The 113,598-nt window shown below is 40.8% G+C and carries 126 protein-coding genes and 6 pseudogenes (1 of these 132 only partly in view); 118 read left to right on the top strand and 14 right to left on the bottom strand.

The genetic code is table 11. The annotated features are described in order from the left end of the window. The 3 genes from tnpC to tnpA form a co-directional block, all read right to left on the bottom strand. Positions 1–1,529, bottom strand: a 1,529-nt coding sequence (gene tnpC / locus ASU35_RS05720) for an IS66 family transposase (protein WP_058352088.1), incomplete at its 3' end; no start/stop codon positions are given. Positions 1,530–1,810: 281 nt separating this feature from the next. Beyond that, the gene (tnpB, locus tag ASU35_RS05725; RefSeq protein ID WP_083504159.1) at positions 1,811–2,176 is read right to left on the bottom strand and encodes an IS66 family insertion sequence element accessory protein TnpB; all 366 of its coding nucleotides are present in this window, start codon (positions 2,174–2,176) and stop codon (positions 1,811–1,813) included. After that, positions 2,170–2,553, bottom strand: a complete 384-nt coding sequence (tnpA, locus tag ASU35_RS05730) for an IS66 family insertion sequence element accessory protein TnpA (protein ID WP_058352089.1) — start codon at positions 2,551–2,553, stop codon at positions 2,170–2,172. The genes tnpB and tnpA overlap by 7 nt, the downstream gene beginning before the upstream one ends. A gap of 183 nt (positions 2,554–2,736) precedes the next feature. On the opposite strand from tnpA, the gene ASU35_RS05735 reads away from it, so the two are divergent. Together ASU35_RS05735 and ASU35_RS05740 are read left to right on the top strand one after the other, a co-directional pair. Next, positions 2,737–3,063 (top strand): hypothetical protein, encoded by a 327-nt coding sequence (locus ASU35_RS05735; RefSeq protein ID WP_058352090.1) that lies wholly within the window; start codon positions 2,737–2,739, stop codon positions 3,061–3,063. Positions 3,064–3,518: 455 nt separating this feature from the next. Then, the gene (locus ASU35_RS05740) at positions 3,519–3,992 is read left to right on the top strand and encodes a VanZ family protein (protein ID WP_058352091.1); all 474 of its coding nucleotides are present in this window, start codon (positions 3,519–3,521) and stop codon (positions 3,990–3,992) included. A gap of 37 nt (positions 3,993–4,029) precedes the next feature. Here the strand turns inward: ASU35_RS05740 and ASU35_RS05745 are convergent, their stop codons facing one another. Continuing rightward, positions 4,030–4,419: a helix-turn-helix domain-containing protein gene (locus ASU35_RS05745; RefSeq protein WP_058352092.1), complete on the bottom strand. Its 390-nt coding sequence runs from the start codon at positions 4,417–4,419 to the stop codon at positions 4,030–4,032. A 220-nt stretch (positions 4,420–4,639) separates the two neighbouring features. On the opposite strand from ASU35_RS05745, the gene ASU35_RS05750 reads away from it, so the two are divergent. The 29 genes and pseudogenes from ASU35_RS05750 (at position 4,640) to ASU35_RS05880 (ending at position 32,715) form a co-directional block, all read left to right on the top strand. Further along, positions 4,640–6,115: a hypothetical protein gene (locus ASU35_RS05750; RefSeq protein WP_058352093.1), complete on the top strand. Its 1,476-nt coding sequence runs from the start codon at positions 4,640–4,642 to the stop codon at positions 6,113–6,115. A 24-nt stretch (positions 6,116–6,139) separates the two neighbouring features. Beyond that, positions 6,140–7,999 (top strand): polysaccharide biosynthesis protein, encoded by a 1,860-nt coding sequence (locus tag ASU35_RS05755; RefSeq protein ID WP_058352094.1) that lies wholly within the window; start codon positions 6,140–6,142, stop codon positions 7,997–7,999. Positions 8,000–8,478: 479 nt separating this feature from the next. Further along, positions 8,479–9,822: an ABC transporter substrate-binding protein gene (locus ASU35_RS05760; RefSeq protein WP_058352095.1), complete on the top strand. Its 1,344-nt coding sequence runs from the start codon at positions 8,479–8,481 to the stop codon at positions 9,820–9,822. Between the two features lie 107 nt (positions 9,823–9,929). Next, the gene (locus tag ASU35_RS05765) at positions 9,930–10,841 is read left to right on the top strand and encodes a carbohydrate ABC transporter permease (protein WP_058352096.1); all 912 of its coding nucleotides are present in this window, start codon (positions 9,930–9,932) and stop codon (positions 10,839–10,841) included. A gap of 12 nt (positions 10,842–10,853) precedes the next feature. Next, positions 10,854–11,783 (top strand): carbohydrate ABC transporter permease, encoded by a 930-nt coding sequence (locus ASU35_RS05770; RefSeq protein WP_058352097.1) that lies wholly within the window; start codon positions 10,854–10,856, stop codon positions 11,781–11,783. A 15-nt stretch (positions 11,784–11,798) separates the two neighbouring features. Further along, positions 11,799–12,491, top strand: coding sequence for an N-acetylmannosamine-6-phosphate 2-epimerase (locus tag ASU35_RS05775; protein ID WP_058352098.1), 693 nt, complete (start codon positions 11,799–11,801; stop codon positions 12,489–12,491). Positions 12,492–12,506: 15 nt separating this feature from the next. Beyond that, a complete protein-coding gene (locus ASU35_RS05780) occupies positions 12,507–14,051 on the top strand; it encodes a sialidase family protein (RefSeq protein ID WP_058352099.1) in 1,545 nt (514 codons plus the stop codon). 10 nt (positions 14,052–14,061) lie between these two features. Further along, a pseudogene (locus tag ASU35_RS18580) lies at positions 14,062–14,184 on the top strand (N-acetylneuraminate lyase); the annotation flags it as partial. 37 nt (positions 14,185–14,221) lie between these two features. After that, on the top strand, positions 14,222–14,560 hold the full coding sequence (locus ASU35_RS05785; protein ID WP_147525391.1) for a hypothetical protein: 339 nt from the start codon (positions 14,222–14,224) through the stop codon (positions 14,558–14,560). Positions 14,561–15,334: 774 nt separating this feature from the next. After that, on the top strand, positions 15,335–15,460 hold the full coding sequence (locus ASU35_RS20445; protein ID WP_278278061.1) for a hypothetical protein: 126 nt from the start codon (positions 15,335–15,337) through the stop codon (positions 15,458–15,460). Continuing rightward, positions 15,453–15,739 (top strand): annotated as a pseudogene (locus tag ASU35_RS05790) (N-acetylmannosamine-6-phosphate 2-epimerase); the annotation flags it as partial. The gene ASU35_RS20445 and the pseudogene ASU35_RS05790, both read left to right, overlap by 8 nt. Positions 15,740–15,779: 40 nt before the next feature. Next, positions 15,780–17,468 (top strand): ABC transporter substrate-binding protein, encoded by a 1,689-nt coding sequence (locus ASU35_RS05795; RefSeq protein WP_058352101.1) that lies wholly within the window; start codon positions 15,780–15,782, stop codon positions 17,466–17,468. A gap of 81 nt (positions 17,469–17,549) precedes the next feature. Next, entirely contained in the window at positions 17,550–18,512 is a 963-nt protein-coding gene (locus ASU35_RS05800) for an ABC transporter permease (protein ID WP_058352102.1), read from the top strand. A 10-nt stretch (positions 18,513–18,522) separates the two neighbouring features. Continuing rightward, complete coding sequence (locus tag ASU35_RS05805; RefSeq protein WP_058352103.1) at positions 18,523–19,452, top strand: ABC transporter permease; 930 nt, start codon at positions 18,523–18,525, stop codon at positions 19,450–19,452. Between the two features lie 9 nt (positions 19,453–19,461). Continuing rightward, on the top strand, positions 19,462–20,484 hold the full coding sequence (locus ASU35_RS05810) for an ABC transporter ATP-binding protein (protein WP_058352104.1): 1,023 nt from the start codon (positions 19,462–19,464) through the stop codon (positions 20,482–20,484). Then, entirely contained in the window at positions 20,474–21,496 is a 1,023-nt protein-coding gene (locus ASU35_RS05815) for an ABC transporter ATP-binding protein (RefSeq protein ID WP_058352105.1), read from the top strand. The genes ASU35_RS05810 and ASU35_RS05815 overlap by 11 nt, the downstream gene beginning before the upstream one ends. A 7-nt stretch (positions 21,497–21,503) precedes the next feature. Further along, positions 21,504–22,421, top strand: coding sequence for a dihydrodipicolinate synthase family protein (locus tag ASU35_RS05820; RefSeq protein ID WP_058352106.1), 918 nt, complete (start codon positions 21,504–21,506; stop codon positions 22,419–22,421). A gap of 11 nt (positions 22,422–22,432) precedes the next feature. After that, on the top strand, positions 22,433–22,882 hold the full coding sequence (locus ASU35_RS05825; protein ID WP_058352107.1) for a NanQ anomerase/TabA/YiaL family protein: 450 nt from the start codon (positions 22,433–22,435) through the stop codon (positions 22,880–22,882). 68 nt (positions 22,883–22,950) lie between these two features. Continuing rightward, a complete protein-coding gene (locus tag ASU35_RS05830) occupies positions 22,951–23,934 on the top strand; it encodes an acetylxylan esterase (RefSeq protein ID WP_058352108.1) in 984 nt (327 codons plus the stop codon). Next, positions 23,922–24,878 carry an acetylxylan esterase gene (locus tag ASU35_RS05835; RefSeq protein WP_058352109.1) on the top strand — a complete coding sequence of 319 codons (957 nt, stop codon included), beginning with the start codon at positions 23,922–23,924 and terminating at the stop codon, positions 24,876–24,878. Before ASU35_RS05830 ends, ASU35_RS05835 begins: the two co-directional genes overlap by 13 nt. 14 nt (positions 24,879–24,892) lie before the next feature. Then, the gene (locus tag ASU35_RS05840; protein ID WP_058352110.1) at positions 24,893–25,795 is read left to right on the top strand and encodes an ROK family protein; all 903 of its coding nucleotides are present in this window, start codon (positions 24,893–24,895) and stop codon (positions 25,793–25,795) included. Between the two features lie 26 nt (positions 25,796–25,821). Next, positions 25,822–26,667: a MurR/RpiR family transcriptional regulator gene (locus ASU35_RS05845; protein ID WP_058352111.1), complete on the top strand. Its 846-nt coding sequence runs from the start codon at positions 25,822–25,824 to the stop codon at positions 26,665–26,667. Positions 26,668–26,678: 11 nt separating this feature from the next. Continuing rightward, complete coding sequence (gene nagA / locus ASU35_RS05850; protein ID WP_058352112.1) at positions 26,679–27,818, top strand: N-acetylglucosamine-6-phosphate deacetylase; 1,140 nt, start codon at positions 26,679–26,681, stop codon at positions 27,816–27,818. Between the two features lie 121 nt (positions 27,819–27,939). After that, positions 27,940–28,356: a hypothetical protein gene (locus ASU35_RS05855; protein WP_058352113.1), complete on the top strand. Its 417-nt coding sequence runs from the start codon at positions 27,940–27,942 to the stop codon at positions 28,354–28,356. Next, a complete protein-coding gene (locus ASU35_RS05860) occupies positions 28,353–29,306 on the top strand; it encodes a hypothetical protein (RefSeq protein ID WP_058352114.1) in 954 nt (317 codons plus the stop codon). The genes ASU35_RS05855 and ASU35_RS05860 overlap by 4 nt, the downstream gene beginning before the upstream one ends. 35 nt (positions 29,307–29,341) lie before the next feature. Beyond that, on the top strand, positions 29,342–30,229 hold the full coding sequence (cdaA, locus tag ASU35_RS05865; RefSeq protein WP_147525392.1) for a diadenylate cyclase CdaA: 888 nt from the start codon (positions 29,342–29,344) through the stop codon (positions 30,227–30,229). Beyond that, positions 30,207–31,490 carry a CdaR family protein gene (locus tag ASU35_RS05870; protein WP_058352115.1) on the top strand — a complete coding sequence of 428 codons (1,284 nt, stop codon included), beginning with the start codon at positions 30,207–30,209 and terminating at the stop codon, positions 31,488–31,490. Before cdaA ends, ASU35_RS05870 begins: the two co-directional genes overlap by 23 nt. Before the next feature lie 21 nt (positions 31,491–31,511). Further along, positions 31,512–31,778 (top strand): HPr family phosphocarrier protein, encoded by a 267-nt coding sequence (locus ASU35_RS05875; protein ID WP_058352116.1) that lies wholly within the window; start codon positions 31,512–31,514, stop codon positions 31,776–31,778. Between the two features lie 76 nt (positions 31,779–31,854). Beyond that, entirely contained in the window at positions 31,855–32,715 is an 861-nt protein-coding gene (locus tag ASU35_RS05880; protein ID WP_058352117.1) for a class I SAM-dependent methyltransferase, read from the top strand. Positions 32,716–32,771: 56 nt separating this feature from the next. On the opposite strand, the gene ASU35_RS05885 is transcribed toward ASU35_RS05880, so the two are convergent. Then, the gene (locus ASU35_RS05885) at positions 32,772–33,239 is read right to left on the bottom strand and encodes a helix-turn-helix domain-containing protein (protein ID WP_058352118.1); all 468 of its coding nucleotides are present in this window, start codon (positions 33,237–33,239) and stop codon (positions 32,772–32,774) included. Positions 33,240–33,488: 249 nt separating this feature from the next. On the opposite strand from ASU35_RS05885, the pseudogene ASU35_RS20900 reads away from it, so the two are divergent. The 54 genes and pseudogenes from ASU35_RS20900 to ASU35_RS06135 all read left to right on the top strand — a co-directional run. After that, positions 33,489–33,575: pseudogene (locus tag ASU35_RS20900) on the top strand (WYL domain-containing protein); the annotation flags it as partial. After that, the gene (locus tag ASU35_RS05890; protein WP_479714984.1) at positions 33,576–33,929 is read left to right on the top strand and encodes a helix-turn-helix transcriptional regulator; all 354 of its coding nucleotides are present in this window, start codon (positions 33,576–33,578) and stop codon (positions 33,927–33,929) included. Further along, positions 33,916–34,671, top strand: a complete 756-nt coding sequence (locus ASU35_RS05895) for an N-acetyltransferase (RefSeq protein ID WP_058352120.1) — start codon at positions 33,916–33,918, stop codon at positions 34,669–34,671. Before ASU35_RS05890 ends, ASU35_RS05895 begins: the two co-directional genes overlap by 14 nt. Positions 34,672–34,707: 36 nt before the next feature. After that, a pseudogene (locus ASU35_RS05900) lies at positions 34,708–35,163 on the top strand (GyrI-like domain-containing protein); the annotation flags it as partial. A 349-nt stretch (positions 35,164–35,512) separates the two neighbouring features. Continuing rightward, positions 35,513–35,830 carry a 30S ribosomal protein S10 gene (gene rpsJ / locus ASU35_RS05905; RefSeq protein ID WP_058352121.1) on the top strand — a complete coding sequence of 106 codons (318 nt, stop codon included), beginning with the start codon at positions 35,513–35,515 and terminating at the stop codon, positions 35,828–35,830. A 184-nt stretch (positions 35,831–36,014) separates the two neighbouring features. After that, positions 36,015–36,647 (top strand): 50S ribosomal protein L3, encoded by a 633-nt coding sequence (gene rplC, locus ASU35_RS05910; RefSeq protein ID WP_058352122.1) that lies wholly within the window; start codon positions 36,015–36,017, stop codon positions 36,645–36,647. 25 nt (positions 36,648–36,672) lie between these two features. Continuing rightward, a complete protein-coding gene (gene rplD / locus ASU35_RS05915) occupies positions 36,673–37,293 on the top strand; it encodes a 50S ribosomal protein L4 (protein WP_058352123.1) in 621 nt (206 codons plus the stop codon). Next, positions 37,293–37,592 carry a 50S ribosomal protein L23 gene (gene rplW, locus ASU35_RS05920; protein WP_058352124.1) on the top strand — a complete coding sequence of 100 codons (300 nt, stop codon included), beginning with the start codon at positions 37,293–37,295 and terminating at the stop codon, positions 37,590–37,592. Before rplD ends, rplW begins: the two co-directional genes overlap by 1 nt. Before the next feature lie 54 nt (positions 37,593–37,646). Further along, positions 37,647–38,492, top strand: a complete 846-nt coding sequence (gene rplB / locus ASU35_RS05925; protein WP_058352125.1) for a 50S ribosomal protein L2 — start codon at positions 37,647–37,649, stop codon at positions 38,490–38,492. Between the two features lie 13 nt (positions 38,493–38,505). After that, a complete protein-coding gene (gene rpsS / locus ASU35_RS05930) occupies positions 38,506–38,784 on the top strand; it encodes a 30S ribosomal protein S19 (RefSeq protein WP_058352126.1) in 279 nt (92 codons plus the stop codon). Between the two features lie 39 nt (positions 38,785–38,823). Beyond that, entirely contained in the window at positions 38,824–39,213 is a 390-nt protein-coding gene (gene rplV / locus ASU35_RS05935; RefSeq protein WP_058352127.1) for a 50S ribosomal protein L22, read from the top strand. A gap of 11 nt (positions 39,214–39,224) precedes the next feature. Next, positions 39,225–39,884: a 30S ribosomal protein S3 gene (rpsC, locus tag ASU35_RS05940; protein ID WP_058352128.1), complete on the top strand. Its 660-nt coding sequence runs from the start codon at positions 39,225–39,227 to the stop codon at positions 39,882–39,884. Beyond that, a complete protein-coding gene (gene rplP / locus ASU35_RS05945; RefSeq protein ID WP_058352129.1) occupies positions 39,884–40,321 on the top strand; it encodes a 50S ribosomal protein L16 in 438 nt (145 codons plus the stop codon). The genes rpsC and rplP overlap by 1 nt, the downstream gene beginning before the upstream one ends. Then, entirely contained in the window at positions 40,311–40,511 is a 201-nt protein-coding gene (gene rpmC / locus ASU35_RS05950; RefSeq protein ID WP_058352130.1) for a 50S ribosomal protein L29, read from the top strand. Before rplP ends, rpmC begins: the two co-directional genes overlap by 11 nt. Before the next feature lie 43 nt (positions 40,512–40,554). Continuing rightward, positions 40,555–40,809 carry a 30S ribosomal protein S17 gene (gene rpsQ, locus ASU35_RS05955; protein ID WP_058352131.1) on the top strand — a complete coding sequence of 85 codons (255 nt, stop codon included), beginning with the start codon at positions 40,555–40,557 and terminating at the stop codon, positions 40,807–40,809. A 24-nt stretch (positions 40,810–40,833) separates the two neighbouring features. Next, positions 40,834–41,202 (top strand): 50S ribosomal protein L14, encoded by a 369-nt coding sequence (gene rplN, locus ASU35_RS05960; protein WP_058352132.1) that lies wholly within the window; start codon positions 40,834–40,836, stop codon positions 41,200–41,202. Positions 41,203–41,215: 13 nt separating this feature from the next. Next, positions 41,216–41,521, top strand: a complete 306-nt coding sequence (rplX, locus tag ASU35_RS05965) for a 50S ribosomal protein L24 (protein ID WP_058352133.1) — start codon at positions 41,216–41,218, stop codon at positions 41,519–41,521. A gap of 23 nt (positions 41,522–41,544) precedes the next feature. Then, positions 41,545–42,084 (top strand): 50S ribosomal protein L5, encoded by a 540-nt coding sequence (gene rplE / locus ASU35_RS05970; protein ID WP_058352134.1) that lies wholly within the window; start codon positions 41,545–41,547, stop codon positions 42,082–42,084. 16 nt (positions 42,085–42,100) lie between these two features. Beyond that, on the top strand, positions 42,101–42,286 hold the full coding sequence (locus ASU35_RS05975; protein ID WP_058352135.1) for a type Z 30S ribosomal protein S14: 186 nt from the start codon (positions 42,101–42,103) through the stop codon (positions 42,284–42,286). A 16-nt stretch (positions 42,287–42,302) separates the two neighbouring features. Beyond that, a complete protein-coding gene (gene rpsH, locus ASU35_RS05980) occupies positions 42,303–42,704 on the top strand; it encodes a 30S ribosomal protein S8 (RefSeq protein WP_058352136.1) in 402 nt (133 codons plus the stop codon). Between the two features lie 43 nt (positions 42,705–42,747). Then, positions 42,748–43,290, top strand: coding sequence for a 50S ribosomal protein L6 (gene rplF, locus ASU35_RS05985; RefSeq protein ID WP_058352137.1), 543 nt, complete (start codon positions 42,748–42,750; stop codon positions 43,288–43,290). 18 nt (positions 43,291–43,308) lie between these two features. Next, a complete protein-coding gene (gene rplR, locus ASU35_RS05990) occupies positions 43,309–43,677 on the top strand; it encodes a 50S ribosomal protein L18 (RefSeq protein ID WP_058352138.1) in 369 nt (122 codons plus the stop codon). 19 nt (positions 43,678–43,696) lie between these two features. Next, the gene (gene rpsE / locus ASU35_RS05995; protein ID WP_058352139.1) at positions 43,697–44,206 is read left to right on the top strand and encodes a 30S ribosomal protein S5; all 510 of its coding nucleotides are present in this window, start codon (positions 43,697–43,699) and stop codon (positions 44,204–44,206) included. 16 nt (positions 44,207–44,222) lie between these two features. Next, positions 44,223–44,405 (top strand): 50S ribosomal protein L30, encoded by a 183-nt coding sequence (gene rpmD, locus ASU35_RS06000; protein WP_058352140.1) that lies wholly within the window; start codon positions 44,223–44,225, stop codon positions 44,403–44,405. A 35-nt stretch (positions 44,406–44,440) separates the two neighbouring features. Continuing rightward, positions 44,441–44,881, top strand: a complete 441-nt coding sequence (rplO, locus tag ASU35_RS06005) for a 50S ribosomal protein L15 (RefSeq protein WP_058352141.1) — start codon at positions 44,441–44,443, stop codon at positions 44,879–44,881. A gap of 2 nt (positions 44,882–44,883) precedes the next feature. Further along, positions 44,884–46,218, top strand: a complete 1,335-nt coding sequence (gene secY, locus ASU35_RS06010) for a preprotein translocase subunit SecY (RefSeq protein ID WP_058352142.1) — start codon at positions 44,884–44,886, stop codon at positions 46,216–46,218. Positions 46,219–46,314: 96 nt separating this feature from the next. Beyond that, on the top strand, positions 46,315–46,956 hold the full coding sequence (locus ASU35_RS06015; RefSeq protein WP_058352143.1) for an adenylate kinase: 642 nt from the start codon (positions 46,315–46,317) through the stop codon (positions 46,954–46,956). A gap of 5 nt (positions 46,957–46,961) precedes the next feature. Further along, entirely contained in the window at positions 46,962–47,747 is a 786-nt protein-coding gene (map, locus tag ASU35_RS06020) for a type I methionyl aminopeptidase (RefSeq protein ID WP_058352144.1), read from the top strand. 10 nt (positions 47,748–47,757) lie between these two features. Next, positions 47,758–47,976, top strand: a complete 219-nt coding sequence (gene infA / locus ASU35_RS06025) for a translation initiation factor IF-1 (RefSeq protein ID WP_058352145.1) — start codon at positions 47,758–47,760, stop codon at positions 47,974–47,976. Between the two features lie 141 nt (positions 47,977–48,117). Next, positions 48,118–48,258 carry a helix-turn-helix domain-containing protein gene (locus tag ASU35_RS19160; protein WP_147525393.1) on the top strand — a complete coding sequence of 47 codons (141 nt, stop codon included), beginning with the start codon at positions 48,118–48,120 and terminating at the stop codon, positions 48,256–48,258. Between the two features lie 37 nt (positions 48,259–48,295). Next, positions 48,296–48,964, top strand: a complete 669-nt coding sequence (locus ASU35_RS06030) for an ATP-binding cassette domain-containing protein (protein ID WP_147525394.1) — start codon at positions 48,296–48,298, stop codon at positions 48,962–48,964. 352 nt (positions 48,965–49,316) lie between these two features. Next, positions 49,317–49,598: a hypothetical protein gene (locus ASU35_RS06035; RefSeq protein WP_058352147.1), complete on the top strand. Its 282-nt coding sequence runs from the start codon at positions 49,317–49,319 to the stop codon at positions 49,596–49,598. A 241-nt stretch (positions 49,599–49,839) separates the two neighbouring features. After that, positions 49,840–50,115, top strand: coding sequence for a hypothetical protein (locus tag ASU35_RS20100; RefSeq protein WP_058352148.1), 276 nt, complete (start codon positions 49,840–49,842; stop codon positions 50,113–50,115). Continuing rightward, a complete protein-coding gene (locus ASU35_RS06045) occupies positions 50,082–51,056 on the top strand; it encodes an MFS transporter (RefSeq protein ID WP_242861210.1) in 975 nt (324 codons plus the stop codon). Before ASU35_RS20100 ends, ASU35_RS06045 begins: the two co-directional genes overlap by 34 nt. Then, a pseudogene (locus ASU35_RS18585) lies at positions 51,037–51,257 on the top strand (type II toxin-antitoxin system RelE/ParE family toxin); the annotation flags it as partial. The gene ASU35_RS06045 and the pseudogene ASU35_RS18585, both read left to right, overlap by 20 nt. Then, the gene (locus tag ASU35_RS06050; RefSeq protein ID WP_058352150.1) at positions 51,254–51,511 is read left to right on the top strand and encodes a helix-turn-helix domain-containing protein; all 258 of its coding nucleotides are present in this window, start codon (positions 51,254–51,256) and stop codon (positions 51,509–51,511) included. The pseudogene ASU35_RS18585 and the gene ASU35_RS06050, both read left to right, overlap by 4 nt. A 232-nt stretch (positions 51,512–51,743) precedes the next feature. Continuing rightward, a complete protein-coding gene (locus ASU35_RS06055) occupies positions 51,744–53,564 on the top strand; it encodes a helix-turn-helix domain-containing protein (RefSeq protein ID WP_058352151.1) in 1,821 nt (606 codons plus the stop codon). A gap of 317 nt (positions 53,565–53,881) precedes the next feature. Further along, on the top strand, positions 53,882–55,699 hold the full coding sequence (locus tag ASU35_RS06060) for a radical SAM/SPASM domain-containing protein (RefSeq protein WP_058352152.1): 1,818 nt from the start codon (positions 53,882–53,884) through the stop codon (positions 55,697–55,699). Between the two features lie 67 nt (positions 55,700–55,766). Further along, a complete protein-coding gene (locus tag ASU35_RS20450) occupies positions 55,767–55,898 on the top strand; it encodes a hypothetical protein (RefSeq protein ID WP_278278062.1) in 132 nt (43 codons plus the stop codon). Positions 55,899–56,014: 116 nt separating this feature from the next. After that, the gene (locus tag ASU35_RS06065; protein WP_058352153.1) at positions 56,015–57,727 is read left to right on the top strand and encodes an ABC transporter ATP-binding protein; all 1,713 of its coding nucleotides are present in this window, start codon (positions 56,015–56,017) and stop codon (positions 57,725–57,727) included. An 84-nt stretch (positions 57,728–57,811) separates the two neighbouring features. Beyond that, on the top strand, positions 57,812–58,717 hold the full coding sequence (locus ASU35_RS06070) for a DUF2935 domain-containing protein (protein WP_058352154.1): 906 nt from the start codon (positions 57,812–57,814) through the stop codon (positions 58,715–58,717). A gap of 11 nt (positions 58,718–58,728) precedes the next feature. Further along, entirely contained in the window at positions 58,729–62,382 is a 3,654-nt protein-coding gene (locus ASU35_RS06075) for a multicopper oxidase domain-containing protein (protein ID WP_058352155.1), read from the top strand. Positions 62,383–62,515: 133 nt separating this feature from the next. Beyond that, on the top strand, positions 62,516–64,381 hold the full coding sequence (locus ASU35_RS06080) for an ABC transporter substrate-binding protein (protein WP_058352156.1): 1,866 nt from the start codon (positions 62,516–62,518) through the stop codon (positions 64,379–64,381). Between the two features lie 156 nt (positions 64,382–64,537). Next, positions 64,538–65,524 (top strand): ABC transporter permease, encoded by a 987-nt coding sequence (locus tag ASU35_RS06085; RefSeq protein ID WP_058352157.1) that lies wholly within the window; start codon positions 64,538–64,540, stop codon positions 65,522–65,524. 13 nt (positions 65,525–65,537) lie between these two features. Further along, positions 65,538–67,358: an ABC transporter permease subunit gene (locus tag ASU35_RS06090; protein ID WP_242861211.1), complete on the top strand. Its 1,821-nt coding sequence runs from the start codon at positions 65,538–65,540 to the stop codon at positions 67,356–67,358. Positions 67,359–67,372: 14 nt separating this feature from the next. Continuing rightward, positions 67,373–68,353 (top strand): ABC transporter ATP-binding protein, encoded by a 981-nt coding sequence (locus ASU35_RS06095; RefSeq protein ID WP_058352158.1) that lies wholly within the window; start codon positions 67,373–67,375, stop codon positions 68,351–68,353. A 1-nt stretch (position 68,354) separates the two neighbouring features. Beyond that, a complete protein-coding gene (locus tag ASU35_RS20905; protein WP_058352159.1) occupies positions 68,355–69,740 on the top strand; it encodes an oligopeptide/dipeptide ABC transporter ATP-binding protein in 1,386 nt (461 codons plus the stop codon). 13 nt (positions 69,741–69,753) lie between these two features. After that, a complete protein-coding gene (locus tag ASU35_RS06105) occupies positions 69,754–69,969 on the top strand; it encodes a hypothetical protein (protein WP_058352160.1) in 216 nt (71 codons plus the stop codon). A gap of 73 nt (positions 69,970–70,042) precedes the next feature. Continuing rightward, a complete protein-coding gene (rpmJ, locus tag ASU35_RS06110; protein WP_003497809.1) occupies positions 70,043–70,156 on the top strand; it encodes a 50S ribosomal protein L36 in 114 nt (37 codons plus the stop codon). Between the two features lie 324 nt (positions 70,157–70,480). Further along, positions 70,481–70,849, top strand: a complete 369-nt coding sequence (rpsM, locus tag ASU35_RS06115; RefSeq protein ID WP_058352161.1) for a 30S ribosomal protein S13 — start codon at positions 70,481–70,483, stop codon at positions 70,847–70,849. Between the two features lie 17 nt (positions 70,850–70,866). After that, positions 70,867–71,262 carry a 30S ribosomal protein S11 gene (gene rpsK / locus ASU35_RS06120; protein ID WP_058352162.1) on the top strand — a complete coding sequence of 132 codons (396 nt, stop codon included), beginning with the start codon at positions 70,867–70,869 and terminating at the stop codon, positions 71,260–71,262. Positions 71,263–71,286: 24 nt separating this feature from the next. After that, positions 71,287–71,883 (top strand): 30S ribosomal protein S4, encoded by a 597-nt coding sequence (rpsD, locus tag ASU35_RS06125; RefSeq protein ID WP_058352163.1) that lies wholly within the window; start codon positions 71,287–71,289, stop codon positions 71,881–71,883. A gap of 38 nt (positions 71,884–71,921) precedes the next feature. Beyond that, entirely contained in the window at positions 71,922–72,884 is a 963-nt protein-coding gene (locus tag ASU35_RS06130) for a DNA-directed RNA polymerase subunit alpha (RefSeq protein WP_058352164.1), read from the top strand. Positions 72,885–72,901: 17 nt separating this feature from the next. Further along, positions 72,902–73,438 carry a bL17 family ribosomal protein gene (locus tag ASU35_RS06135; protein WP_058352165.1) on the top strand — a complete coding sequence of 179 codons (537 nt, stop codon included), beginning with the start codon at positions 72,902–72,904 and terminating at the stop codon, positions 73,436–73,438. Between the two features lie 144 nt (positions 73,439–73,582). On the opposite strand, the gene ASU35_RS06140 is transcribed toward ASU35_RS06135, so the two are convergent. Beyond that, complete coding sequence (locus ASU35_RS06140; RefSeq protein WP_058352166.1) at positions 73,583–74,161, bottom strand: DJ-1/PfpI family protein; 579 nt, start codon at positions 74,159–74,161, stop codon at positions 73,583–73,585. 711 nt (positions 74,162–74,872) lie between these two features. On the opposite strand from ASU35_RS06140, the gene ASU35_RS06145 reads away from it, so the two are divergent. The 10 genes from ASU35_RS06145 to rpsI all read left to right on the top strand — a co-directional run bounded on the left by ASU35_RS06145 (position 74,873) and on the right by rpsI (position 84,336). After that, a complete protein-coding gene (locus ASU35_RS06145) occupies positions 74,873–75,721 on the top strand; it encodes an energy-coupling factor transporter ATPase (protein WP_058352167.1) in 849 nt (282 codons plus the stop codon). Positions 75,722–75,735: 14 nt separating this feature from the next. Next, the gene (locus ASU35_RS06150; RefSeq protein ID WP_058352168.1) at positions 75,736–76,596 is read left to right on the top strand and encodes an energy-coupling factor transporter ATPase; all 861 of its coding nucleotides are present in this window, start codon (positions 75,736–75,738) and stop codon (positions 76,594–76,596) included. Positions 76,597–76,649: 53 nt separating this feature from the next. Further along, the gene (locus ASU35_RS06155; protein ID WP_058352169.1) at positions 76,650–77,456 is read left to right on the top strand and encodes an energy-coupling factor transporter transmembrane component T family protein; all 807 of its coding nucleotides are present in this window, start codon (positions 76,650–76,652) and stop codon (positions 77,454–77,456) included. 31 nt (positions 77,457–77,487) lie between these two features. Continuing rightward, complete coding sequence (truA, locus tag ASU35_RS06160) at positions 77,488–78,255, top strand: tRNA pseudouridine(38-40) synthase TruA (protein ID WP_058352170.1); 768 nt, start codon at positions 77,488–77,490, stop codon at positions 78,253–78,255. 237 nt (positions 78,256–78,492) lie between these two features. Further along, positions 78,493–79,776 (top strand): MFS transporter, encoded by a 1,284-nt coding sequence (locus ASU35_RS06165; protein WP_058352171.1) that lies wholly within the window; start codon positions 78,493–78,495, stop codon positions 79,774–79,776. A 14-nt stretch (positions 79,777–79,790) separates the two neighbouring features. Continuing rightward, a complete protein-coding gene (locus ASU35_RS06170) occupies positions 79,791–80,792 on the top strand; it encodes a sugar phosphate isomerase/epimerase family protein (RefSeq protein WP_058352172.1) in 1,002 nt (333 codons plus the stop codon). A gap of 70 nt (positions 80,793–80,862) precedes the next feature. Further along, positions 80,863–81,753 (top strand): choline/ethanolamine kinase family protein, encoded by an 891-nt coding sequence (locus ASU35_RS06175; RefSeq protein ID WP_058352173.1) that lies wholly within the window; start codon positions 80,863–80,865, stop codon positions 81,751–81,753. Beyond that, complete coding sequence (locus ASU35_RS06180) at positions 81,750–83,267, top strand: BCCT family transporter (RefSeq protein ID WP_058352174.1); 1,518 nt, start codon at positions 81,750–81,752, stop codon at positions 83,265–83,267. The genes ASU35_RS06175 and ASU35_RS06180 overlap by 4 nt, the downstream gene beginning before the upstream one ends. 209 nt (positions 83,268–83,476) lie before the next feature. Further along, on the top strand, positions 83,477–83,917 hold the full coding sequence (rplM, locus tag ASU35_RS06185; RefSeq protein ID WP_058352175.1) for a 50S ribosomal protein L13: 441 nt from the start codon (positions 83,477–83,479) through the stop codon (positions 83,915–83,917). 26 nt (positions 83,918–83,943) lie between these two features. After that, positions 83,944–84,336, top strand: a complete 393-nt coding sequence (gene rpsI / locus ASU35_RS06190; protein ID WP_058352176.1) for a 30S ribosomal protein S9 — start codon at positions 83,944–83,946, stop codon at positions 84,334–84,336. A 206-nt stretch (positions 84,337–84,542) separates the two neighbouring features. Here the strand turns inward: rpsI and ASU35_RS06195 are convergent, their stop codons facing one another. From ASU35_RS06195 to ASU35_RS06205, 3 genes are all read right to left on the bottom strand, one after another. Then, the gene (locus ASU35_RS06195) at positions 84,543–84,905 is read right to left on the bottom strand and encodes a hypothetical protein (RefSeq protein ID WP_058352177.1); all 363 of its coding nucleotides are present in this window, start codon (positions 84,903–84,905) and stop codon (positions 84,543–84,545) included. Beyond that, positions 84,862–85,491, bottom strand: coding sequence for a hypothetical protein (locus ASU35_RS06200; RefSeq protein WP_058352178.1), 630 nt, complete (start codon positions 85,489–85,491; stop codon positions 84,862–84,864). The genes ASU35_RS06195 and ASU35_RS06200 overlap by 44 nt, the downstream gene beginning before the upstream one ends. A gap of 169 nt (positions 85,492–85,660) precedes the next feature. Then, positions 85,661–86,191 (bottom strand): hypothetical protein, encoded by a 531-nt coding sequence (locus ASU35_RS06205; protein ID WP_058352179.1) that lies wholly within the window; start codon positions 86,189–86,191, stop codon positions 85,661–85,663. Between the two features lie 74 nt (positions 86,192–86,265). On the opposite strand from ASU35_RS06205, the gene ASU35_RS06210 reads away from it, so the two are divergent. Then, complete coding sequence (locus ASU35_RS06210; protein ID WP_058352180.1) at positions 86,266–86,463, top strand: helix-turn-helix domain-containing protein; 198 nt, start codon at positions 86,266–86,268, stop codon at positions 86,461–86,463. 256 nt (positions 86,464–86,719) lie between these two features. Here the strand turns inward: ASU35_RS06210 and ASU35_RS06215 are convergent, their stop codons facing one another. Continuing rightward, on the bottom strand, positions 86,720–87,103 hold the full coding sequence (locus tag ASU35_RS06215; RefSeq protein WP_058352181.1) for a helix-turn-helix domain-containing protein: 384 nt from the start codon (positions 87,101–87,103) through the stop codon (positions 86,720–86,722). Positions 87,104–87,373: 270 nt separating this feature from the next. Between ASU35_RS06215 and ASU35_RS06220 the strand changes: the two genes are divergently transcribed. Together ASU35_RS06220 and ASU35_RS06225 are read left to right on the top strand one after the other, a co-directional pair. Next, a complete protein-coding gene (locus ASU35_RS06220) occupies positions 87,374–87,589 on the top strand; it encodes a hypothetical protein (protein ID WP_058352182.1) in 216 nt (71 codons plus the stop codon). A 5-nt stretch (positions 87,590–87,594) separates the two neighbouring features. Next, positions 87,595–87,822, top strand: a complete 228-nt coding sequence (locus tag ASU35_RS06225) for a hypothetical protein (RefSeq protein ID WP_242861212.1) — start codon at positions 87,595–87,597, stop codon at positions 87,820–87,822. Between the two features lie 92 nt (positions 87,823–87,914). Here ASU35_RS06225 and ASU35_RS06230 read toward each other — a convergent pair whose 3' ends face one another. The 3 genes and pseudogenes from ASU35_RS06230 to ASU35_RS20910 form a co-directional block, all read right to left on the bottom strand. Beyond that, positions 87,915–88,316: a type II toxin-antitoxin system HicB family antitoxin gene (locus ASU35_RS06230; protein ID WP_058352183.1), complete on the bottom strand. Its 402-nt coding sequence runs from the start codon at positions 88,314–88,316 to the stop codon at positions 87,915–87,917. A gap of 31 nt (positions 88,317–88,347) precedes the next feature. After that, positions 88,348–88,530: a type II toxin-antitoxin system HicA family toxin gene (locus tag ASU35_RS06235; protein WP_058352184.1), complete on the bottom strand. Its 183-nt coding sequence runs from the start codon at positions 88,528–88,530 to the stop codon at positions 88,348–88,350. 386 nt (positions 88,531–88,916) lie between these two features. Beyond that, positions 88,917–89,075: pseudogene (locus ASU35_RS20910) on the bottom strand (tyrosine-type recombinase/integrase); the annotation flags it as partial. Between ASU35_RS20910 and ASU35_RS06240 the strand changes: the two are divergent. The 12 genes from ASU35_RS06240 (at position 89,064) to ASU35_RS06300 (ending at position 105,183) form a co-directional block, all read left to right on the top strand. Next, positions 89,064–89,558: a hypothetical protein gene (locus ASU35_RS06240; RefSeq protein WP_242861213.1), complete on the top strand. Its 495-nt coding sequence runs from the start codon at positions 89,064–89,066 to the stop codon at positions 89,556–89,558. The pseudogene ASU35_RS20910 and the gene ASU35_RS06240 overlap by 12 nt on opposite strands. Positions 89,559–89,723: 165 nt before the next feature. Next, positions 89,724–91,853, top strand: a complete 2,130-nt coding sequence (locus ASU35_RS06245) for a Dam family site-specific DNA-(adenine-N6)-methyltransferase (RefSeq protein ID WP_058352185.1) — start codon at positions 89,724–89,726, stop codon at positions 91,851–91,853. A gap of 17 nt (positions 91,854–91,870) precedes the next feature. After that, on the top strand, positions 91,871–93,868 hold the full coding sequence (locus tag ASU35_RS06250; RefSeq protein WP_058352186.1) for an AlwI family type II restriction endonuclease: 1,998 nt from the start codon (positions 91,871–91,873) through the stop codon (positions 93,866–93,868). 505 nt (positions 93,869–94,373) lie between these two features. Continuing rightward, positions 94,374–95,327, top strand: a complete 954-nt coding sequence (locus ASU35_RS06260) for a DUF1848 domain-containing protein (protein ID WP_058352187.1) — start codon at positions 94,374–94,376, stop codon at positions 95,325–95,327. 306 nt (positions 95,328–95,633) lie between these two features. Beyond that, on the top strand, positions 95,634–97,010 hold the full coding sequence (gene mgtE, locus ASU35_RS06265) for a magnesium transporter (RefSeq protein WP_058352188.1): 1,377 nt from the start codon (positions 95,634–95,636) through the stop codon (positions 97,008–97,010). Between the two features lie 89 nt (positions 97,011–97,099). After that, on the top strand, positions 97,100–98,530 hold the full coding sequence (locus ASU35_RS06270) for a cation:proton antiporter domain-containing protein (protein ID WP_058352189.1): 1,431 nt from the start codon (positions 97,100–97,102) through the stop codon (positions 98,528–98,530). Between the two features lie 28 nt (positions 98,531–98,558). Continuing rightward, positions 98,559–99,380 (top strand): bacteriohemerythrin, encoded by an 822-nt coding sequence (locus tag ASU35_RS06275; RefSeq protein ID WP_058352212.1) that lies wholly within the window; start codon positions 98,559–98,561, stop codon positions 99,378–99,380. A gap of 24 nt (positions 99,381–99,404) precedes the next feature. Further along, entirely contained in the window at positions 99,405–100,631 is a 1,227-nt protein-coding gene (locus ASU35_RS06280) for a M20 metallopeptidase family protein (protein ID WP_058352190.1), read from the top strand. A gap of 13 nt (positions 100,632–100,644) precedes the next feature. Further along, complete coding sequence (locus tag ASU35_RS06285; RefSeq protein WP_058352191.1) at positions 100,645–101,319, top strand: response regulator transcription factor; 675 nt, start codon at positions 100,645–100,647, stop codon at positions 101,317–101,319. 26 nt (positions 101,320–101,345) lie between these two features. Then, positions 101,346–102,332, top strand: coding sequence for a sensor histidine kinase (locus ASU35_RS06290; protein ID WP_058352192.1), 987 nt, complete (start codon positions 101,346–101,348; stop codon positions 102,330–102,332). A 129-nt stretch (positions 102,333–102,461) separates the two neighbouring features. Continuing rightward, positions 102,462–103,229: an ABC transporter ATP-binding protein gene (locus ASU35_RS06295; protein ID WP_058352193.1), complete on the top strand. Its 768-nt coding sequence runs from the start codon at positions 102,462–102,464 to the stop codon at positions 103,227–103,229. Next, positions 103,222–105,183: an FtsX-like permease family protein gene (locus ASU35_RS06300; RefSeq protein ID WP_058352194.1), complete on the top strand. Its 1,962-nt coding sequence runs from the start codon at positions 103,222–103,224 to the stop codon at positions 105,181–105,183. Before ASU35_RS06295 ends, ASU35_RS06300 begins: the two co-directional genes overlap by 8 nt. Before the next feature lie 14 nt (positions 105,184–105,197). Here ASU35_RS06300 and ASU35_RS06305 read toward each other — a convergent pair whose 3' ends face one another. Beyond that, complete coding sequence (locus ASU35_RS06305; protein WP_172794606.1) at positions 105,198–106,553, bottom strand: MATE family efflux transporter; 1,356 nt, start codon at positions 106,551–106,553, stop codon at positions 105,198–105,200. A gap of 99 nt (positions 106,554–106,652) precedes the next feature. On the opposite strand from ASU35_RS06305, the gene ASU35_RS06310 reads away from it, so the two are divergent. From ASU35_RS06310 to ASU35_RS06345, 8 genes are all read left to right on the top strand, one after another. Further along, complete coding sequence (locus tag ASU35_RS06310; protein ID WP_058352196.1) at positions 106,653–107,294, top strand: flavin reductase; 642 nt, start codon at positions 106,653–106,655, stop codon at positions 107,292–107,294. Between the two features lie 22 nt (positions 107,295–107,316). Next, positions 107,317–107,970, top strand: coding sequence for a fructose-6-phosphate aldolase (fsa, locus tag ASU35_RS06315; RefSeq protein ID WP_058352197.1), 654 nt, complete (start codon positions 107,317–107,319; stop codon positions 107,968–107,970). 199 nt (positions 107,971–108,169) lie between these two features. After that, positions 108,170–109,255, top strand: a complete 1,086-nt coding sequence (locus tag ASU35_RS06320) for a GGDEF domain-containing protein (protein ID WP_058352198.1) — start codon at positions 108,170–108,172, stop codon at positions 109,253–109,255. A gap of 202 nt (positions 109,256–109,457) precedes the next feature. Beyond that, a complete protein-coding gene (locus ASU35_RS06325; protein ID WP_058352199.1) occupies positions 109,458–110,546 on the top strand; it encodes a PucR family transcriptional regulator in 1,089 nt (362 codons plus the stop codon). A 17-nt stretch (positions 110,547–110,563) separates the two neighbouring features. Beyond that, the gene (gene ftsE / locus ASU35_RS06330; RefSeq protein ID WP_479714983.1) at positions 110,564–111,277 is read left to right on the top strand and encodes a cell division ATP-binding protein FtsE; all 714 of its coding nucleotides are present in this window, start codon (positions 110,564–110,566) and stop codon (positions 111,275–111,277) included. After that, the gene (gene ftsX / locus ASU35_RS06335; protein WP_058352200.1) at positions 111,264–112,175 is read left to right on the top strand and encodes a permease-like cell division protein FtsX; all 912 of its coding nucleotides are present in this window, start codon (positions 111,264–111,266) and stop codon (positions 112,173–112,175) included. The genes ftsE and ftsX overlap by 14 nt, the downstream gene beginning before the upstream one ends. A 15-nt stretch (positions 112,176–112,190) precedes the next feature. Continuing rightward, positions 112,191–113,402: a murein hydrolase activator EnvC family protein gene (locus ASU35_RS06340; RefSeq protein WP_058352201.1), complete on the top strand. Its 1,212-nt coding sequence runs from the start codon at positions 112,191–112,193 to the stop codon at positions 113,400–113,402. Positions 113,403–113,420: 18 nt separating this feature from the next. Further along, positions 113,421–113,598, top strand: partial view of a S41 family peptidase gene (locus ASU35_RS06345; protein WP_058352202.1) — the 5' end (the start) only. Its footprint extends 998 nt past the window's final position; 178 of the gene's 1,176 nt are visible here — the first part of the coding sequence; the start codon lies at positions 113,421–113,423; the stop codon falls past the right edge of the window.

Raw genomic sequence — 113,598 nt, forward strand, 5'->3', positions numbered from 1 at the left:
TAGAGATACTGGAACACGTTTAGCTTGTTTGCTTTTGCAGTCTCTACCAGACTGTATATGATGCTGCTCGCTTTTGCTCCGTCTACGGATGTGTGGAACAGGGAATTCTTTCTTCCTATGGCATAACTTTTTGCTTTGCGTTCTGCAGCATTGTTGGAAAGTTCACAACGGCCATCCTGCAGATAGGTGCGCAGACTATCCCTGTGATTTTGGGCGTACTTCACCGCTTTCTCAAACTTGCTTCCCTTTGTAGGGGTTAGCGAATCGAGCCAGTTACAGAAACGATCCCATATTGGTACTTCCTGTTCCTGTCTTTTGGCTTTTCGTTCTTCAAAGGATAGATCCTTGAATTCCCGTTCCAAATAGAACAGTTTATTGCAGTAAGCAACTCCGATCTCCGCAGGAATGTACTTTTCCAGATCCTCCTGTGGTATTTCCGGTTCTTTGATTGCTTCCGGTGAGTTGATATCCAGCAGTTTCATGGTCTTTTTACGTTCCGCAGGCAATGCTTCGAAAAATTTCCTGCGGCAATGAGCCATGCAGCATGCTAAAAGGACATCTTCCACCTTATTATAACCCTGATAACCGTCACACTGGAGCAATCCCTTGAATCCTTTCAGGAACTGTTGTGGATAGATTCCTCCTCTGCCCGGCTGGTATTCATACAGAACGATCTTAGGAAGATCATCACTTCCGGAAGTATAGAGCCACATATAAGAGGTGGACTGTGGTGTTTTGCCGTCCTCCCGTAAAACCTGACAGGTTGTCTCATCTGCATGTATCACTTCCCTGTTTAGAAGTTCCTCATGCAGTCTCTCGTAGATTGGCACAAGGTACTTCTGGGTTGAAAGAATACACCAGTTAGCCATTGTCTCTCTTGGGATTTTTGCGCCCAACTGCAGCATAGCTGCTTCCAGTCGATAATAAGGCAGTCCCATAAAGCATTTATTGAACATAACATATGACACAGACGATGCCGAAGCAGGACTGTGTGGGATCAATGCTGCCGGAACGACGCCTTTCTTAAAGGATCCATCATGATCCTTTTTACACTCCGGACAGATAAGCACTTCCTGCATATAACGGATGCGCTCCACTTTTGCCGGTGTGATCCGTAGTTCTTCCCGGACAAAGGTTGGTTTCAGTGGAACCATCTCGGCATTGCACCAATCGCAGAAACGTTCCGTTTCCGGCACTGGGCAGATGATCTCCCTGACTGGAAGATTTGCGTATAGATCTTCCCTGGTCGCTTTTGGTTTACGCTCCCGGGTATGTGCCTTAACGTTGACTTTTTTCGTTTCTTCCGGACTGGATACTTCCTTCTTTTTACGTGCAGATGTTTTCTCACTGCTTACTCCGAAAAACTGGCGTTTGAACTCTTCCAGTGTTTCTTCCAGGTTTGCTTTCACAGAACGAAGTTCGTCCACAACTCCACGAAGCTCTTTGATGGTTGCTTCCTGTTCCTCGATACGAGATGCCTGCATCTCAATGATCTTTTTTAGTAGTTCAATTTCTTCTGTTGCTGACATCTCATACCTCCTGCGTTTTCTTTTATTATAAGAAATACCAGAAGTATTGACAAATGGGTGTCTGCACAGGTATCGTCATTTTGACGGTGTATAACTTTTCTGAAAGTCCTGTAAAACCTGTTGGTTTCCGTTTTTTTCAGATATGTTATCCACATCAATGCCCTGAAGAGTATGGAAAAGACCATTGTTTGTCTTACTTCAGAGCATTGATGTGGATAACCGTAGTCTTTTCATGAATAACGGTTATTCACTAAAAAATATTTTTCTCCATATTGCACAAATCAATAAGAGTGTTTCGCTTTTTTGTTTGTTGGACGGATTGCCTTTGGCTGGTCAATGGAAAGACCTTCCATCAGCCAGCGGAATTCCTGTCTGGTAAGAGGTCGTACCTCGGAAGGATTCCCTGGCCATTGAAATTTTCCATTACTGTCCAGTCTTTTATAAAGAAGACAGAAACCATCCTTGTCAAAATACAGTGCTTTCAAGGTATTGCGACGTCTCCCGCAAAAAAGATAAAGTGCATTTGCATAGGGATCCATTTGGTATGTGTCCCGGATGATTGCCATTAATCCATCTATACTGCGTCTCATATCCGTTCTCCCCGTTATGCAGTATATCTTGGAGATCCCGGAAATATCGCCTAACATAGAAACCGCAACGCAGAGAGTGTATTTTGAATGATCTCCTGTGTTGCTCCGGTTGAAATTTCAACCGATATTCCATGAACAGTCAATCGGACTGCCACTGCATTATCCGGTACAGTTTCTAAAAGTGTTTGGGATGCACCTTCATCATCCTCAATGATCAAAGGAACAACCTCCTGGACTTCATTTTTGCAGGAACCATTACGACTTGGAATTTCACAGGCCTTTTTTCGCAGCTGCTTTACATGATAATAAAAAGTAGGAGCTGCGATGTTGTTTTCCTGCAGCCACTGAAAGTCTGATTTGCCACTGGCTCTGCATTCCTGAATGATGTTCAGCCAGTAACGGTCCTTTTCGGATAAGATTTCTTGATAATCCATTTGAGTATGTCAACTCCATCCCTGATGTACTTTGGAGTAAAATGCTTTCATTCTAAAACACATTTGAGAGTGAAATGCTCTTAAGCCAACATGACAGATCCGTAAGATATTTACTCCATGTATTAGGATTATCTCATAAAAAGGTGATGCATAGGAACGGTAGGTTATTCATCGCTTACGAAAATGGAGGAACCGGAACGCAAGAAGCGGATCCGTCAGTATAATGATATCCTTGCTGAAGCTTCCGAGCAGACAAAGAAGTCAGGAAAAGCCGTGGACATGCTGTTGGGTTGCACAGGTTTCTTGCCTCTTGAACAGACCTTGTCAATGGTGCTTAACGTATTGGGAATGTTAAAAGGGGCACCGGATATGATGCCGGGAGCAGAGGAAAAACAAAAAATGAAAGAGTTAAGTCAGGTGGCAGAGAAGCTGGGAGCACAGAATCCAGAAGAAACAGCGGAAGAGGTATATTTGTTAGACCGGATTTCTCCGGTTGCGATTTTAAGGTAAAATTATCTTTTATTGAAAATTTTGTTTAGGTGTGTTATCGTAATGATAGGTAGTCAACCTGCTGGGTGGTTTCCACTTCCGGAAGGAGGTGGTATCTGTTGAGTACATATGAAGAATTTATGATAATCATAGCTGTTGCAAGCTTGATAGTATCTATTTTAACATATAACGACAGCAAGAAAGGTAGAAAAAAATAACCACCCCGCCGACCAAGTGAGTTGGTTATTTTTTAATAACATAACATAATTGGAAGCCACTCTGTGGAGTTGGCTACCTTGTACCTTTATACTACATTACTTTTATTAAGATGTCAAGTAATATAAATATGACAAGATTTTTATAAAAGAATATGGTGAAGAAGTTGAATATTCATTGGATTTATTACAGATAAAAGATAAGCAATAATACGCTGAAACAGACTCTTTTTCTAGAGTAGAGGAATAGAACGGAAAATTATGAAAACTAAATTATTCTGGCTTCCAGCCGTAGCTTTAATGATAATAATATTTTATTTTTCCAGCCAGCCTGCGGAGGTTTCTGGAAATCTAAGCGGAGGAATTGCTTATCGGATTGTCCGTTTGGCAGCAGATGTGACTGGACAGGAATGGAAAGAGGAAGAATTGCTTTTGCTGGCAGAAAAGCTGGATTACCCGATTAGAAAGATGGCTCATTTAACAGAATATGCATTATTAGGAATGGCAGTCGCTTTAGGAGGAGTGCATGGAAGCAGTTGGAGCAACTACAGTATAAAAAAGCAGTATTTTCTGGTGCAGATAATCGGAAGTCTTTATGCGGCCGGTGATGAGATACATCAGCTCTTTGTTCCGGGGAGAGCCGGACTTGTTGGGGATGTACTGATTGATAGCTTAGGGATATTGATTGGGTGGCTGGTGTTTTACTTATTTGCCACTGTTTTCGGATTATACTGAGGCGAGGCGGATAAATTCCGACCTCGCTATTTTCATACTATCCTCTATTTTTCCGTTTCCGGAAAATTTTAATAGAAATCAAATCCACAAAATCCTCTTTCTCTTCATTGGAAAGCTGGGAGAAAAGATTTAAAAGCTTTTGCTCCTGGGGAGAAAGAAGCTTAAGATTATCTGGAGAAGGAAGAGTCTCCGCCACCTCATTGGAAGGAATATTTTCTGCCGTACAAGGGGATAGTAGCTCAGACAGAGACATATTATATAAGGAAGCTAATTTTTCAAGTATGTAGAAATCAGGGGTTCTGGTCCCCTTTTCATAATGGCAGTATCCCTGTTTTGAGATATTCAGATAATTGCCTAGTGTCTGCTGGGTGAGGTGATGCTTTTGACGTAGACCTTTCAGTCTGATAGCTAATGATATGGAATCCATGTTTCTATCCTTCTTTCATTTTTCTCAGAGTATCTGGTTTATGGAAGTATAACAAGTTTTAGACATAAAAGACGGAAAATGCAACGTAATGTTTATAAAATAAGTCAACGATATGAAGTGGATATCTCCTTTTATGATGGAAGGGTTTTCATTGAATATTTTTAGCTTCTATAGTATAATAGAAATGCTGTAATATTATAAGATAAAAAGAGAGGTAATTATGAATACAGAAGAAAGAGAAATTAGTTTGATTGATTTACTGGTTTATGTAGTAAAGGGATGGAGAAGCATTCTGGTATGGATGCTGCTTATGGCAATTTTCTTAGGTTGCATACAGTATGTAAGAGAAGTAAAGGCCGCCAGGGAGTACCAGGTGGCAAAGCCGGTGACGGGTGAGGAGCAGAAGGAACAGGCTGCTGTTACGATAGAACAGCTTCGTAAGGAAATGCCGGAAGAAGAAGTAAAGGCAGTTAATAAGGTGGTACGCCTGGAAAAGGAATATGCTATGCAGTTCGATTATTTGCAGAACTCACTTTTGATGGCAATGAATCCATATGAAGTAGCAGTTGCGAGATTACAGTACTGGGTAGATACGAAGCATAAGACGAACTATGCGGGAATTACAGAACGGGATGTTACTGTTGACATTGTGAAATCATACATAAACCGTGCAAAGGATGGCAGCTGGCAGAAGGCAGCACTAAAGGCAGCTGGTGTAGAAATAGAACCACAATATTTTGGCGAAATGATTAGTGTAATTGATAATAACACTTCTTTTACAATTATCGTAAAGTATCCGGATGAGGAGAAGCTTCGCAAGATAATTGCTGTTCTGGAGAAGGAGCTGGAGAACTATCAGGATGAATTTGCCTCTGTATTTGGAGTACATAAACTGAGTCTGGTAAATGAGTCTGTTGAGATGACAGTGGATAATGATATTTATAATCTGCAACAGCTGAGGAAAAATAATTTATTAAATTTAGAAAATAATATTGCTAATTATAAGAATGCATTTAATGATAATCAGAAGAGCTTATATGCAGGTGAGATTATTGTAAGAGAAGAGGAAACAGAGGATACAGAGCAGACAGAGGCAGAAGAGCCGGTAATTGCAACACCGCCGACCCCACAGCTTAGAGTGAAATATATTCTTCTTGGAGCGATTCTTGGAGCTTTTTTGGTTTGTATGCTGCGGGCAATGAGATATATTCTTTCAGGAAAGCTGAAGGCAGAGGACAATATAGAAGGGTATCTTGGTATAGCTGGTCTTGGCTATATTGAGGAAAATGAAAAGGAAGCGAAGGGAGCTTTGGAAAAGCTGGATGCATGGATTGACGGCCTGTCAAAACGGAATTTTCCTAATCTGTCAAAGGAACAGCAGCTTAAAATGATAGTTTCTAATATTTCACTTTATTGCGAAAAGGGAGCTATGAAACATATTTATCTGAATAGTTCAGTAAATTGTACACAGGAAAAGACTGCTGAGCTGGTTCGGCTGTTGTCAGAAAAAGGCATCGAGGTGAAAGAAGGCTTTAGTATTTTAAGGGATGCTAAAGCTATGGAGGATATGAGCCGTGCAGATGGCATTGTATTCTTTGAGCAGGCCGGTAAGTCCCGTTATGAGGATTTAGAGCGGGAAATCAAGCTTTGCCGGGAACACGGAAAGACGGTAATCGGCATGGTTGTTTTAGTGTAAGATTACGAATAGGATGAAATAGAGATGCAGCTAGATAAACAGTTATGGGTACGTCGGGCGTTTTTGCTGATACTGGATGTGCTTCTGATAAATTTCGCATCGTTATGTGCGATTACGATACGATATGATTTTAGTATAGGAAATGTTGATCCTAAATACAGTGAAGCAATTATAAACTATATGTGGATACATACATTTCTAACCGTGGCGGTTTTCTTTGCTTTTCGCTTGTACAACAGCTTATGGAAGTATGCAAGTATAGAGGAAATGACAAATATTATTTATGCCTGTATGCTTTCCGAGGTTGTACATTATGTTGGGATGAATTTTTTCCTGGAAGGTAAGTTTTCAGGCTATGTAATGCCGAGAAGCTTCTGGCCGCTGGATTTGATGTTCCTATTGATTTTTGTCGGGGGAAGCCGGTTCTTTTATCGGGCTCTCAGGATGTTTAATAATCAATATCGGACGGATTCTAAAAAACATATTATGATTATTGGTGCCGGAGCTGCGGCCAATACCATTATTAAGGAAATCAGTGAGAGTCAGTACCTGGACGGCAAGGTGGTCTGTGCCATTGATGATGACAGAGTGAAGCTTCGCAGCTATATCCAGGGTGTTAAGGTAGTAGGGGACAGACGGGATATCGGCTGGGCGGTTAAGCGTTATAATGTAACAGATATTATTATTGCTATTCCTTCTCTTCCGAGAAAGGATCTGAAAACTTTGGTAGACATATGTAAGGAAACAAACTGTACGATTAAGACACTGCCTGGTATTTATCAGCTGATTAATGAAGAGGTCAGTGTAAGCCGGCTTCGGAATGTGGAGATTGAGGACCTTCTGGGAAGGGATTCCATCGATTTGGATACAGGGAGAATCATGGGCTATGTCAAGGATAAGGTGGTTATGGTAACCGGCGGCGGAGGCTCCATTGGAAGTGAGCTGTGCCGTCAGCTGACAAAGCATCAGCCGAAGCAGCTGATTATCCTGGAAATCTACGAAAATAATGCCTACGATATTCAGCAGGAGCTAAGGACAAAGTACCCGAAGCTGAACCTGGTTGTTTTGATTGCTTCTGTGAGGAATTCTAACCGTATGGAGCAGATTTTTGAGAAATACCATCCGGAGCTGGTATACCATGCAGCGGCTCACAAGCATGTACCGTTGATGGAGGACAGCCCGAATGAAGCCATTAAAAATAATGTCTATGGTACACTGAAGCTGGTACGGCTCTGTGATAAATATGGAGTAAAGAGGTTTGTACAGATATCTACAGATAAGGCTGTCAATCCGACCAATGTTATGGGAGCCTCCAAGCGGATGTGTGAAATGATTGTCCAGGCTTATAATAACCGCTCTGCAACAGAGTTTGTAGCAGTTCGGTTTGGCAATGTACTGGGGAGCAACGGCAGTGTGATTCCGCTCTTTAAAAAGCAGATAGCTGCCGGAGGACCGGTTACGGTGACTCACCCGGATATCATCCGTTACTTTATGACAATCCCGGAGGCGGTTTCTTTGGTGCTGCAGGCCGGAGCCCTGGCAAAGGGCGGCGAAATCTTTGTCCTGGATATGGGAGAGCCTGTGAAGATTGATGATTTAGCGAGAAATTTAATCCGATTGTCAGGCTATGTGCCAGATCGTGATATTGAAATCAAGTACACAGGGCTTCGTCCGGGAGAAAAGCTATATGAGGAGCTTTTAATGGATGAGGAAGGCATGCAGAATACGGAGAACAAGCTGATACATATTGGTAGGCCAATTGATTTTGATGAGGAAGGCTTTTTAAAACGGTTGGATGAGATGTACCAGACGATTACCAGCGAACAGGCAGATGTGCGGGCTTTTGTAAAGAAGATTGTGCCGACCTATCAGCCGAAGGAATAAGGATATTATCCAGATGGTACTCCAAAGCAGCCGAAGCCAGTTTCTATGATGGAAATTCAAAAAAGATAGGTTATGCCCAAGGATGTATCAGCTGACATAGGGATGGCGGGCGGAACAGTTACAGTAAAAAGTTAAAAATATATTTTTGATATTTAAACGGTAGAATTCAAGTTGAATTTTACCGTTTTTTATATATAATGCTGTTAAAATGATGAAAATTATAACAAATAGACAAAAATATGTGACAAGAGAAGAGAGAATGGAAAGAATATACAGAAAACTGTTTAAAATATACAAAAAATAATAGATTGTGAAAGGGGAATATTGGTATAAATGAGATAAAAAAGAGAAAATACTTTCAAAACATTATTTATCTATTGAAAATAATTTCAAATATATGTTATAGTGATAGTGCAGAAAAGCAATTGCTGGAAGCGGTAATTGTATCGGAGTAAACAAAAAGGAGGATTATGCGCATTATGAAAAAACTATTAGCAATGGGAATGGCAGTTGTTATGGCATTATCATTGACTGCCTGTGGTGGCACAAAGGATCAGGCGAACAATACCAGTGCACCTGTAGAAACATCAGGAGGAGCAGCAAATCAAAACACATCAATTACCCTTTGGACTTACCCGATTGGTAAATGGGGAGATTCTGCAACTGTAGCTTCTTTAATAGCAAGCTTTAATGAGAAACATCCTGAAATCAGTGTAACAGTAGAATATCTGGATTATACCAATGGTGATGACCAGATTAACACAGCAATTGAGGGTGGTCAGGCTCCTGATATTGTAATGGAGGGACCAGAACGTTTAGTTGCCAACTGGGGTGCACGCAAACTAATGGTTGATTTATCTGACTTGTTTGCAACAGAAGCGGGCGGTGAAATTTATGATTCTGTAAAAGCGGCTTGTAAATCCTCAGATGGTGCTTATTACGAATATCCACTTTGTATGGTAGCTCATTGTATGGCGATTAATCAGACAATTTTTGAAAATGCAAATGCTATGCAGTATTTAGACTTAGATACCCATACATGGACAACAGAAAACTTCCTAAAGGCAGTGCAGGCGGTATATGATTCAGGTCATGAGAATGTGGCAGCTATTTACTGCTCCGGACAGGGAGGAGACCAGGGAACTCGTGCTTTAATTAATAATTTATACAGTGGAACCTTTACAAATCCAGAGCATACAGAGTATACAGCAAATAGCGAGGAAAATGTTAAGGCATTAGAGACTTTGTATGCACAGAAGGGAATCAACTTTGACGCTTCTATTAATGGAGGAGAAGAAATTACATTATTCCGTAACGGAACTCTGGCTATGTCCTTATGCTGGAATGCAGCACAGCAGACAAATGCAGATGCTTCTGAAGCAGGAAAGACAAATAATGGAGATACCATTATTCCTATGCTTTTCCCTTCTGATGATGGAAAAACTGAGCTTTGTGGCGGTATCTGGGGCTTTGGTGTATTTGATAATGGAGATCAGGCGAAAATTGATGCAGCTAAAACCTTCATAGACTTTATCTGTAATGATCCTGAACAGGTAAAAGAGAGTGTTCTTGCATCTACTTACTTCCCAGTACGTCCTACCTTAACTGGTATTTATGATGGAACTGATATTGCCGAAGTTATGAATACTTTTTCCGAGGACTTTATGCCTTCTATGGGTGACTACTATCAGGTAGTTCCAGGCTGGGCAACTGCTCGTACTGAATGGTGGAATATGTTACAGCGTGTCGGTACTGGTGGAAATGTTGCAACTGAGGTTGAAATCTTTGTTACTAGTGCAAACAGTGCAGCAGCAGGAAACTAAAACTGTATCTGTATAAGGCTGAAATAGTAACGCACCCTTCTTTGCCTGAACGGGGCGGAAGGGTGCGTTATTTATGTCTGGATATTTTTTGTGAAAGGAGTGTCTTCATGGCAAACAGAACGAAAAAAGATAGCAGAAGCAAGGCTTTGGTAAGACGTGAAACAACGGCAGCCTACCTTTTTCTTTTGCCGAGTCTGATTTTCTTTGTTGGCTTTGTTATTATTCCTATGGTACTTTGTATCTTTACTAGTTTTTTTGATTCAACGATGGGAAAGGACACCCAGGATATTTTTATTGGTCTGTCAAACTATGGAGAATTGTGGAAAGATTCTATTTTCCTTCGTTCTCTGAAGAATACAATTATTATAGTAATAGTGTCGGTGCCGGTAGTGTGCATTTTTTCCTTGTGGGTAGCCTCTGTTATCTATAATTTAAAAGGAAAGGTTCTTTCTGTATTTCGATGTGTATTTTATCTTCCGGTGGTTACAGGTTCTGTAGCAGTTACAGTGGTTTGGAAGTGGATGTTTAATAACTATTATGGGATTTTTAATTATATAGGAAAAGGAACCGGCTTGATTGAAAATAACATCAACTGGCTGGGAGATGAAAGATTTGCCTTGTGGTGTATTATTCTTATTTTATTTACAACATCCGTGGGGCAGCCAATTGTGCTTTACGTGTCTGCATTGGGAAATGTAGATCCGAGCCTTGTAGAAGCCTCTCAGGTAGATGGTGCCAACAGCTTCCAGCTGTTCTGGAAGATTAAGTGGCCGCAGATTATGCCTACGACATTATATATTTTGATTATTACAACGATAAACAGCTTCCAGTGTTTTGCGTTGATTCAGCTTTTGACTTCAGGCGGACCGAACCATAGTACAGATACTGTTATGTACTATATTTATTATACTGCATTCAAACTGTATCGATATGGCTATGCCAATGCAATGGGTGTGGTTCTGGCCATTTTTATCGCATTGCTTTCTGCAATACAGTTTAAGCTGGCAAAGGAAAAGTAAGGAGGGAAAAAGATGAATAGCGGTGTTAAGAAGGTTACCCCATATAAAATTATATCACTGATTATTCTGGTTATTTTAGCAATCCTGTTTGCCTTTCCGTTGTATTGGATTATAACGGGTGCTTTTAAAACCGGTGCATCCATTAATGCTACAACACCAGATTGGTTTCCGAAGGAATGGGTGTTAGATAATTTCCGTAAGCTGTTTAGTCGTCAGATGGCACCACTTTGGGAATTTTATATTCCATTTAGTGGGCGATTTACTAAGGATGGTCAGGCAATTTTAATTTCAGCAGGACCAGTAGTGCCAGCAGCTATCCGCTGGTTGATTAATACAGTATTTATGGCGGTTATGGCCATGCTTCTGACCTGTATAACAGCAGCTATGGCAGGGTATGCCTTGGCAAAAAAACGTTTTAAGGGGCAGACGATTTTATTTTCCCTAATTGTATGCGCAATGGCATTACCAAAGCAGGTTATTTTGATTCCACTGCTTCGTGAAATGTCAGCCCTGAATTTATATAATACAATATGGTCTGTAATTCTTCCTGCGGTAGGATGGCCTTTTGGTGTATTTTTAATGAAACAGTTTTCAGAGGGAATACCAGGTGAGATGTTAGAGGCTGCCAGAGTAGATGGTGCAGGAGAGATAAAAACCTTTATCAATATTGTTCTGCCAATGATAAAACCGGGAATTGGTGCCTTAGCAATTTTTACATTTATTAACAGCTGGAATGATTACTTTATGCAGCTGATTATGCTAAGCAGTACCAGCAGGCTTACCATATCCCTTGGTATCGCAAAGCTTCAGGCAGAAAATTCTACAGATTTCGGACTTATTATGGCTGGTGCAACCCTAGCCGCTGTTCCTATTATTCTTGTATTTATTGCTTTTCAAAAATATTTTACAAAGGGCATTACAATGGGAGCTGTAAAGGGTTAGAGAAGGAGGACATGAATGAAAAACAAGGTAGAGAGTTTACAAGGAAAGCTAATTGTATCCTGCCAGGCTTTACCTAACGAGCCGCTTCATTCTTCTTACATTATGGGAAGAATGGCAGTAGCAGCAAAGGAAGGTGGAGCCTCAGGAATTCGTGCTAATACAAAAGAGGATATTAAAGAAATTCAGTCTCTGATAGATTTACCGGTAATTGGTATTGTAAAACGAGATTATGAGGATTCTAAGGTCTATATTACACCTACGATGAAGGAGATTGAGGAGCTCATAGAGGTCAGGCCGGAAATTATTGCATTAGATGCTACGGGAGCACTTCGCCCGGAGGGTGTTACTTTAGATGATTTTTTTCATCAGATTAAGGAAAGATATCCAGAACAATTGTGGATGGCAGATTGTTCAACGGTGGAAGAGGCCATTCATGCAGATGAGTTGGGCTTTGATTTTATAGGAACAACCATGGTAGGCTATACAGAGCAGAGTAAAAATGATAAAATTGAAGCAAATGATTTTGAGATTTTAAGGGAAATTGTTGCCGGAGTAAAGCACCGGGTAATTGCAGAAGGAAATATCAATACTCCGGAAAAAGCGAAGCGTGTAATAGAGCTTGGTGCGTTTAGTGTGGTGGTGGGCTCGATTATTACGAGACCACAGTTGATTACAAAGGCATTTGCAGAAGCATTGCTTGATTTTTAGTAGGAGGAAGAAGTTATGATATTGAGAAAGGGATGTATTTTTTTTATGATAGGTACTTTATTATTGGGGAACTCTGGTCTGGCCAGGGCAAGTGTAGAGCATATGGCAAATAAACCGAAAAATGGAAAAACTGTAGAGGCTCCTTTTCCGAAGGGAACTGGTGGAAGTGAAAGCTTTCGTATCCCGGCAATGGTTACCTTAGATAGTGGGAGAATCGTAGCGGCTGCAGATGCACGTTGGAATACAACCTACGATGGAGGTGGCCTGGATACGATTGTCAGCTATTCCGATGACAAGGGGAAAAGCTGGAGGTATACCTTTGCCAACTATCTGGGAGACAACGGAAATACATATAATGGTGAAAAATCCACCTGCTTTATTGATCCGTGCCTGGTGACGGATGGAAAGAAGCTGTGGCTGTTCTGCGATTTATATCCTTATGGGGTTGCGTTAAATGGAAATGGAAAACAGACCATACCACAAAACGTCACAGGCTTCGATGCAAAGGGAAACTTACTTTTGAGTGATAATGATCATCGCAGCTATGACTATTACCTCAATCAAAAGAAAGGGACAATTCATAAAAGAAACAATGGTGAGGTTGTGGAGAATATAAAGGTAGACCGCTATTTTAATGTGACTGGCGGGGGTGTCAGCAGTAATTTGTTTTTTGAGGATTCTCCCTACAAGGTACAAAGAACCAGCTATCTTTATATGATTTCCTCAAAGGATGGTGGTGCTACCTGGTCAGCTCCAGCTCTGCTGAATCTTAAGCAGACAAGAGAACAGGCCTTTTTGGTAGCACCTGGAAGGGGCGTTTATACGAAGGATCGTAAAATTATAGTTCCTTGCTATGGCTATAATAATGCAAATGGAACGGTCAGTGAGTTTACCTGCTTTATTTATTCGGAGGATGGTGGTACTACCTGGAAGCGGAGCAGGGATGCTATGAAAAGCAGAAGCTCAGAAAGTGCTGTGGTGGAGCTGCCGAATGGAGTGCTGCGGTTTTTCTATCGGCATATGGATACGGGAACCTTAAACTATGTGGATGCTCTTCTGGTGGATGCTGGGAATCGAATGGAGTATAGATGGACTCTGCCGGTAAGGACAGAAAATCCAGTAAATGCTAACTGCCAGCTGTCTGCAATTGTATACTCGGAGCCAGTACAGGGAAAAACTGCGATTTTGATATCTTGCCCTACGGGAAGAAATGAGGAGGGTTCTACCAGCAGTACCGGTGGGCCTTATGCACAAGGAGGCCATCGCTTAAACGGTAAGATTTTTGTTGGCCTGCTAAGTGGTGACTGGGATAATAGGATGAGCTGGCTACTTCCGATGAATGTCAATGAGAACAATGCTGAGTTTATGTATTCCTGTATGACAGAGCTGAAGGATGGAAGTGTTGCCCTTTTGTATGAGGATCATCAAAATGGCTGGGGTGCTGGAGAGGATAAGTACTATACGATGTCTTATAGAGTCTATACCGCTAAGGAGATAATTAGGGACCCAAGGGTTAAAATTGGAAATGGGAGATCAATGCGTGTGGAGGTTAAAAATTAAGATGATAAAAGAGATAAGCCCAGAGAGAGTAGAAGGGCTTGCCCGGTATTTTATGGAAAAGGGTGTAAAGGGATTGTATGTAAATGGTTCTTCCGGAGAGTGTATTTATCAAAGTGTAGCGGACCGCAAGCTAAGCCAGACTAAGTCCTAATATGATGAGCTTATTAGGTGTGTCTGAAAATGACAAGATTCTGGTTAAGTTCGGGGAAAAGCAAGAAATATTAAGAGTTCTGGCAAATGAAAATTTGACGGATTATCAAATAGGAATTCCGGCACCTGCCCGGAAACGGATAGGAATGAACAGTGTAAATGATATTGTCATTGTCCACCGGGATATGGTTCATATTTTTTGGAGACATTCAGAGGAACAGACCATTGCAATACTGGGAACTGTTCTGGCGGTATTTCAGGTGGTTAGTAAAATGTGGATAGGAGCTGTTTTGTGCTTCGTATGTATACCGCTAATTATGTATTTTGTATTAAATGAGGAAAGGGTAAAGGTAAAGTAGGATTTCGGAGGCTGTAAAAAACTCCCCCCTAAGAAAAAAACGCTGAGGTCATGGGGCTTCAGCGTTTTTGGTAGTTCGCCCAGCATGGGCGTAATCTAATCGGTGAAAGTCCGTAAAGCACCCTGATAGTGGGAAGCTTACAGCCGATGACAAGGGTCCATCGTGAGGTGGAATCTGAAGGAAGTCGGATGCTCAAACCTCTGGTCTGACGAACAGAAATCACATATAAGGCATGGCATATCGGGTAAGGTTGCTACACAAACTAAAGTCCTATAACTATCCGAAGATATGCTGTGTAAATGTGGCAGATAGGTGGAGGAAAAGATTACGCACCTTAACTGAGGAGGTCTATGAAAGTAGATGGAGGAAAGGACTTGACGGTTGGGATAAGACAGACACTATTTATCTGATGCTTGAAGATGGCAGTTGCTCGAAAGAGGTTGCTTATTTGAGGGTAGGTTGGAAACCGAGAGTAAAGGATAAGAACGCTTAGAGATAGGAATAGGTAGTGCAAGGCATAGGCACATCTTAGAACAACCGAACCGCCGCTTGCGGAACCGCATGAGCGGTGGTGTGAGAGGACGGGGGTTGGTCACCCCCTCCTACTCGATTAATTAATGATGGTAAGTCCTTTCTAATAATAAATAAGTGCATATAATATGGTTAAAAACTGTAAAAATTATAACAAATACACAAAGAACTTCAATAATAGAACGGAAAATGGAAATAATATACATGTGATTGTGCAATGCGTACAAAAATAAGGAAAAAAGAATGAAAAATATTAGTATAAATGAGATGAAAAAGAAGAAATTACTTTCAAAATACAAATTAACTATTGAAAATAATTTCTTAAATGCTATACTTGAGATATCAAAAGGAGGCATGACCGATGAATAGTAGTATAGAGAATTTAAAAGGAAAATTAATCGTGTCTTGTCAGGCGTTACCTCATGAGCCACTACATTCTTCTTTTATTATGGTCGAATGGCAGTAGCGGCAAAAGAGGGAGGTGCCGTAGGTATCCGTGCTAATACCAAAGAAGATATCAGGGAAATTCAGGAACATGTAGATTTACCAATTATCGGTATTGTAAAGCGTGACTATGAGGATTCTAAGGTTTATATTACACCTGCCATGAGAGAAATTGTTGCAAAGGTAAAGCACAGAGTGATTGCAGAGGCACTTGATTGATAAAGGATTAAAAGGAGGAGTTAAAATGAAAAAAAGAGCTTTGGCATTAGTTCTTACAGTTGCTATGGCAGCTACGATGCTAGTTGGGTGTGGCAGTGGAAACCAGGGTGCAGCACCGGTAGAGACACAGGCGGCGGCAGAGCCGTCAGAAAGCGGAACACCTGCAAGAGAAGCTGGTGTACTTTATAGTAACGGTGGTCCAACAGAATTTTTTGAGACCCCATGGTTAAATCCAGGTGTATTCATATACAACAAGGCATTATATGGACATCTTCTATTTGCAGATGAGAACTTATCTCCGATAGCTGGAGAAGGTGATTTGGCAACAAGCTATGAGATGGCAGAAGACGGTTCTACTTTAACATTTACTTTAAGAGATGGTATTACCTGGCATGATGGTGAGCCGATTACAGCAGAGGAAATTCAGTGGAATATTGAATATTCACTGAAAACTACAGTTCTTAACTCTGTATTCCGTTCTACCTTTGAGGCTATTGAGGGTGCTGATAAATATGCAGCAGGTGAGGCAGAGCATATTTCCGGTATTGCAGTAGATGGAAATAAGATCACTTTAACATTTTCCAAAGTTGCACCGGATGCATTACTGACCTTTACCCAGTTTGCACCTCTGCCAAAGAAGCATTTGGAAGATATTGATCCTGTATCTTTACAGCAGGCAAGCTACTTCCAGAGTCCGATTGGCTCCGGACCATTTAAGGTGGAAGAGGTTCAGATGGGCAGCTACACAATTCTTGCACCTTTTGAAAACTATTATGGTGGAACAGCTTCCTATAAGATTCACTTAAATCCAAGTGCAGGAGATTCCGATCCGAACTTTGTAACCAATGTAAAAGCCGGACAGCTTGATTATGCTTATACTAAGAACATTGCAGATATCCAGGCTCTGGAAGGAGTTGCAGGTATCATGATTGATAAGGTTGATGTACGTTATACACGTTTGTTATATGTAAACAAATTTAACAGAGCAGATGGAAGCAAATCCCCTCTGGCTGATCCAAAGGTTCGTCAGGCGATTGCATACGCAATCGATATGCAGGCTATCTGCGATGGTGTTATGAATGGTTCAGGTGTTCCTGCCAACAGCCTGACTCCAGATGGAGCAGATAAGGTAGACGGACTGAATAATTACGATTACAATCCAGAAAAGGCAAAATCTTTATTAGCGGAAGCTGGATGGGATTCTAATACAGAGCTTAAGGTTGTTTACTACTATACCGATCAGGCAACACAGGATTTAATGGCAGTACTTCAGCAGTACCTTGCAGAAGTTGGTGTTAAGATGAATGCAACTTTAGTAGAAGGAGACCTTGCTACTATTTTATGGAAAGCACCGGAGGATCCAGTAAACGGACCAAGTGCAGTTGACTGGGATATGTGTTATGCAGCAAATGCAGCACTTTCTATGCATGAGTATTATGATAGATACCAGACTGGTTATTCCATCAACTCTCATACTCCAGGTGATGCAGAGCTGGATAAGCTGATTGCAGCAACAAACGCTTCTGTTGACCCAGAAGTGCAGAAACAGGAATTCTTTGAAATTCAGAAATATGAGAATGAGAACTTATTTGTAATTCCGCTGTACTATCAGCCAATCTATCTTGTACATAGTGATAGAGTAAGTGGAATAGAAAAGGTTGGTAATCCACAGTTCAATTACAACTGGAATATCCAGAACTGGACAGTGAAATAGGATTTAGACTAAATTGCAATGGACCGGGGGATTGTATGAGGATTTTCGTGCAATCCCCATGCTTTATAGAAAGGTGATTGAATGGCTAAATATACTTTGAAAAAGATTTTAGGCATGATTCCGATGCTTTTAATCATTACATTTATTATATATTGGCTGTTGGACTTGACTCCGGGTGATCCGACATCCTATCTGATGGATCCGGAGGCCTTAGCCAGACTGAGTGCAGAGCAGTATGCAGCACTTCGGGCTCAGTATGGTTTGGACGATCCTTTTGTGATTCGTTATTTTAAGTGGCTGGTGAGACTGCTGCATGGAGATTTTGGTTATAGTGCGGCCAGCGGTGTTCCGGTAATTCAGATTATGGTACAGCGTTTGCCAGCAACTTTAGAGCTGGCAGCTGCAGCTTTAGTGATTTCAACAGTTCTGGGGAGTGTATTAGGTGTTCTGGGAGCTGTGAAAAAGGGAAGTATAGGTGATAATGTCCTAACGGTAGCAGGTATGATTGGAGTATCAATTCCTCAGTTTTTCTTTGGCGTTTGTGCAATTCTTATTTTTTCGCTGAAGCTGGGATGGCTTCCGGTAGGCGGGCGAACGGCCCCGGAGGTTGTTAATTTTCTTGGAAGAATAAAATATCTGGTGATGCCGGCATTGGTGCTGGGAATTTCCATGACGGCAGGTGTTATGCGGTATGCCAGAAGCAGTATGCTGGATACGATGAATAAGGATTACATAAAAACAGCACGAAGCAAGGGCTTGCCGGAGTGGAGAGTTAATCTCATTCATGGTTTCAGGGTATCCCTGACGCCAGTTATTGTTCTGGTAGGCTTCCGCCTTCCAACGTTGATTGCTGGTTCTGTTGTTATTGAAACGGTATTTCAGTGGCCGGGAATCGGAAGTGCCTTTAATACGGCAGTACGTTCCCAAAACTACAACCTGGTTATGATGCTTGCACTGTTATTTGTTTTCATGACCTTGTTTGCAAGTACTCTGGTAGATATTTTGACGGCGGCTCTGGATCCGCGTGTTAAGCTGAACGGTTAGGAGGGATAGGATGAGTGCCAAAGCAAAGCAGGCCAGATTAGATAGAAAATTTGATAAAATAAGAAGATTGGAAGAGTCTGGCGAGCTGAAAAAGAGAAAACAGGGTAACCGTGCCTTGCGTAAGATGCTTAACAATCGTTTGGCTGTAATTGGAGGTGCGATTTTTCTTCTTATTTTACTGTGCTGTATTTTCGCACCATTGATTACCAGTTATTCTCCGACTACAGTGGATATGAAAAATATTCTTCGAACACCGTCGACAGAGCATTTATTTGGAACGGATAAGTTGGGAAGAGATGTTTTTTCCCGTGTATTGTATGGAGGCCGGATGTCAATATCCATTGGCTTTGGAAGTGCTCTTGGCTGTGCGGCAATCGGAGTTTTGCTTGGTTGCTATAGTGGATACCGAGGTGGCCGTTTTGATCAGCTGATGGTTCGTATTTCTGAAATATTTATGTCAATTCCCCAGTTAATTCTGGTATTGATGCTGGTATCTATTCTTGGACAGAGTGCCAGAAACATCGTGATTATTTTTATTATCTGCGGCTGGGGTTCGTGCTTCCGTATGGCGAGGTCACAGGTGCTTTCCATCCGGGAGGAGGAATATGTACAGTCACTAAAGGTGTTTGGTTTGAATCCTTTTGTTATTTGCTATAAGCATATTTTGCCAAATGCCCTGAGTCCGATTGTTGTTAATGTTACTCTAAGTACGGCTATGTTTATTTTGGAGGAAGCTGCCCTTAGCTTTTTAGGACTGGGAGTCCCGTTAGAGATGCCGACTTGGGGGAACATCCTGAATGCAGCGCAGGATATGTATACATTAGAGAATAATTGGTGGCTGTGGCTTCCTACAGGTATTGTAGTTTCTCTGTTTGTTATGAGTATCAATTTCCTGGGAGATGGTATTCGTGACACAACAGATCCGACACAGCAGGGTTAGGAGGTTCAAATGAGCGAGCAGAAGGATGTAATTATTTCAGTTAAGAATTTGAAAACGTATTTTTATACAAATCAGCGGTGCAATAAGGCGATTAATGGTGTCTCCATGGATATCCGGCGGGGGAAAACTTTGTGTATTGTAGGCGAATCCGGTTGTGGAAAGAGTGTAACGGCTACTTCAATTATGCAGCTTCTGCCAAAGCTGTCGAGGATTGAAGAAGGTGAGATTATTTATCACAGTGGGGATGAGAGAGGAGATATTCATATTGAACAGCTGGAACGAAATGGGAAAGAAATGCGAAGCTTAAGAGGTAGGGACATTGCAATGATTTTCCAGGATCCGATGACTGCATTGAATCCGGTTTATACTATTGGATGGCAAATTAGTGAAATGATACGATCTCATGAAAAGGTATCAAGAAAGGAAGCGAGAGAGCGGGCTTTGCAGCTTTTGACAGATATGGGTATTCCAAATCCGCAGAAACGAATTGATCAGTATCCACATGAGTTTTCCGGTGGTATGCGACAGCGTGCAATGATTGCAATGGCAATGAGCTGCAACCCTAAGGTGTTAATTGCGGATGAGCCGACTACGGCACTGGATGTTACGATTCAGGCACAGATTTTTGAGCTGATGCATCATTTGAAGGAAGAATATAATACGGCAATTATGATGATTACCCATGATATGGGCGTTGTATGCGAACTGGCTGATGATGTGGCAGTAATGTATATGGGTAACATTATTGAAAGCGGAACAGCCGGAGAAGTGCTGGGAAAACCGGCTCATCCGTATACCCGTGCTTTGCTAAAATCCATTCCAGTGCTGGGAAGAGGAGCCAATCAGGATATTAATCCGATTAAGGGCTCTACTCCAGACCCATTTGACCGTCCAAGTGGCTGTCAATTTGCACCTAGATGTGACTATGCCTGCGAGGGCTGTAATAAGGGAATGCCACAGGAGGCAATTATAGAAGGCGTGCATATGGTACGTTGTGCCAGATATCAGGAGGTGTTAGAGGATGCCAGATAAAAAAGAAAAGGAAGCGTTATTAACACTTAAGGGTCTGAAAACATTTTTCCCGGTAAAGGGTGGATTTTTTGGAAAAACAACGGGCTATGTGCAGGCGGTTAATGATATTAACCTGACAATTTATAAAGGAGAAACCCTGGGGCTGGTTGGAGAATCTGGTTGTGGAAAAACTACTCTTGGAAAAACGATTTTACAGCTTTATAAGCCAACGGAAGGGGAGATGATTTACGAGTTTGAGGATGGTCCTCGGAATCTGGCAGAGTTAAAAGGAAAAGAAATGGATATGGCAAGGCAGAAAATTCAAATTGTTTTCCAAGACCCACAGTCTTCGCTGAATCCTTCTTTTACCATTTATCGGTCTTTGTCGGATCCATTGAAAAAATTTGGAGTTAAAACAAAAGAAGAACGTCGGAAAATTATTGGAGATCTTTTAGAGGCTGTAAATATGCGTCGGGAATATATGGATCGTTATCCCCATGAGTTTTCTGGCGGACAGCGTCAGCGTATAGGGATTGCCAGAGCCCTGTGCATTAATCCAGAGCTGGTCATCTGTGATGAAGCGGTCTCTGCACTGGATGTTTCTATCCAGGCACAGGTACTCAATCTTTTAAAGGAATTAAAGGAAAAGCACAATTTGACGTATATTTTTATTACCCATGATTTAAGTGTGGTAGAGTATATCAGTGACCGAATTGCTGTAATGTACTTAGGACGGATTGTGGAGCTGGCAGATGCAGATGAGCTATACCGTCATACCATTCATCCGTATACCCAGGCACTGCTTTCTGCGATTCCGGTAGCAGATATTCATTATAAAAAGAACCGTATTGTTTTGCAGGGTGATGTGCCTTCGCCGATGAATCCGCCAAGTGGCTGTCATTTCCATGGACGCTGTAATATGTGCAAGGAGCGGTGCAAAACGGAAAAACCAGAGCTTAAACGGTATGAGATTGATGGAAAAGAACATTATGTAGCCTGCCATTTTGCAGAGGAGATTATAAAAAAGGAGTGAAGAGGAAATGAGGAATTTAGATAAGTACAAGGGTGTCATTCCGGCGTTTTATGCCTGTTATGATGAAAAAGGAGAGATAAGCCCAGAGAGAGTAGAAGGGCTTGCCCGGTATTTTATGGAAAAGGGTGTAAAGGGATTGTATGTAAATGGTTCTTCTGGAGAGTGTATTTATCAAAGTGTGGCAGACCGCAAGCTGATACTGGAAAGTGTTATGAAGGTGGCTAAGGGAAAGCTAACTATTATTGCACATGTAGCCTGCAATAATACAAAGGATAGTCAGGAGCTGGCTGCTCATGCAGAGAAACTTGGGGTAGATGCAATTGCTGCTATTCCTCCGATTTATTTCCACCTGCCGGATTATGCGATTGCAGAATACTGGAATGATATCAGTGCAGCAGCAAAAAATACAGATTTTGTTATCTACAATATTCCACAGCTGGCCGGAGTTGCTCTGACCCAGAGTCTGTTTGCAGTTATGAGGGAGAACCCTCGTGTGATTGGTGTGAAAAACTCTTCTATGCCGGTACAGGATATCCAGATGTTTAAACAGGATGCTGGTGAGGACTATATTATTTTTAACGGGCCAGATGAGCAGTTTATCAGTGGACGCGTTATCGGTGCAGAGGGAGCTATTGGTGGCACCTATGGTGTTTATCCGGATTTGATTTTAAAGATGGATGAATATGTAAAGGCTGGACAGATGGAAAGGGCAAGAGAAATTCAGTATGATGTAAACTCAATTATTTATAAGATGTGCTCCGCCCAAGGCAATATGTATGCAGTGATTAAGGAAATACTGAGAATTAATGAAACATTGAACATTGGTGGAGTGAGAAAGCCGCTGATGAATTTACAATCTTCTGATTACGCAGTGGCAGAAAAAGCAGCAAAAATGATTCGTGATGCCAGAGCAAAATATTTATAAGGACTGATAGAATGATTTACGGAAATATAAAGCAGTTGAAGAACTTTTATTACCTCGAAAAAGAGATACTGGCTTGCTTTGAATATCTCAAAAGCCATGATTTAAAGTCTATGGAGCTAGGTAGCTATGAGATAGAGGGAAAAAGAATGTTTGTCAATCTGTGTGAGTATACAACTACGGTAGCAGAAGAAAGATTCTGGGAGGCTCATAAAGAATACCTGGATATCCATGTTATGCTAAGCGGCATGGAACAGATAGATGTATGTTTTATTGAAGCTATGGAACAGAAGTCTTATGTGCCGGAGGAGGATTTCCTCCCATTAGAGGGAAATGCGACGGGACATGTAATTTTACAGGCAGGAGATTTTCTGGTATGCTATCCACAGGACGGACATAGGACTGCCATTCAGGTGGAGGGGCCACAGAAAATAAAAAAGGCAATTTTTAAGGTGAAAATTTAATAAAGGCGAGAACCCCTTGGCTGCCGGTTAGGTAAGAAAGGGGTTTTTGTGCAGAAAGGAAGGGGAAAATGCCGACAAGAGATATACCTCTTTGTGAACTTAGAGAATATAAGGGAATAACACCAAAACCAGCGGATTTTTGGGAGTTTTGGGATAAAAGGGTAGAGGAGGCCTTTTGCCTTCCCTTAACCTGGGAAATCCGTCCTTCAGAAATAAAAGCAACATCGGAAACAGAATTTTATGATATCTGGCTAAAGGGAGTTCGTGGGGCTAAGCTGTATGCAAAGTATGTGAAGCCGGTAAGGGAAGAAAAGGTTCCGGTAATACTACAGTTTCATGGATATCCGGGAGCTTCCCGGGGCTGGTTTGAGCAGGCGGCTTTTGCCGGAATGGGTATGGCAGTACTGGCAATGGAATGTCCGGGACAGGGTGGATTTAGTGAAGAATTGGGCGGTAGAAAGGGAACGACAGCCGCTGACCATATTATTATGGGATTGGACGGAAGACCGGAGGATTTGTACTATGTAGATGTATTTATGGATACCTGCCTTATGGTGCGGCTGGCAATGGAACTTCCGGGGCTCGATAAGGAGCGAATTTATGTAAATGGAGCCAGTCAGGGAGCTGCCTTGGGACTTGTCTGTACGGCTTTAAATCCAACGCATATCTGCAGATGTGCTGCACTATATCCTTTTTTATCAGATTATAGGAGAGCCTGGGAAATGGATCGGGATATTATTGTCTATGATGGCTTAAAATATTATACCAAATGGTTTGACCCGCAGGGGGAACGGCTGGAAGAGAGCTTTACGAAGCTGGGCTATATTGATGTGCAGAATTTTGTAGAGAGGATTTCATGCCCGGTATTGTTTGGTACAGGGCTAATGGATGAAGCATGCCCACCATCTTCGCAGTTTGCGGTATTTTCGAAAATTAGGGCACCAAAGAAACACTATGTTTTTCCGGAATATGGACATGAGGAAATAGCAGTCTTTGATGATAAGCTGATTTCCTTCTTTGGAAGGAAGGAGGATGCATTATGCCTGGAGTAGATTGGCCGGTAGAACGCTTAAAGAGATATCAGGGGAGTTTTCCGGCTCCGGAGGATTTTGGACTTTTCTGGAAAAAGAAAAAGCAGGAAATTGAAAAAATAAAACCGGATATTTGTCAGGAGAGGGTGATTTTCCCAGGAGAAAAATTGCGATATTATCGTATTAGTGTAAAGGCGGTAGATGGTTGTGTTTTGAGGGCAAAGTATATCTGTCCTGATACGGAGAAAAGGTTTCCAACAGAAGTTGTTTTTCATGACTATCCACAGGCTTCCCGGGGATGGTTTTATTTGGGTCGTTACGCGGCCATTGGACGCGGGGTGCTGGCACCTGACTGCCGGGGGCAGGGAGGTGAAAGCGACTCTGGCTTTTGTGGAAAAGGACCTACAGCTTATGGACCAATGTTTAACGGATTAGAGGATGTAGTGGATAATATGTATCTGTGCCGGTTAATAGAGGATGCTTTTTTGTGGATAACAGTAGCGGAAGCTCTGCCATATGTGGATAAAGAGGAGCTTACTGTCTATGGCGAGGGGCAGGGCGGTGGCCTTGCAGTTGCCTGTGCTGCTCTTTACCCGGAAATCCGAAAATGTGGGGCACATTATCCTATGTTGTGCGATTATAAGCGAGTGTGGGAGATGGATTTTGATGAAGGTGCTTATGAAGGTCTTAGATATTTCTTTTGTTGGCGTGATCCATTGCATGAGCGGGAGGAGGAACTGTTTAAAAAGCTTTCCTATGTGGATGTTAAGAATTTTGCACCTATGGTAAAGGCAAAAACCTTGATGAGTACCGGACTTTTAGACAGGGTATCACCACCTTCAGCCCAGTTTTCAGTATTTAATGGACTTCAGTGCGAAAAACAGCATTTGATTTATCCAAAGCACGGACACGAGAGGAATAATTTTTTTGAAAATGAGCATCTGAAATTTTTATTGGAAGGCTAGAATGGAGAGAAAAAATGGAAAGGTATGTTAGCATTGATATTGGAGGAACTGCGATAAAATATGGAATTATTGATGAAAATGGGAAGATTCTGGAACGAAGGGAGAAGCCGACCGAGGCTTTTATGGGCGGACTATCAATTTTAAAAAAAACCGTTGATATTGTAGAAAATTTTCAGAAGAATTTTGAAATCAATGGCATCTGTATTTCTACAGCAGGTATGGTAGATGTGAAAAAGGGCTCTATTTTTTATTCTGGGCCACAGATTCCGGATTATGCAGGTACGCAGTTTAAAAAGACCATGGAGGAACGTTTTGGAATTCCTTGTGAAGTGGAAAATGACGTTAACTGTGCTGGTCTTGCAGAGAGTGTATCCGGAGCAGCAAAGGACAGCTGTATTACTTTGTGTCTGACAATTGGAACAGGGATTGGTGGTTGCATTGTTATTAATGGAGAGGTGTTCCGTGGCTACAGTGGTAGTGCCTGCGAGGTGGGATATATGCATATGCTGGATAGCGATTTTCAGACACTGGGTGCAGCCAGCGTGCTGACTAAAAAGGTAGCTGCAAAGAAAAAGGAAGCGAAGAGCAGCTGGAACGGATACCGAATTTTCGAGGAAGCGAAAAAGGGAGATAGGATTTGCTGCGAGGCAATTGACGAGATGGTGGAGGTTTTGGGAAAAGGAATTGCTAATATCTGTTATGTTATTAACCCACAGATGGTTGTATTGGGCGGTGGAATTATGGCACAGAAGGAATATCTGTATCCACGGATTCTTTGTGCAATGGAGCGTTATCTGGTATCGAGCATCGCACAAAAGACAACTCTTCGGATGGCAGAGCATAAGAATGATGCTGGTATGCTGGGGGCCTTTTATCATTTCAGGAATTGCCAGAAGGAAAGGGAAATGGTAAAATAAGGATAAGGAAGAGAGGACGTGGTGTTATGGCAGGGTATGTGAAATCGATTATTCCAATTATTGAATCAAAGTATGATAATTTTACTCAAGTAGAGAAGTGTATTGCGGATTTTTTTCTTAAAAACAGGGATAATTTGGACTTTTCAGCCAAAAATATTGCAGAGCTGCTATTTGTATCAGAAGCGTCTCTTTCGCGTTTTGCGAAAAAATGTGGTTTTCATGGATACCGAGAATTTATTTACCAATATGAAGAATGTCTGTCAGAGTCAGAACGAAAGGAAGCTGCGGCTAGTAATACACGGACGGTGCTGAATATTTATCAGGATATATTAAATAAGACTTATAACCTAATGGATGAAGGTCAGGTTATGCGGATTGTGCATTATATGAATGAAGCGGAGAGAGTCTTTGTCTGCGGAAAAGGAAGCTCTGGGCTGGCAGCAAGCGAGATGGAAGTTCGATTTATGCGTATTGGCGTGGACATTGACTCATTGCAGGATACAGATCGGATGAAGATGCAGGCAGTGTTTCAGGATAAGTATAAGCTGGTGTTTGGAATCAGTTTGAGCGGAGAGACAGAGGAGATTATCTATCTTTTGCAGGAATCTTACAAGAGAGGAGCTAAAACGGTTCTTTTGACAGCTAGCAATATGACCAGCTTCCAGGAATTTTGCAGTGAAGTGGTTTTAGTACCTTCTTTAAAGTATTTGAACCATGGAAATATTATATCACCGCAGTTCCCGATTTTAGTAATGATAGATATTCTTTATTATTACTATGTAAATCAGGACAAATATGGAAAAGAGATATTGCATGATAATACGCTGCGAGCCTTAAAGGAAGGAAAAAGGCCACAGCGAATGATAGAATAGGAGATGGGAAAATGATTATTCAAAGTGAAAGAGTGTGGATTGGAGGCCAGTTTATTCCAGCACAGTTAGAAATTTCCGATGGAAAAATCGAAAGGATTTACGGTTATCAGAAAAAGGCGGCCGATGTGGATTATGGTACAGATAGGATGCTGCCGGGTTTTATTGATGTACATACTCATGGAGCTTATGGCTTTGACACAAACGATGGTGAGCCGGAGGGATTGCGTGAGTGGATGAAGAGGATTCCGGAAGAGGGAGTTACCTCCATCCTGCCGACAACGGTGACACAGATGCCGGATGTGCTGACAAAGGCAGTTGCAAATGTAGCGGCAGTAATAGAAGAGGGGTATGAAGGAGCCGAGATTTTAGGAATTCATTTTGAGGGTCCATATCTGGATATGCAGTATAAGGGTGCCCAGCCACCGGAGGCGATTGCTGAGCCTTCCGTGGAGCAGTTTAAGATGTACCAGGAGGCAGCGAAGGGCTGGATTAAGTATATTACGGTCAGCCCGGAGCATGATAAGGATCTTGCACTGACCCGCTACTGTGCCCAGAACGGTGTGGTTGTCAGTATGGGACATTCTTCTGCTACTTACGAGGAAGGGGTGTTAGCAATAGCCAATGGTGCCTCCTCTATGACACATGTTTATAACGGAATGACGGGATTCTTGCACCGTGCACCTGGACTTGTGGGTACGGCACTCCGCGTAAGAGATATCTATGGTGAGGTTATCGGTGATGGACACCATTCCCATGTGGCAGCTCTCAATGTATTTTTCCAGAGCAAGGGATGTGACAGAGGGATTCTTATAACGGATTCCCTTCGGGCAAAGCACTGCCCGCCGGGAGGAAATTACCAGCTGGGAGGTCATGACATCGAAATCAGTAAGGAGGGACTGGCTTATCTTAGGGGAACCCAGACTATTGCAGGAAGTACGCTTTCTATGAATATGGGACTTAAGATTCTGGTAGAAAAGGCAGGTATTCCAATGGATGCAGCTATCAATGCCTGCACAAGGAATCCGGCCAGATGCTTAGGTGTGGATAAAAGAAAAGGATGTCTGTGTGCCGGCTATGATGCAGATATTGTTGTACTGACAAATGATTATGAGGTAGTACAGACCTACTGCTGCGGCAAAGCATTTTTATAATTGTGTGAGATTAGAAGAGGTGTGTCTTGGCATACCTCTTTTTTTCTTGAATTTCCATGACGGCTATAGTATACTAAAAGTGCATGAGTATGTCTGCTGACAGGAAAGGAAGTAAAGAACCGTGCTTGATGAAAAAAGAATCCGTATTATGACCCGTCTGGCTCTGAGCGAAGAGAAGCATGGAAAGGAAAATTTTAATATCGGCAAGTACTACAAATCGGATTATATCCGCTGCAGCCTTTTGAAAACGATTCTTGCTGTGACTGTTGGCTATGTTCTGATTTTAGGAATGATTGCACTTTATCATGCAGAGTATTTAATAGCGAATGCGGCAAAGCTTGATTACAGAACGCTTGGCATGTATATTCTCGGAATTTATCTGTTAATTTTAATGGTTTATTCAGGAATTACTGTGACGATTTCAACGGTAAAATATGCCAGGGCTGTCCGTTTTGAGAAGAAATTTGGCAATGTTCTTGGTATACTCCACAAGCTTTATGAAGAAGCGAAGCTGGGACAGGAGGAACTTAGAAAATGATGTTTTTATTGGAAATAAAGGAAAGAATAAAGGAATTTTATTATAAAAATAAAACTTTTGTGGAGCCTGTTTGGAAATTTGTTGCAGCAATTATTGTTTTTATGATTATAAAACAGCAGCTGGGATATAATGATAAACTGGCGAGTATTCCGGTAATTATGGTACTGGCGTTGATAGCAGCTTTTACCAGCTCTAGTATTTTTGTTTTTCTATCTTGCATTTTAACGATAGGTCTGGTGTTTAGTGCTTCGATGATACTGGCAGTGATTGTGGCACTTGTCTACGTTGTTATGTATTGTATGGTACTTCGTTTTACACTGAAATTCAGTTATGTGCTGGTGCTGACACCTATTTTATTTGTACTGAAGATTCCATACTGTATTCCGCTGATTATGGGAATTATAAGTACACCGATTGCAATTTTACCGGTAAGCTGTGGAATTATTGTATATTATATGTTTTTAGTAATACAGACAACCGCAAATACTACTTTTGGAGTATCAATGGAGGATGCTTTGAATATATATAAAATTGTTGCAGGTGGTGTGTTCTCAAATAAGGAGATGCTGGTAGACCTCCTGGTATTTGCCATAGCACTTTTAATTACTTACATTATACGCAGACAGGTAATTAACCATGCCTTTGAAATTGGTATTGGAGCAGGAACGATTGTGGTGATAGTAGGCTCCCTGGCCGGAAGGATGGTATTTGATACCGGTAATATAAGTACAGTGGTTATCGGTACAGTAATTTCCGGTCTGATTGCACTGGGAGTCTGGTTCTTCCGGATGGGGCTTGACTATACAGCAGTGGAGAGAATACAGTTTGAAGATGATGATTATTATTACTATGTAAAAGCAGTACCAAAGCTTTCGATTACGGCTCCGGAAAAAAATGTAAAACGGATTAATAATCCAAATCCTTCCGGAGGATTTGAGGAGGAAAGTTAAGAAAATTAGGTTAGTTGGTTTATGCGGAGGCAGGAATGGATATTTTAAAGAGTATCTTTGAAAAGTATTTGACAATAGGCAGTTTGCCAACGAGGATAACACCGATTGATATTCTCGAAATATTGATTATAGCATTTGTTCTTTATCACATTATTATCTGGGTGAAGCAGACTAGAGCCTGGATTGTGGTAAAGGGCCTTATTGTGATACTTTTTGTAATACTGATTGCAGTGATTCTGGAGATGAGAGCGATTCTCTGGATTTTTGAAAATTCCATTCAGATTATTATCACAGCACTGATTGTAGTATTCCAGCCGGAGCTTAGGAAGGCCTTAGAACAGCTGGGAAGAAAGAATTATATTGCTTCCCTGATTCCTTTTGAGGATACTAAAGGAAAAGAACAGAAGTATTCGGAGCGTACAGTCAATGAGATTGTAAAGGCTGCCTATGAAATGGGTAAGAGCAAGACAGGTGCTTTGATTGTTATGGAACGGGAGGTTGCTCTAAACGAGTTTGAACGTACGGGTATTGCCTTGGATTCCCTGGTAAGCAGCCAGCTTCTGATTAATATTTTTGAACACAATACACCTTTACATGACGGTGCTGTCATTGTACGGGGAGACCGTATTACGGCAGCGACCTGTTATTTACCGCTGTCAGATAATATGGAGCTTTCCAAGGAGCTTGGAACAAGACATAGGGCAGCGGTGGGTATTAGTGAGGTGACAGATAGTATTACAGTCATTGTTTCGGAAGAGACAGGTAAGGTATCGATTGCTTTAGAGGGTGAGATTATCCGTGCAGTGGATGGCGAAACTCTGAAAAAGTATCTGCTGGCGGCGGAAAATGATACAAAGCCGGTAAAACGGAAAATTAAATTATGGAAGGGAAGAAGAAAAGATGAAAGAACGTCTGACAAATAATTTTGGCATAAAGCTTCTGTCCCTGTTTTTAGCAGCGATAATGTGGATTGTAATTATTAATCTGGACGATCCGATAATAGCAAGGACTTATCAAAATATTACTGTAGACATTACGAATGAATCAGCGATTGCTTCTCTGGGGCAGGTATATGATGTTGTAGAGGGGAGAACAGTTTCTGTTACTGTAAAGGGAAAACGAAGCATTGTAGATAAAATCAAGGCTGCTGATTTAAAGGCGAGCGTAGATTTGTCTAATATTTCTTCTTTTAATAAAGTAGAGATTACAGCTTCCTGTGAAAAATATGCTTATGAAAATCTGGAAATTACAGCGAAACCAAAGCTGATGCAGATAACCTTAGAGGATCGCGGTGAAAAGCAGGTCAATGTTAAGGTGACAACGACTGGAACCCCGGCAGATGGCTACAGTGTCGGTATGATTGAGGCGAAACCGGTGATGTTAGCTATCAGTGGAGCCGAATCTGTAGTTGCTAAAATTGAAGAGGCAAGGGTAATGGTTGATGTGAGTGGAGAGACAGAGACCTTTACACGAAAGGGACTGGAGCCGAAGCTGTATGATGCAGATGGTAATGAAATTGATGCTTCTCGTCTGACTTTTAATAAAAAGACGGTATCTGCAAAGGTAAATATTTTAAAAACCAAGAGTGTGCCGGTTCAAGTGACAACGGTTGGAACTCCGGCTCATGGCTATGGGATATATCAGGTTGATTATGAACCGAAGATGGTAGAAATTGCAGGCTCTGATGAAGAATTGGCTAACATAAGCTCTATCCCATTGGAAATTAATGTAGATGGGGTATCAGCAGATGTAGAGCAGACGATAGCTCTGGAAGAGCAGCTTGCAAAGGGCATTCGTATTGTGGATAATGTGGAGTCAGTAGTGGTGAAGATTACAATTAAGGCAATGGAAACCCGGGAATTTTATCTGAATCCGGCGGATATTTCTACAAAAAATATGCCGGCAGGTATGAATTTTGCTTTTGCTTCTCCGGATACCTCTGTCAGGCTGCGGATTATGGGGATGGAAGAATCCTTAAGCCGCTTCAGTGTAGCTAATCTGGGAGCCTATATCGATTTGGAGGGGATTGGTGAAGGAACGCACCAGGTAGAAATTCAGCTTAATCTAGGTGAAGAGCTACATTTGGTAGAGACACCGAAGATTTCAGTAAAGCTTACTCCGGAGGGGCAGGAAGAACCGACAGACAATCAGGACACAGAAGATGAAGGAGGAGAGAGTGAGTAGTAATATATAAGGAGTGATAGTATGGTTAGCAGGGCTACAACAATTAAGGACCCTAAGGGGCTGCATCTTCGGACAGCTACCATTTTCAGCGGCGAGGCATTGAAATTTAAGTGTTCCGTTAAAATACGTTCCGGGAATGCGACGCTGAATGCAAAAAGTGTTCTGGGGGTTTTGGGAACCTGTGCTAAATATGGTGATGAGGTAGAAATTATTTGCAGCGGTGAGGATGAAGAGAAAGCGGCCGAGACACTAATTGAGATTTTGCGTAATTTAAACATAGAAGAATAAAAGAGCTGCTGCGGAGCTTTTGTGTTTCGCAGCAGTTTTTGGGGAAAAGAGAATTAGAAGTGGAGGATAGAAAAGCATGTGGATTGCAGATGGATGGAAGGATTATGAAGTAATTGACTGTTCTTCTGGTGAGAAGCTGGAACGTTGGGGAAAGTATATTTTGGTACGGCCGGATCCACAGGTTATCTGGGATACGCCGAAACGGGACAGAGGCTGGAAGCGGCCAAATGCCCATTATCATAGAAGTCAAAAGGGCGGTGGCGAATGGGAGTTTTTTGATTTGCCAAAGCAGTGGCAGATACATTACCGCGATTTGACTTTTAATCTGCAGCCTTTTAATTTTAAGCATACAGGACTTTTTCCAGAGCAGGCAGCAAATTGGGATTGGTTCCGGGAGAAGATTGAGAAGGCGGGACGTCCGATTAAGGTGCTGAATCTATTTGCTTATACAGGAGGAGCCAGTGTGGCAGCTGCAAAAGCAGGAGCCAGCGTAACCCACGTGGATGCATCCAAGGGTATGGTGACCTGGGCAAAGGAAAATGCAGCAGCTTCTGGCCTGTCGGATGCTCCAATCCGCTGGATTGTGGATGATTGTGTGAAATTTGTAGAGCGGGAAATCCGTCGAGGCAACCACTACGATGCAATTATCATGGATCCACCGTCTTACGGCAGGGGACCAAAGGGAGAAATCTGGAAAATTGAAGAAAAAATTCATCCGTTTGTCCAGCTTTGTACCCAGGTGCTGTCGGATGACCCATTGTTTTTCCTGATTAATTCCTACACAACTGGCCTGCAGCCGGCGGTGCTTTCCTATATGGTAAATACAGAGGTGGTTTCCAGGTTTGGAGGACAGGTAGATGCTCAGGAAATCGGTCTTCCGGTATCGGGCAATGGCTTGGTGCTGCCGTGTGGAGCATCTGCCAGATGGGAAAAATAAGATATGGGGTAATAAAAAAAGGTAGCAGGCAGTTCTATATCTGCCTGCTACCTTTTTTATTTGTGCATTATAAAGCTTTTGACGTTTCGGATACCTGCAACTGCAAAGGCGATAGCGCCGCTGAATAAGAACAGGAATCCAATAGGGAGAAGGAAAAAGCCTTCATGCAAAAAACCTTCGCTGTCGATGTATTCCACAGTAATCCCTTTCAAAAACAGGCAAGCTGCACCAATGCAAAGCAAGATACTTCCTATAATAATAATGCTGCGATTTATTTTTGCCCGATTGGTTTCGCTTCCATCTTGAATTAATTTGTGTTCCATATCACTCCCTCCTAATATTAATTGATCAAGCGAAAGGTTAAATACTTTTGCAATTTTTACAACCATTTCAAGATCAGGCAGATTTCGGTTATTTTCCCAGCTGGATATAGTCTGTCTGGAAACGTTTAGTTGGGTTGCCAGCTGTTCCTGAGTTAAGCCATTCTCTGACCTGATTTTTTTAATTTGTTCTCCAAAATTCATAAAGTAATCCTCCCTTTGCTCGTTATTATCATTTTAGGTAAACAGTGGATTTTCTGCAAGACAGCCTCTCTGTCATAGGTAATTTTTGCACGCTAGAGTTGCTGTCATTGCCTTTATTATACTATATTGAGGCAAAGAAGTAAAAATATAGAAAAAATATTGTAAATGTAGATGAGGTTAGATACAATGGTTACATGACATATCGGTGTCGTGTTTAACGTGCTATGATTTAAACAAAGGGTTGAACCATACTATCTAATTTTTCGGTGGTCGAGCTGGTATTTATGGGGCTGGTGTAAGGAACGTGAGGATTACCGGTTGTTTAAGCTGAATCGTATGGATAAGGTAGTTTTGTCGGATGTTGAATTTCCTAAACGTTCGGTTCCGCTACCGGATTTGAGTAGTGAGAGGATTTTCCCCGGAAATGTTCGGGTGAAGGCTCTTTTTGAGGCAGAATGTAAATGGAGGCTGGTAGAGGAATTTGGGATAGAAAGCTTTGAGGAACAGCCTGATGGAAGGCTTTTGTTTCATACAGATTATACAGACAGGGAAAGCTTACTGAGCTGGATTTTGACTTTTCAGGATAAGGTGGTGCTGCTTGAGCCTGAGGGGCTTCGTGATGAACTGCTAATTGTATTGGATAAAATGAAAGAAAGATATGGAAGAGAGAAAGAAGATGGATTACATTAGAGTGACTGCTGAAAATTTGGATAAGGAGCACATCTGCTGTGCCATTTCTAATAACAAAGATCCGCAGGTGATTGTAAAAAAGACGTGGCTTGCAGACAGATTTAAGGAGGGGCTGGTATTTTTAAAGGGAAATATTCGTGGCAAGTGTTTTATTGAATACATACCGGCAGAAAATGCATGGGTACCAATAAATGCAGAGAATTATATGCATATTAATTGTTTCTGGGTGTCTGGCTCATATAAAGGAAATGGCTATGCCAATGAGCTTTTGAAGCAATGCATTTCAGATGCAAAGGATAAGGGAAAAAGTGGAATTACGGTTATTTCTTCTGAAAAGAAAATGTCCTTTTTATCAGACCCTAAATATCTTAGCTATAAAGGCTTTCAGATTGCGGATGCTGCAGAGCCATACTTTACGCTTATGTATCTGCCTTTTGATGAAAATGCAGAGGTTCCAAAGTTTAAAGCTTGTGCAAAAGCTCCTCAAACGGATAAAGGAGGATTTACTTTATATTACACGAGTGGCTGCCCATATACGGCTAAGTATGTACCGGTTATAGAGAATTATGCTGTTTCTAATGGAATTGCTTTTAATTCGGTTCATTTGGATAGTAAGGAAAAAGCACAGAATGCACCTATGGCATGGACAAATTATGCCTTATTCTACAATGGACAATATATTACCAATGAAATTTTATCAGAGAAAAAGTTTCAGGCAATTTGTGAGGAACTTATGAACTAAAAAAGCAACAGGCAATTACGGGCAGACAGATAAAAGAAGAGGAGTAAAAAAGGAAACCGCCAGATAGAAGGATATTTTGATTATGTTGTACCTCCACTGGAAGGCTTTTGGTGGCAGGATAATATAAAAGGGATAGATTATTCCCGCAAGGAGGATTTTAATTTTATTTCGGTTATTCGTCTGCCGGATTTTGTGACAAGAGAGGACTTTGCATGGGCGGTAGCAGTAGCGGCAGAAAAAAAGCAGGAGGATTTTTCAAAGGTTGAATTTTTGACTTACGATGAGGGCGTCTGTGTTCAATGTATGCATATCGGCCCTTATGATAACGAGCCCCAAACGGTACAGGTAATGCACGACTATATGGCTTCGGAGGGCTATGAGCTGGATATTACGGACACAAGATTACATCATGAGATTTATTTAAGTGATGCCAGACGGGTGGCACCTGAAAAATTAAAAACAGTGATAAGACATCCAGTCAGAAAAAAGTAAAAGCTTTGTCGTCAAAAGTTATACTAATATAGAAGAAACACGTTCATTTTTGTGAAAAAAATATGGAAAAAAGTACTTGCAATTATTTGCAACATGCTTTATAATAGTATCTGCTGTGACATTGATAGCTGTGAAGCGTGAGGTTGCTGCCTGAGAATGGCAGGTGTTCCGTGGAGCGAATGTCAAGTTAGGAAACTGGCGACAAGTCACTGTACAAGTAGATAATTCTGTTTTAAGGCAGGAGAAGTGAGTAATTGCGGGCATTTGACACCGCGATACACACGGTTAAGTGTACAGTCACCACTTGTCGTACTGATATTTAAGTGCGAAAAGGAGGCAGCTTTTTTTTATGGCAAGTCAAGTAATGAGAATTACACTTAAGGCATACGATCATCAGTTAGTCGATCAGTCTGCTGGAAAAATCATTGAAACTGTAAAGAAGACAGGAGCTAAGGTGAGTGGACCGGTACCTCTTCCAACAAAGAAGGAAGTAGTAACTATCTTAAGAGCGGTACACAAATACAAAGACTCCAGAGAGCAGTTCGAGCAGAGAACACACAAGAGATTAATTGATATCATGTCCCCATCTCAGAAGACAGTAGATGCACTGTCCAGATTAGAGATGCCAGCAGGTGTTTTCATCGACATCAAGATGAAAGAGAAATAAGATTAGGTAAGAATCCTTAGGGTTAATATATAGAGTCCAAGCAACGAAGAGCGTAGACCTACGACTTGGATACCAAGCACTCGGTTATATAACCGTCTAGGATGAGCGTTAGGACTTTGAGCTGAGCAGAAGCCGTAGCTAGTCTATACAACGCTCCGCTGTAGATTAAATAGGAGGTGCAACAATGCAGAAAGCTATTTTAGCAACAAAAGTCGGAATGACTCAAATCTTCAATGAAGACGGAGTTTTAACTCCAGTAACTGTATTACAGGCTGGCCCTTGTGTAGTAACGCAGGTTAAGACAGTTGAGAACGATGGATACAGTGCAGTACAGGTTGGTTACGGTGACATCAGAGAGAAGTTACTGAACAAGCCACAGAAGGGACACTTTGCAAAAGCAGGTGTTGCTAATAAGAGATATCTTAAAGAATTTAAGTTTGACAATGCTGAGGAGTACACAGTAGGACAGGAAATCAAGGTTGACATCTTTGCAGAAGGTGACAAGATTGATGCAACTGCTAAGTCAAAGGGTAAAGGATTCCAGGGTGCTATCAAGCGTCACGGACAGTCCAGAGGACCTATGGCTCACGGTTCCAAGTTCCATAGACATGCAGGCTCCAACGGTGCTGCTTCTGACCCAAGTAAGGTATTCAAGGGTAAGAAGATGCCAGGACAGATGGGTGCTGTAAGAGTTACCATCCAGAACCTTGAGGTTGTAAGAGTAGATGCAGAAAACAATGTTATCTTAGTAAAGGGTGCTGTTCCAGGACCTAAGAAATCTATGGTAATGATTAGAGAATCAGTAAAGGCAAACTAAGCTTTAAGGAAGGAGGACTATACAGATGGCAAACGTATCTGTTTACAATATGGAAGGCAAAGAAGTTGGCTCTTTAGAGCTTAATGATACAGTATTTGCTGCTCCAATAAATGAACATTTAGTTCACATGGCTGTAGTATTACAGTTAGCTAACAAACGCCAGGGAACACAGAGTGCTAAGACTCGTTCCGAAGTAAGCGGCGGCGGAAGAAAACCATGGAGACAGAAGGGAACAGGTCATGCAAGACAGGGTTCAACCAGATCTCCACAGTGGGCAGGCGGCGGAGTTGTATTCGCACCAAAGCCAAGAGATTACTCTTTCAAGATGAACAAGAAGGAAAAGGCAGCAGCTATCCGTTCTGCTTTATCTTCCAGAGTAAGCGAGAACAAGTTCGTTGTTCTTGATGAGTTAAAGTTAGATGAGATTAAGACAAAGAAGATGGTAGAGGTTCTTAACAACTTAAAGGTAAACAAGGCTTTAGTTGTTACTGCTGAAAAGGATGACAATGTAGTTCTTTCTGCAAGAAACCTTCCAGAAGTAAGAGCTGCTTTCACAAACACAATCAACGTATATGACATCTTAAAGTATGACACAGTTGTTATTACTAAGGATGCAGTTGCTAAGCTTGAGGAGGTGTACGCATAATGGCAGATTTAAAATACTATGACATTATTTTAAAACCAATCATCACTGAGAAGAGTATGAATGCTATGAACGAAAAGAAGTATACTTTCTCTGTACACACAGATGCAACAAAGACTCAGATTAAGGAAGCTGTAGAAAAGATGTTCGCAGGAACCAAGGTTAAGAGTGTAAACACCATGAACCTGGATGGAAAGAACAAGCGTCGTGGAAATACCGTAGGTAAGACCGCTAAGACAAAGAAGGCTATCGTTCAGCTGACTGAGGATAGTGCAGAAATTGAGATTTTCGCAGGCTTATAAGAAGCCTAACTATCGGGGCTTCTTCCCCGGATGATAGAAGAAAGGAGAAACATCATGGGAATTAAAAAGTTTAACCCATATACACCTTCCAGAAGACATATGACAAGCTCTGATTTTTCTGAGATTACAACAAGTACTCCTGAGAAATCCTTACTTGTTTCTTTAAATAAGTCTGCTGGACGTAACAATCAGGGTAAGATTACAGTAAGACACCGCGGCGGTGGAAATAGAAAGAAATACAGAGTTATTGATTTTAAGAGAAATAAGGATGGTATTCCAGCAACAGTTAAGACTATTGAGTACGATCCAAACAGAACAGCAAACATCGCATTAATCTGCTACGCAGATGGTCAGAAGGCTTATATCCTGGCTCCTAACGGTTTAAAGGTGGGACAGAAGGTTATGAACGGACCAGAAGCAGAAGTTCGTGTTGGAAATTGCTTACCACTTACAGAAATTCCAGTTGGTACTCAGGTACACAACATCGAATTATATCCGGGCCGTGGCGGTCAGTTAGTTCGTTCCGCAGGTAACAGTGCCCAGTTAATGGCAAAAGAAGGAAAATATGCAACACTTCGTCTTCCTTCTGGCGAAATGAGAATGGTTCCAATCATCTGCCGTGCAACTATCGGACAGGTTGGAAACATTGACCATGAATTAATTAACATTGGTAAAGCAGGACGTAAGCGTCACATGGGTATCAGACCTACAGTTCGCGGTTCTGTTATGAACCCTAATGACCATCCACATGGTGGTGGTGAAGGTAAGACTGGAATCGGTCGTCCGGGTCCATGTACACCTTGGGGCAAGCCAGCTCTTGGTTTGAAGACCAGAAAGAAAAACAAGCACTCTAACAAGATGATCGTAAGAAGAAGAGACGGTAAGGCGTTAGGTAAATAAGGAGGTATAATTCATGGCACGTTCATTAAAGAAGGGACCATTCGCTGATGCTCATTTACTGAAAAAAGTAGATGAGATGAATAAAGCAGGCGACAAGCAGGTTATCAAGACCTGGTCACGTCGTTCCACTATCTTCCCTACATTCGTAGGCCATACATTTGCAGTACATGACGGTAGAAGACATGTGCCTGTATATGTAACAGAGGATATGGTTGGACACAAGCTCGGTGAGTTTGTAGCAACCAGAACCTACAGAGGTCACGGTAAGGACGAGAAAAAAGGTAGAAAATAGTCATTTAACATTGGGTATATTTGAAAGGAGGCTTCACTCATGGCAAAGGGACATAGATCTCAAATTAAAAGAGAGAGAAATGAGAACCAGAGAGATACAAGACCATCTGCTAAGTTATCCTACGCACGGGTTTCTGTCCAGAAGGCTTGTTTCGTACTGGATGCCATCAGAGGCAAGGACGTAAAAACAGCACTTGGTATTTTAGCTTACAATCCAAGATATGCTTCATCTTTAATAGAGAAATTATTAAAATCAGCAATCGCTAACGCTGAGAACAACAACGGTATGAATCCAGATAACCTTTATGTAGCAGCCTGCTACGCAAATAAGGGACCAACAATGAAGAGAATCAGACCAAGAGCACAGGGTAGAGCTTATAGAATCGAAAAGAGAATGAGCCACATCACAATCGTGCTTGATGAAAGATAAGGAGGGCAAACATGGGACAGAAAGTTAATCCTCATGGTTTAAGAGTTGGAGTTATTGCTGATTGGGACTCCAGATGGTATGCAGAGGCTGATTTCGCTGATAACTTAGTAGAAGACTACAATATCAGAAAGTTCTTAAAGAAGAAATTATACAGTGCTGGTGTTGCAAAAATCGAAATCGAGCGTTCTGCTGATAGAGTAAAGATTATTATTTTAACAGCTAAGCCTGGTGTTGTTATCGGTAAGGGCGGAGCTGAGATTGAAAAGTTAAAGAACGAATTAACAAAGTTTACTAAGGCCAAGGTTTTAGTAGACATCAAGGAAGTAAAGAGACCGGACAACAATGCTCAGTTAGTAGCTGAGAACATTGCACAGCAGTTAGAGAATCGTATTTCTTTCCGTCGTGCTATGAAGTCCACTATGTCCAGAACTATGAAGTCTGGTGCATTAGGAATCAAGACCGCAGTATCCGGCCGTCTTGGCGGTGCTGATATGGCTCGTACCGAGTTCTACAGCGAAGGTACTATTCCTCTTCAGACTCTTCGTGCAAACATTGATTATGGTTTCGCAGAGGCTGATACAACTTATGGTAAACTTGGTGTTAAGGTATGGATTTACCAGGGCGAAGTACTTCCAACGAAAGGCGGAAAAAAGGAAGGGAGCGATAAATAATGTTAATGCCTAAGAGAGTTAAGCGTCGTAAACAGTTCCGTGGCTCCATGAGAGGTAAGGCACTGAGAGGTAACAAGATTACCCACGGCGAGTATGGTATTGTGGCTTTAGAGCCAGCATGGATTAAATCTAACCAGATCGAAGCTGCCCGTATCGCGATGACACGTTACATCAAGCGTGGTGGTAAGGTTTGGATTAAAATATTCCCAGATAAACCAGTAACAACAAAACCAGCTGAAACTCGTATGGGTTCCGGAAAGGGTACCCTGGAGTATTGGGTAGCAGTAGTTAAGCCGGGCCGTGTTATGTTCGAAATCGCTGGCGTTCCAGAAGAGGTTGCTAGAGAAGCTTTACGTCTTGCTACACACAAATTACCTGTAAAATGTAAAGTCGTTTCTCGTGCAGATTTAGAGGGAGGTGCCGGCAGTGAAGAGTAAGAATTATGTAAAGGACTTAGCAAATAAATCTGTTGCAGAATTAAATGAAGAATTAGTAGCTGCTAAAAAGGAACTGTTCAACCTTCGGTTCCAGAACGCAACAAATCAGTTGGATAACACTAGTAGAATCAAAGAGGTTCGGAAGAATATCGCAAGAATTCAGACCGTTATCTCTGCTCAGGCGAAATAATAGCCTGTATAAGTGCATCTGATTGATAGAAAGGAGAATTGTTGTGGAGAGAAATTTAAGAAAAACGCGTACTGGTAAAGTAGTAAGCGATAAGATGGATAAGACAATCGTAGTAGCAGTAGTTGACAACGTAAAGCATCCTCTTTACGGAAAGATCGTTAAGAGAACCTACAAGCTGAAAGCTCATGACGAGAACAACGAGTGCAAGATCGGCGATAGAGTAAAAGTTATGGAGACCAGACCATTATCTAAGGATAAGAGATGGAGACTGGTAGAGATTATTGAAAGAGCAAAATAATCAGGTCGAAAGGAGAATTAAGGTATGATCCAGCAGGAATCAAGACTTAAAGTTGCTGATAATACCGGAGCTAAGGAATTACTCTGCATCCGTGTATTAGGCGGTTCAACTAGAAGATATGCAGCTATTGGAGACATTATCGTTGCTTCTGTCAAAGATGCAACACCAGGTGGTGTTGTTAAGAAGGGTGACGTTGTTAAGGCAGTAGTTGTTCGTACAGTAAATGGAACCCGTCGTAAAGATGGTTCCTACATTAGATTTGATGAGAACGCAGCAGTTATTATTAAGGATGACAAGAACCCTAGAGGAACTCGTATTTTCGGACCTGTTGCTAGAGAGTTAAGAGAGAAGCAGTTCATGAAAATCGTTTCTTTAGCACCAGAAGTGTTATAAGGAGGTGTCGACAGTGGCAACTAGTAAGATTAAGAAGGGTGATACCGTAAAGGTTATTACCGGTAAAGATAAAGGAAAAGAAGGCAAGGTTCTTTCCGTAAAGGACGGCAAGGTATTAGTTGAAGGTGTCAACACCATTACGAAACATGCTAAGCCAAGCCAGGCTAATCCAAATGGTGGAATTATTCATCAGGAAGCCCCAATTGATATTTCAAACGTAATGTATGTAAATAAAGGCAAGACTACCCGAGTTGGCTTTAAGATGGACGGCGACAAGAAGGTTCGTATCGCTAAAGCAACTGGCGAAGTTATTGACTAATCGCAGAGAGGAGGAAATATACTTTGGCTCGTTTAAAAGAAAAATATTTAAATGAAATCATGGATGGTATGACAAAGAAGTTCGGCTATAAGAACGTAATGCAGGTACCAAAGCTTGAGAAAATCGTAATCAACATGGGCGTTGGAGAAGCAAAGGACAACGCTAAGGTTTTAGAGTCCGCAGTTAAGGATTTAGAGACTATTACAGGACAGAAGGCAGTTCTTACAAGAGCTAAGAAGTCCGTAGCTAACTTCAAGATCAGAGAGGGTATGGCAATCGGATGTAAGGTTACTTTAAGAGGCGAAAAGATGTATGAGTTCGCTGATCGTCTGATTAACCTGGCTCTGCCTCGAGTTCGTGACTTTAGAGGTGTTAATCCTAACGCATTCGATGGTCGTGGAAACTATGCACTTGGTATCAAGGAGCAGTTAATTTTCCCTGAAGTCGAATATGACAAGGTTGACAAGGTAAGAGGTATGGATGTAATTTTCGTAACCACAGCCAATACTGATGAAGAAGCTCGTGAATTACTGACACAGTTTGGTATGCCGTTTTCAAAATAGTTAGGAGGTAAATTTCATGGCTAAAACGTCTATGAAGGTAAAGCAGCAGCGTCCTGCTAAATTCTCTACAAGAGAATACAATCGTTGTAGAATCTGTGGTCGTCCACATGCTTATTTAAGAAAATACGGAATCTGCAGAATCTGCTTCCGTGAATTAGCTTATAAAGGACAGATCCCAGGAGTTAAGAAAGCAAGCTGGTAAAAGGAGGAACAACCAAATGACAATGAGCGATCCAATTGCAGATATGCTTACAAGAATCCGTAATGCAAATACTGCTAAACATGATACAGTTGATGTACCTGCTTCAAAGATGAAGGTTGCTATTGCAGATATTCTGTTAAAGGAAGGTTACATTAAGAGTTATACATTAGAAGAGGTTGGCGGCTTCAACAGCATCCATATTACCTTAAAATATGGTCAGGATAAGAACGTTAAGATCATTACCGGTCTTAAGAGAATTTCCAAGCCAGGTCTTCGTGTTTATACAAGTGCTGAGAATCTTCCAAAGGTTCTTGGTGGTTTAGGAACAGCTATCATTTCCACCAATCAGGGTGTTATCACTGATAAAGAAGCTAGAAAGCTTGGTATTGGTGGCGAAGTTTTAGCTTTCGTATGGTAGGTTTAAACTAAGAGTGATTTATTAGAAAATAGGAGGTACGGGCATGTCACGAATCGGAAGAATGCCAATCGCTATACCAGCAGGTGTAACTGTTGATATTGCAGAAAATAATAAAGTGACTGTAAAAGGTCCAAAGGGAACGCTTGAAAGAGTATTACCATCTGAGATGATAATTAAGAAAGAGGGCGAGGAGATTATCGTTACTCGTCCAAACGATTTAAAGAAAATGAAATCCTTACACGGATTAACAAGAACCTTAATTCATAACATGGTTGTTGGTGTTACCGAGGGTTATGAGAAGGTATTAGAGGTTAACGGTGTTGGTTACAGAGCTGCAAAGCAGGGTAAGACCTTAACCTTATCCTTAGGATATTCTCATCCAGTAGTAATGGAAGACCCAGAAGGTGTTGAGTCCGTTCTTGATGGACAGAATAAGATTATTGTTAAAGGTATCGATAAAGAAAAAGTTGGCCAATACGCTGCTGAAATCAGAGAGAAGAGAGGACCTGAACCATACAAGGGCAAAGGTATCAAGTATGCTGATGAAGTTATTAGACGTAAAGTTGGTAAGACTGGTAAGAAATAATTGAGAGGAGAATAAACGATGGTTAAGAAAGAATCAAGAAGTAAAATTCGTGAAAATAAGCACAGAAGAATTCGTAATCGTTTTGCAGGTACTGCCAAAAGACCACGTTTAGCAGTGTTTAGAAGTAATAATCATATGTACGCTCAGATTATTGACGACACAGTTGGTAATACCTTAGTATCAGCTTCTACTCTTCAGAAAGACGTAAAAGCAGAATTAGAGAAAACAAACAATGTCGAGGCAGCTGCTAAGTTAGGCGAGGTAATTGCTAAGAAGGCATTAGAAAAGGGCATTACAAACGTTGTCTTTGATAGAGGCGGCTTTATATATCAGGGTAAGATCAAAGCTTTAGCAGATGCAGCTAGAGAAGCTGGTCTGGAATTCTAGGCAAGGAGGAAAAAGTTACATGAGACGTGAGATCGTTGATGCTAGTCAATTAGAATTAGAAGATAAAGTAGTATCAATCAAACGTGTTACCAAGGTAGTAAAAGGTGGACGTAACATGCGGTTTACTGCACTGGTTGTTGTTGGTGACAAGAACGGACACGTTGGTGCTGGTTTAGGTAAAGCAGCTGAAATTCCTGAAGCTATCCGTAAGGGAAAAGAAGACGCGATTAAGAAATTAATCAGCTTACCTTTAGATGAGAACGGAAGTGTACCACATGACTTTACAGGTAAATTCGGAAGTGCTACAGTTATGCTGAAGCGTTCCCCAGAAGGTACCGGTATCATCGCTGGTGGTCCTGCTCGTTCCGTACTTGAGTTAGCTGGCTTCAAGAACATTCGTACAAAGTCTTTAGGCTCTAACAATAAGCAGAATGTAGTATTAGCTACTATTCAGGGCTTAAGCCAGTTAAAGACTCCGGAAGAAGTAGCTAGGCTGCGTGGTATTTCTGTAGAAGAGCTGTTAGGCTAATTAGGAGGGAAATAAAGTGGCAGATAAGTTAAGAGTAACATTAGTAAAGTCTACAATCGGTGCTATTCCAAAGCACAGAAAGACTGTAGAAGCATTAGGTTTAAAGAAGGTTAACAAGACCGTTGAACTGCCTAACAACGACGCTGTAAAGGGTATGCTGTGGCAGGTAAAACATTTAGTAAAGGTTGAAGAAATTTAATCGAACTACCAAAATATTAAGGAGGTGCAAGCAGGATGAATTTATCTGAATTAAGACCTGCAGACGGCTCAAAACACAATGACAACTTTAGAAGAGGCCGCGGCCATGGTTCAGGAAATGGAAAGACCGCTGGTAAGGGTCATAAAGGTCAGAAGGCTCGTTCAGGAGCTCCAAGACCAGGTTTTGAGGGTGGCCAGATGCCATTATATAGAAGATTACCTAAGAGAGGCTTTACTTGTCCAAGCTCTAAGGAAATCGTAGGAATTAACGTAGATGTGCTTAACCGTTTTGAGGATGGTGCAGAGGTAACTATCGACAGCTTACTGGAGACAGGTATCATCAAGAATCCTAAGGACGGAGTTAAGATTCTGGGAAATGGAGAATTAACTAAGAAGCTTACTGTTAAGGTGAATGCATTCAGTGCTGGTGCAGTAGAGAAAATCGAAGCTCTTGGTGGAAAAGCTGAGGTGATCTAGGGATGATAAAGACGCTCCGTAATGCACTTAAGATTAAGGATATTCGGACAAAGCTTATTTACACATTCGTAGCCTTACTGATTGTAAGGCTCGGATGCCAGCTTCCGATTCCAGGTGTAAACAGAGACTTTTTTGCCAGCTGGTTTGAACAGCAGACAGCATTAAGCTTTTTTGATGCAATGACCGGTGGTTCCTTTACCCAGATGTCAATTTTTGCATTAAATATTACTCCATATATCACATCTTCCATTATTATGCAGCTGTTAACAATTGCAATTCCTAAATTAGAGGAAATGCAGAAGGATGGCGAGGATGGAAGAAAGAAGATTGCAGAGTATACCAGATATGTAACCGTTGTTTTAGCTGTAGTAGAAAGCTTAGCTATGGCAATTGGATTTGGTAATCAGGGTCTGCTTGAAGGAGGTTTAACCTTCACAAATGCAGCCATTATTACAGTTTCTCTTACTGCAGGTTCCGCATTCTTAATGTGGTTAGGTGAGAGAATTACACAGAACGGTGTAGGAAATGGTATTTCCATTATCCTGTTAATTAACATCGTATCCAGAATTCCAAACGACATGATGTCACTTTACAATAAGTTCATCGCCAATGCATCTATTATGAATAAGATCATTGCAGCCGTTATTATTCTGGCCGTTATCCTGGCTATGGTAATCTTTATCATTATTTTACAGGATGGCGAAAGAAAGATTCCTGTGCAGTATGCAAAGAAGGTTCAGGGAAGAAAGTTAGTTGGAGGCCAGTCCTCTCATATTCCTTTAAAGGTAAATACTGCAGGTGTTATTCCTGTTATTTTTGCCAGCTCCCTGTTATCCTTCCCAATCGTAATTGCCAGCTTTATGGGCATAAGCCCGGCTTCCGGAGCTGGTGCAAGCTTAATCCAGAAGCTGTTAAAGGTTTGCAACCAGGGTGCATGGTGTAATTTCACAAGCTTTGGTGAATTTAAATATACCCTGGGATTGTTAGCTTATATTGTATTAGTTATCTTCTTCGCATATTTCTATACTTCAATTACCTTTAACCCGATTGAGGTATCCAATAATATGAAGAAGCAGGGTGGATTTATTCCTGGTATCCGTCCAGGAAAGCCTACCACAGATTATCTGACAAAGGTACTCAACAACATTATTTTCATTGGTGCTGTAGGTCTTACAATTGTAGCAGTTGTACCGATTTTCTTCTCCGGTGCCTTTGGTGCAAACGTTTCCTTCAGTGGAACCTCCCTTATCATCATCGTTGGTGTTATTCTGGAGACTATGAAGCAGATTGAGTCCATGATGTTAGTACGTCATTACAAAGGATTTTTAAATGACTAAAGAGCCTGTTAGGGATGTTTAGTCTGTATAGGTGAAATGTTAAGAGGGGGCGGTGAAAGTATTCATAGCCCCCTTATAAGTAAAGGAGAAAAAGGTATGAAGATTATTATGCTGGGAGCACCTGGTGCCGGCAAGGGTACTCAGGCCAAGAAAATCGCAGAAAAGTATGCTATCCCACATATTTCTACAGGAGATATTTTCAGAGCGAACATAAAGAATAATACAGAGCTGGGTAAAAAAGCAAAGACATATATAGACCAGGGACTTTTAGTTCCGGATGAATTGGTGGTTGACCTGGTAGTGGATCGTCTGGCTAGGGAGGATGCAAAGAAGGGTTATGTTCTGGATGGCTTTCCGCGGACAATACCTCAGGCAGAAGCATTGGATGCCGCTCTTTCTGAAAGAGGAGAAAAGATAGATTATGCTATTGATGTAGAGGTTCCTGACTCAGCTATTATTGAGAGAATGTCTGGTAGACGTTCCTGTAGCCAATGTGGTGCAAGCTACCATGTAGTCTTTAACCCTCCAAAGACAGAGGGCGTTTGCGATGCCTGTGGCGGCACCTTGATTTTAAGAGATGATGATAAAAAGGAGACAGTAGAGAAGAGACTTTCCGTTTATCATGAGCAGACAAAGCCTCTCATTGACTACTATACAGGTCAGAACATTATAAAAGAAGTAGATGGAACAAGGAGCATGGATGAAGTATTCAATGCTATTACAGGAATATTAGGGTGATTTAAATGTCTGTGACAATAAAATCTAACAGAGAAATTGAATTAATGCGTGAAGCCGGTAAAATTTTATTCCAGGTTCACGATGAATTAGCAAAGGCAATTAAGCCGGGTATTTCCACGAAGGATATTGACCGGTTGGGCGAGGAGCTGATAAGAAGCTATGGCTGCACACCATCCTTCTTAAACTATAACGGTTACCCTGCCTCCATATGTGTATCTGTCAATGACGAAGTGGTGCACGGAATTCCAAATAAAAAGCATATTATCCGGGAAGGCGATATCGTCAGTCTGGACGCCGGTGTCATCTACAAGGGCTATCATTCTGATGCAGCCCGTACCCATGCAGTAGGTGAAATCAGTCCGGAAGCACAGCGATTGATAGATGCTACCCGGGAGAGCTTCTTTGAGGGCATCAAATATGCAAAGCCAGGAAATCATTTATATGATATTTCCAGGGCAATCCAGCGGTATGTAGAAGCCAATGGCTTTTCTGTGGTAAGGGATCTGGTCGGGCATGGTATCGGCACGAATCTTCACGAAGACCCACAGATACCGAACTTTAAGCAGGTAGGCCGCGGTATCCGCCTGGTGCCGGGTATGACCCTTGCCATTGAGCCTATGGTAAATGCCGGTGCTTATGATGTATGGTGGCTGGAGGACGACTGGACCGTAGTAACCCAGGATGGTTCCCTTTCTGCTCACTATGAGAACACAGTACTGATTACGGATGGCGAGCCGGAGCTTTTATCCCTGCCAACGTTTAAGCATAACATATCCAACGTAGAAATATAGGAGGTTAGACATGTCAAAAGCAGATGTAGTTGAAATTGAAGGAACCGTTGTGGAAAAGCTCCCAAATGCCATGTTCAGGGTAGAGCTGGAAAACGGCCATATCGTACTGGCCCACATCAGCGGTAAATTAAGAATGAACTTTATCCGTATTTTACCTGGTGATAAGGTAACCTTAGAGCTTTCTCCATATGATTTGACAAAGGGAAGAATTATCTGGAGAGATAAATAAAGACAAAAAGTAAAATCCCGTCCGGAAGCGGTAAAAGGCATCCGGGCGGGATTTTTTATTGAGCAAAAATTCTTGTTTTTCCTGTCCGGAGCAGATATAATAAAACAAACAGTAGAGAAAGTGGATTGAAAGGATGATAGAGTGGAGATAAAAGAAATCGGAAGGATGATGTATACACTGCGGCTTAAGAAGGGGATTTCCCAGGAGGATCTGTGCCGTGGGCTTTGTTCTGTAGCCACGCTTTGCCGCATGGAAGTAGGGGAACGGCGGCCGGATATATGAGTATTTATTTACAGAAAAGAAAGCAGCGGAGGGAAAAGTGCCTGATCCCATGGGGCAGGGTGAACTCACTCTGTCTGTAGACATTTTTGAATTTGGATGGAAGGGAAAGGGAGGGCTCCTCAAAAATATCCACGAAGAATTTAAAGCCGGGGATAAGATTTTTGTCCAGGGAGAAAGCGGAGCAGGGAAAAGTACCTTTTTAAAATTGCTTTGCGGCTTTTATCCTGTCCGGGAAGGAGAAATAAGACTTAATGGCTGCAATATTGCGGAGATTGAAGAGGAGGAGCTGTTTCGTTATATAAAAATCCAGTTTCAGGAGTCGATCATTCTGGAGGGAAGCCTGCGAAGAAATCTGGAGCTGGGGCAGAGCTTTTCCGAGGAGGAGATCTGGAACGCCTTAGAGATGGTGAATTTAAGCGGATTTGCAAAGGAAAACGGGCTGGAGCATCTGATTGCCGAAAATGGTAAAAATCTGTCGGGCGGACAAAAGCAGCGGCTGGCTCTGGCAAGGGTTTTACTAAGAAAACCGCCGATTTTGATCCTAGACGAAGCGACCAGTGCCTTAGATGAGGAAAATGAACAGGAGATCATAAAAAATGTAAATCGCTATGTGGAAGAAACGGGGGCTATTTTAATACTGACTTCCCATAGGGAGGCATTGAAGAAGATCTGCAATAAAACCTTGTTTTTAAATTCTTCGGTATGATGAAAAAAATAAAGAAAAAGAGGATTGCATAAAACTAGAGAAATCCAATTTATATAGTGCCTATATCCTAAACTGGAAAAATATTTTTTCCAGTTTTGTCATGGTCTTTTTAGAGAATAGGAAATATAATGTGGTTGAAACTAGAAACAACAAATTGTATTGGTTCACAGTATAGACATGTATATATATCTTCCGATACAGCTACTATAGATAATTCTGCACTTTCTCAAATAGTTAAAGGAGGAATAGGAACAGGGTAAAGATTAATCAATTCTGGTGGGCATTTAATTGATACAACAAAAATGTATAAACAAGTTATTGGGAGTTAGTTACAGGAAAGAGGTTAGAATATATGAATCAAAAATTATCACTTAATCTTCTTACAGTAGGTCCATTTGCTTTATGGGGCTATATTGCTCTTGGACTAAGTCGGATGAGAGATATGATTCCGTCAGAGCAACGCTTAGATACATATATTATAAGTGTATTCGTTTATCTTATATTTGTTTTTTATTATACCTTGTTAATATTGTATCTAAAAAAAGACTCCATTGACAATGTAAAGTACCAAAAGTATTGTATTGCCTGTCTTGTGATAGGTTTTGTCTTTCTTGCGAGTTCTTTAGTGTTTTAATCTTTTAATACTGTCACCTATATAACGGCATACCAAACAGGAAATCTGAAAAAGGTCTTCAGAATTCCATGATATTAATACTTAATATTGATCCAGATAAAGCACTTAGTTATTATATTGGTCAGTATTATTTTAATTAATATATAATTAATAATCAGGCAACTAAGGAATTAAGAGATATTTTTAAAGGGATAGTAAATGATCCGGTATCGGCATTGTGTTCAGAAGAAGGAGCATATAGATGAATAATAGAAGTAGCAATAATTATTTGCAAGGATTTTCTAAAATTAAGAAATTGTATATAAGTATAATGTTGTTATATGAATTAGCAGATAAATTGTTTGGCTCAATATATATTGCTTTTATGCGTTCAAAAGGGCTGACACTTATACAAATATCAAGATTATTCAGTATTGAACAAATATTGTTAGCAATATTTGACTACCCGACAGGAGCTATTTCAGACAAGATGGGTAGAAAAAAGTGGCGGCTTACGGATTTATTATATGGGGATTAGGAATCCTACAATTTGCATTTTCAACAAATTTTTGGTTATTTTTGCCAGCAATGGTATTAATGGCATTGGGATTGGCATTAATTTCCGGAGCTCCTTCTGCATGGCTGATTGATCAGATGATTGCTTATGGAGTATATGAAAAGCGAGATCAAATATTCCCTAGAATTCAGGCAAGTGTTCGTTTCTTTTCAATAATTGCATTAATTAGCTCATATATATTTATTGGTATAGCAGAACGGTTACCAATTATTATAGCTGGTTGTACAGCAATTATAGCAGGTATAACTGCTTTGATTATTGGTGAAGATAATTATGGAGAAATAAACGGTAACAATATATTTAACATAATGCATATCTATTTAAAAGATTTTGTAAAAGAAAAAAAATTAGTAGTATTAGCATTACGGAATATTATTTGTTATACTTCATTTATTGCTTTTGTTTTATACTGGCAAATTTATGCTACGGAGATAATAGAAATTAAAAATAAATATTTAGCAGTTTTTCTTATAGCATTTATGATTTTGCTTATGATGGGAAATTTTTCGGTAAGTATATTAACAAAGAGGATTAATAGTTTTATGACTTCTATCTTAGGAATAGTAATCAGTATTCTGGGGTTCGGACTCCTTTTAACCTTCCAATCACTCACTATTTTTATAGTTGCAGCAGGATTAGTTGAGTTTGGTTTTGGAGTAGAACAGGCATCTACATCAACTTGGGTATGTGATTATATCAAAAGTGAAACAAGAGCTACTTATAGCTCTATATTCAGTACAATTCAAGCAGTAGGAGGTTTTTTGATTACTAATTTTTTGGGATTGCTAACAGAAGCTACTGCTGTAAATACGGCATGGATTGTGGCAATTGTGGCGATGATTTCAGATATATTAATTTTAGTTGTTTTTTATTATAAATATAGAAATAAGAGAACCCTATAGTAAATATTTAGAAGATGGGATTTTTGAAATTCGTGGAAAAGTCGGAACAGATATATCAAGGGTATTATATTTTTTCTATTATGATGGAAAATAATTTTAACAAATGGATTTATGAAAAAGATGGAAAAGACACCCGTGAGCGAGATAAAACGGGCAAAGAAGCGTAGAAAAGATTATTTGGAAAGGATGAATAGAAAATGAAAACCTTGGATAGTTTTGTAGAAGAGTATGAAAGAATACAGCCAGAGATGGATGTTATCAGAGCAATCGTAGATGCAAGGATTTCCCAAAATCTGACACAAAAGCAATTAGCGGAAAGAACGGGGATTAATCAGGCCGATATTAGCAAACTGGAAAATGGAACAAGAAACCCATCTCTTAATTTGTTGAAGCGGCTAGCAGAAGGTATGGGAATGGTTTTAAAAATTGAATTTGTACCGAAGGCAAAAGTTTAAAAATTTAGGCCTGGTGTCTGAAATCTATCAGATGCCGGGCGTTTTTATTATGTGGGTCATGACCCGGTTGAGCACGAAAGAGTACTTTGATGATATTCGATAAACATGCAACTTAAAGTATAAGTATGGAAGTCTCCTTTATTTTATTCAATTAGGAAAGTTCTTGTTTATCCTGTCCAGAACAGATATAATAAAACAAACAGTAGAGAAAGTGGATTGAGAGGATGATAGAGTGAAGATAAAAGAAATCGGAAGGATGGTGTATACACTGCGGCTTAAGAAGGGGATTTCCCAGGAAGACTTGTGCCGAGGGCTTTGTTCTGTAGCCACACTTTGCCGCCTGGAGGTAGGAGAACGGCGTCCGGATATTCTCGTATTTAATGCCCTGATGCAACGTCTGGGCAAAAATCCATATATGATAGATACCGTATTAACGCTGGAGGAGTTCTCCTATTTTGTAAAACGGAGGAATATTGAGATTTCTCTGGAGCTGAAGGAGTATGAGCGGGCAGAAAAAGAGCTTTTAGAGCTGGAAGCAGAGGAAATACAGGAGCCATTGCGAAGGCAGGATATATATCGGATGTATGGGCTTTTGTATCTTTCATGGGAGAAAAAAGAAAAGGCAGAGGAATATCTGCAGAAGGCGATTTCCGAGACATTACCGGAATTTGCAGAGGCTGATATAAGAGAGCTTTGGCTGAGTGAAACAGAAACGGTTTTACTTCTGCTGTATGCATATGCACTGGAACCAGAGGCTAAAAATGTAGAAAAGCTGTTATTAGCTATAAAGCAGTATATCTGGCAAAAGATAACCGATGAGGAAGCGGCGGACAAAAGAATGGCACAGACCATGTATTTGCTGGCTCGGCTCAAAAGAAATCAAAAGCAATGGAAGGAATGTTACCGATGCTGTGAAGCCGTCATTGAGGCAGAGGTAAAAAACGGAGTATTGCTTCTGCTTCCACAGGCATTGCAGATGGAGCTGCTCTGTCTGGAGCAGGGGCTTTCTATAGAAAATGCTGAGCTTAGAAAAAAAGAATACCAGGCACTCTCAGAGCTGATGCTAGAATATGGCAGAGGAATCGTGGAAGAAAATGAAAATCTTGTGTCATTTACAAAAGAAGCTTCGCAGGAAAAGCAGGTAATTGATGAATTAATCAGCAGGGCAAGGGAAAGAAAGGAAATGACTCAGGAGGAATTAAGTGAGCAAATCTGTGCACCGGAAACTCTGTCAAGAATCGAAAGGGGAAAACGTAATCCTACCATTAAAAATTTTCATGCGTTTATGGAAAGGCTGGAATTAGGGATGGGATATTATAACACGGATTTAAAAGTAAAACAATTTGAAACCTTGGAAAAAGGGCAACAGCTTCGGAAGGCGGTTATCCTGCAAAGATATGAAGAGGCAGAAGAGCTGTTAAAAGAAATTGAATTTGAAATCGATGCTACAGCAGTAGAAAATAAGCAGTATCTTGAGTTTTACCATATAGCAATAGATGAAAGTCTTGAAAAAATAAGTGCTAGTGAGGCACTGCAAAGATTAGAGAGTGCATTGGAGCTAAAGCTAAAAAAGCAGGAGGATGGTTTCCCACTACCAAAGCAGCTGACTTCAGTAGAAATCAGTCTATTTAATTCCATGGCCATCCGATGGAAAAAGCAGGGAAAACAAAAGAAATCGGTTGAGATTTTAAAAGCTCTTTATGATTATTTTAAAGAAAGTAAGGTAGAAAAGGAACTGGGAGCTTCTGAGCATGGAAGAGATTTTCTTATGGTTTTAAGCAATCTGGCTTCCCATACGGAAGAAACAGACGATTTGGTGCAGGCAATGGAGTATGTGAAAGAAGTAATTGAAGAAGGTATCCGAATCGGTGTAGGGATACGGATAGGAAAAAACCTGATATTAAAGGGCTATATTCAGGAGCGGGAGGGAAAAGAAATATGCCTGCAGACGTATCGACAGGCATATTATCTGTGTGAGCTATATAAGGACTTTAAGAATAAACATAAAGTAAAAGAGCATGTAGAGGATGTTCTTAAATGCAGGTTAGAGTAGTTTACTTATCATAGTCATCGGTAAAATCACATATAGAGATATGGCTCTCTGTTTTAGGAACCTGGTTGGTATTAGTTTGTAGGAGTGAACAGACTAATAGGGAAAAAATAATAAGTGATGCTAGGTGTTTTTTTAAAGTTTTTTTCATTTGGGATTTTCCTCCTCTGATGTAATTTTGTAGTATAGTATATCGAATATTCTAGTAAAAGACCATGACGAAACTGGAAAAAAATATTTTCCAGTTTCGTCATGGTCTTTCTAGGCTTTTTAGTTATAATTGGAGTCAGAAGTTACGAAAAAGGAGAGCTGCATAAAAGATGAGTAAACATTTATATTTAATTGATAGTAATTATATACTTGTGAAAATTGTTTCTTTACTAGATAAAAATAAAGAAAAAGCATTTTTGGTTTCTGGAAGAGAAAAAGAAGGGGATTGCATAGAACTAGAGGAATATTTTGATATGGAAGAATATGTACAAGCTGATTCCAGAAACTTGATGCAAATTGATAGACAGTTTTTTTATGCAGCATTAAAGGGATTTACAAAAGAAAACAAAATACTTATTTTTATTCATTCACACCCAAACACAAGAAAGGGAGAACTTCAGTTTTCAGCAGCAGATGATAATTATTATATTTCTTTATTAAAAGAGGCCAAAAATATAGGCTATGATTTACCGCTTATATTTGCAGTAATAAATGAAGAGGATATAATATTTAAAGGATTTGATAAGAATGGAGTAGGAATTGTTTGTTCTATTGAGGAAGGCTATGAAAACTATTCAGAGAAACGATATAGTATAGAGGTTATTTACAATGACGACTTTGAAAAAGGCGTTATTTACCATAAAGCAAATAATGAAGCTAAAGTTGTAGATAGAGAAACTGCAAAAGAAATTAAACATTGGCAATCAAAATATGAAAGTAATGTTTTAAGTAAACTTCAACAAATGGCATATAGAAGAATGATTACAGATAGTTTCCCATATAGGGAATACCGTCCGAATTTATCTGCACGGAATTATATGGATAATAAAACATTGGATAATTTACAGTTGATGCTCCAATTAGGTTGCAATCTTAGATGTAAATATTGTTATGCAGAGGCAGGGACTTATTTGCATAAGAAAAATATTATTATGACAATAGATACAGCAAAAAAAATTATAAAGAGCTTACTTAGAAAAGGAATCCATACAATTCGTAACATTTTCTTTTTTGGAGGAGAACCGTCCTTATATCCTGAGGTAATTACTGGAGTATGTGATTATTGTGCGGAATTAGTTTCGCAAGGGAAATTGGAAAGTATGCCAACCTTTACAATGGTTACAAATGCAGTCAAAATGAATGAAGAGCTTATCACTGCAATAGAAAAATATGGAATTAAGGTAACTGTCAGTATAGATGGGCCGAAGGAAATTAATGATAAATTAAGAGTACGTCAGGACGGCTCAGGAACGTATAGTGTCATTCATCGTAATATAGAAAGAATGCAAGAAAAAAATGCCGCACCTGTTATGCTGGAAGCTACTTATACTAAAATTCATGAGAAAAACCAAATGAGCAGAGATGAATTGAGAAACTATTTGCAAAAAGAGTTTGGTATTTCGACTGTGTATATAGCAGATTGTGATGGAAGTGAATTAGAGCCAGATGCTAAAGAGGATTCAGTAAAAGATTATATTCATTGTATTTGTAAAACAATGAATGAGAATAGGAAATTATCTGCTGATATAGGAAAGAAATTACTGCAAGTACAGAGTAATTTAAATAATAAAGGCTATAGAAATAACCTCTTCTGTTTGGCTGGATATAGAATGATTTGCGTGCTGGGTAATGGAGACTATTATCCTTGTCATAGATTTATAAAGAATGCAGATTATAAAATTGGTAATCTGATAGAAGAGGGAACTCTTAATTTAAGGGAATATACTAATAAGGACAACTATGATAAGTGTCGAAATTGCTGGGCACAAGAATTTTGTGGAGAATGTAGCTGGGATATTTTTTCTTCTGGTATTGAAAAGGCAAAATGTGATGATGTTAAAAAATTCACAGCTTATTCTATGTTAGCTATAGCAAATTTGAGTGAAAAGCAGAGAGCATTCTTTTATAATGAAGCAATAGGGAAGTAATAAAATTGAACATTGGTTCTTAAGCAAAAATGCTTTTGAATAAATAAAAAACACGGAGGAAAAGTAAATGGAAATCAAAAATTTAGTAGAGGTAGAAATGAAAAATCTTTCAGAGGAAGAAATTTTAGATGCAGAGAAGGTAGCAGAAAATGTTGGCTCCTGCGGATTAGGCTGTGGTGGAACAAAAAGTATGTATTAATTATTTTACCGATGAAATTATTGTAAAATAAGAGTAACAATTTATATAGGTGCTGTATACTTTTGAGGAATCAAATTTATATAGTGCCTATATCCCAATAAGGAGAACTTAAGCTTATGAAATCTAAAAAAGTTAAAATTAATTCATATTTTATAAAAAATAAAGGGGTTCTGTTTGGACTGGTTAGTTTTTCTATTTTGAGCGGAATAGGGGAAAGCTTGTGGTCCTTCATATTTCAAGAGCTTTATGAAATTACAGGACGTATGACCGTGCCCTCAATTCTAAGTCTTCTGTGTGCTGTGGCCGGAGTTTTTTGCTTTTGCATGATAACGGGGAATGTAGCTGTTTATTTTCGCAGAGTTTTACTGAAAAATATGAATCTGCAACTAAAAACAGATGTTTTTCAAACCATTATGAATAAGAATATAGAAGAATTTACGGAAAGCAACAGTGCAAGGTATATTTCACTTTTAAATAATGATGTAGCGAATCTGGAAAATCAATATTTCCAGTCAATACCTATGATAATAGATAGAATTTGTATTTTTATAGCTTGTACTCTGGTTTTAGTTTATTATAACGTGTTTATTGCGATAGTTGTTATATTGACAGCTTTTTTTCTGGCTTCTATTCCTATATTGTTTGGGAAGAAGATTACCGAAAGAGAAAGATTCGTCTACGAAGAGATGGAAAACTATAACGGAAAGCTGAAGGATTTGTTGAATGGATTTGAGGTTGTAAAAAGTTTTCATGCAACAAAACAAGCTGGCACACTTTTTGAAGAAAGCGTTACAAAGGTAGAAAATGCAAAATATAAGGTGAGGAAATTTCAGAATCCTTTCTCTGTATTTTTACTTATGCTGACTTACCTGGTGATTATTATGCAGCTTTTATTTGCGGCATATATGGCTTATATTGGAAAGATACCGGCCAGTGCGATTATGAGTATTTTTTATTTGATTTCCAGTATTAACAATCCTGTGAAGGATATTGCAGAGGGGTTGTTGACGATACGTTCGGCTCTTCCAAATATTCAAAAGATTGAGATGCTTTTTGATGAGCAGACGAAGAAGGATAATAAAGATTTGGTGAAGAATGTGGATTCTGTTATGCCACTGACAATAAAAGAGCTTTCCTTTGGGTATGAGAAAAAGAAAGAAATTTTACACAAGTTAAATTTTCAGTTTGAGAAAAATAAAAAATATGCGGTTGTTGGCAACAGCGGCTCTGGAAAATCAACGCTGGTAAAGCTTTTGATGAAATATTATGATACCTATGATGGTAATATTTACTGGGGAGATTGTGAACTTAGAAACCTGGATAAAGAATTTCTCTGTACCCAGGTAGCTATGATTCATCAAAGAGTATTCTTATTTGAAGACACCCTGCGAAATAATATTACCATGTTTCAGGAATATTCCGAGGAAGAAATTCAATATGCAGTGGAAAGCTCCGGGTTGAGGGAAGTAGTGGAGCGTCAGCCGGAGGGATTGGATTTTGTTATTCACGAGAATGGAAATAATTTTTCCGGCGGGGAACAGCAGAGAATTTCGATTGCCAGAGCAATTTTGAAAAAGACAAAGGTACTGCTTTTAGATGAGGCTACTTCCAGCCTGGACAAGAAAATGGCTTCACAGATTGAGAAGCTTATTTTGAGTCAGCCGGAAATGACAGTGATTGTAGTAACACATAAATTAGATGCTGATATATTGAAGCAGTATGACTGTATTTTAGCTATGAACCATGGTAATTTTATAGAAACGGGAAGCTTCGATGAATTGATGGCAAAACGGGAATTTTTCTACAGCCTGTATACCGTTAATGAATGAGCGGGTAGCCTCCGATTCAGGAGCTGGAGACCCTATTTCTGCATATACTATAGAGAAATCTAAATAAAAAGGATATGTAGACTTATGGAAAATTATGCTGTTTTATCAATAGAAACCCATTTATTTTTTGCAAGAATTATGAGAGAGCATGCACTTTTCCTGGAGGCTGGCTTCCCTTGTAAGGAAACAGCCTGGATACAGAAGGCCGATTGGCTGCGGAGGCAGTTTGAGGCGCTGTTAAGAGATGTAACAGGTCTTGCCAATGGAAGAGTGGGAAGCTGTATATTGAATTCAGGAGAAGTGGTGACTGAGTTTACTATACCGGCAGAGAGAAAAACGGAAGGCTTAAGCGGAATCCCGATTGACAGCCGGATTTCCCGGATGCAGCACAGGCTCCTGCCAGGCTGCCCGCGGAGAGAAAATAGAGAGCTTAACCGGATAGCTAAGGGGATTAATAGAAGAGCCATGGAGCTTTTGAAGGAACTGATCCGTTTTAAGGAGGCAATGCTTCAGAGAATTGGAGAGGGAGAGCTTTTTAATACCAATTATCCTCTTTTGATAGAGCATATACTTCGGGAAGCGAAGCTGTACCGGGCCACGATAGAGGGGCTTGAGAGAAATGATATGGTCTGCTATGAGGATCTTAGAGAAACAGAACGCTTCTGGAACCGGATTATGATGGAGCATGCTTTGTTTATCCGGGGACTTTTGGATCCTACGGAGGAGGAGCTGATTGATATGGCAGACGGCTTTGCCGAGGATTATAAGAGGCTTCTGGAAATGGCAAAGCGGCAGGATATGCGAGCCATGGATGAGCTGACGAGAAAATCCCTAGAGGAAACGATAAAATACCGTGAGTTTAAAGCGACAGGTGCAGAGGGAATTTTAGATAATAAAATTGCCTCTATTATTTTACCTCTGCTTGCAGACCATGTACTCCGGGAGGCAAATCATTATATCCGGCTTTTAAGCTGTGACCGTAGAGCTTAGGAGGTGGGGAAATGGAACTGTGCTGTTATCCGGACCTTGGGAAAACAAGGTATTATGAGATTGAAGCTATTGAAATTCCTATTGTTTACAATAAGTATGGAGACCATGACCCGAATGGGCTTTTATATGTACTGAAGAAGGATGCTGACAGAGTGCGGGAAGGGGCAATCCGTAATTTTTCCCAGGAGGTACCACAGCCTTATGAAGGGGTAAAGCCTTTAGTGATTCGTGCTAATGTAGGGGATAAAATTGTAGTCACCTTCCATCATTCCCTGAAGCGTGACCTGTCCATCCATGTACAGGGGCTCGCCTATGATGTACAGACATCAGACGGTGCAAGCGTAGGCTTTAACCGGGATTCTACGACAAAGAACGGTATTGTTTATACCTGGTATGCTGTCCGGGAGGGTGTTTATCTGTTCAGCGACATGGGAGATACCAGAAGCAGTGAAGAGGGAACTAATGTACACGGGCTTTTTGGAGCGATAATCGTGGAGGCAGCAGAATCAAAATGGCTGGACCCACAGACAGGCGAGGAGCTGGAAAGCGGCTTGTTTGCTGATATTTATCATCCGACAAAGCCAGCCTTTCGGGAATATGCCGTTTTTTTCCATGATGAGCTGGAGATAAAAAACAAGGATGGAGAACAGCCGAAAGACCCTCATACGGGGCTGCCATCGGCTACGACAGCCATCAGCTACCGTTCAGAGCCGATGAGAAACAGAGAACCTCTTACGGATGACCATGCAGATACCGGAGAGGATATTTCCATGAGCTCCTGGGTCTATGGTGACCCTGCACCGCCGATTTTACGGGCTTATGTAGGAGACCCGTCCAAGATACGGCTGATTCATGGAGGAGTGAAGGAGACTCACGTTTTCCACCTGCACAATCATCAGTGGAGGCTGGAGGGAGAAAATCCTCTTTCGACCATTATTGATTCTATTTCTATCAGTCCTCAGGAGTGCTATACCCTGGATATTCTTCATGGAGCCGGCAGTCTGAATGGAATGATAGGAGATGCTATTTTTCATTGCCATTTGTATCCTCATTTTCATGAAGGAATGTGGACCTTGTGGAGGATACATGACCGCCTGGAGGAGGGAGATGGAGAACTGCCGGACGGTACAAGAATACCGCCGCTTATGCCACTAAAGGATCGTATGCCGCCTCCGAAAAAGGAGGAAGAGCATCCGGGCTATCCGAACTTTATCAATGGAACGGTAGGGGAAAGACCGCTTCAGCCGCCACTTGGAGTGCTGGATATGGATGGAAATCCTACGAATGAGCCAACTGAGCTGGAGAGAGCAAATTTTGTGGAGGGCTTTGAGCCGGGAGCCCTTTATACAGATACCTGTCCATGTGAGGTAGAGACAAAGGTATTTGAAATTGCTCTGGTGCAGGCAAAGCTTATCTATAACCGCTATGGCTGGAATGACCCGCAGGGAAGATTCTTTGTTATGAAGGAGGAGTTAGAACGGCATGGTGGACTGGAGGCTTATATACAGAAGGTAGAGGCAGGGAAAATACGCGTAGAGCCGCTGGTTATCCGTGCCAATGCCGGAGACTGTATTGAGGTGCGGTTTACCAATCTGCTTCCGGAATATCTGGAGGAAAGTCCTTTCCAGATGAGGACGCTGACGGATATTACCGGCTATCATATCCATCTTGTAAAATTTGACACGATTGTTTCCGATGGAGCGGCCAATGGCTGGAACAATATTGCCGGAGCCAGAAAATACGAAACCCTGATAGAACGATTTTTTGCAAATACGGAGCTTCGTACCGTGTTTTTCCATGACCACCTGTTTGCCAATGTCCATCAGATGCATGGAGTGTTTGGTGCTCTGATTGTGGAGGAGGCTGGGGCAACCTTCCATAATATACGGAATGGAAAGGAATTAAAATACGGTCCGCGGGCAGTGATAAGAAGAAAGGATGGTACCTCCTTCCGGGAATTTGCCCTGTTTGTGCATGATTTTTCCATGCTCTTTGATAAAAAGGGGCGTCCTTTAAATCCACCGGAGGTACCTGGCTCCCATGATGACCCTGGTGTTATGGGAATTAATTATCACTCGGAGCCGATGCGGGAGAGACTAAAATGTCATGATGACCCGGCCTATATTTTCAGCTCCCTGGTGCATGGAGACCCGGCCACACCGATTCTGGAAACCTATCCGGGAGATGAAATCATAATCCGTCTGCTGGACGGAGCTCATGAAGAACAGCATGCTTTTAACCTTACCGGTCTGTCCTGGAAAAAGGAGCCTTCTGATCCGGCTTCACCGGATACGGCCTCCCAGACCATAGGTATTTCCGAGGCCTTTAATATCCACATCACAAAAGGATATGCCGCAGGAGATTATCTCTATTATTTTGGAGGAATTGATGATGCATGGCTGGGACTTTGGGGAATTCTGAGAGCCTACGAAAAGCCGAAGAAATGCCTGAAGCCTCTGTGTAAGGGAAGGGACAGGATACTGCCGTTGCCGCTGTGTCCGGCTTGGGATGCGGTGATTCGGAAATACGAGGTAGCGGCGGTTCAAAGGGATATCCGGTATAACCGATATGGAGACCATGACCCGAATGGACTCTTGTTTGTACCACTGAAAGAGGCAGAGCGGGCTCTGTGTGACAAGGATTACCAGCCAAAGCCATTGATTCTTCGTGCTAATGCCGGAGAGTGGATAGAGGTGACCCTTCACAACCTCTTTGACCCGCAAAAGCCGATTCCGTATTTTGACTATCCAAGGGTTCCGCTGGATTGTGAGCATACGCCATCGGTAAGGGTTTCTCTGAATCCGCAGTTTTTAAGCTATGACCCGGTAAAGGATTCCGGTATCAATGTAGGCTATAATAATCAGGAGCAGACGGTAGGTATCGGAGAAAGTAAGAAATACCTGTGGTATGCCGATAAGGAATATGGTTCCTGTATCCTGCAGTCCTTTGGCGACATGAGAAACCATAGATATCACGGTTTGTTTGGTGCAGCAGTAATAGAACCACCAGGAGCAAGGTGGTATAATAGCTTTTCGCTTTGCCCGGCTCTTTATGAGGAAGAGGCGGTTATCAGTGCACCAGGAGCAGAAAGCTTCCGGGAGTGCGTTGTTATGATTCAAAATGGAATCCGTCTTTTAGATAAGGAAGGAAATCTGATTAAGACAACGGCTACTGAAGTAGGGGAAGAGCCGGACGCAGAGGATACCGGAGAAAAGGGCTATAATTACCGCTCGGAACGTTTTGCTAACCGGCTTAAACAGGATGACAGGATTTCAAAGGTATTTAGCAGCAGGGTGCATAAGGATCCAGCGACGCCAGTTTTCAAAGCCTACTCGGGTGAAAGAGTTATTTTCCGAACGATGATGCCTGCAGATAAGCCGAGAAATGTAAGCTTTGCAGTCCACGGTCATGTGTGGAGAGAGCAGCCAGGGGATGCCTATTCCCGAGAGATTCCGCTGCAGGGGGCTGTGAGTATTGGAAATACCTATAATATGGAGCTAAAGGATGGAGCCTCCTGTCCGGGAGACTATCTCTACCGCTCCGGCAGTCTGAAGTGGGATGTAGAATCCGGTATGTGGGGAATTTTCCGTGTACTGAAAAAAGGCTTTGGTTGTAAGTGCAAAAAAGCTTGTCAGAAAGCTGTAGAGAAAATAAAGAGAAGATAGAACGAAAAAATGCAAGGAGTGCCAGAAATTTCATAAGGTATTCCTTGCTTTTTTTATTGAAAAAGGCTTGCTGATATGATATATTACTACACAGGTGCAGTAATAGGCACTAGAGTATAAGGAGGATGAGATTATGAAAAAGAAACTTATCGCACTCGGTATGACTCTTGTAATGGGTCTTTCCGTAGCTGGATGTGGCTCTAAGGGCGAAGCACCAGTGCAGACACCAGCGGCTCAGACAGAAGCACCTGCTGAGGATGCTAAAAGAGAGCCAGCCGGACAGATTATCATTGGAAGTTCCAGTGAAACAAGCGGTGATATTACACCATTCTGGTCAAATAGTAGCTCAGATTATGATGCTTACAAGATGGTTGACACTGGTGCTGACACTGTAATCATGACAAAAGATGAAGAATATATCTTTAATATGAATGTATTGGCAGAGGAGCCTCAGGAAACTGAAAATGAGGACGGCTCCAAAACCTACACCTACACAATTAAGGATGACTTAAAGTGGTCAAATGGTGAGCCGATTACTGCAGAGCAGTATGTATTTAAGGCATTGTTTTTAGGAAGTCCGGTTGTTGCTACAGATTTACAGGCAGGAAATGCTATTTTTGATGTACAGTATATTGATGGTATTGACGAATATATGGCAGGTGAGACGGATACCTTAAGAGGTATTCACCTGTTAGGAGATTATCAGTTCTCCTTAACAGTAAGAGCCGATAAGCTTCCATTCTTTTATGGAAGACATCTTGCAACGATAGGACCTATGTATATGCCAGGCTGGGTACCAGAGGATGTTGAGATTATAGAGACTGAAAATGGTGCTAAGTTCAATGACAAGTTTACAGCAGAGTATATTAAGGATACCGTAGAGGCTGAGAGATGGAATCCTACAGCTTCCTGCGGAGCGTATATGTTCGATAACTATGATAAGAGTGCTTACAGCTATACCTTAAAGGCAAATCCTAATTATGTAGGAAACTTTGAAGGATGTAAGGCTCAGATTGAGACTGTTATCATTAAGTATACACCACAGGATACTATGATGGATGAGATTAAGACCGGCAGCGTTGACTATCTGCTGCAGACATCTGACGGCAAAGAAATCAACGCAGGTCTTGATATGGTTGAAGTAGGTACTCATGACTACATCAGCTATCCTCGTAATGGTTATGGCCAGTTAATCTTTAAGTGTAATATAGGTCCTACTCAGTTTACTGAGGTTCGTCAGGCAATTGCTTACTTACTTGACAGAAATGAGTTTGCAAAGACCTTTACCGGCGGTCATGGCGGTGTTGTAAATGGTATGTATGGAAACAGCCAGTGGATGGTGGAGGATGCAGCAGACCAGGTTGCAGAATTAAATGCATACAATTACAGCAAGGATGAGGCTGTTAAGGTTCTGGAGGAGGGTGGCTGGACCCTGGATAAGGATGGTAATCCATACAGTGGAACCGGTCTTCGTTACAAAGAGGTTGACGGAAAGCTTATGCCACTTTCTATCAAGTGGTGCTCTTCTGAGAACAACTCTGTATCTGACTTACTGGTCACCATGTTAGAGAAGAACCCTGATGTAGCAGAAGTAGGTATGGAAATCAACCAGAACGTAGTAACCTTCAGTGAGTTACTGGAAGCTTATCACAATGACAAAGATGATTACAACATGTTTAACATGGGTGAAGGCTTCTCTGTTCCTTTTGATATTGCTGAGCAGTGGGAGATTAACGGAAGCTATAACTACAACCGTATTGCAGATGAACAGCTTGCAAAGTTAGCTGCAGACTTAAATATTATTGAAGAAGGCGATGATGAGACCTATCTTGCAACATGGGTTCAGTTCCAGCAGAGATTCAACGAATTACTGCCTAACCTTCCTCTGTACTCTAATGAGTACCATGACTTTTTCTTAACTAAGGTTAAGGGAGCAGAGGGCAAGAACGACATCTGGGATATGTCCAAGCAGATCGTTTATATGTGGATTGAAGAGTAATTAGAACGCATAAACGCCATATCAGTGTTGGGGCTGCTGCACAGGTGACTTACAGCAGCCCCAACACTGATATTTCATTCTATTTAGAATGCTATCTGTGAGTGTGGCAAATAGCATTCTAAATAAAATGAATAAAAAATAGAAAGCAGGTGTAATATGTTAAGATACATTGGGAAAAGAATTGTCTATATCATCGGAGTTTTCTTTTTAATCTCCATGATTATGTTCGGTCTCTATAATGCAATACCAGGCGACCGGGCATTGACACAGGTAGCTCCGTTAAAGGGAAAGGTATCAGCGGAGCAATTTGAAGCGGCCTATCAGAGGGCCAGAGATAATCTGGGATTGGATGACCCTCTGCCGATTCGTTATGGAAAATGGATGGGAAATCTATTAAGAGGTGATTTGGGATATTCTACCTTCTACCGTCAGGATGTTATTAAGGTAGTAAAGGATCCTTTATTAAATACGTTATTTATTAATATTTTTGCGACTGTTCTGGCACTGGTAATTACGATACCGTTGGGTATTCACTGTGCCGTAAAGAAATTCTCCAAATTTGACAATGCAGTGCAGGTTGGAACGATTGTCGGCTACAGTGTGCCGTCCTTCGTCATTGCACTTTTAAGTATATATGTATTTGCTGTACTTTTGCGGTGGTTTCCGGTAAATGGAATGAATTCCCCGAATTTCCAGGGAAATGCCGTTGAATTTTTTCTGGATAGGATGTATTATTTAGCTCTGCCGCTGTTTGTAATGACGATTGCTTCCCTGGGAGGTATGACCCGTTATGTCCGTGCAGCTATGATTGACGCTTTGCGTATGGATTACATTCGTACAGCGAGAGCAAAGGGTCTGAAGGAAAAGGTGGTTATTTACTCTCATGCCTGGAGAAATGCACTGCTTCCTGTTATTACCCTGATTATTGGGTGGTTCTTAAGTATTTTCAGTGGTTCTATTATTATTGAGACGATGTTTGCCCTGAATGGTCTCGGAAAGCTTTATTATACCGGTCTTATGAACCAGGATTATGACGTTGCCCTGGCAATGCAGATGTTTTATGTTATCATTAGCCTGGTAGGTAATTTGATTATCGATTTAAGCTATGGTATCGTTGATCCTCGTATCAGAGTAAATAAGTAGGAAGGAGAGCAAAATGAGTACAGAAAATAACACAAAGAAAAAAAGCTCTTTTTTCCTGATGTTTAAAAAGTTATTTGGAGTGAATAAAAAAGAGCTGGATATATTTGAAGAAGAGCAGATGCAGAGTCCGTTCCGTACTGTTGTAGCTAATTTTAAGGCGAACCGTCTGGCGATGACTGCAGTAACTGGATTTTTATTAATCTTTTTGTTTGTATTAATCGGACCGCTTTTTATGCCGATTAACCTTGCCTATCAGGAGGGTACTCAGAAAAATATTGCACCGGGTCTGGATATGATGAAGCTCCCTTCGGAGATGAAGAAGAATCCGGTAAGTATTTCTAATGGGGCTTCCTTTGGTGTAGGTGCTGATGCTAACGGTAAGGTCTATACCTGGGGAAAAACAAGAGTCAGCAAAAAAATCGATCTTAAGAATATTCCATCAGATATGGGTAAGGTAGTTCAGGTTTCTGCTGGCTATGACCACGCTGTAGCCCTGAATGAAAATGGTGAGGTATTTGCCTGGGGGAACGGACGTTTAGGCCAGCTGGATATTCCAGATGATATCGGCCGTCATGGAAAGATTGTGCAGATTGCAGCAGGCTACCAGATTACACTGGCAGTTGCTGAGGATGGTTACCTCTATGTCTGGGGTAATGAAAATATAAATGATATTAAGGTTAAGAAAAGAACACAGGATAAGGATATTGTAAAGGTAGCTACCAGTGCCGACACGGCAGTGGCACTTACTAAGAGTGGTGCGGCTAAGCATCTGGGTGCAGAAAAGAGTGCTGTATCCAGGATTCCGGATGAGGCACTGAGTGGTGTTGTAGATATCGCAGCAACTGCAGCAACTGCGGCTGTTGTAAAGGAGGATGGCTCTGTTGTTGTTTGGGGAAATACCAAGCAGGGACTGGCTGATGTGCCTGAGATGGATGGCAAGGCAGTAGCGATTGTAGGTGGGCGTTACCATTATACGGTATTGACAGATACTGGAAGAGCATATTCCTGGGGAGACAATAAGATGGGACAGACTAAGGTTCCTGGCTCTGCCCAGAGTGGTGTAGCTGCTATTTATGGTGGTTATTATCAGAATTATGCAGTCAAGGCAGACAAGGTTGTGACCTGGGGCTTAAAGGGTTATGCACTGGGTAGTGATGAACTGGGCCGTGACGTATTGGAGCGTATTGTCAATGGCGGCCGTATGACGATGACTGTAGGTGCCGTAGCGGTTATTATCTCAACGATTATCGGTATTATTGTTGGTGGTATTTCCGGCTTCTTTGGAGGCAAGGTGGATTTGGTGCTGCAGCGTATTACCGAGGTATTTACGGCGATACCGTTCCTTCCGTTTGCGATGATTTTATCAACAATTATTGGACCTAAGGTGCCGGAAGGCTTACGAATTACAATTATCATGGTTATTTTAGGTGTACTTTCCTGGCCTCAGCTGGCGAGACTGGTGCGTGCCCAGGTGCTGGCAGAGAGAGAAAAGGAATTTGTTACCGCAGCGAGAGCCATGGGTGTAAAGAAAAGCAATATCGTATTTAAGCATATTATTCCAAACGTTATTTCTGTTATTATTGTAACAGCAACCTTAGATTTTGCGACCTGTATGTTGACAGAAGCGAGTCTTTCCTTCTTGGGATTTGGCGTTCAGCTTCCGAATCCTACCTGGGGAAATATGCTGTTTGGCTGTGTTGACTCTGTAGTTATCCAGAACTACTGGTGGAGATGGGTATTCCCGGCTATTCTGTTAAGTATCTGTGTAATCTGCATTAACACCATTGGAGACGGACTTCGTGATGCAATTGACCCGAAGTCAAATGAGAAATAGGAGGAGTCAGGAAAATGCCATTATTAGAATTAAAAAATCTTCATACTTTTTTCAGAACAAAAAGAGGAATTGTAAGGGCTGTAAATGATGTATCCTATTCTGTAGAGGCAGGTAAGACACTGGGTATCGTAGGAGAGAGCGGTAGTGGAAAGTCCGTATCTGCGATGAGTATCTTAAAGCTTCTGGATGGAAATGGCTACATCGACAGCGGTGAGATTACCTTCGATGGACAGAATCTGGCAGATGTGTCTATCAATGATATGTGTAAAATCCGTGGAAATGATATATCTGTTATTTTCCAGGAGCCGATGACCAGCTTAAATCCTATCTTCACCATTGAAAGACAGGTAAGTGAGCCATTTATTATTCATCAGAATATGACTAAGAAGCAGGCAGCCGAAAAGGTAGTAGAAATGCTGTCTGCAGTAAAAATACCAAATCCGGAAGCCGTTGCAAAGCAGTATCCCCATCAGCTGTCCGGCGGTATGCGTCAGCGTGTTATGATTGCCATGGCACTGGCCTGCCAGCCAAAGCTTCTGATTGCTGATGAGCCTACTACAGCTTTGGATGTTACTATCCAGGCACAGATTTTAAGGCTGATGAATGAGCTGAAGGATAGGATTGGAACCTCCATTTTGTTTATTACCCATGACCTGGGAGTTATTAATGAAATGGCAGATGATGTAGCGGTTATGTACTGTGGACAGGTTGTAGAGATGGCACCGGTAGAAAAGATTTTTGATGACAATGAGTATATGCATCCGTACACAGAGGGACTGTTATATTCCATCCCAAGACTGGATACACCAGCAGGTATCAGATTGGATGCGATTCCGGGAGCTGTGCCTCATCCTTTGGATTTGCCAAAGGGCTGTAAATTTGCTCCGCGTTGTAAGTATGCCACAGATAAATGTCGTGAGGAAGAACCGAAGCTGGTTGAAGTAGCGGAAAATCAGAAGGTTCGGTGCTTCTATCCGAAGAAAGGAGAGAGATAAGATGGCAGAGGATAAAAAGCTGTTATTTAAAATCACAGGCTTAAAGCAGTGGTTTCCGGTTGGAAAAAAGAAATTCGGTAAAGAACAGAAATATGTAAGAGCCAACGATGGTATCTCTCTTGATATTTACGAGGGCGAGACCTTTGGTCTGGTAGGAGAGAGTGGCTGTGGAAAGTCCACCTTTGGACGTACTCTTTTACAGCTGTATCCACAGACAGCAGGCCGTAGTATTTATTACGGAAGAACTATGGAAGAGGTTGCACCAAAGTATGTTGAGGATATTTTCAAGAACTTAAAAGCTCACCATGATAATTGTGAAAAGCTGCAGGAAAAGGCAAAGGAGCTTCGCAGCCAGTACGAGGCCATGGAAGAGGGAGAAGAAAAAAATATCCTTTTAAATAAAGTAAATGAAGCAGAGAGAGATGCTGACAACGAGTTAAAAGACATTACTGCTCTGATTGGTGGTCTCTATACTGCAGCTAATCTGGATGAGGTTTCCCAGGTGTACCTTAAGAAATATCGTGCAGGTGTGGAAAAAAGAGATGCAGAGGTTAAGGAATGTGAAGACAAGATTAAAGCCTTAAAGGATGCAAATCGTTCTAATCCTGACTTTGAACTGTATGAGTCCTATGTAGATGATGGTATTAATCTTGCCAGATTGACCGAAGAGGAAATGCGTCACTTAAGACGGGATGTGCAGCTTATCTTTCAGGATCCATATTCCTCCCTGAATCCTCGTATGACTGTAGGCCAGATTATTGGGGAAGGCCTCAAAGCCCATGAAATGTTTGAAAAGAATGACGAGAATATGCAGGAATATGTATTGAAGGTTATGGAGGACTGTGGTCTGGCACCATATTTCATCCACCGGTACCCACATCAGTTCTCTGGTGGACAGAGACAGCGTATCGGTATTGCCCGCTCTTTGGCAGTAAAGCCGAAATTTGTGGTTTGTGATGAGGCGGTTTCCGCTCTGGATGTATCGATCCAGTCCCAGATTATCAATCTTTTGTTAGACCTAAAGGAAAAGGATAATCTGACATATTTGTTTATTTCACATGACTTAAGTGTTATCAAATATATTAGTGATCGTGTTGGTGTTATGTACCTGGGAACCATGGTGGAGCTTTGTGAAACAGAGGAGCTTTTCCGCCACCCGGCACATCCGTATACGGAAGCCTTATTATCCGCGATTCCGACAATAGATCCGAATGGAAAGAAGGATGCCATTATTTTGGAGGGAGATATTCCTAGCCCAATTAATCCGCCTAGCGGCTGCAAATTCCACACACGGTGCCGTTACTGCACTGATATTTGCAAGCAGGTAGTACCGGAATTTAAGGAAATCTCTGAGGGGCATTTTGTGGCATGCCACCATATGAGATAAGGGATGGGAGCCTATGATTTTTCAAGGTAAAATAGACCGGGCTTTTAAACATTTTATAGAAAAGCACAGAGAAGAGGAGGAAGGAAAGGTACAGGATTTACCTGAAATGCCGCTGGAAAAGGGCGATCTGTTTGCGATGCTTTTATCTGCTTTCATCGTAATCGTTCCGGTTGCTTTGGTAGTACTGGCTGTTTTGGGTGTAATCGGTTACTTTTTCTTCTTTCACTAGAAAAAAAGTGCTTGCAATTTGACTTTATTTATGCTACAATAGAAAATGGACTTTTGCGAAAGGAGAGATTTCAATGAAAGTAAGGTCTTCTGTAAAACCGATTTGCGAGAAGTGCAAAATCATTAAAAGAAAGGGAAGCATCAGAGTAATCTGTGAGAACCCAAAACACAAACAAAGACAAGGCTAATATATTTCGATATAGGAAAACCAAAGAGGTGAGACCTGCTTTGGCTTTTCTTGCGTATTTGAATAGAGAATAGTTCTTGCTTTTTGTGTTACAACAGCTACTTATTATAGTAGTATTAATGTGATACTGTGGACGGAGTGATTACCCGTCTTGAAGAGCGTGTCATTATCACGACTTTTCAGTGCCACAGCATTTTGCTGTCTGCATCATGGTTTAAAGCGGCTGATGTGGTGAGATGCTTACCCGATACGCCGGGATAGGTTGTTTCATTGCATAATCATTATTATTACTTATTAACTTTAAAATTAACGGAGGTAGAACACAATGGCTCGTATTAGTGGTGTAGATTTACCAAGAGAGAAACGTGTTGAAATCGGTCTGACTTATATCTACGGTATTGGTAGAGTAAGTGCTAACCGTATTCTTGCTGCTGCTAATGTGAATCCTGACACTCGTGTAAAGGATTTGACAGATGAGGAAGTAGGAAGAATTCGTGATGTAATTGATGAAACCCAGATGGTAGAGGGTGATCTTCGTAGAGAAATCGCTATGAACATCAAGAGATTACAGGAAATCGGATGTTATAGAGGAATTCGTCACAGAAAGGGTCTTCCTGTTCGTGGACAGAAGACAAAAACAAACGCTAGAACAAGAAAAGGTCCTAAGCGTACTGTAGCTAATAAGAAGAAATAATAGGAGGTTTTGTCATCATGGCTAAAAAGGTAGCAAAGAAAGTGACAAAAAGACGTGTTAAGAAGAATGTCGATCGTGGACAAGCACATATTCAGTCATCTTTTAATAATACAATCGTTACGCTGACAGATGCAGAAGGTAATGCCCTTTCTTGGGCTAGTGCAGGTGGATTAGGATTCAGAGGCTCCAGAAAATCTACTCCTTACGCTGCACAGATGGCAGCTGAGACAGCAGCAAAGGCAGCAATTCCACACGGATTAAAGTCCGTTGAGGTTATGGTTAAGGGTCCTGGTTCAGGACGTGAAGCAGCTATCCGTGCTCTTCAGGCATGTGGTATCGAAGTAACCAGTATCAAGGATGTTACTCCAGTTCCACATAACGGATGTAGACCACCAAAACGTAGACGTGTGTAATCATTAATTAGGAGGTAAATTAAAATGGCAGTAGATAGAACTCCAGTCCTGAAAAGATGTCGGGCACTCGGACTTGATCCTGTATATTTAGGACTTGATAAGAAGTCAAACCGTTCAACTGCAAGAGCAAACAAGAAGATGAGCGAGTATGGCTTACAGTTAAGAGAAAAGCAGAAAGCTAAATTCATTTATGGTGTTTTAGAGAAGCCTTTCCGCAACAACTTTGCTAAGGCTCAGAAGTTAAAATATGGTACAACTGGTGAAAACTTAATGATTTTACTTGAGTTAAGACTGGATAATGTATTATTCCGTCTTGGCTTTGCACGTACCAGAAAAGAAGCTAGACAGATTGTTGACCATAAGCATGTTTTAGTAAACGGCAAGCAGATCAACATTCCTTCCTACGAGGTAAAGGCTGGCGACGTTATCGAAATCAAGGAGAAATTCAAATCCGCTCAGAGATATAAGGATATCTTAGAGGTAACTGGTGGAAGACTTGTTCCTGGCTGGTTAGAGGCTGATCAGGAGAAGCTTTCTGGTGTTGTTAAGGAAATTCCAACCAGAGACCAGATTGATGTTCCTGTTAATGAGGTGCTTATCGTCGAGTTATACAGTAAGTAATTAATAAAAAAGAATAATCCCAAAAGGAGGGTCCAGTAGTGTTTGATTTTGAAAAACCGAAAATAGAGATCGCAGAAATTTCTGAAGATAAAAAATACGGACGTTTTGTAGTAGAACCCCTCGAAAGAGGCTATGGTACAACTTTGGGTAATTCTTTAAGAAGAATTATGCTGTCATCCTTGCCAGGCAGTGCAGTAAGTCAGGTTAAGATTGAAGGCGTAGTTCATGAGTTCAGTGCAATTCCTGGAGTAAAGGAAGATGTAACTGAGATTATCATGAACATTAAGAGTCTGGCAATTAAGAATACAAGTGAGACGAATGAGCCTAAGACTGCGTACATTGAGTTCGAGGGCGAAGGTGTTATTACAGCAGGAGACATTCAGGTAGACCCGGATATTGAAATTTTAAATCCGGAGCAGGTTATCGCTACATTAAGCGGTGGCTCTGATTGTAAATTATATATGGAGCTTACGATTAACAAGGGTCGTGGATACATCAGTGCGGATAAGAATAAGAATGACGACCTTCCAATCGGCGTTATTCCAATCGACTCCATTTATACACCGGTTGAGCGTGTTAATTTAACCGTTCAGAACACTCGTGTTGGTCAGATTACTGACTATGATAAGCTTACTTTAGATGTATTCACCAATGGTACATTAGAGCCAGATGAGGCTGTCAGCCTTGCTGCTAAGGTACTGAGTGAGCATCTGAACTCCTTTATCGATTTATCAGAGAATGCTAAGACCGCTGAGGTTATGGTAGAGAAGGAAGATAATGAGAAGGAGAAGGTTCTCGAGATGAACATTGACGAGCTGGAGCTTTCCGTTCGTTCCTACAACTGTTTAAAGAGAGCCGGTATCAATACTGTTGAAGAATTAACCAATAGAACTTCTGAGGATATGATGAAGGTTCGTAACCTGGGCCGTAAGTCATTAGAAGAAGTCCTTTCCAAATTAAAAGAGCTTGGGTTATCTCTTAACCTGGGTGACGATCAATAATACAGGAGGTCAAGAAAATGGCAGGCTATAGAAAACTTAGCAGAACATCCAGCCAGAGAAAAGCACTGCTTCGTAACCAGGTAACTGCTTTACTGGAAAACGGTAAAATTGTTACTACCGAAGCAAAGGCAAAGGAAATCCGCAGAATTGCGGAGCACTTAATTGCTTTAGCTGTGAGAGAAAAAGACAATTTTGAGACTGTTACAGTGACTGCAAAGGTTGCTCGTAAAGATAAAGACGGCAAGAGATTAAAAGAAGTTGTAGACGGTAAGAAGGTTACCGTTTATGATGAAGTTCAGAAGGAAATCAAGAAGGACAGTGCAAGCCGTCTTCATGCAAGAAAGCAGATGAACAGAGTTCTTTACACAGTAAAGGAAGTTCCAGCTGCTGGTGCTGGTAAGAAGAAAAATACCAAGACTGTTGATGTTGCACAGAAATTATTTGACGAAATCGCTCCAAAGTATGCTGACCGTAACGGTGGATATACCCGTATCGTAAAGATCGGACCTCGTAAAGGTGATGCAGCTATGGAAGTACTCATCGAGTTAGTATAGTCACGTTGGCAATGAGCCATGCATGAGTAAATAGGAAAGAGAGTTGCGAATGCTTGCATTCGGGCAACTCTCTTTTTCTATTTACGAATATAGGGCGAAGCCCGTGCCCGAGGAAACACGAAGTGTTTTCGAGGGTGCATGGCACTATTTTAATCCGAAATTTTCAGCACCGATGTCAATGCCCAAAAGTCTTCCAAAGGCAACACCCCAACGAATAAAATCATAGGAAACGGCGGTGATAATGCGGTCAGAGAGAATGTAACCTTCGGGCACCGGATTTTTTAAATTTTCTTCCCAGTCAATCATATTTTTTAAATCTGCAGATGTAAAGCCTTCTTCATATAGATCTTCTTTCGCTACTCCAGCTAAGAATTTTCTGTTACCCATAACTCCAGATTTTAAAAGGAGAAGAGGAGCAACAGAAATGGCACCAATTATAATACTTTCTTTGTTAAATTTGCGGATAAATTCAAGTATGTTTTCATTTTCAATGGCTTCCCGGATATCAACTGCTCCGGGTAATACCAGGCTATCATAATTTTCTAAATCCAGTTCATGAATACTTTTATCAGGCAAAATGGTAATCCCCTCTTCGCTCCGTACAGCTTGTTTATCTTTTGCAAATACAACAATCGGCTTTTGAGAAAGTGCCAAAATTTCCAGGAGAACGCTTATTTCAAAATTACAGAACTCATTATAAATTAGAATTGCAGTTGCTTTCATAATAAATACCTCCTAAATTAACAAAAAATCTGTCTTCATTGCCGAAAACAGATTTATACACAAAAAAACCTTTATTAATTATAAAAGGCAGAATGCTATAATCTAATTCGGCAACAAAATAAACCTGCTAGCAGGCTAATATTTGTGTGTTATTTCGCCAAATCAGATTAGAAAATCATTTCATCACCTATCACATAATGTGCCTTTCTTCTCTTTTTATTATCATTTTATCAATGGCAATAAGTAAAGTCAAGAGATAAAATGAATTGCAAAACGTAAAAAAATATGATAAAATACATTTTGTTGTCACACCCCATACTGGCAACAGGAAGGGGGTGCTTACTTGGAAAAAATAGCATCATTCTTTTTTGCTGTCGCAGCAGGTGTGGCTTGTCACCTTATCTGCAAATGGCTAGACAGTAACAATAGTGACAATTAGCCTAGAGAAAACCCCGGAGCGGCAACTCCGGGGTTTTCGTTTTGTACTTACTTGAAATAGCATCGTTCTTTGTCTATCTGCATTATAGCATATGCAGATGACTTTTTCAAGTATTCCCTTCCGGAAATGAAAAATACAGGACTTGGGTATTATATTACTTTACATTTTTTATAAAATCGGCTAGAATAGAAAAAGAAATTTGAGACCGTTCAGCTTAGGAAGCCAGAGACTTTCTTAAGCTACACTAGCTCCTGTAGAAAGGTTCGATTTAGATGGGAATTGTAGATACAAAGAAATTGGTATTTGAATATATACGTCGGGATGAAGAAGGAAATGTGGAAGGCATCAACCGGGCGATTGATGAGGTAGATGTTTCTGTAGAAAAGGGAGAATTTGTTGCCATTCTGGGGCATAATGGTTCAGGAAAGTCCACATTGGCAAAGCATCTGAATGCAATTTTAATGCCGACAGAGGGGACTGTCTGGGTCGGTGGTATGGATACCCGTGAGGAGGAGAATCTATGGGATGTCCGGCAGACAGCAGGGATGGTATTCCAGAACCCGGATAACCAGATTATTGCAAATGTAGTGGAAGAGGATGTAGGCTTTGGACTGGAAAATATCGGTGTGCCGACAGAGGAAATCTGGCGGCGGGTGGAGGAGAGCTTAAAGGCAGTTGGCATGTACGAATACCGGACTCATTCTCCAAACCGGCTGTCCGGTGGACAAAAGCAAAGAGTAGCGATTGCTGGTATTATGGCTATGAAGCCGGAATGTATTGTTCTGGATGAGCCGACAGCCATGCTGGACCCAAATGGTCGAAAAGAGGTTATCCGCACGATACGGCAGTTAAATCAGCAGGAAAATGTTACAATTATTTTAATCACTCATTATATGGAGGAGGTTATCCATGCAGACCGGGTCATTGTCATGGATGATGGAAAGGTTGTAATGCAGGGAACCCCAAGAGAGGTATTTTCCCAGGTAGAGCTTTTAAAGCAGTACCGCCTGGATGTGCCTCAGGTAACCTTGTTGGCTCATGAGCTACGGAAAAAAGGACTTCCGATAAAGGGGGGTATCTTGAGCATTGATGAGCTGGTAGAGGAAATAACAGGGCTATAGAAAAGAGGATACAGATGTCAATTATTTTAGATAAGGTGAATTATTATTATTCTCCGGGAACAGCCTATGAGAAGCAGGCATTGAAGAACATTAATCTGGAGATTAAGGATGGCGAGTTTATTGGATTGATTGGACATACCGGTTCCGGTAAATCCACGCTGATACAGCATTTGAATGGATTGATTAAGGCTACTAGCGGCAGCATTTATTACAATGGACAGGACATCTATGATGAGGATTATAAGATGAAGGACCTGCGGAATAAGGTAGGACTGGTATTTCAGTACCCAGAGCATCAGCTATTTGAGACAACCGTGCTCCGAGATGTGAAGTTTGGTCCGACGAACCAGGGGCTGCCTGCATTAGAAGTAGATTTGCGGGCGTATGAGGCTCTGAAGCAGGTAGGAATCAGTGATGATATGCTGGATTTATCCCCCTTTGAGCTGTCAGGAGGACAAAAGAGGCGGGTAGCGATTGCCGGAGTACTGGCAATGAAGCCGGAGGTGCTGATTCTGGATGAGCCGACAGCGGGCCTTGACCCAAAGGGCAGAGATGAGATTTTAGACCAGATTGCAAAGCTTCACCAGGAAAATAATATTACAGTTATTCTAGTTTCCCACAGTATGGAGGATGTAGCGAAGTATGTAGACCGGCTCATTGTTATGAACCGTGGTGAGGCTGTATTTGACGGTACGCCGAAAAAGGTATTCCGCCACTATAAGGAGCTGGAGCGGATTGGGCTGGCAGCACCACAGGTGACCTATGTTATGAATGAGCTGGCAGACCGTGGAGTTGCTGTTTCAACAGATGCGACAACTGTAGAAGAGGCAGAAGCAGAGATTCTTAGCTGGGCAAAGAGGTGTGGAATTTTATAAATGCAGAGCTTGGCAGGACTGCGTAAAAGAGGAAAACTGAGAAGAGGTAGAACATGATTCGAGATATTACCATAGGACAATACTACCCGGTCGATTCGGTGATTCATCGGCTGGACCCGAGAGTGAAGCTTCTGGGAACACTGATTTATATTGTTTCCCTGTTTCTATTTAAGAGCTTTACCGGTTATCTGGTGGCACTTTTGTTTCTGGGAACGGTGATTCAGCTTTCCAGAGTGCCGTTAAAATATATTTTACGAGGCTTGAAGGCAGTTATTGTGCTTCTTTTATTTACGATAGGCTTCAATATTTTTCTGACGCCGGGCGAGGTGCTTTGGCAGGCATGGATTTTTAAGATTACAAGAGAAGGATTGCGCTCCGGTACTTTTATGGGGATTCGTCTGATTTTCCTGATTGTAGGCTCCTCCCTTATGACCTTTACAACGACACCAAATCATCTGACAGATGGTCTGGAGCGGCTTTTGAGTCCTTTTAAAAAGCTGCATATGCCGGTGCATGAGATTTCAATGATGATGTCCATTGCCCTTCGATTTATTCCGATTCTTTTGGAGGAGACAGATAAGATTATGAAGGCTCAGTCTGCTAGAGGAGCCGATTTTGAGTCCGGCGGCTTGATTAAAAAAGCAAAGAGTCTGGTGCCGCTTTTAGTACCCCTGTTTGTATCGGCCTTCCGCCGGGCCAATGATTTGGCAATGGCTATGGAAGCCCGCTGCTACCGTGGTGGAGAAGGCCGGACAAAAATGAAACCGTTAAAATATAAAGGACTGGATTTTATGGCCTATGGGGCGATAGCAGTATATCTGGCTGCTCTGTTTGTGATAACGAGATATATTCCGCTATAGGCTGTTAGGCAGTGGCAGAATGAGGAATTGTATGAAGCGATATATGCTGGAGGTTGCCTATGATGGAACGAATTATTGTGGCTGGCAGGTGCAGCCGGGCAAGGCAACGATAGAAGGAGAGCTAAATAAAGCCCTTTCGGATCTTTTAAAACAGGAAATTGAGGTAATAGGAGCGAGTCGGACGGATTCGGGAGTTCATGGTCTTGGAAATGTAGCTGTTTTTGACGCAGAGACTAGGATTCCGGGAGAGAAGCTTAAATATGCCCTAAACCAAAGGCTGCCAGAGGATATCCGGGTGCAGACATCCAGAGAGGTTGCATCTGATTTTCATCCGCGGCATTGTGATAGCAAAAAGACCTATGAGTACCGTATTCTTTGTCGCGAAGTGGAGCTGCCGACGGAGCGGCTGTATGCCCATTTTACCTATCGTAAGCTGAATCTGGAGAGGATGCAGAGGGCGGCGACCTATGTGGTTGGTGAGCACGATTTTAAAAGCTTTTGCTCTGCAGGAAGCCAGGTAAAGGAAACGGTGCGGACAGTATATTCTCTAACTGTAGAACAAGAGGAAGATTTGATTAAAATCAGGATTACCGGAAGTGGCTTTTTATATAATATGGTGCGGATTATTGCCGGTACACTGATGGAGGTTGGCGTCGGAGCCATTGAACCGGACGAAATGAGGGAAATTATTGCAGGCTGTGATAGAGGCCTTGCAGGACCGACAGCACCGGCGAGAGGACTGCGGCTGGTGAAGATTGAGTATATACACAATGTAATAAAAATACACAAAAAAATGTGAAAAAATAAATAATTATTGACTGAAATTGACAATCATGTTATAGTTATGATACAGTTTAATAGACAATGCAGAGATTGAGAGAACGCATAAAATTGCAGCTTCATGGAGCTGTAGGTTTTTGCGTTCTTTTTTCTTCGATAGGAAAGTTCGTCCTACCGAAGAAAAGCGCTCCGCTAAGGATTGCACTGCGGCGGTTTATTTGATTGTGAGAAAAAATAAGAATGGAGAGAATAAAAGATGGGAAATGCAAAAACAAATTCAAATGTTAAAAAATGGCTGACAATTATAATCGTTGCCCTAGCCGGAGGTCTTATTACAAAACTGCCATATCTGCGTGAAACTTACATGGAACCCCTGCAGGCAGCTACAGGTGCAACTAAGACACAGCTGGGTATGATTATGTCTGCTTACGGTATTGTAAACTTTATTTGTTATTTTCCGGGAGGAGTTCTGGCAGATAAATTCAGTTCAAAGAAGCTGATTGTTTTTTCATGCATAGGAACTGCTTTGGCAGGTTTATGGTACTGGACAATGCCGGGATTTATCTGGTTAGTAGTAATTCATGCGATTTTTGCTGTAACAACAGTATTTACCTTCTGGGCTGCGATGGTAAAGTCTATTAACAATCTTGGTGGACCAGAAGAGCAGGGAAGACTTTTTGGAGCATTGGAGGGCGGACGTGGACTGATTGGTACAATAGCAGCCTTTGGCTCTGTAGCAGCCTTTAATCTAGCAGCTGACAGTATTGGCGGTATGAAAAATGCTATTTTATATTATAGTATTCTTTTACTTGTAGCAGGTGTACTTGCTGTAATCTTTATGGTAGATGACAAGCCGGTTAGAAAGGAAGTAGCTGGGAAAAATCCTCTGAACTGGCATGATTTTATTGAAGTAGCTAAAATGCCAAGGGTATGGTTGTGTGGTATGCTGGGTATCTGTAACTATTCTGCATTGATTTTCCACGGCTATGTTACAGCCTATCTTTCCGAAGCCTTTGGACTGAGTGATGCAGTTGTTGCTAATTTAAGTGTTATCCGTACTTATTTTATGATGATGATTGGTGCATTTGTAGCAGGAATCATTTCAGATAAAATAGGCAGCCGTATTAAGTTTATTCAGTATGCCTTTGTAGGAATGGCTGTATTTGCATCCTTATATGTGCTGATTCCGGCAGGACCAGGTGCAGTACCGTTAATTGTTGCAAACTTCGTTGTATATGGTCTCTGCCTGTACAGCATTAAGGCATTATACTTTTCTACAATTGATGAGGTCATGGTTCCAAAGAAGCTCGCAGGAACAGCTTCAGGTGTTATTTCCTTAGTAACCTATGCACCGGAAATTTTCTTATATACATTATCAGGAAATATGGTAGACCGCTATGCAGGAACAGCAACTCCTTTGGCTGGCTATCATCATTGCTTCATAGCAATGGCGGTACTTTCTGTAGTTGGGTTTGTATGTGGGCTGGTGCTTCGTAAGATGAATCAGAAGGCGATGGCGGAAACAAATAAAGCAGTATAAAAGGAGATGATTTTATGGGAAGGAAGCTTTTAAGCTCTTGTGAAACAGATTATAACAGTGATTTACATAGCTGGATTGACATAGAAAGACAGGTTGCTAATCTGGCTGAGGCAGGCTTCACACATACACAGTGGATGCAGAACTGGGAGGGTGAATATCTGTATAGTCCAAGTGAAATGTATCAGGTAAGGGATTTGCTACGCTATTATAATATTCATGCCCACAGTATCCATGCTTCTGAGGGAGGAAAGCGGACCATTATTGTAAATGGCAGAAAGCTATTCAGAAATCGGTATCGTCTGACAGATATTCGTAAGGATTATACCTCAAAGAATGAGTATACACGTCTTGCTGGTGTAGATTTGTTAAAAAACCGCATTGATTTATGCTCCCATATCGGGGCAGCCGTAATGGTACTGCATATGCAGCTTCCTTATAAGCTTTTTGAAGAAAAGCCACAGGAAAAGACGGATTACTTTGCCCAGGTATTTAAGTCCTTTGATGAAATAAAGGAATATGCAAAGGCAGCAGGAGTAAAAATCGCTCTGGAAAATATGATATGTACTCCTCAAAAATATCAGGAGGAACAATTTGACTTGCTTTTTGACAGGTATGAGGAGGAATTCCTTGGTTTTGCCTGGGATTCCGGCCATGCGACATTAATGTGCCGGAAGGATCCTTATCATTTTCTGAAAAAATACGGAAAGCGTATGTATGCAACCCATCTTCAGGACAATGAGTCGATTTCAGATGAATTGCTTTATCAGGAGGATGGAGACGAGGCAGACAGCCAGGTGCTGTTACATGATGCCCACTGGATACCGAATGTAGATGGTTCTCTCGGTAGAGGCATGATTAACTGGGAACTGGTTGCGGAATATGTTGCTAAGGCACCTGTGGAGCTCCCAGCAGACTTCGAGGTATGCATTGGCAATGAAGGGGAAAAGGAGCAGCTGAAAATCTGCCATACACAGGCAGAAAAATTCTATGAAATGGTATTAAAATATAAGAAATGATGTTTTTTCAGGGATGCTGTGAATATTGGGGTTATTGCAGCATCCCTGTCTGATGAAAGAGAGGAAAAGAATGGTTTTGGAAGTTCTGCGACAGGCCGGGATAGATGATATAACGGTAGGACAGGCAAAGAAGGCTTTGGAGCAGGCCGGGTTATCAGGCCAAATAAAAGAGTGTTATCCATTGAAGCGGGGAATGACAAACAGCTTATTTTATTTTTCAACGGATGAAGGAGCCTATCTTTTGAGAATTCCGGGAGCAGGAAGTGAAAAGCTGGTTGACCGGAAACAGGAGGCTGCTGTCTATCAGCTGCTGGCAGGGGAAAATATTACAGATCCGGTAATTTACATAGATCCAGTAAGTGGAATTAAAATAACGGAATACCTTTCGGAGGCAAAGGTATGTGATGTTGCGGATGCAGAGCAGGTACGCAGGTGTATGAGGCATTTATGTCATTTTCATGCTTTGCAGCTGCAAACACAAAACAGGTTCGAGCTATTTCGGAAAATAGAGGAATATGAAGCAGTTTGCCTTCATTCTCTGGAGATACTTCCGGATTATAAAAGACTGCGAGAACGGATTATGGCACTGGAGAAGGAAATTTCAAAAATACCAGGAGAAGAGTGTCTATGCCATATTGATGCAGTGTCGGATAATTTCCTTTTGCGGAGAGGGAAAATACATCTGATTGATTGGGAATATGCGGCGGTTTGTGATCCCCACATTGATATAGCGATGTTTTGTATTTATGCGGGCTATGGAAAAGGAAAAATAGATGAAACAATAGATTTTTATTTTAAAAATACCTGTGATGAAAGGGTGCGGAAAAAGATATATATGTATATTGCGGCTTGCGGTTTCCTGTGGACGATCTGGTGTGAGATAAAAAAAGATTCAGGGATAGATTATGGGGAATATGAAAAACAGCAATATGATTATGCAAAGGAGTTTTTGGAGATATGAGGGAAAAAATTGATATTACAGTATTATCGCTACCTTTTTTATCCGTTATAGGCTTATGCATCATTTTTGTTTTGTGGCCGGGGCAGGCAGTAGACGGTCTTTTTGTATTGAGAGGTTTTTTGGGAAATGAATTGGGCTGGTTTTACCTTCTGATTGGTTTGGGAGTATTTTTACTGTCAATGTTTCTGGCTTTTTCCAACTATGGGAAAATACGTCTGGGAGACAGTGATAAGCCTGAGTTTTCTAATTTTAAATGGGGAGCCATGATTTTCACTTCTACAATGGCAGCAGATATTCTGTATTACTCCTGTATTGAATGGGCACTTTATGGAAATGAAAGCCGGATGGAGGAATTAGGTGGTATGCAGCTGGGAGCTTCAACTTATCCACTTTTTCATTGGGGACCGATTCCGTGGAGCTTCTATATTGTATTGGCAGTTGCTTTCGGTTTCATGCTCCATGTGAGAAAGAGAACCAGGCAGTGCTTTAGTGAGGCCTGCCGGCCGATATTGGGAAGGTACACAGACGGTCCTTTAGGAAAGGGGATTAACCTTCTGGCAGTATTTGCACTTTTGGCGGGGACTGCAACAACGTTTTCTTTGGCAACACCTCTTCTGGCAGAAGGGATAGGAGATCTATTTCGTATAGAAAATTCGGTCTATCTGACAATTGGTATTTTGATTCTGGTAGCAGTTATTTACACTTTTGCAGTTATGTTTGGAATGAGGGGAATTTCTATTGCTGCCAGCATGTGTACCTGGCTTTTCTTTGGGCTGATTGCCTGGGTTCTATTTGCTGGTGGTGAGGCATTGTACATTGTAGAAACAGGCATCAGTGCAATCGGCAATCTGATGCAGAATTTTATCGGAATGACTACTTTTACAGATCCTTTGCGGGAGACAGGAAATGGTGTCACAGGCTTTGTCCAGGACTGGACAGTATTTTACTGGGCCTATTGGTTGGTATGGTGCGTTGCAACCCCATTTTTTATTGGTGTTATCAGTAAGGGAAGGACAATCCGTAATGTAGTGCTGGGGGGATATATCAGCGGGCTTGCAGGAACCTTTACCAGCTTTATTGTATTTGGAAATTATGGATTGGCACAGCAGATGAAGGGAAGACTGGATGTTATGGGGAATATAGCTAAGGGAGTTCCGGTGCCGACGGTAATTCTTGAGATTTTTCATACGCTACCCGGGAGCAAGGTGGCAATTCTGCTTCTGATTGTTACTATGCTTTCCTTTTATTCTACAACCTTTGATTCTCTTACCATGGTAATTTCCTGTTATTCTTATAAGAAGCTTCCGGCAGAGGAGACGCCAGACCGTAAAATTCGTGCTTTTTGGTCAATTATATTTATTATATTGCCAATTGGACTTATTTTTTCAGAGAATTCTATGAATAGCCTGCAGTCCCTGGCTATTATAGCGGCATTTCCAATCACTTTTGTTCTGCTGCTGATTATGGCATCCTTTTTTAAGGATGTAAAGCAGCATCAGCAGGAGCAACAGTAGAAAAATATTTGGGAAAAAGCAGGAATTTTACTTGACAGAATGACAATCTGATAATATAATAAATAAATGTGACGTGTCATGCACACGTTTTTTGTTGAGTGTAAAAATACTTAAGCCAAAGCCCCGGTAACAGTATTTTTCTGCATATAATATATTCCGGAAGAAAATGGAATAACCGATTAAGTTGAATTTTTCAAGGAGGTAAACCAATGAAAAGCTTTATGGCTAGTCCAGAGACAATTGAAAGAAAATGGTATGTAGTTGATGCTACAGGACATACATTAGGCCGTCTCAGTTCTGAGATTGCTTCTGTATTAAGAGGAAAGAACAAACCTACTTATACACCACACATTGATACCGGAGATTATGTAATCGTAATCAACGCTGATAAGATTAAGGTTACCGGTAAGAAGATGGAACAGAAAGTTTACTATCATCACTCTGATTATGTAGGCGGTATGAAGGAGACTACATTAAAAGAGATGCTGGCTAAGAAGCCGGAAAACGTTATTACTCTTGCAGTTAAGGGTATGCTTCCAAAGGGACCTTTAGGACGTGCTATGATTAAGAAGTTACATGTTTATGCTGGTTCAGAGCATGAGCATGCAGCACAGAAACCAGAAGTATTAGAAATCAAGGAAAGATATTAATTGGAAGCTGAAAGGAGGAAATAACAGTGGCTAACGCAAAATATTACGGAACAGGTAGAAGAAAAAGCAGCATTGCCAGAGTATATTTAGTACCTGGTACAGGCAAGGTTACAATCAATAAAAGAGATATGGATCAGTACTTCGGTCTTGAGACATTAAAGTTAATCGTTCGTCAGCCTCTTGCAGTTACTGAGACAGCTGATAGGTTCGATGTTATCGTAAACGTACGCGGTGGTGGCTTCACAGGCCAGGCTGGTGCTATCAGACATGGTATCTCCAGAGCGTTATTACAGGCAGACAGTGATTACCGTCCAGCTCTTAAGAAGGCAGGCTTCTTAACAAGAGATCCTCGTATGAAAGAGCGTAAGAAGTACGGCTTGAAGGCTGCGAGAAGAGCACCGCAGTTCTCAAAGAGATAATTCAATCGAATATCGAAAAAGAACAACAAACCCCGAAAATCAAGTATTTTCGGGGTTTTCTTTATATTCTGAAAATCTATCAAACACCATCAAAACACACGAAAATTTTCCAGTAACTAACAGGTAACACACAGGTAACTAACAAACGAAAATGTGTCCTCCGTAGGACTTTGCGTGTCCTCCGTAGGACAGCAAAAAAGACGGTATCAACCGCCTTTTTCACTGCAATATTCTATGATGCAAGACCGGACATCCTTTTTCGTGCGACAGTGGCACGAATGTCCGTCCTTGAATATGATGTCATATCCGTCGTGCATGTTTCCGGTGATGCCGGAAATCATTTCTCTGTTCTTTTCTGCAATCTGCATTGTGTCAAACATTCCACACTGGTCTTTTCTGACAAGGTCTTGCAGGTACGCATTGACAGACATTTCCTTGTCATCTGCAAGGGATTTGATGATGCTTTTCATTCCTTTAGGAACTTTCAACTCAATTCTCTCATAGCGTTCCTTGTCAAAAGCCTGTTTATCCGGTATATAAGAGCATGAGAACGACTGTATAATAAACATTGCTTTTATAAGCATCCCACACACGACTGACCTCTGATTTTGAGAAAGGTTTTCGATTGTATGCGTTTGGATTCCCTGCACCCTTGATGTTCACATATTCAACAAGATTCCTCTCTTTCGGGATGACCTCGTGGATGATAGCATATTTGTACATGAGACCGAAAAGGACTTTGAGTTTCCGGAGTGTAGGATAATTTTTGCCGGATTCATCGACAATCATCTGCAAGTGGTCAAGTTTAACATCAACAAACCTCATTCGGGCAATCTTTCCGCAGAGATTCCATGCTGCCTTGTAACCTTGAACATTTGAGTGACTGACAGTGGGATAATGTTCAGCACTCCATCGCTCATATATATCCTCAAAAGTGACCTTTGCAGCGTTCACATCATAAGGATTTGCGTTAAACTCTGCGAGGGCGGTCAATGCCTCTTTTCTAGTTGGATAGTACCCGATTACTGTATAAACCTGCTTTGACTTTCCTGTTTTCTCGTCGATTTCCCATCCACTTGTCTTTTTTGCGACATACGGATTCCGACGATTTCCGGACAGTTTATAGACAGAACCGAACCCGTTAGGGAGTTTCATTCTATCACCTCCGTAAAAATGAGTATAAAAATAAAACCAGTGCAAAAAGCACGGTTTTATGATAGAATGATAATGTTCGAGACATTCAAAACTTGTACTTTTTGCAGGGTATGAGAAAAATGTTTCAGCAAAGCGATTTCCGTTGCAGCGGAGGTCGCTTTTTTAATGCTTAAAAATAGGCGACAAGTTCATTGTCGAGGGTGTCGTCTCTTTCTTGTGCGTAGTCATTATAATCATAATCAACTATTTTGTAGAAAGAAACAACGATGTGAATTTCTCCAGTCTCGTCATCATATCCGAGGACTTGAGAGAAAATCGGGAGTTTGGTTTCAAGAGATTCCGTGATGTGTTTTGAAATAGATTCGTCAACAACACGACCGATGACCTCCGAATATATCTTTGCAATGATACCGTCTCCAGTAGAAGAAAACGAAATATCATCACAACAATGTATTTTTGAAAAATCCGGAAAAGTATCAAGTTTAGCAAGTTCAACATCGTCAAAGTGTTTTATCCTTGCATATTTCATGTCGTTTCCGATGTAGATTGTCGGAATCTCAATGGTCTTTTCGACTGGAGCAGGAGCGACGGGAGCAGTGAGTTCCTTTTCATACTGTTTTTGACAGGACGCACACAATCCGGTTCGGATATTCACCATCACGAAAAGTCCATGTTTTCCACATTTCACACATTTTGACATGCAGTCACCTCCGTTCAAATAATCTAAATATTTTCAACCTTGTAAACTTCCTTTTAGGAAAGGAGGTGAGCAAGATGAAAATTCTGTTATGGGAAACAAGAACCTCAAAGGGGTTCACATTGATGCAGTTGGCGACAAAATCCGGAATCGGAAAGAGTACGCTCAACAACATCGAAAACGGAAAGGTGTCACCGACATTGTTTCAACTTGAGACAATAGCGATTGCACTGGATGTAAAAATCACAGACCTTTTTGATTCCGAGTACAAATAATAATATTTTAACACATATATACATGAAAGAATGGAGTTGAGAGACGGTTTCCACAATTATGGAAATGAACATCAAAATTTCCACAATCATGGAAATATGTGCTATTCTGTACACGGAAAGGATGGTGATGTTCCTTGCAATACAAAGAGACTATAATTGAAATAGTCGGCAAGATACATAGTGAACGCATCCTCAAGAGGATATACAAATTCGTTTTGTATCTCTACACCCACGAGACTGGCGGTTGAAAAGACCGTCAGTCTTTTTCTTTTACTGAATTTCTGAATGACAGGAATGAATTTATCATATTATTCACGACAGCAATATCATCATCAGATGCGTACAACAATGCTTTAATCATTGCTTTTCTGTCATCGTTTTCACCTGCCATGATGCGGTCGATTCTTTCAAGGAAATCATCATCACTCTCGACGAACATGTTTCCATCTCCAGTAGTCAACCATATATAGTCAACACCAAACTCTCGACAGATGGATTTCGTCATCTGTTCAGTGAGATTTCTATTTCCTTTTTCGATGTTGGAAATCGCAACCTTTGTCACACCAACTCTGTCACCGAACTTTTCAAGCGTAAGTCCAAGAGAGGTTCTGACTTCTTTGATTCTTTCACCTTGCGTCATTGTTTGTCCTCCTTATCTCGATGTTTGTTCTTTAAGAATAACACTACAACAAATAAAAATCAATAAAAAAGTAATCAGAGATAACAAAAGGGGTTGACAAGGTAATCAAAGATAAATATAATGTAATCAAAGATAACGCAGGAGGGAAAGAAATGTACAAGGAAAGCATTTGCGAGATGGTAAATCAGATAAAAAGCGAAAAGACGCTAAAAAGAATCTACAAATTTGTAATGCATTTATGGTGCAGACAGTAAAAAGGAGGCGGTCACAATGGAGATAGGACGAATATTGCCGACCGAGGCTGCGGTGATTCTGAATGTGTCACCTCAATTCGTAAGAGTTGCAATGCAGCAGGGGAAACTCCCTATCGGAACAGCAATCAAGATGTCATCAATTTGGACATATCACATATCAGAGAAACTACTGCACGAATATTCCGGAAAGGACATCGAGCAGGAACTTGAAAGAATCAGAGGAAAGGAGTGACGGAAATGTCAAAGGACGAGAGAAAAGAGCAAATCGAGAGCATGGCAGAAAAGTTCGTTGAACTTGATGAAGATATTTATAAGGTGGCGAATTCAAGACTTGGTTGGTACAGAAGAAGTGGAATGGACGTAGTAAATTTCATTATCAGTAAAGATTTACTTGAAAATAGGATAAAAGATGGAGCAGGTCTGCTCAATCCCTTATCCTATTACTTAGTGAAAGTTGGAATGTAAATTGTAGAGCCGTATACGAGACCCGTACGTACGGTTCAATGGGAGGGGCGAGAAAATTATTCTCCCTCTACCCTATTAACATACAAATGAGATTATGAACGAGTTTGCAATTTTGCAATGAGTGCATCCTTGAGAACCTTTGAATAATTGAGACCAAGATTCTCACATGCAGTATTGAGCCATGCAGGGATGCTCAATGTTTTCTTGACAGCCTTGTCGTCGTATGCACGAGCATACTCGTCAAGGTTTACACAAACAAGATTGACAAGAGCATTTTCGTCATCTTTTTCGACAGAATCAAGTGAAGATGGAACAGGAAGAACATCACCATCACGCAATGAATTGAAAAGATATTGACCACAAGCCTCTTGAGCCATTGCGAAAGCATCTGCAAGATTATCTCCGTATGTGGCGAGGTCATTGAGGTCGGGAAAAATGACGGAGAATCGTCCGTCATCCTCCGGATAAAACACAGCAGGATAAATATAGTTCATATGAATCTCCTTTCTATTAAGGTGACAGGTCTCATTTGAGACCTGCCTGTTTGAGTATGGAGTTGACAACCCTTTGAGGAATGTCGCCTCGATGATTTGGGATTGTTACCTTTCCCGATTTAGTTGGATGCTTGTATTGATGATGTGAACCTTTCACATCCACGAGAAACCATCCATCATCAAGGACTTGTTTTTCAATTTCTCGAAATCTCATTTGTATTGTTTCCTCATTACAAGTATATAATACTACGTATTATACGTAATGTCAATAGAAAATACGTAAAATACGTAAATAATTTTCAAAAATAAAAACAAAGAATGTGTGAGAACAAGAGAAAAAACATAAGTAACAAACTGGTAACTAACAAAGAGCCGGAGAAGTGCATAAAATAAGGGTTCGGAACTATCGAAGAGATAATCTTTTGGAAACAAAGATATCAAGAAAATCCCATTTTACAAGGGTTACAGAAGTTGTGGAAAGTTGTCAGATGTGCTGGAATTTAAATCAAATGCAACACATATGCTACAGGTATGCAACAAAGATAATGATATGTATAGGACATTTTTCAGTAGAAATACTGGGGAATGTCCTTTCTTAATTTAAATCTTATTAATCGCATCTACAAGCTCCTTTATATCAAAGTGTGTGTATACTTTTTCGGTCAAAGTCATAGCACCAGAGCGCCCCACAATCTTCTTGATAATTGTCTGATTCACACCGGCTTCCGCTAACATGGAAATACAGGTATGCCTAAGGCAAAAGAAGCAGTTATGTTACTTGATAGAATCAAAGCTTTTGTATCATCATTTAGATTATTTGCACCTACCATTGAAGAATATGCTAATCAGGTGGAAGCGGATAAAACAATTGATGCCGGAAATTCATTTCGTGGGATATTGTATGAAATAGGAAAGCTGCTAGAGACATTCAAAGAACTAATAAAAGAAGGATTATGTTGGTTTCCAAGGCTTATGAGGTGGAAAACTTCCAAAGGGGAGGTAGCACCAGTATTTCTTGAAAAAAGTAATGGATGTTCATATGCGGTGTATGGATATATGAATGTGGAGACTAAGGAATACTATTCGAAAGAGACAATGCAATGGGAGGTTAGGGCGTACAATCGAACAGGGAATGTCGAACAGATGGATGCAAATATTGAGGCGATGGCGAGGAATTTGCAGGAGATGTTGAGGATAAGTGCGGAACAGAAGAGAATGTGGAAAGCATATGAGGGAAGGTAAAGTGAAAATGGATGCTAATACTTGTAACAAAGTTATTATATGTTAGCATCCAAAATATAACCATTTCTTCAAATAAACCATTGAAAAAACCAAATATAATGGTATAATTAAATAAAAAGTGTCCAATAATGAAAGAAATACGTTGCATAAAATGGAGATGAAAATATGAATTATACGGCAACTCAAATTGCAAAAAAATTAGACATTTCGAGATCATATTTATATTATTTAAAAGAGAATGGATTGATAGAGATTGAATTAAATGAAAAAGGAAGACCTATGTGGACGGAAGAGGTTTACGATAGGCTTAAAGAATATATAAAAAAAAATAATGTTGAGGAAAAGCCGGAAGTGCAAAAGCTTCCATATAAAACGACGAAGATAAATAATAGAAGATATTTAGGAAATAAATATAAGCTTTTGCCCTTTATTACAGAGGTAATTGAAAAAAAATGCGAAAATGTGAATACTGTAGCAGATATATTTGCTGGAACAGGTGCTGTAGCATCAGCTTTTACAGATAGAAAGATTATCACAAATGATATCATGTACAGTAATTATATATGTCATGTAGCTTGGTTTAGCAGTGAAGATTATTCTGAAGACAAAATAATAGATTTAATTATTTATTATAATAATAAGGTTGTTGAACAAGATAATTATATGAGTGAAAATTTTGCAGATACGTATTTTTCGCTTGTGGATTGTAGAAAGATTGGTTTTATCAGACAGGATATAGAAGATAGATTTAAAAAGGGGGAAATTAATACAAGAGAAAGAGCGTTATTAATAACATCTTTGTTGTATGCAATGGATAAAATTGCCAATACATGCGGACATTACGATGCATATAGAAAGGGAGCAGAATTTGAAAAACATCTAGAACTATATGTACCACAGCCTGATGAAAACTTAAATGAAAATAATGTGTGTTATAACATGGATACAAATGAGCTTGTTCCAAATATTGAGGCGGATTTAGTATATATTGACCCACCATATAATTCTAGACAGTATTGTGATGCATATCATCTATTGGAAAATGTTGCTCGATGGGAAAAACCAGAAGTATTTGGAGTTGCAAGAAAGATGGATAGAACAGCATTAAAGAGTGATTATTGCACGAAAAAAGCCACTGTGGCCTTTGAAAAATTAATTGATTCAATTCATGCTAAATATATTATGCTTTCATACAATAATATGGCGGAAAAAGGAAATGATAGATCTAATGCCAAAATAAGTGACGATGATATAATGCGAATACTTCAAAAAAAAGGAGAAGTTCAGGTATATACAGAGGATTATAAAGCATTTTCAACTGGAAAGTCCGATATAAAAGATAATCAAGAACGATTGTTTTTGTGTAAATGTTATGGAAGTGAAAAAGAAATAATTCCATCAGCGTTAAATTATACCGGAGGAAAGTATAAATTGCTTCCTCAAATACTACCTTTCTTCCCCAAGGATGCAGACAAGGTTGTTGATTTATTTTGTGGTGGTTGTAATGTTGGAATTAATGTGAATTGTAATAAAGTACAGTTCAATGACTCAAATGAATATTTAATGGGATTATTAGATACATTTAAACGATTATCTAAAGAAGAAATATTCATATGGATATACGAAACAATAGAAAAATATGACTTATCACTTGTAAGTAAAAATGGATATGAATACTATGGCTGTGAAAGCTCTAAAGGATTGGGGGCATATAACAAAGACGGATATAATAAGCTTAGAAAAGATTTTAATAGTAAAAAAGAGCGGGATGATGAGTATTACTTAATGTTATATTTGTTAATCGTATATTCTTTCAACAATCAATTGCGATTTAACAGGAAAGGTGAGTTTAATCTGCCAGTAGGTAAAAGAGATTTTAATTTAAAAATGCAACAAAAATTAGAAGGATTTCTTGACAGAATAAAAAGCGGAGATTATGGCTTTACAGCAGGAGACTTTAGAGAAGTAAATATAGATGAATTTACCGATAAAAGTTTCTTTTATGTAGATCCGCCTTATTTGATAACATGTGCAACGTATAATGAGCAGGACGGCTGGAACGAGCAGGACGAATATGATTTGTTGGCGTATTTGGAAGAATTGGATAAAAAAGGAATTCGATTTGCATTATCTAATGTTCTCGAGAGTAAAGGTAAAAAGAATGAAATTCTTGCAGATTGGATAAAGAAGCATAAAAAGTTTAAGGCTATATTGTTAGATTATGATTACAAAAACTCAAATTATCATACCAAACGAGAAGGTGTTACAAAGGAAGTATTAGTTGTTAATTACTAGAAGAAGGAGATGTGCGTATGCCAAATGAAATAGGTTTCAAGAGTTATTGTTGGTCCATCGGTACAACAAGTTATAGAACTGATAATTTCAACATGAGTATAGAATTACAAATGAAGTTGCTACAACAATTCAGAAATCTTCCGGAAAACAAAGAAAAAATATGGACAGGTAATAATGCTTTTCAAGCGGAGTACTATGAATTCCTTAAAAAGAGTAGCTTTATTAAAGGAGATGCACCTAGGCCAGATAAAGATGCTAGAGAGAAAACATCTGGATTAAGAGATATAGGGTTGTTGGATGATGAAAGAAATGTTACGGCAGCGGGGAAAGCATTAATTAATATTTCTGGATCGGAAGATTTTTCTTCTGATAATTTGCTTGAAATACCAAAGGATAGCTTCTTATATTTTAAACAGCTGCTTAAAACTTCCAATGATGTGGATAGTAATAAGGTTAGACCATTTGTAGTTTTTCTATATATTGTAAGCAAGGTGGAGTATCTTACATACGATGAATTCACATATTTGTTGCCTTTGTGTGTTAATAAAGAAACCACAGATATGATTATTGAATCAATTAAAGAATCACGAAAAGGAAAAATGAATTATGAAGATATTATTCTCTCTGTATTAATGGAAATGGACAATTATAAAACAGCATTGGCTATGTTGCAGGAAGAAGAAATATCAGAAGAATTAATATGCAATATTGGAATTAATCGTAAAAGTGCAAGGTACGATAAGCCATATTACGATTTATACAGGCTACTGAATATAATTGTTTTCTCAAAAGAAGATGTGACACTAGAGTTCTATGAGGCAACCAAGAAGCTAACAAATAGTAAGGTTGGAGGTGCCTGGAGGAAATATTTCTTTAATAGTAGTGCAAGAAGTGTAATTTCTAGAATGGGATTATCAGTCTTGAATGATGTTCCAATATTGAAAGCAGAGTCTACACAAGCATTCAATGAAGAGTTCTTCAAAATTATGCATTTGTTTAAGGCTAAGGCTACATTATCAGATTATTTTGATTTAAATAGAAGATATTTTAAGATTACGGATATCGTTTTATTTGAAGATAATAAAGTTAAACTCGATGTTTTGCCAAAATGTTATATTGAAAGTATAGCTGATAATTTGCTTGATATTGCATATAAAGAAACGAAACTTATTTCAGAAAATGTAAATCTTGAAGACATTCATCCATGCCTAAAGATTGATGCGGATAGCTTGTATCAGACATTAGGAAAAACATTAGGGAAAAGTATTACAGATAAAGAATCAGCTCGTCAGGTTATTAAGGACGAAAGATATGCTCGTTTTAATAAGCTAATAGATGAAAAATTTGACAGGGATACACTTATTGCATTATTTACCCATTTTGAGAATAGAGAAGATAATGAGATAAGAAGTTTAGTTACCGACAATGCTGATATACCGACTATTTTTGAGTATGTACTGGGGATTGCATGGTATATAATAAGTGATAGAAAAGGTGATGTTCTTAAATATATGAACTTGTCACTGGAGGCGGATTTGTTGCCAAAGACTCATGCAGGCGGTGGAGAAGCAGATATTGTATGGAAGTATGAGAAATCAGAGTGGTATCCTCAACATACTTTATTGCTGGAAGCAACTCTAGCAGATGGCTCTAATCAAAGAAGAATGGAGATGGAACCAGTATCAAGACATTTAGGGGATTATTGCTTGTTACATCCAGAAGATGAGACATATTGTGTTTTTGTAACAACAAACCTAAATATAAATGTCGTATCAGATTTTAGAGCTAGAAGATTTATGCAGTACTACAATGCCGCAGGAACTGATTACATAACCGGAATGAAGATATTGCCAATACAGACAACAGAATTAAAAACACTGCTTAGATTTGATGTAAGATACCCTCAAATATATAAGATGTTGGACAAGGCTTACAATAGTAGCGAAGCTCCAAAGGAATGGTATGAGAATAATATTGTAAGAGAAACCGGATTTTATAATGGGCAGGAGATATAGGAATGTATTTATAAGTTGTATCATTCTTTTATACCTGAATCCGTGAAACTTGTTGACTCAGTTTATGGCTAATGCCTGATAAATACAGGGTGTAACACGGTTTCATTTCCAGTTTCTGTTTTCACCCAATGGGTGAAGATAAAAAACATACAAAATCCTTATATTTCCTATGATTTTAGCACCTCGTGTAGTAAAATATAAGTATCAAATATTTGAGGTGGACACTTATGAAAAAGCTCGTAATCGAATTTTCCAATGAACGACTAATTACTCCTAGCGGATTATCTCTTGTGGGACAGATTTCTGATCAAATTTTCATTAAAAAAAGAGAATTGAAATACATAGAGGAATAGAAGCTCACTTTACGGACTCCAATCCTCATCCATGGCATCAGCCCATGACTGTAACTCACCATTAAGCGCCAGTGCAGCATATTTTATAGGCTCCTCAATGGCAAGGTTCATGGGGCTTTTGCTATACCGGAATCAGAAAGGACACATTCATCATGATTTTAAGCGTAAGTCGCAGAACTGATATTCCAAATTATTATGCAGAATGGTTTTTCAATAGAATAAAAGAAGGCTTTGTATATGTGCGGAATCCAATGAATATGCATCAGGTCAGCAAGATTGATATATCATCAGATGTGGTTGATTGTATTGTTTTCTGGACCAAAAATCCGGAACCGATGATAAGCAGATTGGACGAACTTGCAGAATATAAATATTATTTCCAGTTTACATTAACGGGTTATGGGAAAGACATAGAGTGTAATGTCCCACATAAAAAGGATAAAATGATTCCGATATTTCAGGAATTATCAAAAAGAATTGGAAAGCAAAAGGTTATATGGAGATATGACCCGATTATTTTTACAAAGAAATATACACCGGAATACCATCTAAAAGCATTTGAACAAATTGCAATGGCACTTAGAGAATATACAGAGAGGTGTGTTATAAGCTTCGTTGATGTATATGCTAAGAATAAAAGGAATATGAAATTGCTTGACTCATATGAAATTGATAAATTAGAGCTATTGGAGTTTGCAAGGAACATAAGTGAAATTGCAAAAAGAAATGGAATGGGAATAGGCAGTTGTGCTGAAAGCATAGATTTAGGTGAGTGTGGTATAGAACATAATTGTTGTATCGACAAAGCCCTTATAGAAGAAATAATGAACTGCAAGCTAAAAGCGGGAAAAGATAAAAATCAACGGCAGGAATGTGGATGTATAGAAAGTGTAGAGATTGGTACCTATAATACATGCAAAAACGGATGCAAGTATTGTTATGCAAACTATAGTGGAGAAAGTGTTGCAAGGAATTGCAGAAAATATGATCCGGCGTCACCGATATTGTGTGGAACGATTGACGAAAATGATAAGATAACAGAACGAAAGGTGAGATCTTTAAAAGAAGAACAGTTGCTTCAACTAAATTTTTGTGATATTATGTAAGAAGTAAACTTCAGGAGGTGAACAGAATGGATAGTTGTGATAGTCATGGGCAAAGTAATAATGGTGGAAATCCTTATGCAGCTGGGACTTTAGCAACGCAGCTGTTCTGTTTGGGTGTGATTGGGCGGTGAGGCAGCTTTAAAGCCGCTTCTCCATATAGCAGATAAGGTTTTCCATCGTATGTCATGATCTAATATTGCAGCAAAAGGCTCGTATGTTTGAAAATGCATAGGATGGATTTTTTATGCCCTTTTTTCGATGTATGAGCGAGAAATATCGAAGGACATTGCTGGAAGGAGGAAAACCATGAAAGAAAGCTATGTACAGGAAATTATAGATTTAATCCGGAGGGAAAGAAGAGAAGAGGAGCTTTTAAAGCAGCTGGAAAGGTACCATGAAAATGATATTGCAGAGGCACTAGAGCTTTTGACAGGGGAAGAGAGGAAAAGGCTGTACCGGATTCTTGGGCCGGAGCGTATTTCAGAGATATTTTCCTATTTGGATGATGCCAGTAGCTATCTTGAAGAAATGGAACTGGCAAATGCGACAGAGATTATCGGAAATATGGATTCTGATGATGCGGTGGATGTTTTAGAAAATATGGATGAGGAAGTCCAGAAGAAAATCGTCAGCCTGCTAAATGCAGAAAGCAGTCGGGATATTAAGCTGATTCGCTCTTATGATGAGGATGAGATTGGAAGCAAAATGACGACCAATTACATTGAGATAAAAAAAGGACTAAATGTGAAGCAGGCCATGAAGGAGCTGATTTCGCAGGCGGAAGACAATGACAACATCTATACGGTATATGTTTGTAATGAGGATGGCTCTTTCTATGGGGCACTGGATTTAAAGGATTTGATTACAGCCAGAGAGCATGCGGATTTACAAGCTCTTATCAGCAATGCCTATCCTTTTGTGCGTGATCATGAAAAGGTAGCAGACTGTCTGGAAAAAATTAAGGGATATGCAGAGGATTCCATTCCGGTATTAAATGAAAAGAATCAGATTTTGGGAGTTATTACATCCCAGGACATTATCGAAGTGGTTGATGATGAGCTGGGTGACGATTATGCAAAGCTGGCGGGCTTGACTGCAGAGGAGGATCTGAATGAAAATCTTTTTGAAAGCATGAAAAAAAGGCTGCCCTGGCTGATAGTCCTCTTAGCCTTGGGGATTGGCGTATCCTCTGTTGTAGGTATTTTTGAACAGGTGGTAGCACAGATTGCTATTATTGTATGCTTTCAATCACTGATTTTAGATATGGCGGGCAATGTAGGAACCCAGTCTCTGGCTGTAACTATACGAGTGCTGATGGATGGACATTTAAAGACCTCACAAAAGCTACAGCTGGTACTTAAGGAGATGCGGGTGGGCCTTTGCAATGGATTGGTGCTTGGCGTTCTATCCTTTGCATTTATTGGAATATATATCTGGCAGATGAAAAACTATGATGTATTTTTTGCCTTTACAGTATCCTTATGTGTGGGTGTTGCTTTAATGGCGGCTATGGTAATTTCAAGTATGATAGGAACCATTGTACCTATGTTTTTTCACAGAATCCATATTGATCCGGCTGTCGCATCGGGGCCGTTGATTACGACGATTAACGATTTGGTGGCTGTAATTTCCTATTATGGATTGGCGTGGGGATTGCTGATAAAGGTGCTCCATGTGGTGTAAATTATAGTTGAAGAAAACTGCCAATAGTGGCATAATAAGGTATAAGCAAAGGCAAAGCGTAAAACGTAATTTTCGGCGGAGGACACTGCATGACCGTTAGTATTTTATTTGTTGCTGCAGTGATTTTTCTGAGCGTTTTAGCAAATAAGCTTTCAAATAAATTTGGTATGCCAACACTTATTTTGTTTATGTTCATTGGTATGCTGTTTGGAAGCGACGGCATTTTTAAAATTCATTTTGATAATTTTGAGCTGACGGAAACAGTCTGTTCGATGGCTTTAGTATTCATCATGTTTTATGGCGGCTTTAACCTGAAATGGAAGCTGGCAAGACCGATTGCAGTACAGGCAGTCCTTCTGTCTACTGTCGGCGTTGCTGTTACAGCTGGTGTTACGACCGTTTTGTGCCGGGGATTTTTAGATATGTCATGGATAGAGAGCTTTTTAATTGGTGCTGTATTATCCTCAACAGATGCTGCCAGCGTATTTTCTATTTTACGACAGAAAAAGCTGAATCTTCGGGATGGGACGGCCTCTCTTCTGGAGATGGAGAGTGGAAGTAATGACCCGATGTCCTATATGCTTACGGTAATTGCCATTGGGATGATGGGAGCCAGAAGCAGTGAAAATATACTTTTGAGTATTTATTTTATGGGAATTATCGTAGGAAACAGCCGAATTAAAAATAAAGAAATTTTGATTCCCTTTTTTGATGGAGTTACCAGTCTGGCACAGATTTTGATTTTCTTCCTGCTGGGACTTTTGACCTTTCCGCACAAAATGCCTGAAATTATGCTTGCAGCATTAGCAGTAGCCGTGTTTATTACCCTGGTTGCCAGACCGGTGGCGGTGTTTTTACTGCTGCTTCCGTTCCAGTGCAGTATCCGGCAGTGTCTTTTGGTATCCTTTGCGGGACTGCGAGGTGCTGCATCTTCTGTATTTGCGATTATGGTAGTAGCAAGCGGAGCCAGTATTTCCTACGACCTGTTTCATATTGTATTTATGGTATCTCTGTTTTCTGTTGCGATTCAGGGGACACTGCTTCCGACCATAGCCAGAAAACTATCGATGGTGGATAATCAGACAGATGTAAGGAAAACCTTTAACGATTATCAGGAGGAATCAGCTATTACCTTAATGCGGATGCACATTCCAAAGGGACATAGCTGGGAGAATAAGCTTATCAGGGAAATTCATGTACCGACAGGCTCTCTCGCAATTATGCTGAAGCGGGGGAAGGAAACGATTATTACAAAAGGTGATACACGGATTCACACAGGAGATGATGTGATTTTAAGTGTGCCAGCCTATGAGGCAGCAGAGCATGAAAGGCTGGAGGAAATCGTAATCGGCAAAAAGCATAATTGGTGTGATAAGACTATTGCCGAGCTTGAGCTTCCGCCAAAGGAGCTGATTGCCTTGATTTTGAGAGAGAATGACAATATAATACCAGATGGAAAAACACGAATTCAGGAGGGAGATATTGTAGTCAAAACCCTGCTTGAAGACAAAAAAGTATAAAGAACAATGTACAAAGGAGGATGCTATTATGTTTGAATTTACCGATGATTGTATCATAGGAATTGAGCAGTTGGATGATGAGCACAGATATTTATTTGAGCTTTTGAATAAAGGAATGGATATGGTGCAGAATAATTATCTGAGTGACCAGTATGAGGATTTGAGAAACCTGATGATGGAGCTGGAGGATTATGCGGAGCGGCATTTTGCAGATGAAGAAGCTTATATGGAGCAGATTCGTGACCCGGAGCTGATTTTACAGCGTTCTCAGCACATGATTTTCCGAGAGAAAATCCGTGGCTGGTCCTTTGAAAATATTGATGATGAAAAAAATCAGCAAAGAGTGCTGGAGGAGCTTTTAAACTTTTTGGCAAAATGGCTTTATCACCACATTATTGCCAGTGACACAATGATTGGGAAGCTGCCGCCGTTAGAGGAGTGGATGCTTAAGGAAAATCCATGTGAATTTACCGAGGAATACCGAACCGGAATTGAGCTGGTGGATAAGGAGCATGAAGAATTGTTCCGCATTATAGATGAGGTAAACCAGCTGGTTCGGGAACAGGTGGATAAAAGTGATATTCCGCGGATTATGGAGATTCTCCATCAGCTGGAGAAATACACCAGATTTCATTTTCAGGATGAAGAGGAATATATGGAGAGCATACAGTATGATGGTCTGACAGCACAGAAGCGGGCCCATGCAGCCTTTATTGAAAAGCTTGCAGGAATAACTGCGGAAAAGATTGAGGAAAAGCCACAGGAATATATGGAAAGCCTGATAGAGTTTTTATTAGGCTGGCTGATTCAGCATATTCTGCATGTGGATAAGAAAATTCCATTAAAATAGCTGACTTAAAAAGGAGGACAAGCAATGGAATCCAGAGATATTTTACAGGAAGCAAAGGAACTAGAGGAAATACTGGTGAGAAACCGCCGGTTTCTGCATACGCATGCGGAGACAGGCTTTGATTTAAGAGATACAAAGGAGTATGTAAAGCAGGAGCTTATAAGACTGGGCTATGAGCCAAAGGACTGCGGAAGGGCAGGGCTTGTAGCCACGATTGGTGGAAAACAGCCAGGAAAGGTATTTTTGCTTCGGGCGGATATGGACGCTTTACCAATTAAGGAGGAAGCTGAAGTGGATTTTTCGTCGGAAACAGAGAATATGCATGCCTGTGGACACGATATGCATACGGCTATGCTTTTGGGAGCGGCTGCTATTTTAAAGAAGCATGAGGAGGAAATGAAGGGAACGGTAAAGCTTATGTTCCAGCCGGCAGAGGAGATTTTTGAAGGCTCAAAGGATATGCTTAAGAATGGGCTTCTGGAAAATCCGAAGGTGGACGCAGCAATGATGATTCATGTTATGGCAGGGATGCCGTTTCCAGCAGGCACAGTCATTGTCTCTAATCCTGGTGTTAGTGCTCCGGCAGCTGATTATTTTGAAATCAAGGTGCAGGGAAAGGGCTGCCACGGCTCTATGCCAAATACCGGTGTTGACCCTTTGAATGCTGCGGCTCACATTTTGCTGGCTATTCAGGAGATACAGACCAGAGAGCTGGCTATCAGTGAGTCGGCAGTTGTGACAATTGGAACGATGCATGGAGGTGTTGCAGCTAATGTAATTCCGGATACCGTAACGATGGGTGGAAGTATCCGTACCTATGATGAGGAAACCAGAAGCTTTTTAAAGAAACGTCTGACAGAGGTAGCCGGGGGAACAGCACAGGTATTCCGGGCAAAGGCAGAGGTAAGCTTTGGAAATGGCTGCCCTACTTTGGTAAATGATAAGGAGCTGGCGGAGGCCGGACTTAGGTATGCGAAGGAGCTTTTGGGAGAGCAGAAGGCATTCTCAGCGGCACAGCTGAGTGCAATGGATAGCTCGGGAAAGGCTTCTAAGAGCGGTGGCTCGGAGGATTTTGCCTATGTAAGCCAGGAGGTGCCGTCCATTATGTTTGCTTTGGCAGCAGGACAGCCGGAAAAGGGCTATCCTTATCCGCAGCATCATCCGAAGGTGAAATTTGATGAAGAGGCACTGGTGTATGGTGCAGCCCTTCATGCTAATATGGCCCTCAGATGGCTGGCAGAGCAGGAGTAGGAAGGAATAAAAAATGTACAAGCTGTTTTTGGTGGAGGATGATGCTACTATTACGGGAGCTCTGGAGCGTCAGCTTTCAAAATGGGGCTATGAAGTTGTGGTGGCAGAGGATTTTGACCGGGTATTGGAGGAATTTCAAAGAGAACAGCCGGAACTGGTGCTTTTGGATATTACGCTGCCGCATTTCAATGGTTTCTACTGGTGTCAGGAGATACGTAAAATCAGTACGGTGCCGATTATTTTTATTTCCTCGGCAGACAGTGATTTAAACCTGATTATGGCGATTAATCAGGGAGCCGATGATTTTGTAGCAAAGCCCTTTTCTGTGGAGGTGCTCTTGGCAAAGCTGCAGGCGGTGCTTCGCAGAAGCTATGGGATTAAGAGTGAAGTACGCAGGCTTCGAGCAGGTGAAGCAGTATTCTGTCCTGAGGAGGGATACGTTTCCTGTGGGGAAAAGAGGCTTTTGCTTTCTGGAAATGAGTATAAGATATTTAAAATTCTAATGGAGCGGGCTGGTACAGTAGTAGAACGAAATGAAATCATAGAAAGACTTTGGGAATCAGAGCAGTTTATTGATGACAATACCCTTACAGTAAATATTGCACGGCTTCGGAAAAAGCTGGAGGAGATTGGCCTTAATGATTTTATTATAACAAAAAAGGGAATTGGCTATCAGATTCAGGGATAGTCTCTGGCAGGAAATGAGGCAGATAGATGAATTTTATCAGACAGGAAGCAGGAAATATTTTAATATTTCTTCTTTTGGGTGCAGTGAATCTTTTTCTCTGGGCTGCCTATGATTTGCCAGGAGAGCCGGTTCTTTACAGTCTGGCAGCAGATATTCTGTTTTTGGTACTTTTTGAACTTTTTCGGGCAGTAGGGTATTGCCAGGGAAAGAGGGCTCTGGAAAAGGCTTTGGAGGCAGATGGGCTGGATATTTCCAGCCTGCCGGGAAAGGAAGTAGCCTTAGGTGAGGAATACCGGCGGCTTGTGACAAAAAGAGAAGAAAAGCTGCAGGGGCAGCTGGAGAAAAAGGAAGTACAGGCAGATGACCTGAAAAAATATTATGGAATGTGGAGCCATCAGATTAAGACGCCGATTGCAGGTATCCGTCTGTTGCTTTCAGAGGAGCCTGTGGATGTGCGGGCAGTAAAAAGGGAGCTTTACCGGATTGAGCAGTATGTAGAAAGCACCCTCTGGTTTCAACGGATTCAGGAGGGAAATAATGATTTGCTACTCCGAACCTATAGTACAGAGGATATTTTAAAGCAGGTAATTAAGAGAAATTCACCTCTTTTATTGCGTTCGGATTTGAAGCTAGAGCTGAAGCCTTATGATTACCCTATTTTGACCGACCGGAAATGGATGGAATTTATTTTGGAGCAGCTATTGTCTAATGCGGCCAAATATACGAAGGCAGGGACGATCCGCATCCGAGTGAAGGATATTGAGGAGGCGGTAGATATCTTGATTGAGGATACAGGTATCGGAATCCGGCAGGAGGATCTTCCGAGGATTTTTGAATGGGGATATACCGGCTGGAACGGTCATGAGAATAAGAAGTCAACAGGAATTGGTCTGGCCCTGTGCCGTCAGGCAGCAGAGCTTCTGGGACATGAGTTGGTTATTGACTCTGAACTGGGAAAGGGAACCCGGGCCACAGTGCGGATTTATCGTCCCAGAGTGAATTTGAAAGAATAAGACACAGGAAAGGGTGCGAATCTTACATGATTGTAAGGTTCCACCCTGTTTTTGTAAGGGAAAATTTGGGATTTTTCTGCTTGGAGCTGTTATAATAAGAGCACAAATTGAGAAAAGGAGACGTAAAAAATGGCGTTATTAGAGGTAAAAAAGCTGAAAAAGATATATACGACAAGGTTTGGAGGAAATCAGGTAGAGGCTCTTCGGCAGGTGGATTTTTCTGCTGAAGAGGGTGAGTATGTTGCAATTATGGGAGAAAGCGGTTCAGGAAAGACCACTCTTTTAAATATTTTAGCAGCTCTGGACAAAGCAACAGCAGGAGAGGTGGTTTTAGATGGGGAGTCTCTTTCCAGCATTAGAGATAAGGAGCTGGCAGCTTATAGAAGGAACCATCTGGGCTTTGTATTCCAGGATTTTAATCTATTAGATACCTTTACTGCAAAGGATAATATTTTACTTCCGCTGGTATTAAACGGCAAGGATCCACATTATATGGAGGTTACTCTGAAGCCTCTTTCTAAGCGGCTGGGTATTGCTGAAATATTAAATAAATTTCCATATGAAATCTCCGGAGGAGAAAAGCAGAGGGTAGCTCTGGCTCGGGCGATGATTTCCCAGCCAAAGCTTCTTCTGGCAGATGAACCGACAGGAGCACTGGATTCTAAGTCTTCAGATGAGGTGTTACAGCTATTTGAGGATTTTAATTCTACCGGGCAGACAATACTTATGGTAACTCACAGTACCAAGGCGGCAAGCCATGCAGGAAGGGTTCTGTTTATTAAGGACGGTACGATATATCATCAGCTGTATCGGGAGAACAGGAGCGAAGAGGAAATGTATGAGGCAATTTCCGACACCTTAACACTTCTGATGTCAGGAGGAAAAAAGAATGAATAAGCACTTTTACTTAAAAATGGCAGTACAAAATATACGAAAAAACCGACGGATTTATGTGCCATTTATTCTGGCCGCCATAGGAATGACAGCATTATACTGCATTTTCAGCTTCATGGCATATAATACGGGATTGGAGTTAGTGCGAGGCAGTGATGTGGTAAAAACCGTACTTGCCATGGGCTGTCGGATTATGGAGATATTTTCTGTGATTTTTTTCTTTTATACGAACAGCTTTTTGATGAAGCAGAGGAAAAAGGAGCTGGGACTTTACTGTGTATTGGGAATGGAAAGACGCCATGTAGGCAGAATTCTTTCCCGGGAAACTCTGGTCTGCGGTGTGATTTCCATTGGAGGCGGCCTTTTACTTGGAAGCCTGTTTTCCAAGGCCTGTTATGTAATTTTACTGCGGCTTTTGGGAAATGGAGTAACTCTTGGATTTATGGCTCCAGGCAAAGCAATCGGAAGAACTGTTTTGGTCTTTGCAGGCGTATTTCTTTTGATTTATCTTTATAACAGCAGCTGTGTAAAAATGATACGGCCTTTGGAGCTTTTACAAAGTGGAAAAAAGGGAGAAAGGGAACCGAAAGCAAAGTGGCTGCAGGCAATTCTTAGTACAGCGATGCTGGGATTTGGGTATTATCTTGCAATATCTAGCGGTTCGCCGGTAGAGGCTAGTAATGAATTTTTTATTGCAGTAATTTGGGTTATTGCAGGAACCTATGGACTGTTCCAGTCGGTAATCGTAGCAGTATTAAAGCTTTTGCAGAAAAAGAAAAGCTATTATTATAAAACCAGGAATTTTGTAGCGGTGTCGGGGCTTCAGTACCGGATGAAGCGGAATGCGGTTAGTCTGGCGAATATCTGTATTCTGTCTACGGCAGTATTAGTTATGGTTTCTACAACAGTAACTATCTATGCTCAGATAGAGGGAAGGGAAACGGTAATCCAGGTAAGCGGTGACTGGCAGGGAGAAAAGGAAACAAATGGGCTGGAAAAGCGGCTGGAAAAAATGATCGGGAAATATGGAAAAAAGAAAACAGATGTATTTGCTATGCGTGACAGTATAATAATCTGCTATTTGAAAAATGGAAGCTTTGTAAGAATGGAATCCGAAAAGGTTAATTTTACAGACATTGTAATACTGGAAATGATAGATGCTCCCAATTTTGAAAAAAGCTTTGGAGAAAAGCTTTCTTTAAAGCCGGGAGAGGTAATTATCTATAAAATTCTTGGTGAGGAACTGCCAAAAACGATTCAAATTGGAGAAAAAACTTATAAAGTAAAAGAGGCTCGCTACGGTTGCCCATATCCGGATATAAAAAAACCTGTCTCCAAAGCCTATTTTATAGTGACTGCAGATGAGAAGGAGCTGTGTAGTATTTATCAGATACTGTCAGGGGAGGAAACCTCTGCTTTAGAAAATTATCATTACTACTGGTATCTTTCGCCGGGGCTGGACCGGGAAGGAGAGCTTGAGCTGGCTAAAAAAATACGCTCTGCAGCTGATGAATATGGTCTTTTGACCGAGTCCGGTGAAGAGGCTAAGGAGGATTTTATTGCGTTTAATGGAAGCCTTTTGTTTATTGGAGTTTTTCTAGCAATTGTATTTATGGCAGCTACTGTTCTGATTATTTATTACAAACAGTTAACAGAAGGCTATGAGGATTGTGAACGGTTCCAGATTATGTGTAAGGTTGGAATGTCACAGGAGGAGATAAAAGCTTCTATCCGAAGTCAGGTGCTATTGGTCTTTTTCCTTCCGGTACTTATGGCAGGGATTCACCTTTTGGCAGCTTCTCCATGCCTTATGAAGATTCTGAATCTGTTTCAAGTTATGGATGAGAAGTTGTTTGCTGTCAGTGCGATTGTGACACTGGGAGTGTTTGCACTTATTTATATCTGTGTCTATGGAATTACGGCTAGAAGTTATTATCATATTGTGAATGGAAAATAAAATAGAGAAGCTTTTTAGTTATACTGTTTTTTACGAAGCTCCAGAAAAATCATGGTAAAGGCTACAACACCAGCCAGGCCATCTGCAATCGGGCCTGCGTACAAAATACCATCAATACCGATAATGAGCGGCAGAATAATAATCAGTGGCAGTAAAAAGAGAATCTGTCTGGTCAGAGACAGGAAAATACCCCGGGTTGGCTTTCCGATTGCCGTAAAGAAGTTGGAGGTAATTGGTTGACAGAAATTCCAAAAGGTAAAGAATAAAAATACTCTGAAATACCGGATAGCAAATTGATAATATTCCTCAGAGCTATTTCCGAATAGAGAAATAATATTCCTTGGGAAAAGCTGAAACAGCAAAAAGGCAAAGACCGAAAGAACTGCACCGTAGGCACAAGCACGAAGATAAGCAGTCTTTACCCGCTTATATTTTCCGGCACCGTAGTTGAAGCTGACAATAGGCTGAAGACCCTGGGAAATACCAATGATAAAGGAGAAAAACACCTGATTTATCTTGGTAATGATGCCGACGCAGGCCAGTGGAATTGCAGAGCCATAGGCAGACAAGGCACCGTAGTAGGTCAGGGACTTGTTCATAATAATCTGGACAAGCATCATAGCCAGCTGGTTGCTGCAGGGAGCACCACCCAGGGAAATGACCTTGCCGATATACCGTCCTTGCAGTCTTAGATTTTCTTTTGTCAGCGGGACGGTTTTATAATGACATAAATAATAAATTGCCATGCCACCAGAGATGAACTGACCGATAATCGTTGCCAGAGCAGCACCAGCCATGCCCATCTGAAAGTCGAAGACAAAAAGGGCATCTAAAATGGTGTTAATAATGGCACCAGTCAGATTACAAAGCATGGTAAATTTAGGACTGCCATCGGCACGAATTAGATCTCCGCCACCCGTTGCTATGATAAGAAAAGGAAAGCCAATAGAGGTAATCCGGGTGTAGGTGCTGGCATATCCTAAGATGTTGTCTGGTGAACCGAAAAATTTCAGCATCGGGGTCAGAAACAGCTGAGAGATAATCGTCAGGACGAGACCACAGCTAAAAAGCATGACAGCTGCATTGCCGATATAGCTGCCGGCTTCCTCTGTTTTTCCCTTCCCCATAGCCAGGTTAAAGGCAGAGGCACCGCCGATACCGAATAAAAGGGCAATAGCAATACAGGAAATCGACAGAGGGAAGGAAATGTTGGTGGCAGCATTGCCCAGCTCGCCGATACTTCTTCCGATAAAAAACTGGTCTACGATATTGTAAAGAGCACTGACCAGCATAGCAATAATGCTGGGTACAGCAAAGCGTCTTAAAAGAATATTAATAGGCTCTTCGCCAAGAGGATTCGTATTTTTCATGTGTATGACTCCTTTCTTAACTAGATTACCCCAAAATTCATATAATAAGACTTGATTTTTTTTCCTATTGTTGTATTATGGAAATAGGGAGGTGAAACTATGAATGCAAAGGCTTTGAGAAAGCTTTCTTATGGTGTGTATATTGTAAGCAGCTGGGATAAGGGACGTCCGGTTGGATGTGTGGCAAACAGCGTTATGCAGGTAGCATCACAGCCTGCTGTAATCGCAGTCAGTGTTAACCATGAGAATTATACAAATGAGTGCATTAAGGCTTGTGGGCGGTTTGCCGTATCAGTGCTCTCTGAGCAGTCGGAACCGTCGATAATTGGTGTGTTTGGTTTTAAGAGCAGCAGGGATAATGATAAGTTTGACGAGGTACCACGGCTTTTAAAGTGCAATATGCCAGTTGTTCGGGATAGTGCAGCCTATCTTGTCTGCGAGGTTGTGGATAAGGTAGAGACACAGACACATACGGTATTCTTTGGAAAGGTTCTGGACGCAGATCTGCTTAACGAAGAGACGCCTATGACCTACGCGTATTACCATGAGGTGGTAAAGGGAAAAAGTCCAAAGAAAGCACCTACCTATTTGCCGGAAGCAGATGATGAGGAAGCAAAATGGGTCTGCAGTGTATGCGGCTATGCTTACAGTGGTGATGTTCCATTTGGTGAGCTGCCAGAGGATTATCGCTGCCCGGTTTGCGGACAGCTAAAGGCTGTATTCCAGCTGAAAACAAAATAGAAAAAGAAACGGGAGGACAACCATGAGATTTTTTGTTGACACAGCGAATGTAGAGGATATTAAGAAGGCCAATGATATGGGAATTATCTGCGGTGTAACCACCAATCCATCTCTGATTGCAAAGGAAGGAAGAGATTTTGGTGAGGTAATCAAGGAGATTACAGGCATCGTTGACGGACCTATCAGTGGAGAGGTAAAGGCTACTACTACAGATGCAGAGGGTATGATTAAGGAAGGCCGTGAAATCGCAGCAATCCACCCTAATATGGTAGTTAAGATTCCTATGACTGTAGAAGGCTTAAAGGCAGTAAAGGTGCTGGCAAGCGAGGGTATTAAGACTAATGTTACTCTTATCTTCTCTGCTGCACAGGCACTATTAGCTGCAAGAGCTGGTGCTACTTATGTATCTCCATTCCTGGGAAGACTGGATGATATTTCTATGCCTGGCATTGATTTAATCGAAGAGATTACAGATATTTTCTCTGTACATGATATCCAGACAGAAATTATCGCAGCAAGCGTAAGAAATCCGATCCATGTAATCGACTGTGCGAGAGCTGGTGCTGATATCGCTACTGTACCATATAAGGTATTAGAGCAGATGACCAGGCATCCTTTGACCGAACAGGGCATTGAGAAGTTCAAAGCTGATTATGAGGCTGTTTTTGGAAAATAAAAATAAGGGGCTTTGAGGCAATGTTATTTAGTTAGCATCAACCTGTTAAATTAAGGGGTAAATCCACGGATTTGCCCCTTAAATCATTGACAAAATTCGGGGGGGGGGGTATAATTATACATATAATAATTAGATATATCTACGACGATTGGAGCACAGATTTTTATTGTGGGAGCTTCAAACAGTGGGGGTAATAGTGATGAAATGGATTAAAGCCTTGATAGAAAGTGAGCGTGGCATAGATTATTCAAAAGAAAATGCAACGATTGTAAAATACTGGTGTCCGATGACATTGGTTATAAATATTTGTATTTTGATAATAAGCATACATTATTTGGTTATCTATAAAAAGGCGACCCCGATATATAATGAGATAAAATCGCTAACGTATATAGCTATTACGCTCATAGAGATGATAGCGAGTATTTTCGTTGGGAAATCAGTAATACATGAAAACGAGAAATTATTTGATATATTTTTGAGGATTTATATCCTTGGAGGTTCAGTGCTGTCTTGTCTGAATTTTATATCTACTGGCGTGTATACATATTTCGTCGGAGTGCTGGTTACCATTATGCCATTGATTTTTTCACTAAAAAAGCATATGATTGACCTCGCCTGGCTAATCATAAGCTTCTTTGCGGTAGCAGAAATATGCCTGAAGGATGCCACTAGTATTGTAAAAATGGATATCACGATGTCTATGCTTGGTTTGACATGGGGACTTTTGATTGGAATATTCATTCGAAATTATAATTATCTAGAATTGGCAAAGGCAAAAATGGAACTGGAAAGAGTTAATAAAGCAGATGCTTTAACAGGAATTGGTAACAGATTGAGTTATGAGATAGTGAGAGAAAAGGTAAATGCTGAAGATGGGCATATTGCAGTTTTGTACGCAGACATTAATAATTTGAAATATGTTAATGATAAATACGGTCATGCAGCGGGTGACGAATTGATAAAGACAGTTGCTGGTGTTCTGCAATCCACCTTAAATGAAAGATTTTCCTTGCACAGGATAGGAGGAGATGAATTTGTAGGTATTTCCAGAAATAGAATTACCTTCGATGTAATAGAAGTATCCTTAAGCAAGCTTAAAAACAAAAAGACAAAAGATGGGTTTGATTGCGACATCGCGATTGGATATGCTTCTTCAAATGAATTCCCGGAAATGAAAGTACCAGAGCTAGAGAAAATTGCGGAACAACGGATGTATAAGCATAAAACCCAGTATTATTTAGAAAAGGGGATAGAAAGGCGAAAAGCTGAAAGACGTGAATGAACTTAATGCAAAATAAAAGTAAAATATAAATAGATTGTTCTCTTCTGAGGATGGTCTATTTTTGTTTTATGGGAAAAATTCAAGAGGTGGCAGATTGCTGCATAATTTTTGTTTACTTTTTAGAAAAATAATGATAAAATTGATTTGTATTATGAGGATTTTTGTGAAATTATAATAAAGATAGATGTAAGGAGGCAGTTTCATGATTTCAAACCAGATACTTCAAAGTACAATAGAAGGTTTAAAGGCAATTACAAGAATTGACATATGCATAATGGATACAGAGGGAAAGATTCTTGCCTCTACAACAACTGGTGTAGAGGAATATGAGGAGGCTGTGCTTGCCTTTGTAAATTCTCCGGCAGACAGCCAGGCTTTGCAGGGCTTCCAGTTCTTCAAGGTATTTGATGAGCACCAGCTGGAGTATATTATTCTGGCAGAGGGCGACAGTGATGATGTATATATGGTAGGAAAGATTGCATCCTTCCAGATTCAGAATCTCTTAGTTGCTTATAAAGAGAGATATGATAAGGATAACTTTATCAAGAACCTTCTGTTAGATAACCTTCTTCTGGTAGATATTTACAATCGTGCCAAGAAGCTCCATATTGAAACGGATGTCCGTCGTGTGGTATATATTATTGAGACAAAGAATGAAAAGGATACGAATGCTTTAGAGACGGTACGCAGCTTATTTACCGGTAAAACCAAGGATTTCATTACTGCGGTAGATGAAAAGAACATTATCCTGGTTAAGGAGCTTAAGCCAAATGAGACCTATGACGACCTGGAGAAGACAGCGAAGGTCGTACTGGATATGCTGAATACGGAGGCTATGACACAGGTGCATATCGCTTATGGTACGATTATTAATGAGATTAAGGATGTATCCCGTTCTTACAAGGAAGCAAAGATGGCTCTGGATGTAGGAAAGATTTTCTACAGCGAGAGAAATATTGTGGCTTACAGTAATCTTGGTATTGGACGTTTGATTTATCAGCTTCCTATGCCACTTTGCAAGATGTTTATCCGTGAGATTTTTGATGGAAAGTCACCGGATGATTTTGATGAGGAGACACTGGCTACTATTAATAAGTTCTTTGAGAATAATCTGAATGTGTCTGAGACCTCCAGACAGCTGTATATTCACCGTAATACCCTGGTATACCGTCTGGACAAGCTACAGAAGAGTACTAACCTTGACCTGCGTGTATTTGAAGATGCGATTACCTTTAAGATTGCACTGATGGTAGTAAAATATATGAAGTATATGGAGTCTCTGGAGTACTAAAAGAGAGGAAGTAAAGCATGGCTTATATGGAAGAGAATCCAATTATAACATTAGAACATGTATCGAAGACATATCCTGCGGGGACGAAGGCTTTGCAGGATTTGTCTTTAACTATACATAAGGGAGAATTTGTATTTATTGTCGGAAGCAGCGGCTCTGGCAAGTCTACGCTGATAAAGCTTCTGCTAAAGGAAATCGAGCCGACCTCAGGAAAAATAGAGGTAAACGGTCAGGAGCTTACAACGATGAAGCACAAGCAGGTGGCGAAGTACCGCCGTAAGCTGGGCGTTGTGTTTCAGGATTTTCGCCTGTTAAAGGACAGAAATGTATTTGAGAATGTAGCTTTTGCTCTGCGAGTAGTGGGAAAGTCGAATTATGCGATACGACGCCAGGTGCCTGCTATTTTAACGATAATGGGGTTGGGTGACAAATATGCATCTCTTCCGAGACAGTTGTCGGGAGGCGAGCAGCAGAGAGTGGCATTGGCGAGAGCTTTGGTCAACAAGCCGCCGATTTTGTTAGCTGATGAGCCTACCGGTAATCTGGACCCGAAGAATTCATGGGAGATTATGAAGCTTTTGGATGAGATAAATAAAAAAGGAACTACTGTAGTAGTAGTGACTCATAACAGTGAAATCGTAGATGCGATGCAGAAAAGGGTTATTACTATGAAAAAGGGCGTTATGATAAGTGACGAGCAAAAAGGTGGATACAGCTATGACAAACATTAGTACATTTTTTTACAGCATTAAGCAGGGAGTTAAGAATATCCATCGGAACCGTATGTTTTCTCTGGCGTCCATGGGTACAATAACTGCCTGCCTTTTTATGTTTGGTATTTTTTATTTTCTTCTGGCTAATTTTCAGTTTATGATAAAAAATGCAGAAAGCTCTGTGGGTGTGACGGTTTTCTTTGACGAAGGTGTGGAACAGGCCGGTATAGACACCATTGGAGATATGCTGGCAGCACGGCCAGAGGTAGAAAAGATAGAGTTTGTTTCTGCAGAGGAAGCGTGGGAACGCTTTAAGGAGACTAATTTTCAGGGAGAGGAGAACCTGGAGGAGTCCTTTGGTGAGGACAATCCTCTGGCAGATTCTGCTTCTTATGAGATTTATATGAATGATATTTCCAAGCAGTCGGAATTTGTAAAATATGCAAGAGGGATTGAGGGTGTGCGGCAGGTCAACAGCTCCGATACGACAGCGGATAGCTTGTCAAGCTTCAACATTCTGGTGGGATATATTTCGGCAGCTATTATCATTATCCTTTTGGCAGTAGCGGTTTTTTTGATTAGCACAACAGTTGCGACTGGTATTTCTGTCAGAAAGGATGAAATTTCGATTATGAGGCTTATCGGGGCGACGGACTATTTTATCCGGGCACCATTTATCGTTGAGGGTATCCTGATTGGTCTTACAGGGGCGGCGGCACCGCTGATTGTATTGTATTTTATTTATAATAAGGTGATTTATTATGTACAGGATAAGTTTGGTATTTTATCCAATATTCTGACTTTCCTGGATGTGGATGTAATATTTAAGAATCTGATACCGATTTCCCTAGGGATTGGTGTTGGTATTGGTTTTATCGGAAGCTATCTGACGGTGAGAAAGCACCTTCGGGTATAGGAAGGAGGAATTGGGATGAAGAGGCTTAAAAGGCTGTGTATCTGGACTCTGGTAGGAGCTCTTGTGCTGGGAAGTGCAGGGAAGATTTACGCTGCCGGAAGTATTTCAGATGCAAAGTCTGCGAAGGCAGAGTTAGAAAAGAAAAAGAAGGAAACCAAGGAAAAAATTACAGCCCTGGAAAAGGAAAAGGGCAATATCCTGGTTTATGTGGAAAAGCTGGACAAGCAGCTGGATGAGCTGCAGAATGAAATAGATGAAACGAATGTAAAGCTTAAAAAGACAGAAAAAAACCTGGAAAAAACGAGGCAGGAGCTTTTAGCGGCTAAGGAACAGGAAGAGAAGCAGTATGAGACAATGAAGCTCCGCATAAAATATATGTATGAAAACGGAAGTACAGATTATCTGGACCTTCTTATCCGGGCGGATAGCTTTGCTGATTTTTTAAACCGGACCGAGTATATTGCTAAAATTTCCGAGTATGATAAGAAGCTTTACGAAAAGCATAGGGAAATGAAGGAGCAAGTAGAACAAAAGAAAGCTTCTCTGGAGGAAAAACTGGATGAGCTGGAGAACCTAAAGGCAGAGCTTGCCTATGAGGAGGAGACAGTAAATAAGCTTCGTGAGGATAAGCAGGATGAGATTGAAAAATACGAGAATAATATTGATGCGGCCTCGGAAGAGGTAAAGAAATACAATGAGCAGATTGAAAAGCAGGAGCAGCTGATTGAGGAGCTTTTAGAGGCTGAAAGAAAGCGAATTGAAGAAGAGGAACGTCGGAAACGGGAGGAGGCTGCCAACAATGGTGGTGGCAACATAATCGTAGACAATACGACAGATGGATTCCGCTGGCCATTGAATGTTCCGGGGCGGATTTCCTCTTACTTTGGAAACAGAGAATCGCCGACAGCTGGTGCCAGCAGCTATCATAAGGGAATCGATATTGCTGTCCCTGTAGGTACGGATATTGTAGCTTCGGCAGCAGGAACCGTAGTGGTTTCCAGCTATTCTTCCTCTGCGGGCAACTATATCATGCTCTATCATGGAAACAGCACCTATACTGTATATATGCATTGCTCCAGATTAAATGTCAGTGTAAATGACCAGGTAAGTAAGGGGCAAAAAATTGCAGAGGCAGGTTCTACCGGTATTTCTACCGGTTCTCATCTGCATTTTGGTATTTCTGTAAACGGAGCCTATCAGAATCCGTTGAATTATGTAAGTCAGTAAGTTTGGAGGCAGTAAGCAATGAAAAAAGGAACGATGTCAGGCTTTGCCGGTGGTGTTGCTGTATCAGCGGTACTGGTTGCAGGCATGCTTCTCACAGGAAATATGAGCCTGAACCTGTCAGGTGACCAGTCGCAGGTGATACAGAAGATAGGTATTCTGGAAAAATACATAGATGCCTATTATTTGGAAGAGGTTG

It is taken from the genome of Acetivibrio ethanolgignens (assembly GCF_001461035.1).
GTDB classification, from domain to species: domain Bacteria; phylum Bacillota; class Clostridia; order Lachnospirales; family Lachnospiraceae; genus Velocimicrobium; species Velocimicrobium ethanolgignens.

What these genes read in the sequence shown, in the direction of transcription:
- tnpB (WP_083504159.1), bottom strand. Translation starts at nt 2,176, where the DNA reads ATGTTAGGCGATATTTCCGGGATCTCCAAGATATACTGCATAACGGGG.
- tnpA (WP_058352089.1), bottom strand. Translation starts at nt 2,553, where the DNA reads ATGGATTATCAAGAAATCTTATCCGAAAAGGACCGTTACTGGCTGAAC.
- ASU35_RS05735 (WP_058352090.1), top strand. Translation starts at nt 2,737, where the DNA reads ATGGAGGAACCGGAACGCAAGAAGCGGATCCGTCAGTATAATGATATC.
- ASU35_RS05740 (WP_058352091.1), top strand. Translation starts at nt 3,519, where the DNA reads ATGAAAACTAAATTATTCTGGCTTCCAGCCGTAGCTTTAATGATAATA.
- ASU35_RS05745 (WP_058352092.1), bottom strand. Translation starts at nt 4,419, where the DNA reads ATGGATTCCATATCATTAGCTATCAGACTGAAAGGTCTACGTCAAAAG.
- ASU35_RS05750 (WP_058352093.1), top strand. Translation starts at nt 4,640, where the DNA reads ATGAATACAGAAGAAAGAGAAATTAGTTTGATTGATTTACTGGTTTAT.
- ASU35_RS05755 (WP_058352094.1), top strand. Translation starts at nt 6,140, where the DNA reads ATGCAGCTAGATAAACAGTTATGGGTACGTCGGGCGTTTTTGCTGATA.
- ASU35_RS05760 (WP_058352095.1), top strand. Translation starts at nt 8,479, where the DNA reads ATGAAAAAACTATTAGCAATGGGAATGGCAGTTGTTATGGCATTATCA.
- ASU35_RS05765 (WP_058352096.1), top strand. Translation starts at nt 9,930, where the DNA reads ATGGCAAACAGAACGAAAAAAGATAGCAGAAGCAAGGCTTTGGTAAGA.
- ASU35_RS05770 (WP_058352097.1), top strand. Translation starts at nt 10,854, where the DNA reads ATGAATAGCGGTGTTAAGAAGGTTACCCCATATAAAATTATATCACTG.
- ASU35_RS05775 (WP_058352098.1), top strand. Translation starts at nt 11,799, where the DNA reads ATGAAAAACAAGGTAGAGAGTTTACAAGGAAAGCTAATTGTATCCTGC.
- ASU35_RS05780 (WP_058352099.1), top strand. Translation starts at nt 12,507, where the DNA reads ATGATATTGAGAAAGGGATGTATTTTTTTTATGATAGGTACTTTATTA.
- ASU35_RS20445 (WP_278278061.1), top strand. Translation starts at nt 15,335, where the DNA reads ATGAAAAATATTAGTATAAATGAGATGAAAAAGAAGAAATTACTTTCA.
- ASU35_RS05795 (WP_058352101.1), top strand. Translation starts at nt 15,780, where the DNA reads ATGAAAAAAAGAGCTTTGGCATTAGTTCTTACAGTTGCTATGGCAGCT.
- ASU35_RS05800 (WP_058352102.1), top strand. Translation starts at nt 17,550, where the DNA reads ATGGCTAAATATACTTTGAAAAAGATTTTAGGCATGATTCCGATGCTT.
- ASU35_RS05805 (WP_058352103.1), top strand. Translation starts at nt 18,523, where the DNA reads ATGAGTGCCAAAGCAAAGCAGGCCAGATTAGATAGAAAATTTGATAAA.
- ASU35_RS05810 (WP_058352104.1), top strand. Translation starts at nt 19,462, where the DNA reads ATGAGCGAGCAGAAGGATGTAATTATTTCAGTTAAGAATTTGAAAACG.
- ASU35_RS05815 (WP_058352105.1), top strand. Translation starts at nt 20,474, where the DNA reads ATGCCAGATAAAAAAGAAAAGGAAGCGTTATTAACACTTAAGGGTCTG.
- ASU35_RS05820 (WP_058352106.1), top strand. Translation starts at nt 21,504, where the DNA reads ATGAGGAATTTAGATAAGTACAAGGGTGTCATTCCGGCGTTTTATGCC.
- ASU35_RS05825 (WP_058352107.1), top strand. Translation starts at nt 22,433, where the DNA reads ATGATTTACGGAAATATAAAGCAGTTGAAGAACTTTTATTACCTCGAA.
- ASU35_RS05830 (WP_058352108.1), top strand. Translation starts at nt 22,951, where the DNA reads ATGCCGACAAGAGATATACCTCTTTGTGAACTTAGAGAATATAAGGGA.
- ASU35_RS05835 (WP_058352109.1), top strand. Translation starts at nt 23,922, where the DNA reads ATGCCTGGAGTAGATTGGCCGGTAGAACGCTTAAAGAGATATCAGGGG.
- ASU35_RS05840 (WP_058352110.1), top strand. Translation starts at nt 24,893, where the DNA reads ATGGAAAGGTATGTTAGCATTGATATTGGAGGAACTGCGATAAAATAT.
- ASU35_RS05845 (WP_058352111.1), top strand. Translation starts at nt 25,822, where the DNA reads ATGGCAGGGTATGTGAAATCGATTATTCCAATTATTGAATCAAAGTAT.
- nagA (WP_058352112.1), top strand. Translation starts at nt 26,679, where the DNA reads ATGATTATTCAAAGTGAAAGAGTGTGGATTGGAGGCCAGTTTATTCCA.
- ASU35_RS05860 (WP_058352114.1), top strand. Translation starts at nt 28,353, where the DNA reads ATGATGTTTTTATTGGAAATAAAGGAAAGAATAAAGGAATTTTATTAT.
- cdaA (WP_147525392.1), top strand. Translation starts at nt 29,342, where the DNA reads ATGGATATTTTAAAGAGTATCTTTGAAAAGTATTTGACAATAGGCAGT.
- ASU35_RS05870 (WP_058352115.1), top strand. Translation starts at nt 30,207, where the DNA reads ATGAAAGAACGTCTGACAAATAATTTTGGCATAAAGCTTCTGTCCCTG.
- ASU35_RS05875 (WP_058352116.1), top strand. Translation starts at nt 31,512, where the DNA reads ATGGTTAGCAGGGCTACAACAATTAAGGACCCTAAGGGGCTGCATCTT.
- ASU35_RS05880 (WP_058352117.1), top strand. Translation starts at nt 31,855, where the DNA reads ATGTGGATTGCAGATGGATGGAAGGATTATGAAGTAATTGACTGTTCT.
- ASU35_RS05885 (WP_058352118.1), bottom strand. Translation starts at nt 33,239, where the DNA reads ATGAATTTTGGAGAACAAATTAAAAAAATCAGGTCAGAGAATGGCTTA.
- ASU35_RS05890 (WP_479714984.1), top strand. Translation starts at nt 33,576, where the DNA reads ATGGATAAGGTAGTTTTGTCGGATGTTGAATTTCCTAAACGTTCGGTT.
- ASU35_RS05895 (WP_058352120.1), top strand. Translation starts at nt 33,916, where the DNA reads ATGGATTACATTAGAGTGACTGCTGAAAATTTGGATAAGGAGCACATC.
- rpsJ (WP_058352121.1), top strand. Translation starts at nt 35,513, where the DNA reads ATGGCAAGTCAAGTAATGAGAATTACACTTAAGGCATACGATCATCAG.
- rplC (WP_058352122.1), top strand. Translation starts at nt 36,015, where the DNA reads ATGCAGAAAGCTATTTTAGCAACAAAAGTCGGAATGACTCAAATCTTC.
- rplD (WP_058352123.1), top strand. Translation starts at nt 36,673, where the DNA reads ATGGCAAACGTATCTGTTTACAATATGGAAGGCAAAGAAGTTGGCTCT.
- rplW (WP_058352124.1), top strand. Translation starts at nt 37,293, where the DNA reads ATGGCAGATTTAAAATACTATGACATTATTTTAAAACCAATCATCACT.
- rplB (WP_058352125.1), top strand. Translation starts at nt 37,647, where the DNA reads ATGGGAATTAAAAAGTTTAACCCATATACACCTTCCAGAAGACATATG.
- rpsS (WP_058352126.1), top strand. Translation starts at nt 38,506, where the DNA reads ATGGCACGTTCATTAAAGAAGGGACCATTCGCTGATGCTCATTTACTG.
- rplV (WP_058352127.1), top strand. Translation starts at nt 38,824, where the DNA reads ATGGCAAAGGGACATAGATCTCAAATTAAAAGAGAGAGAAATGAGAAC.
- rpsC (WP_058352128.1), top strand. Translation starts at nt 39,225, where the DNA reads ATGGGACAGAAAGTTAATCCTCATGGTTTAAGAGTTGGAGTTATTGCT.
- rplP (WP_058352129.1), top strand. Translation starts at nt 39,884, where the DNA reads ATGTTAATGCCTAAGAGAGTTAAGCGTCGTAAACAGTTCCGTGGCTCC.
- rplN (WP_058352132.1), top strand. Translation starts at nt 40,834, where the DNA reads ATGATCCAGCAGGAATCAAGACTTAAAGTTGCTGATAATACCGGAGCT.
- ASU35_RS05975 (WP_058352135.1), top strand. Translation starts at nt 42,101, where the DNA reads ATGGCTAAAACGTCTATGAAGGTAAAGCAGCAGCGTCCTGCTAAATTC.
- rpsH (WP_058352136.1), top strand. Translation starts at nt 42,303, where the DNA reads ATGACAATGAGCGATCCAATTGCAGATATGCTTACAAGAATCCGTAAT.
- rplF (WP_058352137.1), top strand. Translation starts at nt 42,748, where the DNA reads ATGTCACGAATCGGAAGAATGCCAATCGCTATACCAGCAGGTGTAACT.
- rplR (WP_058352138.1), top strand. Translation starts at nt 43,309, where the DNA reads ATGGTTAAGAAAGAATCAAGAAGTAAAATTCGTGAAAATAAGCACAGA.
- rpsE (WP_058352139.1), top strand. Translation starts at nt 43,697, where the DNA reads ATGAGACGTGAGATCGTTGATGCTAGTCAATTAGAATTAGAAGATAAA.
- rplO (WP_058352141.1), top strand. Translation starts at nt 44,441, where the DNA reads ATGAATTTATCTGAATTAAGACCTGCAGACGGCTCAAAACACAATGAC.
- secY (WP_058352142.1), top strand. Translation starts at nt 44,884, where the DNA reads ATGATAAAGACGCTCCGTAATGCACTTAAGATTAAGGATATTCGGACA.
- ASU35_RS06015 (WP_058352143.1), top strand. Translation starts at nt 46,315, where the DNA reads ATGAAGATTATTATGCTGGGAGCACCTGGTGCCGGCAAGGGTACTCAG.
- map (WP_058352144.1), top strand. Translation starts at nt 46,962, where the DNA reads ATGTCTGTGACAATAAAATCTAACAGAGAAATTGAATTAATGCGTGAA.
- infA (WP_058352145.1), top strand. Translation starts at nt 47,758, where the DNA reads ATGTCAAAAGCAGATGTAGTTGAAATTGAAGGAACCGTTGTGGAAAAG.
- ASU35_RS06035 (WP_058352147.1), top strand. Translation starts at nt 49,317, where the DNA reads ATGAATCAAAAATTATCACTTAATCTTCTTACAGTAGGTCCATTTGCT.
- ASU35_RS20100 (WP_058352148.1), top strand. Translation starts at nt 49,840, where the DNA reads ATGAATAATAGAAGTAGCAATAATTATTTGCAAGGATTTTCTAAAATT.
- ASU35_RS06050 (WP_058352150.1), top strand. Translation starts at nt 51,254, where the DNA reads ATGAAAACCTTGGATAGTTTTGTAGAAGAGTATGAAAGAATACAGCCA.
- ASU35_RS06060 (WP_058352152.1), top strand. Translation starts at nt 53,882, where the DNA reads ATGAGTAAACATTTATATTTAATTGATAGTAATTATATACTTGTGAAA.
- ASU35_RS20450 (WP_278278062.1), top strand. Translation starts at nt 55,767, where the DNA reads ATGGAAATCAAAAATTTAGTAGAGGTAGAAATGAAAAATCTTTCAGAG.
- ASU35_RS06065 (WP_058352153.1), top strand. Translation starts at nt 56,015, where the DNA reads ATGAAATCTAAAAAAGTTAAAATTAATTCATATTTTATAAAAAATAAA.
- ASU35_RS06070 (WP_058352154.1), top strand. Translation starts at nt 57,812, where the DNA reads ATGGAAAATTATGCTGTTTTATCAATAGAAACCCATTTATTTTTTGCA.
- ASU35_RS06075 (WP_058352155.1), top strand. Translation starts at nt 58,729, where the DNA reads ATGGAACTGTGCTGTTATCCGGACCTTGGGAAAACAAGGTATTATGAG.
- ASU35_RS06080 (WP_058352156.1), top strand. Translation starts at nt 62,516, where the DNA reads ATGAAAAAGAAACTTATCGCACTCGGTATGACTCTTGTAATGGGTCTT.
- ASU35_RS06085 (WP_058352157.1), top strand. Translation starts at nt 64,538, where the DNA reads ATGTTAAGATACATTGGGAAAAGAATTGTCTATATCATCGGAGTTTTC.
- ASU35_RS06090 (WP_242861211.1), top strand. Translation starts at nt 65,538, where the DNA reads ATGAGTACAGAAAATAACACAAAGAAAAAAAGCTCTTTTTTCCTGATG.
- ASU35_RS06095 (WP_058352158.1), top strand. Translation starts at nt 67,373, where the DNA reads ATGCCATTATTAGAATTAAAAAATCTTCATACTTTTTTCAGAACAAAA.
- ASU35_RS20905 (WP_058352159.1), top strand. Translation starts at nt 68,355, where the DNA reads ATGGCAGAGGATAAAAAGCTGTTATTTAAAATCACAGGCTTAAAGCAG.
- ASU35_RS06105 (WP_058352160.1), top strand. Translation starts at nt 69,754, where the DNA reads ATGATTTTTCAAGGTAAAATAGACCGGGCTTTTAAACATTTTATAGAA.
- rpmJ (WP_003497809.1), top strand. Translation starts at nt 70,043, where the DNA reads ATGAAAGTAAGGTCTTCTGTAAAACCGATTTGCGAGAAGTGCAAAATC.
- rpsM (WP_058352161.1), top strand. Translation starts at nt 70,481, where the DNA reads ATGGCTCGTATTAGTGGTGTAGATTTACCAAGAGAGAAACGTGTTGAA.
- rpsK (WP_058352162.1), top strand. Translation starts at nt 70,867, where the DNA reads ATGGCTAAAAAGGTAGCAAAGAAAGTGACAAAAAGACGTGTTAAGAAG.
- rpsD (WP_058352163.1), top strand. Translation starts at nt 71,287, where the DNA reads ATGGCAGTAGATAGAACTCCAGTCCTGAAAAGATGTCGGGCACTCGGA.
- ASU35_RS06135 (WP_058352165.1), top strand. Translation starts at nt 72,902, where the DNA reads ATGGCAGGCTATAGAAAACTTAGCAGAACATCCAGCCAGAGAAAAGCA.
- ASU35_RS06140 (WP_058352166.1), bottom strand. Translation starts at nt 74,161, where the DNA reads ATGAAAGCAACTGCAATTCTAATTTATAATGAGTTCTGTAATTTTGAA.
- ASU35_RS06145 (WP_058352167.1), top strand. Translation starts at nt 74,873, where the DNA reads ATGGGAATTGTAGATACAAAGAAATTGGTATTTGAATATATACGTCGG.
- ASU35_RS06150 (WP_058352168.1), top strand. Translation starts at nt 75,736, where the DNA reads ATGTCAATTATTTTAGATAAGGTGAATTATTATTATTCTCCGGGAACA.
- ASU35_RS06155 (WP_058352169.1), top strand. Translation starts at nt 76,650, where the DNA reads ATGATTCGAGATATTACCATAGGACAATACTACCCGGTCGATTCGGTG.
- truA (WP_058352170.1), top strand. Translation starts at nt 77,488, where the DNA reads ATGAAGCGATATATGCTGGAGGTTGCCTATGATGGAACGAATTATTGT.
- ASU35_RS06165 (WP_058352171.1), top strand. Translation starts at nt 78,493, where the DNA reads ATGGGAAATGCAAAAACAAATTCAAATGTTAAAAAATGGCTGACAATT.
- ASU35_RS06170 (WP_058352172.1), top strand. Translation starts at nt 79,791, where the DNA reads ATGGGAAGGAAGCTTTTAAGCTCTTGTGAAACAGATTATAACAGTGAT.
- ASU35_RS06175 (WP_058352173.1), top strand. Translation starts at nt 80,863, where the DNA reads ATGGTTTTGGAAGTTCTGCGACAGGCCGGGATAGATGATATAACGGTA.
- ASU35_RS06180 (WP_058352174.1), top strand. Translation starts at nt 81,750, where the DNA reads ATGAGGGAAAAAATTGATATTACAGTATTATCGCTACCTTTTTTATCC.
- rplM (WP_058352175.1), top strand. Translation starts at nt 83,477, where the DNA reads ATGAAAAGCTTTATGGCTAGTCCAGAGACAATTGAAAGAAAATGGTAT.
- ASU35_RS06195 (WP_058352177.1), bottom strand. Translation starts at nt 84,905, where the DNA reads ATGTTTATTATACAGTCGTTCTCATGCTCTTATATACCGGATAAACAG.
- ASU35_RS06200 (WP_058352178.1), bottom strand. Translation starts at nt 85,491, where the DNA reads ATGAAACTCCCTAACGGGTTCGGTTCTGTCTATAAACTGTCCGGAAAT.
- ASU35_RS06205 (WP_058352179.1), bottom strand. Translation starts at nt 86,191, where the DNA reads ATGTCAAAATGTGTGAAATGTGGAAAACATGGACTTTTCGTGATGGTG.
- ASU35_RS06210 (WP_058352180.1), top strand. Translation starts at nt 86,266, where the DNA reads ATGAAAATTCTGTTATGGGAAACAAGAACCTCAAAGGGGTTCACATTG.
- ASU35_RS06215 (WP_058352181.1), bottom strand. Translation starts at nt 87,103, where the DNA reads ATGACGCAAGGTGAAAGAATCAAAGAAGTCAGAACCTCTCTTGGACTT.
- ASU35_RS06220 (WP_058352182.1), top strand. Translation starts at nt 87,374, where the DNA reads ATGGAGATAGGACGAATATTGCCGACCGAGGCTGCGGTGATTCTGAAT.
- ASU35_RS06225 (WP_242861212.1), top strand. Translation starts at nt 87,595, where the DNA reads ATGTCAAAGGACGAGAGAAAAGAGCAAATCGAGAGCATGGCAGAAAAG.
- ASU35_RS06230 (WP_058352183.1), bottom strand. Translation starts at nt 88,316, where the DNA reads ATGAACTATATTTATCCTGCTGTGTTTTATCCGGAGGATGACGGACGA.
- ASU35_RS06235 (WP_058352184.1), bottom strand. Translation starts at nt 88,530, where the DNA reads ATGAGATTTCGAGAAATTGAAAAACAAGTCCTTGATGATGGATGGTTT.
- ASU35_RS06240 (WP_242861213.1), top strand. Translation starts at nt 89,064, where the DNA reads ATGCCTAAGGCAAAAGAAGCAGTTATGTTACTTGATAGAATCAAAGCT.
- ASU35_RS06245 (WP_058352185.1), top strand. Translation starts at nt 89,724, where the DNA reads ATGAATTATACGGCAACTCAAATTGCAAAAAAATTAGACATTTCGAGA.
- ASU35_RS06250 (WP_058352186.1), top strand. Translation starts at nt 91,871, where the DNA reads ATGCCAAATGAAATAGGTTTCAAGAGTTATTGTTGGTCCATCGGTACA.
- ASU35_RS06260 (WP_058352187.1), top strand. Translation starts at nt 94,374, where the DNA reads ATGATTTTAAGCGTAAGTCGCAGAACTGATATTCCAAATTATTATGCA.
- mgtE (WP_058352188.1), top strand. Translation starts at nt 95,634, where the DNA reads ATGAAAGAAAGCTATGTACAGGAAATTATAGATTTAATCCGGAGGGAA.
- ASU35_RS06270 (WP_058352189.1), top strand. Translation starts at nt 97,100, where the DNA reads ATGACCGTTAGTATTTTATTTGTTGCTGCAGTGATTTTTCTGAGCGTT.
- ASU35_RS06275 (WP_058352212.1), top strand. Translation starts at nt 98,559, where the DNA reads ATGTTTGAATTTACCGATGATTGTATCATAGGAATTGAGCAGTTGGAT.
- ASU35_RS06280 (WP_058352190.1), top strand. Translation starts at nt 99,405, where the DNA reads ATGGAATCCAGAGATATTTTACAGGAAGCAAAGGAACTAGAGGAAATA.
- ASU35_RS06285 (WP_058352191.1), top strand. Translation starts at nt 100,645, where the DNA reads ATGTACAAGCTGTTTTTGGTGGAGGATGATGCTACTATTACGGGAGCT.
- ASU35_RS06290 (WP_058352192.1), top strand. Translation starts at nt 101,346, where the DNA reads ATGAATTTTATCAGACAGGAAGCAGGAAATATTTTAATATTTCTTCTT.
- ASU35_RS06295 (WP_058352193.1), top strand. Translation starts at nt 102,462, where the DNA reads ATGGCGTTATTAGAGGTAAAAAAGCTGAAAAAGATATATACGACAAGG.
- ASU35_RS06300 (WP_058352194.1), top strand. Translation starts at nt 103,222, where the DNA reads ATGAATAAGCACTTTTACTTAAAAATGGCAGTACAAAATATACGAAAA.
- ASU35_RS06305 (WP_172794606.1), bottom strand. Translation starts at nt 106,553, where the DNA reads ATGAAAAATACGAATCCTCTTGGCGAAGAGCCTATTAATATTCTTTTA.
- ASU35_RS06310 (WP_058352196.1), top strand. Translation starts at nt 106,653, where the DNA reads ATGAATGCAAAGGCTTTGAGAAAGCTTTCTTATGGTGTGTATATTGTA.
- fsa (WP_058352197.1), top strand. Translation starts at nt 107,317, where the DNA reads ATGAGATTTTTTGTTGACACAGCGAATGTAGAGGATATTAAGAAGGCC.
- ASU35_RS06320 (WP_058352198.1), top strand. Translation starts at nt 108,170, where the DNA reads ATGAAATGGATTAAAGCCTTGATAGAAAGTGAGCGTGGCATAGATTAT.
- ASU35_RS06325 (WP_058352199.1), top strand. Translation starts at nt 109,458, where the DNA reads ATGATTTCAAACCAGATACTTCAAAGTACAATAGAAGGTTTAAAGGCA.
- ftsE (WP_479714983.1), top strand. Translation starts at nt 110,564, where the DNA reads ATGGCTTATATGGAAGAGAATCCAATTATAACATTAGAACATGTATCG.
- ftsX (WP_058352200.1), top strand. Translation starts at nt 111,264, where the DNA reads ATGACAAACATTAGTACATTTTTTTACAGCATTAAGCAGGGAGTTAAG.
- ASU35_RS06340 (WP_058352201.1), top strand. Translation starts at nt 112,191, where the DNA reads ATGAAGAGGCTTAAAAGGCTGTGTATCTGGACTCTGGTAGGAGCTCTT.